This window comes from Hymenobacter sp. 5516J-16, assembly GCF_022919335.1.
Lineage (GTDB): Bacteria > Bacteroidota > Bacteroidia > Cytophagales > Hymenobacteraceae > Hymenobacter > Hymenobacter sublimis.
Genome location: NZ_CP095058.1, coordinates 1809835 through 1923009, shown reverse-complemented (window position 1 = coordinate 1923009; position 113175 = coordinate 1809835). Strand labels below are relative to the sequence as shown.

Here is a 113175-nt window from a genome sequence, read left to right as displayed (position 1 = left end):
TGCTGAATTGGGCAACCGCATCGGGGCTGGGCGGGTGCCCGCATGAACTTTAACTGGTGCTCCACGGCCATCGGTAGTCTGCACCCTAGCCTGGAGCGCCCCTTGAGCGGCGCGGGCGTGCAAGCCGGCCAAGCGGTAGTAGCGCTTCGTTCGCCGAGCTTCCGCTCCAACGGCTTCTCCTTGGCCCGCCGCACCCTCCAAAATCTGTTCGGCGAAAACTGGCATTCGGCCCCGTACGACGGCCCGGACGCTACCCCCCACGGCAGCGCTGGCCACACCTGGGGCGAGGTGCTGCTTGCGCCTTCCCTGATCTACTCGCCCGGCGTGGCGCGGGTGCTGGATGCGGGCCTGCCGCTCTACGCCGCGGCCCACATCACGGGCGGCGGCATTGCTGATAACTTCAAGCGGGTGCTTAAAAACGGCGTCGGTGCTGAGCTGACCAACCTCTTCGGGCCCCTGCCCGCCATGCAGAAACTCACGGAGCTAGCCGGCATCACCCCTGCCGACGCCTACCTCTACTGGAACATGGGTAACGGCATGCTCCTCGTCACCGACGAAGCCCAGGCCGAAGCCGTAGCCGCCAGCCTCCGCAGCCAGGGCTACGATGCGCAGGTTGCCGGCCGCATTACGCCGGAGCCCGGTATTCGGCTAAACGTGGGTGCTGGCGAGTTGCGCTACGAAGCATAAGCACGGACCAGATGGAGCAGCAGTGGTTGGAGCCTTGGTTTGCGTTGCCGGAAGCGAGCCAAGTGGCTGTAGAAGCGGAATTGCGCCGGGAGCTAGTGCCGTGCCACTCGCTGCATGCCGTTGCGGCCGTAGCCGTTGGCCGGAGCGCGGCCAGTGATGATGTGCTGTTTCGCCTGCTTAACGCCGAGCATGAGTACGCACTGGTGCACCTCACCTGGGCTGGCCGGCCGGAAAGAAGTGAGAAATGGCCCTACACCGAGCTCTATAAAACCTGGCATGACTTCCTGACGCAGCGCATGCAACAAGATCAGTTGGAATACAAGGAATAAACTCACCGAAAGCCTCGCCGGTAAATCCGCGGGCTTTTTCTGTGGGGCACCGCCGATAAAGGAAGTCATTGCCTGTAGAAAAAGCGACTGACCTTGTCAGTCTAAGCTATTTTACGGCCAAGACGGTAACGACCCCAGTTTGCTTATCTACCTCGAAGGCCGCTTTGTTCGGCATCCGGCCCGCCCAGTCGGTGCGGGGAACCAGAACTTGCCAGTGGTTTTCTACCTCCAGGGCGCGGGCCGAATCTAACTGGTACAGGGCCGCGTTGGGCTGCTGCTGCACAAAACGGGCCACGGCGGCGCGGGCGGCGGCTTCAGTAGAAGCTCCAGCTGCTGGAGTAGTGGCCGTTTCGCTGGCCTGAGCAGGAGTAGCTGTTACAGGCTGAGCCGGTTGGCAGCTGCTGAACCCCACCCAAGAGGCCAGCATCAGCAGAAAGGTAAAACGCATAGGCATGGGCGCAAGGTGGGCAAGGAGCCGGCCAAGTTAGGAAGGGGCTGGCCCAAAGCTGCTGAAGCCCGACCATTCGTAAAAAGTCGGCCATCAGGAGCCCGGCAAAAAGCTACGCGGCGAGCGGCTCAATATCAAATCCGGCCTGCGACACTGACTTCATAACCAGTTCCGGAATGGGGTTTGCACCTTCCACCGTCAGGATTTTATCGGGGTTATTGGTGTCAACACTCCACTTTTCTACGCTGGCTTCTGCATCGAGGAAGGGCGTGACGGCGCGCAGGCAGTTAGCGCAATTAATGCTGGTTTTGAACCGAAGAGTAGTCATATGGCAGGGATGGTTAGAACAATGAAACAGCTACGCAAATAGCTAGCGGCGAGGCCGGAAGTGCTAGTATAACAAAGCACTTCCAAAAGTAGTGGCGGCAGCGGGCCAGCAGGTATAGACTTTCGCGGCGGCCGTATATAGTTTTGATGTCTCGGGCCGGTTCGAAAACCGGGCGTAGTCAACGAGGGTAACAGCACATGGCAATGGATAAGAACGAGTTTTGGCAAATCATTGATTCGACCAGGGAAGCTGCGCTGGGTGACCAGGAGCGCCACCAGCAGGCCCTGATAAGCCGCTTGGAAAGCTACTCGCCCGAACAGATAGTAGAGTTTGAATGCCTGCTGCGCCAACACGTGTTGGAGGCCGATACCTTCCTCATCATGGCCGCCCAGAAAATCATTGACGGCTACGTTTCCGAGGACCCGTATCTGTACTTCCGGTGCTGGCTGGTTGGGCAGGGCGAAACCGTATTCACAGAAGCCCTGCGCAACCCCGATTCCCTGGCTCCCTTACTTCACGACCCATATCAGGAGTTTGAGGCCCTGCTCTACGTGGCCGGCCTGGCCTACGCCCGCCGCACCGGCAAGCAGGAGGAAGACGACACCTTCCCCGGGCCGTGGCCCTCACCCGCGGCCTGGATTACGCCGACTCCGTAACCACCGGCGAAGACTGGACGGAAAACCAGCTACCCAAAATGCTACCCCGCCTCTGGAAGAAGTTCGGCGCTTTGTAATAAGTAGTTGGTTGCTGCGAGGGCAGAGAATGGCTCCTTCAAGTCGGGACTATAAGCTTCTGTTCTGAGCTCAGAAGAGCTGTTCGCTCACGTGAGTAAGCCACTACGCGGGCCGTTGGGGCCGTTTCTCCAGAATCAAGTTGGTGCGGAAGGTGTTCAGGGTTTCCTCCAGGCCGACGGGGTAGGTGTGCGGGTTCAGGAAGCGGCGGATGCTGGGGTCAAGGGCTAGCACCTCCCGGTGGGCGCGGGCGCGGCTTTCTTGCAACGTGGGCAATTGGTGCACCAGCTGGCCGCGGCGGAAAATAGGCTCCAGCAGTTCCCGGTAGGTCGCATCGGGGCGCACGGGGCGGCGGCGGGTAGCGTCCAAGGGGTCGACAAGGGTGAGCTGGTCGGGCAGGGGCTCAGCTACGTTGTAGAGCATGTCGGCGCGGGGCTGACCTTTTTCGCTTTCGTAGCGGCGTACCTGCAAAATGCCCGGAATGCTGGTTTTCGCTAGTTGCTCCGAGAGCTTGATAGTAAAGTCCCAGCCCGAATCATCTGGCTTGCGCAGGGCAGCCATTTTATACACTCCTCCTAGGGCCGGCTGGTCGTAGGCCGTTACTAGCTGCGTGCCAATGCCCCAGGTATCAATTTTGGCCCCTTGCTGCTTGAGGCTGGTGATAAGATTTTCTTCCAGGTCATTGCTGGCCACGATGCGCACATTCTCGAACCCTGCTTCATTGAGCAAAGCCCGAGCCTCGCGGCTGAGGTAGGCTAAGTCCCCGGAGTCGAGGCGGATGCCGCCCAGTTCGTGGCCCTTGGCGCGCAGCTCCCGGGCTACGCTAATGGCGTGGCGCACGCCTTCCAGCGTGTCGTAGGTGTCCACCAGAAAAACGGAATCATCGGGGAAGGCCTGGGCGTAGGCGGCAAAAGCTTCTTGCTCCTGCTCAAACGCCATTACCCAACTGTGGGCGTGGGTACCCTTTACCGGAATGCCGAAGCGCTGTCCGGCCAGCACGTTAGAAGTTGCATCAACTCCGCCGAGGTAGGCGGCGCGGCTGGCGCTCAAGCCGCCATCAAAGCCCTGGGCCCGGCGCAACCCAAATTCCAGCACCGTGTCGGAGCCGGCCGCCTCTCGAATGCGCGAAGCCTTGGTGGCAATCAGCGTTTGGAAGTTGACGAGTGTCAGGAGGGCCGTTTCCACCAGTTGAGCCTGCAATAGCGGACCCTGCACCCGAATTAGGGGCTCATTGGCAAACACCACAGTGCCTTCCGCAACAGCATCCACGTCGCAGCTGAACTTTAGCTCGCGGAGGTAGGCCAGGAATTCTGACGGAAACATGACCCCGCCCTTGGCGCTTTTCAGGCTGCCGAGGTAGCGCAAATCGTCTTCGGAAAACTGCAGGTTCTGCAGAAAATCGACCACGTAGGCTAGGCCCGCGCCCACGGCGTAGCCACCCGCAAACGGCGGCCGGCGGAAGTACAAGTGAAATACAGCCTCGCGGTCCTGCATGCCCTGCTGCCAGTAGCCGTAGGCCATGGTAACCTGGTAAAGGTCGGTGAGCAGGCTTAGGGAGGGAGCGTAGAGGCCGGAAAGCGGAGCAGAATTCATGCGGGCAACGGTTGAGATGCCGCAGCTTACGCAGAATATTTCATTCCATCGATGGCCCCGCCGCTTCTACCTGTATTCCGCCCGTACAGTACTGCCCGGGTACCATTAGCGGTTCATTCGAAAGCTTCTGACTATCGGGAAGTTACCAGCCACCGTGTCTGCGTGAAGGCCAAGAACTAGTGCACAAGCACGTGCTGGCTCCGGCAGTACCGCTCGGCATCGAGCAAGGAGGGAACTACGGGCGGGCAGCTGGAGGTAGGCAGGCGGGCCAGCAACTGGTGGGCTGAGTCGCCGAGGTGGCACAGCACTAACGGAATCTGCCGCTCGCGCAGGCGCTGGTAGTAGCGCACCAGCAGCCGCAGCGTAGAAAAGGAAAGGTTACGCAGGTGGCTACAATCAATCCAGATGCTGGGCTTACCGCTCCGAATGGCCCGGCGCAGGGCGTACGAGAGTTGGGCCCGCGCCGTGGGCTGGCTATCATCGGTGAGGATGAGCAGGTAGCTCTCAGGAAGAATTTCACGGTAGACTTCCATAGTAAGAAAGGGGTAGCACAGGTGAAACCAAATACGTCACAGCGTCTTCCGCACAACTTCTAAGCCCTGGGCTCTAGGTAAGGAAACGTACTACAATATACGGGTACTATATTCGATAAAGTAGGTGTAAAACACTGATTTATAGATAAGTGATTCTACTGAATACGGCGGCGCGGAGTACCCATGCGGCGGGAAGCCCGGGCCAGGCACGTGCGGGCCGAGCCCGGTGCCGCCTCGGCAGCAATACTAGCTAGCCTCCAAGGCAATACGGCCAACGCAAAATGGTAGGACCGGCCCGAAAGGGTGGGGGAGGCCAGAAGGTGAAAGAACCCGGCCAGTGATGAGAAAAGGCCCGCTTTCCGCCCGGATGTGGCAGCTCCCATGCAGCCTTCACAGTAGTTATTCCGTACTATTGGCGAGCTGTGGCCACGTGGCCTTTCTACTGCTGAGTTTGAATCGACCCCTCTATGATTCGTGTATTGCTTGCTGATGACCATACCATTCTGCGGGACGGTATCCGGGCCATTCTCTCGCGTGAGCCTGATATTCAGGTGGTAGGCGAAGCCAGCAATGGCCAGGCACTATTAAATCTGCTGACAACTACCCCGGCCGATGTAGTGCTGATGGACGTCAACATGCCCGTCATGGATGGCTTCGTTACCATGGACTCCCTCCGTACTCACTTTCCGGAAACGCAGGTGCTCGTGCTGTCTATGCTCGACCACGAGAGTTACGTGCATCGGATGTTGCAGGCCGGGGCGCGGGGTTACGCGCTAAAAAATGCGGAAAGCGCTGAAATCACCCACGGCATCCGCACGGTAGCGGCGGGCCGGCCGTTTTTGTGCTCCGAAATCGGCCTCAGTCTGCTCAACCGCACGATGCAGCGGGCGGCACCCGAACGAGCTACCCCGGTAAGCGAGGCCGCCGAGCCGCACCCCTCCTTTACCATGGCGCTGCACCGCAACGGCCCCGTAGAACTATCGGTGCGGGAAATGGAGGTGCTCAAGCTGATTGCCGAAGGGCTGACCAACGCGGAAATAGCGGATCAGCTCTTTGCCAGCAAGCGCACCATTGAAACGCACCGCCAGAACATCATCGAAAAAACCCAGGCCAAAAACACGGCTGCCCTCATCCGCTACGCCATGATGCACGGCCTGATAGAGTGAGTGGTGAACTAGTGAGGTGGTGAACTGGTGAGTTTGACGTTCCGCTGGCGCCACTTGCGCAGGTAGAACGTCAAACTCACTATTTCACACCTCACTAGTTCACCACTCCAACGTAGCCGCGACGGGAATCGAACCCATATCAAGCGTTTAGGAAACGCCTATTCTATCCGTTGAACTACGCAGCCAGGGGCACCCCTTCTTACAAAGCTACGCGGAAAGCGGCGGCCTCGCAAAACTACTTGGCGGGCGCCGCGTCCCTGGGCGGGCCCGTTGCGTATCTTCGCCTCCCTCACCCTTACTTCCCTCCTGGCTTCATGGGTTTATTGGACGACTTGCGCGCTGACCGCCGGGCCGCCGGCGAGTTGCCGCGCTCCGGAGCCGACAAGCAGCAGCCTGCCTTGCTGCTGATTCCGGATATCAGCGGCTTTACGCGCTTTATTGAGGAGTCAGGAAGTGTACAGGCTCCGTTTCTGGTAGCCGATCTGTTGGAAATTCTCATCGAAGCCAACACCCTAAACCTACAGGTAAACGAAATTCAGGGCGATGCGGTACTGTTTTATCGGCTGGGGCCACCGCCGCCGGTAGCTGAACTGGTACGGCAGTGCCGCCGCATCTACCTCGATTTTCAGAACTACCTGCGCATTGTAGCCCGCGACACGGGCTCGGAGCTGGCAGCGGCCCTGCACGAGCTGGCCCTCACGTTGAAAATTGTAGTGCACTACGGCCGCGTGAGCGTAGCCCGGATTCGGGAGTATACCAAGCTCATGGGCCGCGACGTAATTGTGGTGCACCGCTTGCTCAAGAATAACATTACGGGCTCCGAATACATTCTGCTCTCGGAGGGCTACCTAGCTACCCAGGACCCGGCCGCGCTGAGGCAGGCGTTTTCCTGGACGCGGCTGCTGCCCGGCGCTACTTACTACGAGTACCTCGGCGAAACGCCCTACCACTACGCCAGTCTCTCGCCCCTGCGGCTGCTGCTCAACAGCCCGGAAATAGACGATGACGTGCCGTTGGGCCGGGCTGCGCCCTGAAAGTGCGCCGGGCCCTGCGCGTGCCCGCTCCCTACGCCGTGCGGCTCATTACCAATTTCCGGTTGCGGCCGCGCTGGATGGAGGGCGCCACTGCCGTGCACTACGATGTCACCAAGGCCGGTCGCCTCGGCACCAGCTATAAAGTGGATGTATTCGGGGGCAAATTGACTTTCAGGCCGTGCAGCAGTTCGAGGATGAGGATGGCCGTCTGGAGTACGTGGAGAAGATTTCCCACTTCCGCCTCTTCCCCAACTCCCTGCTATTCTACGGCATTGAGGCCGTAACGCTCGACGCCTGTTTAGTAACGATAGAGCTACGCTACGGCCACATTGCCAGTCCTAGCCGCCTCGTCCGCTTCGGACAGCTCCGCCGCCTACACCGTTTCCTGGGCCGCTCCCTGCATAACCTAGCGGAGTTGGTAGAGAAGCGGTGAAGCAGTGAGGTGGTGCATGAGTGATTGAGTGAAGTAGTAAGTGGTGTCATGGCGAGGGTATCGACGCCATCCGTCTTGGCCAGCGGGCTACCCCTGAAATGTAATAAGCCCTTACCGCCGCGCTGGCAGTAAGGGCTTGTCTCGTTTCTAGGCTATTTACAGAGAGGAGGAGGCTGACGTCGCACTGCTCGCTATAACGCTTCACTCAATCACTCATGCACCACCTCAGCGTTTAGACTTTGTAGAGCAGGGCGATACCGAATGATAGCGCCGTCAGGATCAGACCTACCATAAAGATGGTGTAGCTCAGGCGCAACAGGCGGTACTTTTTGGTTAGCACGTCGCCGAGGTAGTAAATGTCCGTCACCATGTTGGTGTAGAGCGCCTCTTTCTGGCCCATGATTTCCGTCATGCCGTGCTGAAAGTCGTCGAGGCTGAGCTTGCTGAAGTTACCAAAGAACAGCAGGTTTACCCGGCGGTTAGTGGCAATCTGGGGGCTGCGCTTAAGCCACTTGAAGCTCGTCACGTCGGGTTGGGCGCAGAGAATGGCGGTAATAACCGAGGCCAGCGCCGTGGCCAGCAGAATGCCCATCGGCACCGCAATAATGGGGTTCCGGATTAGGCCCACGTTGCTGAGGGCGGCAGTTTTGCTACCTAGCTTGGCGCCGAAGTACGTAATAATCAGCGACATGAGGACCGCGTTCAGCGAAATCATCATGTTCGCCTTCTTATCAGCCATGTCCGAGAGCTTCATGTGGTTGCTATACATGGTCCGGAACATGGTTTCGATGCCGCGCTTGGGCTCAGCAAACGTGCCGCCTTCTTCCTCCTTTTTCTTCTTGTTCTTCTTTTCGGTTTTCTTGAGCTGCTTGCGCTGCTCCTTTATATTTTCCTTGAACTGCTCCTCGTACCGCTCTCTGGCAGCTTTCGTGTAGTACTTGCCGGCTAGCAGGAAAGCCAACTGGTTGTCGGCCCACTCCGTGTTAGAGTAGGTTTTGCCGCCGGTGGCTTCCCACTCGGCCCGCAGTAGCTCGCCCTCGGCAAAGAAACTCTCGCGGCCCATATTGCTCATATCGGCATCCACCAGCAGCTGTTCCAGCTCGGTTTCGCGCTTGGCGTCGCGGTGAGTGGCCCGAATCAGGTTCTGCACCACGGCAATGCGCTCCTCAGGGTAGCCTTGCTGGCGCAGCCACTCGCCGGCCATTTCCGCGCTCCGGAACTCGTGGCCGTCGTACACTTCCGTGTAGCCCACATCATGGAACCAAGCCGCCAGCAGCAGCGCCTCCTGATCGGTCTCGCTGAGCCCCGCCGCTTCGCCCAGGGCCCGCGCCTCCTTTACCACAGTGGCCGTGTGCTTGGGGGAATGATACACGAGCTGGGCCGGGAGCTTTTTCTCCAGCAACGCCAGCACGTAGGCCTTGGCATTTTTTACAATTTCGGCCTTAGCCGGTTTCTGAACTAGAATGGTTTCCATCAGGGCAGACAACAAACAACAGCGAGGAGCTGTTCGGCTTACAACGCGATTCGCGGCGCGGGGTTTTCGGGCCACGCGCCCCAACCGTAACGAAGGGAATTGCGTACGGCAGCGCACCGTACCTATGCGTAACAACTACCTTAGTCGTTACTGGTAAGTTTACCGTATTTCCTGAACATCCGTTCTCTTTCCTTGGTGCCCTCACCCAGCCCTTTGCTTTCTCGCTACCTCTCTTCTAGTATGAGCAGAAATTTTCTGTCCTGTTGCCTGCTGCTGGCCCTGGCCGGTGCCGCTGCCCCGGTGGCAATGGCCCAGCAGCAACCCACGCAGACGCCCCACCCCGAGCGGCCCAATTACCGCCGGGGAGGGCTGAACTGGGAAGCTAAAACGCCACCCGACAGCTCCCGCATTCGCTACACCGTGTTTCTGATTGGCGACGTGGGTAAGCCGATTCCGGAGGCCGAAGGCGGCGAGCCGTCTTTGAACTACATGCGCAAGCAGATTCTGGCTGCCGGCGCCAAAAGCACCACGGTCTACCTCGGAGATAATATCTACGAGTACGGCATGCCGGAAGCCAAGGCCTCCGACCGCCCGGAATCAGAGCGGCGCATCATCGACCAGATGAAAATTCTGCGCGACTACCAGGGCGAGAAATACATGATTCCGGGCAACCACGACTGGAAGCAGGGCTTGCGCGGGGCTGTGGACCAAGTAAACCGGGAACAGTTTTTCGTGGAAAGCTACCTGCAGAGCGACTCGGCAGCCTTTCCTTACACCGGCGACTTCTTCCTCCCCCGCGACGCCTGTCCCGGGCCGGTAGAGGTGCGCTTGCAGGACGATGTGGTGCTGATTGCCATTAACTCCCAGTGGTTTCTGCAAACTTCCGGTGAGCGGCCCTACGGAGCCAACAGCGGCTGCGGGGTAGCCAATGAAACGGATTTCTTTACCCAGCTGGAAGACATCATTCAGCGCAACGCGGGCAAGAACATTGTGGTGGTAGCTCACCACCCGCTGTTTTCCGACGGTATTCACGGTGGCTACTTCACCCTGGGGACCATTTCTTCCCCTTGTCCATCGTGTTCAAGTACGCCTTCGTGCCCCTGCCCATCATTGGCTCCATATACCCGTTTGCTCGCAAGTACGGCGGGGTAAGTCAGGATATTCCGCACCCCTTGTACCAAGCGTATAAGAAGGGGCTGATGGAGATTTTCCAGAAGTACCCCAACGTGGTGTACGCTGCCGGTCACGAGCACAACCTGCAGTTCCAGAAGGAAGGCAACCTCAATCACATTGTTAGCGGCTCGGGCTGCAAAACCCAGCACGTGAAGCCTGGTAGCGGCGGCGACGCCCTGTTCTCCGACAAAGAGAAGGGGTTTGCCCGGGTTAACTACTACGACAACGGGAGGTCTGGACGGAATTCTACGTACCAAATGGTACGGGTGAAACCGGCCGTCTTGTATTCCGCACGCCCATGTACGCCCAGCAGGCCATGGCCTCCACCGACTCGGTGGCGCGGCCTACCGGCGCCCCGCGGCCCAACTTTGCTGATAGCACCGTAACGGTAGCCGTCAACCCCAACTACGTGAATCGTAGCGGAGTACACAAGCTGTTCTTCGGCAAGCATTACCGCCAGGAGTGGGCCACGCCGGTGCAGTTTCCGGTGCTGGACCTAGCTACCGAAAAGGGTGGCTTGACGCCTTACAAAATCGGGGGCGGCAAGCAAACGGCTTCCCTGAAAGTACGCAACGAGGAAGGGCGCAATTTCACGATTCGCAGCCTGAATAAGGACCCCTCGGCGGTGCTGCCGGAAGCCCTGCGCGAAGGTGCCGCCGCCGACATCCTGCAGGACCAGATTTCGGCCCAGCATCCCTACGCCTCCATTGCCATTCCGCCCTGGCTAAGGCCGCCGGCATTCTGTACACCAACCCTGAGCTGCGCTACATCCCTCAGGACCCCCTGCTGGGCCAGTATTTGGAGCGGTTCGGCAACACGCCAGGCGCCATCGAGGAAGATGCCAAGGACGACCAAAGCAACGTGGAAAGCCTGGGCAACGCCAAAAATCTGGTGGGCACTGACAAGGTGTTTGAGCGTATCACCGATGATAACGATAACCGCGTCAACGAAAAAGCCTTTGCCCGCTCCCGCCTCTTCGACATGTGGATTGGCGACTGGGACCGGCACGAAGACCAGTGGCGCTGGGCTGAGAAAAAGGACAAAGACGGGGACCGGAAGTTCACGGCCGTGCCCGAAGACCGGGATGTGGCCTTCTTCAAGGGCGACGGTATTTTCCCTTACCTGGCCTCGCGCAAGTGGGCCATTCGCAACTTCCAGAACTTTGGGTCCGACTACGGCGACTGGAAAGGCCTGAACCTAACGGCCCTGAGCAACGACCGGGTGTATCTGGCTTCGGTAACGAAAGAGGAGTGGGTGAAGCAGGCCGAGGACATGAAGGCCGAACTCACCGACGACGTTATCGAAAAAGCATTCCGGGAACGGTGGCCCAAGCAGATCTACGAGCTGCACGCCCCCGAAATTATTGCCAAACTCAAGAGCCGCCGCGACCTGCTACCCCAGGTAGCGGCCGACTACTACGAGGTGCTCAGCAAGGTGACGGAGGTAAAAGGCTCCAAGAAGCGCGAGCGGTTTGTGGTGGAGCGCCTACCCAATGATAAGACGCGCGTGACGGTGCAGAAAATCAACAAGGAAGGTGAGCTAAGCAAAAGCCTTTTCGACCGCACCTTCGACAACAAGGTAACCAAGGAGCTGCGTCTCTACGGCTTCCAGGGCGAGGACCAGTACGAGGTGAAAGGCGACGTGAAAGGCGGCCCACTAGTGCGCATCATCGGGGGCACCGACCGGGACTCCATCGTGGACCGCTCCAACGTGGCGGGCCTGGGCCATAAGCTGCACGTGTACGATGCCGACACCGGCAACGTGATTGTAGCCGGCAAGGACGCCCGCCTGCGCCTGGAGCCCGGCATTGATGTAAGCCGCTACGATGTGCACACCCGCACCGACCGCAAGGACTACACCCTGAACTACTTCGGCCCGACCCTGTACTTCGGGTACAACATTGATGACCGGCTGTTTTTCGGGGGCGGGCTGGTGTACCGTACCTATGGTTTCCGCAAGTCGCCTTACGCTACGGAGCAGAGCCTGGCCGCCAACTATTCGCCCTCGCAGAGTGCTTACAATGTGCGCTACCTCGGTCACTTCGTGGATGTGCTGGGCAAAACAGATTTGCGCCTAACAGCCCAGCTCTACGGTCCTCAGTTGCTCTACAATTTCTTCGGTCTGGGCAACAACACTCAGAATATTCTGGCCGATGATGAAGGCACCGGCGCCCGTGATATCAACGACACGTACCGCATCCGCTTCTCGCGGCTGTACGTGGCGCCCATGCTGGAAAAAGACTTGTTCAGCTTCTTGAAGTTCGGCTTTGGTCCCCAGTACGACCAGTTCCGGGTAGACCGGGCCCAGATCGGCAGCGAAATAGCCCGGGGTCTTGACCCTGTAACCGGCAACGGCCGCGAAGGCACCGCCGCCGCTGGCATTCGTGCTTCTGATTTTGGCTTGAACCGTTACCTTGGGGTAGGGCATACTTGAACCTGGACGCCGCTTCTTCACCCAAAAACCCGCGCATTGGTTTGCGTTGGTACAACTCAGCCGAGTACAACCACCAGCTGAATGGCGAAAAGCTGACCTACGGCCGCCTAGCTACCGAATTCCGGGCCTACCTCTCGCCTAATTTCCCCTTCCAGCTAACCTGGGCCGGCCGCATTGGGCCAGCCGCACCCTCGGCGACTACCGCTTCTACCAGGCCAACACCCTGGGCGGTACCACCAACTTGCGCGGCTACCGCCGTACTCGCTACGCCGGCCGTTCGTCGGTGTACGGCAACGCCGAGGTGCGCGTGCAGTTGTTCACGTTCAACGCGTACTTGGTGCCCGGTAAGTTTGGCATCCTGGGCCTGGCCGATGCCGCCCGTGTGTACAGCTCCCGCGACACCGATACCGGCCTGAGTGCCTTCCACACCGGCGTAGGCGGGGGCATCTGGGTTGATGTACTCAAGCAAGCCGTTATCAACGCTACCTACTCCGTAGGCGAGGAAAACCTGGTCTTCGTCGGCTTCGATTTTCTCTTCTAAGCGAAATGATGAGATAGTGCAATGGGGCATTTCACGCGCTTTCATGCCGAGGAAGCACGACGGTACCATCTGCTCTAACCACCATACTACCTTCCTGAAACCTAGCAAGCCCTTACCTCCAGCACAGATGGTAAGGGCTTGCTAGCTTACTAGACTTTGAGCGTAAGAGAAGGACGATGATGGCGTTGTGCTTCCTCGGCATGAAAGCCTGTGAAACGCCCCATTGCACTATCTCACTATTTCACCGTTCCGCCGCCTCATCTTTTTTTGCGAAAAGACGTTAAGGCTAGCCTAACGCCTTTTTGTCGTTTGTTTCTCTGCAAGCCACCCGTATGATTTCATTTTCTGCCCCGACGTTTCGGTTACTGGGGCCGCTGGCGGCCTCGGCGGCATTGTTGTGCGCCGGAGTTGCCCACGCTCAGATTACGCCCACTACGCCTCCCGTTTTCCCACCCCCGGCTCCTCCCGTCGGCGACACGGTAGCGGCGGTGAACACGCAGGAATTTGCTACCCCCTCCGTGGTGGGCATGGGTCCCAGCAAAGGCCTGATTTTCCACTACGAGCGGGTGCCGCGCTTCAACGTCACGTCGGATGGCAAGGTAGTGGGCTTGCAGGATTACAGCTCGGAAGCCACCAAAAACGCCCGCCTCGTTATCAAAGGCTACATCCCCATGCTCAACCGCCCCCACCTGAAGCTAATTCTGGGGGTGAACTATGAGCGGGAGGAGTTCAAGTTTCGGCAGAAACCTACCGGCTACGAGCTCTACGACAACATTGAAAACAAGGGCCTCAAAAACCTAGGAACCCAGTTGGCCGTGATTCGGCCCGTGAATGAGGTCAACTGGTACATCTTCCGGGTGAAGGGCGAGTTGAGCGGCGACTACACTTCCTCGGAGCTGAGTGTGCGCGATTACCTGCGTGTATCGTCGGAGTTCCTGTACGGCTGGAAGCGCAGTCCGATGTTCTCCTGGGGGTAGGCCTGCAGCTAGGGTATACCTTCGGGCGGCAGAGTATTTACCCGGCCGTGCTCTACAACCGTACCTTTAACAACCGCTGGGGCGTGGAGGCCCTGTTCCCGGCCCGTATAACGGCCCGTTACAACGCCTCGCCCCGTTCCCTGTTCTTTGCTGGCTACTCCGTGGATGGCCTCAACTACATAGTAAAGCTGCGCGAGCCCCTGCGCCGCGAAGGAGCCATTGACCTGCGCACCCTGGAGCTGCGTGAAACGGAGGTTAAGTTCCGGGGCCGCTGGGAGCGAGAAATCTATGACTTCCTGTGGTTTGGGTTGGAGGGCGGCTACCGCTACAACTATGCTTTCGATGCCTTTGACCGCACGAACGACAACCGCGTCAAAATCATTGACAGCAAGCTAGCCGGCGCTCCCTACGCCTCCCTCGAACTGTTTATTGTGCCCCCGCGCAAGTTCCTGAAGAAAACCGTAGATAAGGCTCCTAAGCCGTAAGGAGGCAAAGGCTGCCATCTATCCGCTAAGTTTCTTTGCTGTTTTGCGCGGCTGCTCCTAGTCGTTAGAAATAGTACTATTCTTCTGGTATGCTACCTACAGTAAGGAATCTGAGTTGCCCATGTAACGGGCTAACTCAGATTCTTTTTGGGTACAGTACAATCTGTATCGATAAAGACTTCCTTTGCTACCCAGAATCAAGTTACAAAGACGTGCTTTCTGAGCTGGGCATTCTAGAAAGTATTTCGGCTCGTAACGGCCATACTATAAGCTGGTTACTAGCTAAATGTAGTGACTGTTGAGGTACCATCCTAACCAGTGTAGCAGCGTAGGCTGCGCAGTGCCAGCTTTGCAGTGAATCCGATTCTTTGCTCGCTCCCATGAGGTGGCGGCGGTGCTCAAGTGGGTGTGCTGGCTGAGGCTGATTTGGATACATTTCCAACAGTTGAGCAACTTGTGCTTTACAGCATTGTACGCAGACCTGAGCCGTAGTAACCTAGAGGGTAGTTGGCTGCGTTAAGTACATTCATATCTTTCTATTATCCCTCTTTCCTCACATGCAAATTTCTAAACATACTGACCTGCGCGACGGCAGTAGCTGCGAGCTGGATTTTGACGAAGCTGATAATTGGCTGCGCGCCATTTGGCTGGGCTATATTGATCCGAATGAGGCCTACAACGGGGCCGCCCGCTTCCTGAGCGCCCTGCAGGAACTCCGCTGCCCCTACCTACTCAACGACAACAGCCGTCTCTCCGGCCCCTGGTTCGACTCGGTGGAGTGGCTTAGCAGCGTATGGGGCCGCAGGCCGTGCGCCTAGGCCTGCGCTACATTGCCCACGTTGTGCAGCCCCACGACCTGCTCGATCAGGCTGCCTCGCTAAGTTCCTCTCCTTTTGGCGAGCAAATCCGCCTGCAACTCTTCGACGATGTTGTGTCGGCGGAGGAGTGGCTGCGCGAAATGCAGGGCCAGCGTCGGGTCTGAGCAGGTGGAGCGTTGCGCAGCAGTTGGGTAGTTGGCGGTAGATAAGGCCAGCTACCTACCCCTAAAAATGCGAAAAGCCTCTGCCGCGCAGAGGCTTTTTTATGCCGGATGAGCTGCGGTAGTACTTACCATAGCCGCGTGTCGCTGATGCCGGAAGGTAAGGGAGCGTGCTCGGCCAGACCTAGCACGCACCAGCCTTCCTCAACGCCAAAGGAGCCGCCTTGCAATAAGTAGCTGATCCAGCGCTCCGTGGTGCGGCCGCTGTACTGCTCGCTCTCGGGCTCGTATTCGCGCAGGAGTAGGGCATCGCCTACGCGGTAGTCTCGGTCGTTGAGGCGTACATCGAAGGGCTTGGCCCCGCTTACCACGGCGGCAAAGCAGGCGGGCCATACCTTCAGCTCGTGGTGGTTGGCAGTGGCGCCGCGAACAGGAGCCAAGGCGCCGGAAGAAGTATATTGCATGAGGTTGAAGTCAGAAGTGAAAAGGTTACAGCCGTGAAAATTATGCCGTATTGCCTGAATGTATGTGCTGTTGGTTTAAAAACAAGCAATACAGGCGTATCGTTTAGCGCTACGGAGCTTTTTCTCTAACTGTTGCCACTGCGTACGGCTAGCGTGTATACTACCGTCGGCCTTGCGGCAGCAAAAAGCGCCTCCATTACACAATGGAGGCGCTCATACGGATACTAAGCTACTTTGTACTGGCAGTCAAAAGGTTACAAAACAATAACCTCATCTGACATCAGTGCATGCTACTTCCGCTTCTTGGTAGGTTTGCAGAGGCTTTTGAGGTAGTCGTAAGTGTCGAACTGGGAACGGATGCGAGCCGAGGCAGCATCCTCGGGCCAATAAAGCGGTTATGGAAGTCGCGGGCCTTTACGTTGTCTTGGCGCTGCAAGTCCAACATGTGGCGCACCTCAGCCCGTAAATCGTCCTGCAGGATGGGGAAGGCTACCTCCACGCGGCGGTCGAGGTTGCGAGCCATCCAGTCGGAGGAGGCGACGTACACTTTTTCCTCGCCTCCGTTGCCAAACACATAGATGCGGCCGTGCTCCAGGAATCGGTCGACCATACCGCGCTGCTGGATATTTTCGCTCTGGCCGGCCAGCTCCGGAATCAGGCAGGAAATCCCCCGAATTAGCAGCTCAATACGCACCCCGGCCTGGCTGGCCTCATAGAGCTTCAAAATCATACGCTCATCCTGCAAAGCGTTTAGCTTCAGAATGATATAGGCGTCCTTGCCCTTCTGAGCTAGCTGAATTTCGTGGTCGATGAGAGCCACCAGCTTTTCGCGCAGCTCGAAAGGAGCCACCAGCAAGTTGTGAAACTGCCCGGTCTTGTCCTGGCGGTCGTGGAAGTAGCGGAACACCTCTACCACGTCGCGCGTGATTTCCGGGTTGGCCGTGAACAAGCCGTGGTCGGCGTAGATTTCGCTGGTTTTCTCGTTGAAGTTGCCCGTGCTCAGGTAGGCGTAAAGGCGGTTCTGGTCGTCCTCGGCCCGCGTGATAAGTAGCAGCTTGCTGTGCACCTTCAGCTCCGGAATACCATAAATGACGTTGGCACCGGCCTTCTGCAGCTTCTCGGCCCAGAACATGTTGCTTTCCTCATCAAAGCGGGCCTTCAGCTCTACTACCACCGTTACCTGCTTGCCGTTTTTGGCGGCTTTGAGCAGGGCTTTGGCGACTTCGCTCTTGCCGGCTACCCGGTACAGGGTAATGCTGAGGCTGCTCACTTGCGGGTCCTGGGCCGCCTCCGTAATCAGGCGGGTTACGTAGTCGAAGGACTGGTAGGGTGGGTGCAGCAGGTGGTCGCGCTCGGCAATGGCAGGTAGCATTTTGCCCGTGCGCGGCAGCGTGGGGTGGGGCAGGGGCGGCATAGGCTCGTACTGCAGCTCGGCCAGGCCAAAGTCCGGGAACCCGAAAAAGTCGCGGAAATTATGGTATCGGCTGCCTTCTACTAGCTCCTCTTTCCCAATGCCGGTTTTCTGCATCACAGCCCGCAGTACCTCCTTGGGCATGGCGGGGTCATAGAGCAGGCGGGCAGGGTAGCCGGTTTCGCGCTTCTGCAGGCTGCTTTTAATCTTGGCCAGCATGTTGCCCGATACTTCCTCCTGAATGTCCAATTCAGCGTCGCGGGAAAGCTTGACGGCGTGCACCTGCACTTTCTGGTACTTTGGGAACAGCTCCCGGGCGCAGCAGCGCACTACATCATCCAGGAACATCACGAACTTCTCCTCGCCCTGGTCGGGTAGGCGCACAAACCGGCCGCCGTGGCGCTTGGTAGGCAGCTCCATCACAACTACGCGCTCTAGCTCCTGCTTTTTGCGGTTCTCGGGCTGGCTGAGTAGGAAGGTGAGGTACACGCTCTGGTCGCGCAGAAACAGGTGGTGCAGGTTCTCGTCCAGGATAATGGGCGAAAGTAAATCCTGCACGTGCTGGCGGAAATACTCATCTACCCACTGGCGCTGCTCGGTCGTGAGGTCGTGCTCAGAAACCAAATGAATGTGCTGGGCCCGCAGTTCCGGCAGGATGCCGTTGCGGAAGGTGTCGCCGAATTCCTGCTGCTGGCGGCCTACCTCTTCCAGCAGGTCGCGCAGCTGTACCACGGGGTCCTCGCCTAGCTTGGCCCGGGTTTTCTTCTTGAGTTTTACTAAGCGCCGCAGCGTGGCTACGCGCACCTTAAAGTACTCGTCCAGATTGCTGCTGAAAATGGCTAGGAACTTAATACGCTCCAGCAAAGGCACTTCAGGGTTCTGCGCTTCCTGCAGCACGCGGCGGTTAAAAGCCAGCCAGCTCAGTTCCCGATTCAGCAGTTGGGGCTGCGCCTGTGTGGTTTCGGACATGGTGTGGGGTCTTGGGGGCCTGGGGTCTGGGGGCTTAGTGGGTGTTCAACGACAACGAAAAGCGCTGGCTGAACGTCAGCTAAGCTCCCCAAACCCTAGTTATTTTTTGGATGATCGTAGAAGTAGTACTCGGCGTTGGTCTGGTCGATTTCAGTCCAGCGGGCGCAGTTGAACTTCAGGCACACGATGGCGGCCGTGGGCATATCGGGAATGCTGCTGGGAGACAGAATGTTGGCAAACTCCGTGATGGTAGGGTTATGTCCTACTAGCAACACCGAGTCGGCGGAGTCGGGGCACTGGCGCACCACGTTCAGCAAGTCCGGCACCGTAGCTTCGTAGATGCTGTCCACTACCTGAATTTTCTCGGCGGGGTACTCCAGCTCGTGAGCTACCAGGGCGGCCGTGCTCAGGGTCCGGACGGATGGCGAGGCCAGCAGCAAATCCAGCTGAATGTTGCGCTTGGCCAGGGCCTGGCCCATAGCCGGCGCATCGTCGCGGCCCCGGTCGTTGAGTGGGCGTTCCTTGTCGGTCAGGTCGTCAAAGCTCCAGCTCGATTTGGCGTGGCGCATCAGGTACAGCGTCTTCATAAGCAGGCAGGAATGTAGGCAGGCCTCTTTACTGTGGGTTAGGAAAAGGTTTTGCTCTGGGCAAGCGGCCCACCCAAAATCGGGCCGGTAAATAATTGATAAAGAAAAAGACTCGCTCAGGAATAAGCGAGTCTTTTCATACGGAAGTCAGCCAGGCCATGCCGGTGGCCCGAGGTAGGCGTCCGCTATTCTTTCACGAAACGATGGTGCGTCACCTGCTGACCATCGGCGATGCGCAGCATGTATACGCCCTTGGCCAGCTGCCCCACGTTGAGCAGGTTGCCATCGAAGGTTACCTGCTTCATTTCGGCACCGCGCACATCCAACACCTTTACCGTTACAACGCTGGCGTTGATGGTAGTCGGAACTTCAATGTTGAGCACATCGGTAGCCGGGTTCGGGAAAATACGGTAAGCTGCCTCAGCTATAGCGCCCGACTGACGCGCCGTGCCGCCGGAAATCGTGATGCTATAGTCTTCGGTTTCGCCGTAGCTGTAGCTGCCGCAGCTGGTCGTAGCGGAAGCGTCGCTCATCACAATGCGGAGGCGGGTTTTGCCGGTTTTGGCCGTGGCCGGTACCGTAAAGGTGCTGGTCAGGGTGCTGGCCGAGGCGGCGCTCCGGCTGGCTACCAGTTCGCCGGCATCGGTGAACACGCCGTTCTGGTTGTAGTCGATGTATACTTTCCAGTACTCGGTGTAGGCCGTGGAGGCGTAACCAGCCGAGTAGCTGATGGTCTGGGCCGTGCCCGCCGTTACGGTTGTGCCCAGGGCCGTGCCGTCGTAGTAGCCGGCGTTGGCGCCGGAGGTGCGGCTAATCGAGCCCAGCTGCACCAGGTCAATCCACTCGTAGGCTACGCTGGTGCCTTTAGAAGCGCAGTACGTGGGCGTGGTAGGGGTAGTGCCACCGGGAGCAGTGCCGCCGGTAGAAGTAACCAGACCCGCACGGGCGCCGCCAGCAGCAAACAGGGCGTTCATGCGCGAGGACTGCCCATTCGAGAACATGTACATGCAAGCGTCATCGGTGTAGTCCATGTAGTTCATGAACATGTCCCCGTTCGGACCATTCGAGCAGGTCACTTTTGGGAAGGTAGGGCAGCTGTAGTTCTGGGTCTGCTGGGTTGGGGTGTCCGAAACCAGGTCATTACCGCAGGAGGCGTCGCCCCAGATGTGGCGCAGGTTCAGCCAGTGGCCTACCTCGTGCGTACCCGTCCGACCCAGGTTGAACGGAGCCGAAGCCGACCCACCGCGCCCGAAAGCCGACGTCAGAATTACCACGCCATCGGTAGCAACTGCACCACCCGGAAACTGCGCGTAGCCCAGCACCCCACCCGATAGGTTGCACACCCACAGGTTCAGGTACTTGGTAGCATCCCAGGCGTCCAGCCCGCCCAGGCTGGCTTTTTTCATGGCGTCATCGGTGCCCCAGCTGGTTTTGGTAGTCGATTTGCGCTCAATGCCTGTGGTAGCAGTGCCCGCCGGCGTGCGCTTGGCCAGCACAAACTGGATGTTGGCATTGGCCGCCAGCCCGGCAAAAGCCGCTGGCGTTTTGCTAGCATCGGCGTTGGTTTTGCTGAAGTCCTCATTCAGCACCGCAAGCTGGGACTGAATTTGGGCGTCGGAGATGTTCTGAGCCGCGGTGTTGTAGAGCACGTGCACAACTACCGGAATAGTTACTACGGCTGTGGTGCGCTTGGCTACTGGGCTGTTGATGAACTGCTGAGTCTGGCCCTCAATGGAGGCCAGCCGCTGGGCCAGAGCCGGATCGGCGGCCATCTGGGCGGCCAAGTTTTCCATGGTGGAACACTGGCGAACCTGCTGGGCCTCAGCCGTAAGAGAAGCGCCCAGCCCTAAGCAAGCCAGCGTCATTGCGTAAATGGTTTTTTTCATAGAAAGGGTTTTGGTTGTGTTGATGAGCAGAAAATTGAGGACGGTAGATAGGTGTGAAGGTTGTGAAGAAAGGGGGCGAAGCGTCCAAATTATTGAAAATATTTAAATATATGAGCGTATAACTGATGTAAATTTCATATTTGACCAAATTATAGGGGCTCTCTTTACGAGAAGACAACTCCAATAAATACAAACACCCGCCCGGTGCGTACCGGGCGGGTGTTGCGAGAGTAGCAGAATAGGAAACCCTATTCTTTGCGGAAGCTCTGGTGTTGGGTCGATTTCCCGTCGCTGAGCACGAGGTGGTACAGGCCGTTGGGCAGGCTGGATACGTCCACGTCACCGTTGGTCGTGCGAATCTGCTTCATTTCGAAGCCGCGCAGGTCGTACACCTTGGCGCTCCAGTTAGCCGCCGGCGTGTTCAGGCCTGTGCGAATCGACAGCTGATCGGTAGTTGGGTTCGGGTAAACCGTCAGCGACTCGGCCGTCGTGGTAGCCATCAGCGGGGCAGTGCCGCCAGTAGAGGTAGCCAAGCCGGCGCGGGCACCGCCCGTAGCAAACAAGGCGTTCATGCGGGTAGACTGACCGTTGGTGAACATGTACATGCAGGCATCGTCGGTGTAGTCCATGTAGTTCATGAACATGTCCCCGTTCGGGCCATTGGAGCAGGTCACTTTCGGGAAAGTGGGGCAGCCGTAGTTGCTGGTTTGCTGGGTGGGCGTATCTGCTACCAGGTCATTACCGCAGGAGGCATCGCCCCAGATATGGCGCAGGTTAAGCCAGTGACCTACCTCGTGGGTAGCCGTCCGGCCCTTGTCGTAGGGCTTGGCCGTGCCACCAGGCAGCGACGAATACAGCACTACTACCCCATCGGTAGCAACTGCACCACCCGGAAATTGCGCGTAGCCCAGCAGGCCCTGGCCCAGGTTACATACCCAAATGTTGAGGTACTTGGTAGCATCCCAAGCATCGTCGCCGCCGCGCTTGGAGTTTTTCACGGCATCGTTGGAGCTCCAGGACGTGGTTTTGGTGGCTTTGTGGATGATGCCAGTAGTAGCGCTGCCCGTGGGCGTCCGCTTGGCCAGCGTGAACTGAATGTTCGTGTTGGCCGCTGCCCCCGCGAAGGCCGCCGGAATCAGGCTGGCATCGGCGTTGAGCTTGGCGAAGTCCTGGTTCAGCACATCAATCTGGGCCTGTACCTGCGCATCCGATACATTCTGAGCTGCCGTGTTGTAGAGCACGTGCACGACCACCGGAATGGTAATGGCCGCTGTGGTGCGCTTCAGGGTTGGGTTGCTCACGTACTGGCGGGTTTGCGACTCGATGCGCTCCATGCGCTGGGCCAGGGCCGGATCAGCTGCCAATTGGGCGTTCAGAACATCCATAGTAGCGCACTGGCGCGACTGGGGAGCCGAGGCCAAACGATCTGCAATGTTGCCGAGCTGGCCCTGCTGCGCGGAAGCAGCCGATGCCATGGATAGTAAGCCCAGAGTGAGAGAGTAGAAAGTTTTCTTCATGTACTTGTGAGTGGTTGTGGACAAGGAGGCTAAATATAGGCAATTATTACTTTATTGTTAATGAAAGGTTGTATTTGATATGAAATATTTAAAGTTTATGGAAGAACAGACGAAGTGTTAATAAAAAACGCCCGGCTGCAAAGCCGGGCGTTCAAAAGCTGAATCCTAAGCCTATACTAAAATTCCGTTTCCTCCTGGATAGGATGCACGGAAGGGTAGCGCTCCTGATAAATAGCCGAAACGTGGCGCACGAGCAGGGCCCGTAGCTCGTCAATGTTTTCCCGCTCCTGAGCCGAAATGAAGATAACCGGATCGTGGAGCTTGGCCATGTACGTAGCCTTCAGCTGCTCCAAGGAAGGCCGCGCGGCCGGCGCATCTTCGTCCGTATTCATTTCCTCGAAGCCTTCGGTAGAGCTGGCCACGGGTTCATGATTATACCGGTCGATCTTGTTGAACACCAGCAACATCGGCTTATCGGCGGCCTCGATGTCTTTAAGCGTGGCGTTAACTACTTCAATTTGCTCCTCGAAGGTAGGGTGGGAAATATCTACCACGTGCACCAGCAAGTCGGCCTCCCGAATTTCGTCGAGGGTGCTTTTGAAGCTCTCGATCAGGCGGGTAGGTAGCTTGCGGATAAACCCGACGGTATCGGACAGCAGGAAGGGTATGGTTTCCAGGACCACCTTGCGCACCGTAGAGTCGACGGTCGCAAACAGCTTGTTTTCGGCAAACACATCGGCGCGGCTCAGCAGATTCATGATGGTGCTCTTGCCCACGTTGGTGTAGCCGACCAAAGCTACCCGCACAATACCCGTGCGCGACTTGCGCTGGGTGGTCGTTTGCTTATCTAGCTCCTTGAGGCGGTCCTTGAGAAAGGCTATCCGGTCGCGCACTACGCGCCGGTCCGTCTCAATTTCTGTTTCACCCGGTCCGCGCTGGGCCACGCCGCCACCTCGCTGCTTGTCCAGGTGAGTCCAGAGGCCCGTCAGGCGCGGGAGCAGGTACTGATACTGAGCTAGTTCTACCTGGGTTTGGGCGGTAGCAGACTTGGCCCGTTGCGCGAAAATATCAATGATAAGTAGGGAGCGGTCCACGATTTTGACCAGCAGTTCGGCCTCCAGGTTGCGCAGCTGGGAGGGCGAAAGGTCATCATCGAAAATAACCATGCTGGCCTTGGTGTGCTCCACGTAGGCCTTAATTTCGGCTAGCTTGCCTTCGCCCACAAACGTGCGGATGTCGGGCTTGTCGAGGCGCTGCACGAAGCGTTTGGTGACCGTAGCGCCGGCCGTTTCGGCCAGGAACTCCAGCTCATCAAGGTACTCCTGGGTGCGGGCGTCGGCCTGGCGTTTGTCGGGCACGGCTACCAGCACGGCGGTTTCAGCCTCGGGTGAGGTTTCGTAGGTGCCGTTCTTTTCTGACTTAGCCAGCATGCGCCCTACGCGGCCTTTCACGTTGTCGGTGGCGCCGGGGTGGCGGGTGCTTTTGCCCGGTTTGCGGCCTTTGGAGGCGGGTTTATTGGCCATGAAAAAGGTAGTGCGGGGTAGGAAGGTAGGTGAAGGGGCAGGAAGTAGATGGGTGTCGGCTTACTAAACGAGAGAGTAGCCCAGGAAGATGCCCGGAGTGCGTTACAGCTTCTTAAGGGTAAGCGAATAAGCCACAACTTGCTCAATTTGCTGCTGGGTGAGCTTTCCGCCAAAGGCTGGCATTTTCTTGCTGATGCTGCCGTGGGTAACCTGATATATGCGGCCCTGCTGGGTTAGGTTACTCTTAGTCAGATCATAAGCGCCATTGAGGCCCAGCTTGCCATCCGGACCATGACAAACGGCGCACTGCTGCACGAACAGAGCTTTACCTGCCACCAGCGCCTCATCTGCCGCCGGAGCTTCGGCGGCTGCGGCCAGTGTGGCTGCCTCAGCGGCCGAAAGGCTGGCTGCGGCCCGGGCAGTATCCACGGGCGCCACGGCTTCCGGAGTAGCCGTGGCTTCGGCCCGGCCCGGGGCGTAGGCGGCCGCGCCGTTTGAAGCGCTAGAGGCCTCCGCTTGCTGCAGGGTCGGGGAGCCGGTTTCGGATACGCCGTACACGTACAGAAACCCCAGAAACGTAAGGACCACGCCGGGCTTGAACTGCCGCCGCATCGCCATAATAGCCAGGGGAAGTAGCACCAGCACTAGGCCCAGCTTCACCCACAGCCACCCCGGCGCCCCGCCCGGGTAAAGCGCCAGTGAAGCCCCGCCCGAGGCCAAAATCAACAGCCCCAGCCCGGAGTCGGCTAGGCGGGTACGGGCCCGAACGGTGCGCAGCGTGTCCAGGCGGCCCAGCACGAGCAAGCCCGCTTTAAAAGCATAAAACAAGAGAAACGCCAGTACCACCAGCTGGTGCAGGCGTAGCAGGAAAGGAAATGCAGCCATAGAACCGCAAAGATACGCCCCGGCGGTGGGGAATGCCCCAGTCCGTAAGCTGAAGCCAGCCGGCGCTACCTTATTCGGCACGAGTATAACCCAGCCCGCCCGGGCTCGTACCTTTGCACTCTCTTCCTGGCCCCTTACCTCTCCCTGAATGCGCGTTGCCGTTGTTATTAATACCAGTTGGAATATCTGGAACTTCCGGCGCAGCCTGGTGAAAGCCCTGCAGGCGGCCGGCCACGAGGTGCTGGCCATTGCGCCACCCGACGATTACTCGGCGAGACTGGAAACCGAGCTGGGCTGCCGCTACGTCCCCATTCTGATGGAAAACAAGGGCACCAACCCCGTAAAGGACGCTCAGCTGACCCGCCGCTTCTACCGCATCTACCGCCGCGAGCGGCCCGATGTGGTGCTGCACTACACCATCAAGCCCAACATTTACGGCACGCTGGCCGCCAAGCTGGCCGGTATTCCCAGCGTTAATAATGTGTCGGGCTTGGGCACGGTATTCATTGTGAAAAACTTTGTGAGCCGGGTGGCTTTGGGCCTTTACCGCTTCGCCTTCAAGTTTCCCAAGCGGGTATTTTTCCAGAACAACGACGACCGGCAGCTCTTTCTGCAGCACGGGTTGGTAGAGGCCCGCATTACCGATGTGCTACCCGGCTCCGGCATTGACACCCAGCGGTTTCGACCCGCCGCCACGTTTGAGCGCCACGAACCGTTTACCTTCCTCATGATTGCCCGGGTGCTCTATGAGAAGGGCGTGGAGGAGTACTTCGAGGCGGCCCAGCTAGTGCGCGCCGCCCACCCCACCGCCCGCATTCAGCTGCTGGGCGGTATCGATGAGTCGGGCGGGGTAGGGGTGAAGCGGGCTGTGTTTGAGCAGTGGCTGCAGGCTGGCCACGTGGAGTACCTGGGTACCTCCGACGACGTGGCGGCCCACATTCGGCAGGCCGATTGCGTGGTGCTGCCGTCTTACCGCGAGGGTACGCCCAAAACCCTGCTCGAAGCCGCCGCCATGGGCAAACCCATCGTTACTACCGACGTGCCCGGCTGCCGCGAAACCGTGGTAGATGGCCAGAACGGCCTGCTTTGTGAGGTGCGCAACGCCGCCGACTTAGCCGCTAAAATGCGCCAGGTGCTGGAGCTGCCTAACCAGGAGCTGGAACAGATGGGCAAGGCTGGACGCCAGCTGGCTGAGCGCAAATTCGACGAGCAGATTGTGCTGGACAAGTACCTGACCATCGTGCGCGAAGTGACTAAAACCAATTCCAGCCGCCTCTAATTATAGCTAACTTGCGGCCACAGCCGCTTAACTAACGTGTAGTGTATGGAGTTTAAATACTTTGATATTCAGGGAGTAGTGGAAATATTGCCGCGGGTGTTTGGCGATGCCCGCGGGGCCTTTTTCGAGTCCTTTAGCGCTCAGAAAATGCAGGACGCCGGCATTCACGGCCAGTGGGTGCAGGACAATCAGTCGCGCTCCGACCGGGGCGTGGTGCGGGGCCTGCACTTCCAGAAGCCGCCCTTCACCCAGGCCAAGCTCGTGCGCGTGGCCCAGGGCCGCGCCCTTGATGTGGTGGTCGATATTCGGCGCAACTCACCCACGTACGGCCAGCACGTGATGGTAGAGCTGGACTCGGAGCGCTTCAATATGCTATACGTGCCAGAAGGCTTTGCCCACGGCTTCACGGCCCTGGAAGACAATACCCTCTTCCTTTATAAGTGCACGAACTACTACGCTCCCCAGGCCGAAGGCGGCCTGCTCTGGAACGACCCCGCCCTGGGTATCAATTGGGGAGTGCAAAACGCTACCATATCAGCCAAGGACCAAGTACTGCCTACCTTAGCCAACTTCGACAGCCCTTTTTAAGGTAAGATGGTGAGTGAGTGAAGTAGCTAAACCGTCTGTCATCCTGAGCGGAGCGAAGGACCTTATTACATCAGTACGACAATCGTTGTTACGACTCGTTCATGTGTGATAAGGTCCTTCGCTCCGCTCAGGATGACAGGCTTTTTATATAAGTAGATTTGCTAAGAGCTACTTCACTCACCATCTCACCTTAAACTAGTTCTACCAAGGTTTCCAGGCCCATGCCGCGGGAGCCTTTGATGAGGAGTTGACGGCCGCGCTGGGGGTGGGCTTGGAGCCAAGCCGCGGCCTCGGGCTTGGTAGCGAAGTGCAGAAATGCCGCCTCGGTGGAGGCGTGGCGCATATCCTGCCCGATAAGCACAACGGTGCCGAAGGGTAGGCCGCGCAGCAGCTGCCCGAGGGCGCGGTGCTCAGCCTCGCTTTCCGGGCCCAATTCAAACATGTCACCCAGAATAACCACTTTATCGGCGGGGTTGCCGGGGCGGGCCGCGAAGCTGTTCAGAGCGGCCGCCATGCTGCTGGGGTTGGCGTTGTAGGCATCCAGCACCAGCTCATTGTGGGCCGTGCGCACCAGTTGGGAGCGGTTGTTGGTAGGGGCGTAGCCGGCCAGAGCCTGGGCAATAGCGCCGGGCTCCACCTGGAAGTAAGCGCCCACGGCGGCGGCGGCGGCCAGGTTAGGGAAGTTGTAGCCGCCGGTAATCTGGGCGGCTACCTCTGTGCCGTCAAACAAGCGCACCATTACCTGCGGGGCCGTGCTTACCAGCTCGGCGGGGTAGGTGTCAGTGGGGCCGGGGTAGGTAACTTGGTCCGAAATGCCAGCGGCCATGCCGGGCAGGCGGGCGTCCAGGGTATTCACGAAGGCCGTGCCATGTACCTGCTCCAGAAACCGGAACATTTCGCCCTTGCCTTTCACAATGCCTTCCACGCCGCCAAAGCCTTCGAGGTGGGCCTTGCCGATGTTGGTAATCAGGCCGTGGGTAGGCTCGGCCAAGCGGCAGAGTAGCTCAATCTCGCCCTGGTGGTTGGCGCCCATTTCCACAATGGCCAGCTCATGCTCGCCGGGTCGGATGCTGAGCAAGGTGAGCGGCACGCCAATGTGGTTGTTGAGGTTGCCGCGGGTGTACTGCACTTTGTAGCGCTGGCTGAGTACGGCGTGCACTAGCTCCTTAGTAGTGGTTTTGCCATTGGAGCCGGTAATGGCCAGCACCGGAATGATGAGCTGCCGCCGGTGGTAGTGGGCCAACTCCTGCAGGGCCACTAGCGGGTCGGGGCGTAGGTGTAGCGCTCTGGGTCCCGGGCGGCTAGCTCCTCGTCATCCACTACGGCGTAGCAGGCGCCCTTCGTCAAGGCCTGGGGGCAAAGTCGCGGCCCCGGAAGGAGGGGCCGTTCAGGGCAAAGAACAGGGTGTTGTCCTGGGGCTGACGCGAGTCGGTGCTGACGGCCGAGGCGGTGCGGAACCGGTCGTACAGAGCCGGAAGGTCAAGCATGCGGTTTTGCATGTAACTTAGAGCAATAGAAGTGTGTTCGTAACTCGGACCATAACGCCCGTATGCATGCGCCAGTACTTTACCGGAAGCTACCTTGCCGCTCTGCTGAGTGGTTTCTCCCTCACGGCAGCGGCCCAGAGCAGTGCGCTCTTCGGCTTTGAATACCAGGCCGTGGCAAAAGTAGTGCACGGCACCGATACCCTGCGCAATGCCTGGACGGGTGGGCTGAATTCGCCTCAGTTTTCCAACATCGACCTAAATGCCGACCAGCAGCCCGACCTGTTCGTGTTCGACCGGGCCGTGGGGCGGGTATTTACCTTTCTTAGTGTAGCCACTACTACCGGCCGTGCCTGGCAGTACGCACCCGAGTACGAAGCCCTGTTTCCGGCGGGCCTGCAGAGTTGGGCCTTGCTGCGCGACTACGACTGCGACGGCCGGCCCGACCTATTCACCTACGCCAACGGGGGCGACATTCGGGTGTACCGCCACGTGGCCAACTCCGCCGGACGGCCCGGCTTTCAGCTGATTACCAGCCAGCTGACCTACTTTGATCCCAGCCCCACCGGCGGCAACATCAACATCACCTCCGGGGCTACAACATGCCCGACATCCGGGACGTGGACGGGGACGGGCGCCTGGACGTGGTGACCTTTGATTTTGCCTCCTCGGTGCCGGCCGTGAACTACTTCCGCAACACCAGTACTACGGCCTGCGGCGGCCTGCAATTCGAGCAGGGTTCCTACTACTGGGGCGGTTTTGCGGCCTGCTTCGGCAGCTGCACCGGCTTCGCCTTCGCCCCCAACCAGTGCCGGCCGGCCGCGGTTCGGCCCCAGCATACGGGCGGCTTTAACATCACGCTCTGGGACCTGGACGGCGATGGGGACCAAGACGTGCTAACCGGCCGCGACAATTGCCCGGAGCTAATCAGCCTGCGCAACGATGGCACGGCCCAAACCGCCCGCATGGGTAGCGTGGGCCAGAACCTGAGCTTCCCAACCGGCACGGCCGCCGCGCGCGTGCCCAACTTTCCGGGCGCCTACGTGGCCGATGTTACCTTCGATGGTCGCCCCGACGTGCTGGTGGCCCCTAACCTCTACGACAACGTAGACACCGTGGACACCCGCCAGTCGGTGTGGCTGTACCGCAACGCGGGCACCGGCGCCGTGCCTACCTTGGTGCGCGAGCAAACCGACTTCCTGCAGCGCGACATGCTGGATTTCAGCGAAGCGGCGGCTCCTACCTTCGGGGATGTGGACGGTGACGGGCTGGTGGACATGTTGGTGGGTAGCGTGAACCGCAACAATGCCCGGGGCTTTTACCGGGCCACGCTTAGCTTGTACCGCAATGCCGGTACGGTGGCCAAGCCGGTGTTTCAACTAGTTACCCATGACTACCTCAATCTGAGCAGCCGCAAGTTTACTTCGTTGAAGCCGGCGCTGGCCGATATCAACCGCGACGGGGCCGTGGATTTGGTGTATTCGGCGGCGCAAACCGCCACCGTTAGCCCGCTCTATTACGTGCTGAATACGGCCGCTGCCGGCCGGGCCGCCGTGTTCAATACGGCCGCTACGGCTACCTTCAGCAACCTGCCCAGCAGCCCCGGCGACGCGCCCTGCTTTACCGATGTGGATGCCGATGGACGAGTGGATTTGCTCCTGGGTACCAACTATTTCGATGTGCCGGTGGGCTCCCTGCGCTACTACCGCAACGTGGGCGCCACGGCCGTAAGCCAGACGTTTGTGCTCCAGGACGCTGACTTTGGGCAGATCCGGACCAGCACCGGCACCCGGCCCAGCAACCTGCACCCCGCCGTAGCCGACTTCGACGGGGACGGCCGCCCGGATTTGCTTACGGCTGATGCTAGCGGCGAAATTCGCTTTTTCTCGAACTACCGCGCCCAGACCGGCGCCTTTACGGGGCGCCTCGACCTGTTCTACAACGCCCTTACCAGCCAGTTCCAGGCCGGCCGCCTGGGCACTGCCGCCCGCTTCCATTACGCCCCCGCCGCCGCCGATGTAACCGGGGACGGTACGCCTGAGCTGTTCATCGGGCTGGAAGGCGGCGGCATCAGCAGCTTCGTGACTCGTAACCGTACTGTTACGGCCCAGCAGCCACCGCGCGCCTCCCTACCCTTGCAAGTCTACCCGAACCCCGCCGTGGTCACGGCTACCGTGGAAGCGCCTCTGCCGGTGCGCGTTACCCTCCTAGATTTGGCCGGCCGGGTGGTGCGCCCGACCACGCCCGCAGCCCGGGAGCACCGCCTGGAGCTGGCTGGTTTAGCCGCTGGCATCTACCTGATCCGCTGCGAGGCCCTGACCGGGGAAACTGCCGTGCGCCGCCTAGAAGTAACTGCCGGCCGCTAGGTATGAGATAAATAAAGCCAGCAGGCCCGGCATAGAAACGCACAATTGTGTTTCTATGCCGGGCCTGCTGGCTTCTAAGCAAGTCTGAAAAGACAAAACAGAACGGTTGTCATTCCGAGCGCAACGAGGAATCTGGGTCAAGCCATAGGGAGACAACCCAGATTCCTCGTTGCGCTCGGAATGGTATTGTTAAAGCTAGTGCTGGTGCACTTTACGCTACTTTAACAAGCGCGCTTTTTCTGCCTCACTGCTGCGAATCAGGGTCTGTAGCTCGAATGGGTCGCCGTCGTGGAGGGCTGGGAACCGCTCCCGGAAGGCTTCCAGTTCGGAGCGGCGCAGGGCACGGGTAATGCTGGTTTCCTGGTTGCCGACTTCCACCAGATATTCACCGCGCATGTCCAGCAGGGCCGAGTCGCCGGTGTAGGCAAGGCCGTTGCCATCCAGGCCCACGCAATTCACGCCCATGGTATAGGCCAGGTTTTCAATGGCCCGGGCCCGAAGCAGCGTAATCCAGGCGGTGCGGCGGGTAGCAGGCCAGTTGGCAATGTACAAGAGCAGGTCGTAGGGGTTGTCGAGCGGGTTGCGGCTCCACACCGGAAAGCGCAGATCGTAGCACACCAGCGGGCAGATGCGCCAGCCGCGCCACTCTTCAATCAGACGGGCGGTGCCGGGCGTGTACACCTGGTGTTCCCCAGCCATCGTGAACAGGTGGCGCTTGTTATAATAGCTCACCGAGCCATCGGGCCGCACCCAGAGCAGGCGGTTGTAGTAGGCCTCCTGATCTTTGATGATGATGCTGCCAACCACTACCGCGTCGCGGGCGGCGGCGAGTTGGCGCATCCAGTCGGTGGTGGGGCCATCCATGGGCTCGGCCAGGGCGGAGGCGTCCATGCTGAAGCCGGTGGTGAACATTTCCGGCAGCACAATCAGGTCCGTCGGAATGGATATTTCGTCAACATGGCGCCCCAACTCCTGCCGGTTGGCAATGGGGTCGTGCCATTGCAAGGAGCTCTGCACGAAGGAGACTGTCAGATCGGACACGGCAACAGGCGTTAAGGAGAAGATCAGTTGTGAAGTATACCAAAAAACGGTGAAATACGGAGCCTGCGGCTACCTACTAGCAGGCCAAAGCCAGACGCATCTTCTCCGTACGAACTCAGCCCACTAACGCTAAGTCGTAATCCAGCTCATCACACCCGTCATGCTGAGAGTAGCGAGGAGTCTAGGTTCAATCGTTGCCTGACAACCCCAGATTCTTCGCACTGCTCGGAATGACAGGTTTGCCTTACTGCCCGATGTACTTACAGCTGCTGCAGGCGCTCAGCGGCCACGCGCAGGGTAGCGTCTTGCTTGGCAAAGCAGAAGCGTACCAGTCGGTGGTCCTGGCGGTTATGGTAGAAGGCGGAAATGGGCACCACCGCCACGCCGGTTTCCTGGGTGAGGCGGCGGGCAAAGCTCTCATCGTCCAAGTCCGGAGCAATATCCCGAAAGTCAGCCACTTGAAAGTAGCCACCCCGCACCGGTAGCAGGCGGAAGCGGGTAGGGGCCAGCAGCTCCCGGAACAGGTCGCGCTTCTGCTGGTAGAAACCGGGTAGGGAATCGTAGAGGTCGGTGTCGGGCAGCACATCAGCCAGGGCGTGCTGAGTGGGCGTGCTCACGCTGAAAGTCACGAACTGGTGCACCCGGCGCAGTTCTGCCGTCAGGGCCGGCGGGGCCACGCAGTAGCCTACCTTCCAGCCCGTAGCGTGGTAGGTTTTCCCGAATGAGGATAGCACGAAGGCCCGTTCGCGCAGCTCAGGGTGGCCTACTACGCTGCGGTGGGGTTGCCCATCAAACACCATGTGCTCATACACTTCGTCGCTGAGTAGCAGGGTAGGCGTGTTGCGCAACAGCCCAGCCAGGGTGTCGAGGTCCTCGGGGGTGAGGGTGGCACCGGTGGGGTTGTGGGGCGAGTTGAGCATGAGCAGGCGGGTGCGGGGCGTGAGGGCCGCGGCCACCCGGTCCCAGTCGGGCCGAAAATCGGGTAGGAGCAGGGGCACGTACACCGGCACGCCGCCCTGCAGGCGCACGGCGGGGGCGTACAAATCGTAGGCCGGCTCCAGTATCAGCACCTCGTCGCCGGGGCTGACCACGGCAGCTAGCACCGCGTACAGGGCCTCAGTGGCACCACTGGTGACGGTGATTTCCGTGGCTGGGTCGGGGGTGTAGCCGTAGAGGCGAGCAGTTTTGGCGGCAATGGCTTCGCGCAGGCGCGGCAGGCCCGGCATGGGCGCGTATTGCTGGTGGCCGGGCGTAAGCACGTGGCGGGCCAGGGCCTCCAGCAGGGGCCGGGGTGGGTCGTAGTCGGGGAAGCCTTGCGCTAGATTAATGGCCCCGCTTTCCTGGGCCAGCTGGGTCATCACCGAAAAAATACTGGTGCCCACATCAGGCAGCTTCGAAACGAGGGGAGGCAGTGACATAACGTAACTTGATAAAAATAGCCTGGGCCGGCGCGCTTGCCCAGCAATGCATCTGCCGCGGCCCAGCAGTCCGCAAAAAAGCCAAGATAAGGCCCTCCGCCTCAATAGCCGGACCAGGCCAGGCTACCTCATTCGGCGGACGACTACTTGGGTGCGTTTATGCCGGGCGGGCGCTGGCTGGCAGCACTACCCGAAACGTGGTGCCTTCGCCCACGGTGCTGTCCACGGTGAGGTGGCCGCCGGCGTTCTGCACTACCCGGTTCACGAGGTACAAGCCCAGGCCGGCCCCTTCTACGTGGTCGTGGAAGCGGCGAAACAGCTGAAACAGCTCGCCACCAAAGCGCTGCAAATCCAGGCCCAGGCCATTGTCCTGCACCTCCAGCACCGGCCGCCCTTCCACCAGCGCCGTGCGTAGCTGAATGTGGGGCCTCCGGCGCGGGGCCGCATACTTCAGGGCATTGCTGAGCAAGTTGTAGAGCACGCTTTGCAAGTGGGGCTGCACGAAGAACAGAGCCGGCACGGCCGCAAAATCAGTGTGGATGATGGCCCGGGAGCTGGTTACCTGGTCATTGATGCTGAGCAGCACTTCTTCCGTCAGCTGGGCCAGGTCTACTAGTTCAGCGGGCTGCTCGTGGCGTAGCTTCTGAATGCGCACCAGCTCCGAGAGGTTGTGAATGGTACCGTCAATCTGGTGCAGGGACTTCTCGAACATGGCAATGAGCTTCACCGCGTCCGGGTCGCGGAAGAAGGCCGTGCGAATCAGCTCCTGAAAGATGCCCGCCATGTTGTGGATGGGTTGCTTGAGGTCGTGCGAAACGGCGTACACGAAGCTGTCTAGGTCCTGGTTGGTGCGGGTGAGTTCCGCGTTTTTGTCCTCCAGGCGCTGCTGAATTCGCTTGTAGTCGTCGATGTCGGCGGTGGTACCAAACCAGCGGATAATCTGGCCGTGCTCGTCGCGCAGGGGCTGGGCGCGGTGCAAGTACCAGCGGTACTGGCCGGTGCGCACATCCAGCAGCCGGCTTTCCATGTCCAGGTCGGTGCCGGTTTGAATGCAGTAGCTGAACTCGCTGAAGACGGTTTCCCGCTCCTCCGCCCAAAGCAAATTGGCCCAGCCCTCGCGCAGACTTTGCTCCACGGATATGCCCGTATAATAGGTCCAGCGGGAGTTGAGGTAGTCGATGGCCCCATCCGGGGTAGCGGTCCAGACGATGGCCGGCACGCTCTCGGCCAGGAAGCGGAACTGCTGCTCGCTGCGGCGTAACTCCTCGGCCAGCAGGCGTTGGTCCTGCACATCGGCGCAGGCTCCGTAGAAATGCTGGAGTTGGCCGGCATCATCGAAGGAAGGAACCGAATGGCTCAAGTGCCAGCGGTACTGCCCGTCGTGGCGGCGCAGGCGCACTTCCACGCTGAAAGCGGTGCTTTCGGCTACGGCTTGCTGGAAGGCCTGGCGGGCGGTTTCGGTGTCGTCGGGGTGCAGGGCCAAGGTCCAGCAATCAGGCAAATCGTCGATGGTCTGGCCGGTGTACTCAAACCACTGGGGGCTGAGGTACTCTACTGAACCATTGGGGCGGGTAATGCTGGTAATCTGGGGCAAAGACTCGGTCATCACCCGCAGGAGCTCATCCTGGCGGCTGAGTTCCTGGTTCAGCGCTTCCAGGCTCAGGCGGGTCCGTACCCGCTCCGTAACCTCCACGGCAAAGATGAGAATACCTTGGGTGGCACCCGCGGCATTGAGTAGGGGCTGGGCCGTAAAATCGAAATAGCGTGTGCGGTCGGGGCCTGGGCTGGGCGCAGGCAGCAGCACGGCGCGCTCCTGTTCTACCAGCGGCTGCCCGCTGGCGTACACTTCATCCAGGAGTTCAAATAAGCCCTGGTTAGCCAGCACGGGGCCGCCTGCTGGGCAGTTTGTCCTACCCGGGCCTGGCCGCCCACTAAGTCATTGAAACGCTGATTAATAAAGCTAACCACGTGCTGGGGCCCGAGTAGGGTAGCCAGCAGGGCTGGCACCTTGCCCAAAATCAGCTGCAACTGCTGGTCCTTCTTCTCGAGCAGCTGTTGGGCCTGTTTCTGGTCCTCAATATCGGTGCAAGTGCCAAACCACCGGGTTACTTGCCCCGCTTCATCCAGCACCGGGCGGGCCTGGGCCAGAAACCAACGGTACTGCCCCGTCTGGTCGCGTAGGCGGTAGTCGCACTGGTAGTAGGTGCCGGCGTGCTTGGCCTCGTTCCAGCGGGCAGCAGCCTGAGGGCGGTCGTCGGGGTGTACCAGGGCGGCCCAGTCTGCGTCTGTGAACTGCTTGAGGCCGGTATACTCGTCCCAGCGCCGGTTGGTGTATAGCTTCTGGCCCTCGGCGTCCAGGCTCCACACGAGCTGGGGAATTAAATCGGCGAGCAGCTGAAACTGCTCTAGGCTTTGGTGCAGGGCGCGCTCCGTGGCGCGGGCCTGGGTTACGTCTTGGGTGGCTCCGAGCAGGCGCACCGGCTGGCCCATTTCGTCGCGGATGATGTGGTAGCGGTCCACCACTTCGGCCCAACTGCCATCAGCCCGCCGCAGCCGATAGGTAATGACAGGAGACACCTGCAGCCCCGCCCGCACCGCCGCTACGGTGGCGTCAATGGCGGGAAGGTCATCGGGGTGAAGCCGCTCGTACCAAAACTGGAACGAATGGGTTTCGGGCGTGAGCGGGTAGCCAAACAGGGCCGTGAATGTTTCGTTGCGCCACACGTGGCCGGTGCGCAGGTCCAAGTTCCAGACGGCGTCGTGGGTCGTGCGGGCCAGGGTCGAGAAGCTTTCGAGGCTGAGCCGCCCCTGCTGCTGGGCCACTACCCGGTCTGTCACGTCGAGCACCCGCGCCAGCACATGGCGCAGCTCGCCATCCGGCGCCAGTACGGGGCGCAGCAGCACCTGCCAGTACCGGGTAGGGGCATCCGCCTCGGTGGGGGGTGGGGCCAGCTCGTAGCGCAGGGCTTCCAGGCTGCGGACCGTGCGGTGGGCTACCACTTCCTGCAGGGCCTCCTGCCAGAGGCTGGCACCGGGGATGCCTGGGTAAGCAGGCAGCACGGCTAGTACCGGCTGGCCCACAACCTGCTCGCGGGGCTGGGCCAGCAGCTGGCACATGGCATCATTAAGGGCCGCAATCCGGAGTGCGGGCGTCAGGACCAGGTGCGGGGTAGGCAGGGCCTCGAACAGGAGCTGAAAATCGATGGACTCGGAGGCCATAAATGGAAAGAGGCAGGAACAAGCAAAGATATACTGCCGGCCGCGGCCTCCCTACCGGAAACCAGCGGCGCAGTTGCGCTGGAAAAGGAATCTTTTGGACATAGACCGGATAAAAACGAAGGTGGCCTTTCGGCGCCGGCCGGGCCGGAAACCAAGCGGGTAGCAAGGGCGGGATAGGCAGCCAACAGCGGCCAGCAAAAGGCCCGGTTTTTCGCCCCGGGCAGGAGCGAAAAACCGGGCCGGAATAAGCGCCGCCTACCTGCCTTACAGCGGGTTTTTCAGCAACTGCGGAAACGTATGACGGAACTTCTCAATCTTGGGCGTGGAGACGTTGCTGACGTAGGGCTCGTTGGGGTGGAGGCGGTAGTAGCCCTGGTGGTAGCCCTCGGCGGGCCAGAACTTGGCGAAGGCCGTTACCTGGGTTACAATGGGATTGGCGTACTGCTTGGAGGCATTCACGCGCTTGATGGCGGCCTCAATTTCCTGCTTTTCCTGGGGCGTGCGGTAAAAAGCCACGGAGCGGTACTGCGTGCCCGCGTCGGGTCCCTGGCGGTTGAGGGTCGTGGGGTCGTGACCAGCGCGCAAGAACACGTCAACCAGAGTAGCAAAGCTGATTTGCTTGGGGTCGTAGTAGATTTCGATGGACTCGGCGTGGCCGGTGCGGCCGCTGCTTACCTGCTCGTAGCTAGGGTTCTTTTCGGGGCCGCCGCTGTAGCCCGATACCACGGCGCGCACGCCCTTCAGCTCCTCAAATATTTCCTCGGTGCACCAGAAGCAGCCCCCGGCAAAGGTGGCCACGCTCAGGCCGCGCAAATCCGTGGGGGCCGGGCCGGCGGTGGAGCGGGTAGGCGTCTGGGCATCGGCTGGGCGGTGTTCCGAGCAGGCGCCGAGCAATAAAACCAAAAAGGTCAGCAATGAAAGTTTCATGGGGAGCGTAAAGAGCGTAGAGAAATAAAGGGGTAAGCTGGAGCATATACGACAGCAAACGCCGCCTGGACGCCGGAAGTGCGACGGATACCATTTCTGTGTCTTTTCACAAGGATAAGTTCATTGACCATGGCGTTGCGCCTTCTGCACCAGGACGAACACATCAGCATCTACTTCGACTACAGCAACGACTGGCTGTACGCCGACTGGACGGGCGACCAAAGCGGTGAATCGGTGAAGGCGGGGGCGTTGCGGATGCTGGATCTGCTGCGCCAAGAGCAGTGTCACAAGGTGCTCAACGATAACCGCCGGGTCACGAGCATGTGGCTGGATGCCTCCGAATGGGGCGGCACCGAGTGGTTTCCGGCCATGGCCGAGGCGGGCCTGGAGTACTTTGCCTGGATTTATTCGCCCAACGTGTACAGCCGCCTTTCCACCGACTTAACCCTGCAGCACACCACCCGCCCCGTAGTGCTACCCTTTGATAATCCGGAAACCGCTGAATCCTGGCTGCGGCAGATGTAGCCGAGCGGCCAACAAGAGATGTTGCTTTCGGCCTGCCGAGGTAGTTTATTCGGGAGTTCAACCGTATTCGTCGCGTGATATTTTCCCTGCGTACTCTGCTGCCGGTGGCGGCTTTGGCGGCCTGGCCCGGTAGCGCCGTGCTGGCCCAAACTCTTCCCGTTCTCGGCCAAGTGCCCGCTTCCGTTCGGTGGTACGAGGTGCGCACGCCCCATTTTCGGGTGCTTTACCCTGAGGGGTTTGCCGAGCGCGCCCACCGCACGGCCCACCGCCTGGAGCAGGTGCACGAGCCGGCCGGCACTTCCCTCGGTCTGGTGGCCCGGCCCGTGACGGTAGTCTTGCAAACTCGCACCACCATTGGCAATGGCTTCGTGACCCTGCTGCCGCGCCACTCCGAGTTCTACACCACTTTTCCCCAGGATCCGTTTCTGACCGGCACCCTCGATTGGCTGGATGAGCTGACGGTGCATGAGTACCGCCACGTGGTGCAGTACGACAAGGCCCGGCAGGGGGTAGGGCAGCTGGGCTACCTGCTCGGCGGCTACGGCGGCCTGGGCCTGACTACCCTGGGCGTACCCGACTGGTTTGCCGAAGGCGACGCCGTGGGCACGGAAACTGCCCTAACCCGCAGCGGCCGGGGTCGGATTCCTAACTTCGATGCCTACCTGCGGGCCAACCTGCTGGCCGGCCGGCGCTACTCCTACGCCAAAGCCGTGGCCGGCTCCTTCCGCGACAATGTGCCCAACCACTACGTGCTGGGCTACTTCCTGACTACCCGCCTCAAGCGCACGGTTGGGGCCACCGCCTGGAGCGACGTGCTCAACCGCTACTACCGCTTCCCAGTCTACCCGCTGTCGTTTTCCGATAAACTGCGCCGCAGCACGGGCCTGCGCACCGACGACCTGTACGCCCGCACCATGCAGGAGCTGGACAGTACCTGGCGGGCCCAGCAAACCGGCCGGGAGCTGACCCCAGCCACCGACTTGCCGGTAGCGGCCACAGAAAAGGTATTTACGGAGTATCAGTACCCGCAGTACATCGATAACACTACCGTGCTGGCCCTGAAAAGCGGCCTGGGCCACACGCCCCAGCTGGTGGAGCTGCGCCGAAACGGAACGGAGCGGCGGCGGCTGGTACTGGGCCTGCACCACAACCCCGAGCAACTCTCGGTGGGCGGGAGCAAAGCAGCCTGGTTGGAGTTTCGTTACGACCCGCGCTGGCAGCAGCAGGTGCACTCCGAGCTGCGCGTGCTGGATTTGGGAACCGGCGTCGTCACCCGGCCCGGCCGCCGCACCCGCTACACGGCCGCCGTGCTTTCTCCCGATGGGCAGCGCCTGCTGGCCGTCAGCACCGACTCGGCCTACCAGCACCGCCTGCACCTGCTAGATGCCACGACCGGGGCCGAATTGCGCACCTACCCCAACCCCAGAACCTGCCCTACCTGCACCCACGCTTCGGCGCCGATGGACGCACCGCCGCCGTGGTGCGCCTGGAGCCAGCCGGCAAAAGCCTGGAGCTGTTGGAAGTAGAAACCGGCCAGAGCCGCACTCTGCTGCCCGCCGCCAACGACAACCTTTCCCACCCTCAGCCCTGGCAGGAGTACGTTTTCTTTAACTCGCCCCGCTCGGGGCAAGATGAAGTGTACGCCGTGCACACCCGCACCGGGGAAGTAAAGCAGGTAACTGCCCGGTCCGTGGGCGCCTACCACGCTACCGTAGCGCCGGATGGGCAGCGGCTGGCATTCTATGAGGTGCGGGCCCAAGGTAGCCGGGTGCTGGAAATGCCTCTGCAGCCGGCGCAATGGCGCACCGTGGCAACCCCCACGGCCGGCAACCCCGCCAACCCCTACGCCGATGAGCTGACGGCCCGGGAACCCGGGGCGCGCACCGTCGGGACCCTGCTCCCCCAAGATTCGGTGGCGGGGGCGCCGCTGGTAGCCCAGCGCTACCGTCGCCTACCCCACGCCTTCAATACCTACAGCTGGGGGCTGGTGCAAAGCCCCTCCGGCACCGGACTGAACCTGGGTGTGCGCGCCCAGGATGTGCTGAGTACTACCCAGGCCATTGTGGGGGCTGGCTTCGATGGGGTAGAGCGCACGGGCCGGGCGTTTGCCGACGTCAGCTACCAGGGCCTGTGGCCGGTGCTCGACCTGAGCCTGGAGCACGGCGGCCGGCGCACCGTGGGGCCGGTGGCCAGCGGGGGCCTCGACTACGACCGGTGGCAGTACAACCGCCTGAGCCTAGGCAGCCGCCTCCCCCTAACCCTGACGACATCTCGCATGCTCACGGGCCTTACCGTGGGGGCCTACTACCAGCTAGAGCAAACCCAGGGCTACGATTTGCTTGCCCGGCCTAGCCGCACCGAAGTGGGTAAGCAGGCCTTGCACGTGCTGGTGGGCAGCGTGGCCTTTAGCCGCACCCTGCGCCAAAGCTACCGCGACGTAGGACCGCGCTGGGGCCAGAGCCTGAGTCTGGTATGGCGCGGCACGCCCTTTGGCACTGGGCTTTCGGCCGAGCAGCGGGCGGTTCAGGGCAGTCTGTTTCTGCCGGGACTGGGGCTGCACCACGCCGTGCGCCTGCGGGCCGGCTACCAGTGGCAACAGCAGCAGGAGTACCGGTTTGGAGCGGCCATTTTCTACCCCCGTTCCCTGCCCTACTTGAGCTACAACGAGTTGGGTTCCTTGAGCGCCGAATACCGCCTACCCCTGGCCGATGTACACTGGGAGTTGGGCCGCGTGCTTTATATCCAGCGCCTGAAAGGGGCCGCCTTCGTGGACGGAGTCCGGGGGCGTCGGGGCCGTTGAACGCCAGTCACTACTCCATGGGTTTCGATGTGTCAGCCGTATTCAATCCGCTGCGGCTGCGCACTCCGCTGGAGGCCGGCATCCGTACGGTATATAACTCCTACTTCCGGCGGTGGGAGCTGCAGCCCTTGGTCCTTAATATCGGCTTTTGAGCACGGCCCATCACCATCACGAAAAGGCCCATTCCAGTCCTGGAATGGGCCTTTTCGTGATGGTGATGGGCCGGTGCCCCTTATTCGGCTGCCTTATACACCAGCAGGGGTTGGGCGTGCTCGGCATCATACAGGGAAAGCTCCCCGTTGCTGATGACGTAGCGCCTTACCTGGGGTAGCAGCTGGAAGTAACGCGCCTCCTGGTTTTGGTCGGCGCAGGCAGCGTAGGTTGAGAACTGGTCCCCGAAAGTAAGCTGAGCCGTGCCTGCCGTTAGCTGGTATTTGCCGCCGTATCGGTTACAGGGCGCCTGCCCGAATTCCGGCTATCCACGGAGCTCAGGAGCAGATCGGTGGCGCTGCTGCCGGACTGCTGGCTGGGCGCGTGCCCCTCAATGCCCGTGAGTACCCAGCGCTGATCCAGCAGGTACACCGGCGCGGGCATGGGCTCCGTGTCTTTGGCGCAGCCAGTCAGCAGTGCACTACTCAGAAAGAAAGCCAGGGGTAGAACGCGCCGCATAAGAATTAAGATAAAAAGAGGGAGGAAGTACGGCAAGGAGTGCCGCAGAAGCCAAATGGTTGCATACTTGCAACATGCCCGTGCCGCTTCCGCTTGTTATTTCCGATTTCACCCTTCCTTTCGCCGACCATTACCTGCGCTGCCGCACCTTGCGCCAACCTGCCGCCACCCCTGCCTCGCGGCCCTGGCTGGTGTTTCTGCATGATTCTCTGGGTAGTATTCAGTTATGGCGCGAGCTGCCGGCTCAGCTGGCGGTAGCTCTGGGCTGCCACGCCCTCATCTACGACCGGCGCGGCTACGGCGAGTCGGCGCCGTTTGGCCCGGAGCCGCGCACCCCAGCCTACCTGGAGGAAGAGGCGCTAGGTGTTCCGGCCGTGTTGGCTGCTTGCGGCATTAGCCGGGCCGTGCTGCTGGGCCATTCCGACGGCGGCACGCTGGCCCTGCTGGTAGCCGCGGCCGAGCCTGCGCTGGTTGCGGCAGCCATTACGATAGGGGCCCACGTTTTTGTGGAAGAAGAAACCGTGCGCGGCATCCGGGTAGCTACGCAACAGTACGCCACTACCGAGCTGCCCAGCGCCTGGCCCGCTACCACGGCGCCAACACCGAAGGCCTGTTCCGGGCCTGGACCGACACCTGGCTGGCCCCGGGTTTCGCTCCTGGAACATTGAGCACTACCTGCCCGCGTGCAGTGCCCGCTGCTCGTGGTGCAGGGCGCCGCCGATGAGTACGGGACGCCCGCGCAGGTAACTGCCATTGCCGGGCAGGTAGCCGGGCCGGTGCGCACGGCCCTCTTGCCCGGTCTCGGCCACACGCCCCACCGCCAGGCCCGGAGCTGGTAACGGAACTGGTTGTTGGCTTTGTGCACGAGTTGGTGCCGAACGCCTGATAGTCTTCTATCAAAACCGAGGTACGGCTGAGGTTATATAATTATTGCTTAGTAGTATAATTAGGTTAATTGTTGTTATTTAGTGGTAAGGCTGGTGTAAGAGTAACGCGCGTTGGTACTGTAGTGAAGAGACAGAAACCAGGCTCTTCCATCTGTAAATCAGTGCGTTGACTGCATCTCACCTGTTATTTTTCTCCGTATAGTGAGCCTTTCTTCGTCGGGCTTGGCTGCCGGCCAAACCCGGGCTACCCCCGCTTCACCCTTGCAACTTATTCAGGAGCTGCCCCAGCTGCACCTCTCCCACAACGCGGCCCATAACTGGCTGTATGCCGATTGGCGGGGAAGGCAAACTGCGGCTACCGTACTGGAGGGTGCGGAGCTGATTGTGGCCACAGTGGCGGCTGGAAAGTACAACAAGCTCCTCAACGACAATACTCGCCTGACCATCATGGACGTAACGGCGGCGGAGTGGCGCAGCATGCACGTGCTGCCCCGTTTGTTTGCTTGCGGCCTACAATACCTGGCCTGGGTGTACTCGCCCGACCCCCAGGGCCGCCTGCACACCGATTATTCCGTGGACCATAGTTCGTGGCCCTGGTGCTCACCTTCGAAGAGTGCAGCATGGCCGCCGAGTGGCTGCGTCAGTACTAACGCCCTGCGCGCCGGCTTGGGCGAGCCAGTTCGTTTGCCTACCGACGGGAAGTTCCAGTTCGCCGAAGCCGCCTGGCCGGCGCTTACCCCAGGGCGTACACGGGGCCTGGTAGCGGGCCAAAGTCACTTTCTTTGGCTCGCCCCCTTCAATGCGTACTCCTACTTTTCTGGCTGAGCGGCTCCTGTATTCCCAGGCCTGCGGCGAGCTGCTCCTGTTGCCCGAAGTGCCCTGCCTGCTCATTCGCTGGCACGGGTTTGCCAATAGCGCTAACCTGCGTCGGCTCCTGAACAAGGGCCTGGAGCTGTACCAGCAGTACCGGGCGCAGTACCCTACCCTTGGCTGGCTATCCGATACCCGGCAGTTTGGGGCCATGCTACCCACCGATCAGCACTGGGCCGCCACCGACTGGAACCGCCGGGCCCACGCGGCCGGCATCCGACACCTGGGCTTTTTGGGGCCCGAAAACGTATTCGGCCAAATTGCCATTCAGCAGTACTCGCGCAACACCACGCACGGCGACTACCGCTTGCAAGTCAGCTACTACGCCTCCCTAAACCAGGCCTGCCACCGCCTGCCGCAGCTACCCCAACTGGCCGGCAGTAGCTGCCCGTAAGTACCGGGCATTTTTGGGCTGAAAACCAGAGGAATTGAAGAGTGGAAATGACGGGCCGGGGTAATTATTTTACGCCGAGTGGTGTTGGGCTGACATCATTTCATTGCCTACCTTCTGCCATGCAAGTACTACAGCACCTCTGCCTGACTACCCTTTGTGCCACGGGCGTAGCTGCCCCGACGGCCACCTTGGCGGCAGACGGCCCTTCTTCCGTAACGGTGGTGGTATCGGCCCTGGCTTCCACTTCTTCTACCGTGAAGCTCTACTTCTATAATGTGCGGGAGAAGTTTTTGACCAAGGGCGGATACGCGTTTATGCGGGTTGTAAAGCCCGCCGGGCAGCGGCAGGTAAGCTTGCCCGTTGAGCTGCCCGCCGGCGAGTGGGCCGTGGCCATTACCCAGGATACCAACAACAACGACAAGCTGGATAAGAACTTCATGGGCATTCCTACTGAGCCCTTTGCCTTTTCCAACAACGTGCGCCCCCGCCTGGCCCCGCCCGATTTCAACGACTGCAAGTTCACCGTCAGCGGTGCGGGTAAGGTGGTCAGCATTGCCCTGACCAAGTAACCTTAAGTGCTAATCTTTGCGGAAAGGATGGGCCCCGCGGGCCAGGCGCTCCGTCATTTCCACTGCCCGGCGGGCCCGGGTTTCCGCCTGCCGCCCCGTGCTGATGTGCTGGGCTACGGCCCGGCGCATGCTCCCGGAGAGCCGCGCAAAGTGGGTTTCTGCCTCGGGCCAGGCGGCAAAGGCTTCGGCTAGTTCTTCGGGCAAATCTACGCGGTCCGGGTCGGGGTCGGGCGCCAAACTTAGCCGCACGTGCTGCCCTACCCTCACCCCGGCGGCTTGGCACAGGTCTTTGTTGAGCATAAGGTAGCGGCCCCCGCCGGTTTGGGGAAGCAGGCTTAGCCGCACGGAGTAGCCGTTCAGAGTGCCCAGCACCCGCTTGGTGCTTTTGCCGCCCAGGGCTACCAGCACCAGCGGGGGTACCACTACTACTTGGGTAGGCATGAAGCTGGGCCCCCGGCCTCCAAGTACGCGTCGAAAGAGTGCAGAAGCATCGGGTAAAATTAGGCCGTTGGGTAACCGCGGTGGTAAGCTAGCACTAGGAAAAACTACCGGCAGAAGTACCCAAGGCGGTGGGTGCGCCGGCTCCAACTCGTGTGCCGGGCGTAGCTGGCCGAGCCGGTAGCAATGGCGAAACCTTTTGTCGGCCCTGCGGCTTATATCCGCCTAAACTCGTAAAATTCTGCTGACATGAAAATAGAAATCTGGTCCGACATTGTGTGCCCATTCTGCTACATCGGCAAGCGGCGGCTGGAAAAAGCGCTGGCAACGTTTCCCCACGCCGACACCGTAGAAATCCAGTGGCGCAGCTTCGAGCTGGACCCGGAAGCCAAGCCCGAACCCACCACGAGCCTGTACCAGCGCCTGGCTGCCAAGTATGGCAATACTGAGGCGTGGGCCCGTCAAATGAGTGCTAACATGACCCAAATGGCAGCTCAGGAAGGCTTGGCCTTCGACTTCGACCGGGCCGTACCGGCCAACACGTTCCAGGCTCACCGCTTGGTGCATCTGGCCGCCCAGCACGGCCAGCAGGATGCCGCCAAGGAGCGTCTGTTTAAAGCCTACCTCGAAGAAGGCCAGGACATCAACGACACGGTCACGCTCAGTCGTTTAGCCTCAGAATTGGGGCTGCCCGCCGCTGAGGTAGAGCAGGTGCTGGCTTCCGAACAGTTTGCCCAGGACGTGCGCCACGATGAGTACCAGGCCCGCCAGATTGGCGTGCGCGGGGTACCCTACTTTGTCTTCGATGATAAGTACGCCGTATCGGGCGCCCAGCCCACCGAGCTGTTTCAGGAAGTGCTGGAGAAAGTGTGGGAAGAGTCGCGCCCGCAGCCGGTGCAGCTCGCTGGCTCTAACGGGGCCGCTTGTGGCCTCGACGGCAGCAATTGCTAGGGGCGCTTCGTTTCGCAGCGTTTCATTCGGCTCATAAAGTAAAAAAGGCTACCCTCCAGTTTGGGGGTAGCCTTTTTTGGTGGTAGTAGCTTATTCAGCGGCCCTGAACAGCAGCAGGGGTTTCAAGGAGTTGCTCGCATCAAAAAGGCGTAGCTCCCGGTCTTTGACTTCGTAGCTTACTGTACGGGGCAGCGCGTTCAGATACAGCGTTTCTATGCCCAACGCCGCGCAGTTGATTCTGGTAGCGGCCTGCTCACTGATGCGCAACGTACCTCCCGAAGCGCCCAGGGTATAAGTGCCGCCAAAGGAATTGCACGGCCCTAGACCCTCAGTGCGGTTATTCTCAGTGAATTGCAGGTAGGAGCGGTACGTATCGGAGTAGCTGGAGATGGACAGAGGAGTGTCCTCCACCTGCACCAGCATCCAGCGGGTGCCCGTCAGGACAGGCTTACCGCTGCTTTCCTTGTCCTGACAACTGCCGAGCATACCCAGGCTGGCTACACACGCTACGAGAAAAGCTGTACGCATAGAGGTAATAGTAAAGAGGAATGGATAAGGGGTATTGGGAAGAGGCTAGAAATGCGCAATAGGTTGCAAACAAAAAGCGCTGCCCACAAAGGCAGCGCTTTCCAATGGTAAGAAACCGGAATAGTTAGGCTGGTTGCTGCTGCAACTGCTCCAACTGCTGGGTAATGAAGTCTACTTCCTGGGGCGAAAGCTGCACATCGATGGCGTGGGCATTCTGCACGGCCTGTTCGGCGTTGCGGGCGCCTACTAGCGCCACCGAAATGCCAGGCTGCGCCAGCGTCCAGCGCAGAACCAGCTGACCCAAGGTAGCGTTTTTGCCTTCCGCCATCGGCCGGATTTTGTCCAGGAAGCCATTCACGCGGGTTACAAATTCCGGCTTGAACAACGGGTGCGTGGCGCGCAGGTCGCTGGCATCGAAGTGCTGACCGGGCTTGATTTTGCCCGTGAGCAAACCTAGCTGCATGGGGCTATAAGCCAGAATAGCCTTGTTGTGCTCCAGGCAGTAGGGCACCACATCCTTCTCAATGTCGCGGCGCACCATGCTATAGGGTACCTGGTTCGAGGCCAGGTTTACTACCTGCTCGGCCTCCTGCATTTGGTCCACGGAATAGTTGCTCACGCCCGCGGCGCGCACCTTACCCTGTTCAATCAGGCGCTGCACGGCCTCCATGGTGTCGGCAATGGGCGTGGTTTTATCAGGCCAGTGAATCTGGTAGAGGTCAATATAGTCGGTGCCAAGGCGGCGCAGGCTGTCCTCGCACTCCCGGATGATGCTGGCCGGAGCCGCGTACTTGTACACGTCAATGTCCTGGCCCTGGTTGTTCTTACTTTTGAAGCCGAAGTCGCCCTTCTGCTCGTCCCAGCGCATGCCAAACTTGGTCAGGATCTGGACCTGGTCGCGGGTAAGGTTTTGATGGCTTCGCCCACGATTTCCTCGCTCAGGCCCTGCCCGTAAATAGGAGCCGTGTCGATGCTGGTCACGCCCAGCTCAAAGGAGGCCTGGATGGCGCCCACGGCGTCGTTCTGCTCCGTGCCGCCCCACATCCAGCCGCCGGCCGCCCAGCTGCCAAACGTAATGCGCGAAACTCGGACTCCGGAGTTGCCTAATTCAGTGTATTCCATGGAAAAGAAGAAAGACGGATCGATGTATGCCGGCGAGTGTGCCGCCGGGGAGTAGGTAGAAACCCGCCCTCGGGCTCAAAGGTTATGGCTCAGCTTCAGGAAACAGCTGCTTTTCGACTGCTTATGTGCCTTCTCGGTTTCCGTCAGCAGGTAGGTTCTTGCAATAAAATTCTTTGTACCGCAACCAGTGGGGCAGCGCCGGGCTTCCGGCAAGATGCGGGGTAGCAAGTGGCTTCGGGCTGCCAATTTCAATGGGCGTGATAATCAAGTGCCAACGGCTAAACGGTTGAGCTAGAGCAGGAAACTGTCGAGCTAGCCGGCGCGTGCACCGCAACTTCCCGGCTGCCGGAAGGGTATAGCCAGTAGATTCTATGCCTTCCTTTACTTAAAACCTGATGAAACCTACCCTACTTGCAGCCTTCCTTTTCCTGCTGGGCCTCGTGAGCAGTTGCTCCTCGCCCGTGGCCGTGCAGCAGAAACCCGGCACCGATTTCAGCCGCTACCGCACCTACGCCTGGGCCAAAACCGACGTGAAGTCCGCCGACTCGCAAAACCCCATTTACAAGAGCAGCCTCAACGACGAAATCATTCAGAACGCCATCAACAGCGAAATGGCCAAGCGTGGTATCCGGCCCGTAACCGGCAACGCCCGCCCCGATTTCTACCTGACCTACCACCTCTACATTGAGGAAGCCGAGCGCACCGTAGCCAACCCTCCGGCCGCGAACTACGCCTTTCCCTACGCCATGTCGTACCGGGGCCGCTTCATCCCCATCAACTACGGCTACTGGTACACCTCGCCCTACTACAACACCGGCTACCGCACCGAAACCTACAACGAAGGCACCATGATCCTGGACATCATTGACGCGCGCAGCCGCAACCTAGTGTGGCGCGGCTCCGTGGCTGACCCCGTGGGCAACCCGGCCCGCCTCGGCGAGGAGTTTGCCAAAGCGGCCAAAGACATCCTCGATAAATTCCCGGTGGAAGAGAAGAAATAAGCTGCCCCGCCAGTGTCTTGCTCCAACAAAAACGCCTTGCCAAGCCGGCAAGGCGTTTTTGTTGCTTTTTTACTACCCAACTACTAAGCGCCTTGAACGTGGGGCAGACAAAGCCGAAGCTAGCTTCAGGATGGAGTAAGGACGTACGAACGACATTCTTTTAAGAATTTTTAATTTGTAATTTTTTGTTGCTTTAGTGCAATTATTGCCTTGTGCTTACATGCCGTAGGAAGGCAATAGGTAGGGCCGCAGGGTTGTAAATGCCTATTTGATAAAAGGTTGGGCAAGAGATAGATAATTATATAAGACACCATTTTGTTACCCGTAAACTGAGCTCAACCGTGGTAACACGAGCAGGGGAGGGGCGTACATATGGCCCTATGAACACGAGCTCCACTCCCACCCCTGAATCTACTTCCCGGCTGACTGAACCAGTTGCCGGTGCCCCCTTGGTAGTTCCCATTATTGAGGAACACGCCGTGGTAGGGCGCGAGGTAGTGGAAACAGGCCGCGTGCGCCTTTCAAAAACAGTGGAGGAGCACGAGGAAGCCCTGAACTTCACGCTGCTGCACGACGAGGTGCAGGTAGAGCGGGTGCCCATCAACCAGTACGTAACCGACGGCGCTACCCTGCCCGGCGTGCGCTACGAAGGCGACACCATGATTATTCCGGTGGTGCGCGAGGTAGTCGTAAAGCGCATGCTAGTGGTAGAAGAGCTGCACATTACCAAGCACCAAGTGCCTACCCAGGAAAGCCACCGCGTAGTGCTGCGCCAAGAAGCGGTACACGTTACCCGTGAGCCGGGCCCGGGCGCCGCTACCCTCCTCCAACTACATCATCACCTGCCTCTTAAGTTACCCATTTTTCACCCAAAACTCTCCTGAACGCTATGAACCAGACCGTAGTAGGAATATTCGAAACCGCTGCCCAGGCGCAGCAAGCCGCCCAACGTCTAGCCGCCGCCGGCTTCAGCACCGAACACGTAGATGTGGCCTCGAGCAACAGCTACAACAGCACCCAAGGTGGCAATAGCAACTACCAGAACAACAGCGGCACGGCCGTAGAAGGCGCCGCCGATGCAGCCGGCCGCACGGCTGAGAAAGCCGGCGACGGTATCAGCAACTTCTTTAGCAACCTCTTTGGCGGCGACGACTCCGAGGATAGCCGCCGCTACTCGCACGTAGCCCGCAATAGCGGCTCGGTAGTAACCGTGCACGCCCACTCAGCTGAAAACGCCGAGCGCGCCGCTGAAATTCTGGACGAAGCCGGTGCTATTGACGTAGATGAGCGCGCCGGCCAGACGGGCTACCAGTACGGCAACAGCTACGGCGCTACCGGTGCCGCCACCACGGCTAGCACCACGGAAACCGGCGCTACCGCCCAGGTAATCGAGGAAAACCTGCAGGTAGGCAAGCGGGTAGAGCAAACCGGCGGAGCCCGCCTGCGCAGCCGCATCGTGGAGCGCCCCGTGGAAGCCAGTGTTCGTTTGCGGGAAGAGCACGTGAACGTGGAGCGTCACGCCGTCAACCGTCCTGCCACGGAAGCCGACTTCGCAGCCTTTAAGGAAGGCGAAATCGAAATTACGGAAAGCGCTGAGCGTGCCGTAGTTGGCAAAGAGGCCCGCGTGGTAGAAGAAATTTCGCTGGGCAAAGAAGTAACCGAGCGCGAAGAAACTATCCGCGACACCGTGCGCAAAACCGAGGTAGACATTGAGCGTCTCGATGGTGGTACTACCAACACCGACACGGACTCCACGTACAACCAGCAGCGCAATAGCTAAGCTTCGGCTTGCTAGTAAGCAAAGGAAAGGCGCCTGGCACATGCCGGGCGCCTTTTTTGCGTGTAAACCTAGTGCTTGGGGCCCGGCGTTTCGGTGTGCTTATCTTCGGCCGCTTGGAGCGGAAGTCACCGCAGGTGGCTTTCGGTTAGGGTTGTTTTTGCTGCAGAGGCAGGCCGCGGTTAGTGGCTGCCAGTGCGGACCACGCTTGTTGCTGTTATTATGAGTTTGTTGCGCGTATCCGGGGTTAATTTGCAGGAGCGGGAGCGGTACGCCGTGCACAATATCAGCTTCACACAGCAGCCGTTTCAGAAAGTAGCCATTGCCGCCGAAACCGGGGCCGGGAAGAGTACCCTGCTGCAAATTATTGCGGGCTAGTGCAGCCCACGGCCGGGGAGGTATGGCTGGAGGACGCGCGCGTGAAAGGCCCGGCCGAACAGCTGATGCCCGGTCACCCAGGTATTGCGTACCTGTCGCAGCAGTTTGAGCTACCTAAGTTTCTGCGCGTGGAGCAGGTGCTGCGCTACGCCAATAAGCTGCCCGAAGCGGCGGCCCAGCGCCTCTACGAGGTTTGCCGCATCAACCACCTTGCCCTGCGGCGCACCGACCAGCTTTCCGGCGGGGAGCGGCAGCGCATTGCCCTGGCCCGTCTGCTGCTTTCCTCGCCCAAGCTGCTGCTCCTGGACGAACCCTTCTCCAACCTCGACATGGGCCACAAGCGCCTACTGAAAGCCGTAATTCAGGACCTCGGCGACCAGCTTGGCATTACCTGCACGCTCATCTCCCATGATCCGCTGGATACCCTGTCCTGGGCCGATGAAATTCTGGTGCTGCAGGAGGGGCGCTTGGTGCAGCAAGGGCCGCCGGCGCGGGTGTACCAGCAGCCTGCCTCAGAGTACGTAGCCGGCCTGTTTGGGGGCTACAACCTGCTTACGGGCGCGGCGGCAAAGGCCCTGCTTGCTGCCTCCGGCCAGTCCCTAGCGGCGGGCCAGCGTCTGCTGATTCGTCCGGAGGCTCTTGCAGTAGCAGAGGCCGGACCAATTGGGGTAGCGGGCCGCGTTACGGCCGTCCGGTTTTTCGGGAGCTACTCCGAGCTAGATGTTCGGTTGGGCAAGTCCGTGGTTACCAGCAGAGTTACGGAAAACCGCTTTGGACCGGGCCAGCTGGTGCACGTTAGGCTGGCTGCCGAAGGAGGCTGGGTGCTACCTGCCAGCAGCTAGGCAAGCTCAGCAGCACTAGCAAGCGGCCGTTGCAACGGGGCATTTCACTACTCAAACCAGTGCACCAGGAAGCTGGTGCCTTCATTTACCTTGCTGGTTACGGCTAGGTGGCCACCCCGGCTGTCCACGATCCGCTGCACTAGGTATAAGCCCACGCCCGCTCCCGATATGCGCGGATGTTGGCGCTCAAAGTTGTGAAACGCCGGGGTCGGCTCGGTCTGCAGGTTCATGCCTAGGCCGTTGTCTTGCACAAGCAGTTGGGGCTGGCCAGTTTCCGACAGCTCACTGCGCACCACGATGTGCGGGGCACGCTCAGGGTGCGCAAACTTCAGGGCGTTGCTGATCAGGTTATGGAGCACGGAGCGCAGATTAGCGCGCCCGTAGGTAAGGGTAGGCGCCTGGCTCATCTGCAGTTCCACTACCGCCTCTGATTCCTCTACCTGAGCGCGCAGGCCCAGCAGCACCTCTTCGGCTACGCTGCGCAAGTCCAGCGTTTCGGTGGGGGCGGCTAATTCGCGCTGGTTCTGAACCGTGGCGGCCAAATCCTGCAGGGTGCCTTCAAATTGGCTCAGGGCCTCGTCCACCATCTGAATTAGAACTTCCTGCTCGGGGTCGGAGAAGGTAGCCACGCGGTGCAGCTCGTCAAAGAGGCCGCGCAGGTTAAACAGGGGCTGCTTGAGGTCGTGGGAAGCCGTGTACACAAAGGTGTCCAGGTCGCGGTTGGTGCGGGCCAGCTCGTCGTACTGGGTTTGCAGTACCTCGCGCAGGCGGTGCTGGTCATCTACGTCGGTGCAGGCGCCAAACCAGCGCGGGCCGCGGGTATCAGTCAGTTGCCGGGCCCGGATGATGTGCCAGCGGTACTGCCCGTCGTGGCGGCGCATTTGGTAAAGGCCCTCGTAGTTTTCACCCGTGCCCACGCACTGCACCCAGCGGCGAGCGGCGGCGGCTTGCTCGCGGGGTTCCAGCAAGGATATCCAGCCAGTAGGGCCCAAGTCTTGGGTCGAGCGACCCGTGTACTCCGCCGTGTGCTGGTTGTAGTAATCGATAAAACCTTCGGCAGTAGCCGTCCAGATAAGCTGAGGAATACTATCGGCCAGAAATTGCAGCTCTGCCTCGCCCCGGCGCAAGGCTTCGGCCAGCTCGCGCTGGTCGTGTACCTCCGTAACGGCGCCGTGCCAGAACACGGGCTTATCGGGGGCGTGCAACTCCGGCAGGGCGCGGCTCAGCATCCAGCGGTACTGCCCGTCGTGGCGGCGCAGGCGGTACTCGTAGTTCCAGCCTACCCCATTAGCCCGGGCAGTATCCGACTGGTAAAGCACGCGCAGTCGGTCGTCGGGATGAATGAGCAGGGGCCAAATGGCGTTGACATCGGCCGTGGGGGGCTGGCCGGTGAAGTAATACCACTGCGGGCTTACGTACTCATATGCCCCAGCGGCATCGGTGGTAAAGGTAATTTGGGGGGCCGTTTCGGTGAGCACGCGCAGGCGGGCATCGAGGCGGCGGGTTTCCAGGGCCAGCTCATGGGCGTGCTGCCGGGCTTCCTCCTGGGCCGTCACATCCACGGCAAACAGCAGCAGCCCTAACGTTTGGTCGTTTTCATCGTGCAGGGGCTCCAGGGCCAGGTCGAAGTAGCGCGGGGCGCTTTCATCAAAGGCCGCTAGCGGTAAGCGGTAGGCTTTGGCCACGTACGGCCGCCCCGATTGGTACACCTGCTGCATCACCTCCAGTAGGTCCGCCTCCAGGGGGCTCAGGTGCGTTGCCAGGGGTTCACCTTCGGGTGTGTTGCCGCCCAGCAGCGCCTGCATGGCCTCATTCACAAACCCGTAACGCAGCTCCGGCCCGAGCAGGGTAGCAATGCCCGCGGGCATGTGCCGAAGAATGGATTGAAGCTGCTGTTCGCGCATGAGGTGGGGAGAGGCGGCGGAAAGGGCGGGAAGTGGGAAACTACTGGTGGGCTTCCCGGGTGGGTTGGGCTGAGGCCGGGGCAGCGTCGCTCGGGCCGAACACGGCCTGTCGCACGAGGTCCACAATCAGGGCATCGGCAATGGACATGGTTTCGGGCGTGGGCGGCGCGTGGTGGGGCAGGAAAAAGCCTTCCAAAACGTTAAAGCCCGCCTGCTCAATGGGGTGGAAGGCCATGGACCACTCCGCGAAGCTGCGGTTGGCAATGGGCTTATTTACGAGCTGCACTACGTTGGAGTGGCGCCCGTCGCGCGAAATCTTTTCGTACAGCGGCTCAATGATGGCCGGGTCACCTTCAATCAGCTGGGCAATGTGGCCGTGGCTGTAAAACAAAACGCCTGTTACTTCGTGCTGGGCGTTGTCGCGGCGGCACTGCTCCAGCAGGGCCTTCAAATCGTCGTCGGAGAGGGGCGGACTGCCCGGCTCATGTATACAAGGTGGTTCATGGAAGCAAACAGTAAAACTCGCCGCGGCCACTGCTACCGGCAGACACGTATGGGGAGGGGAAAGAGAAGTTCAGGGCAGAAAAGGGGACAAGATACGAGCAGATTGGGAACGAGCCGAACAAGGCCCCGGCAGAACAGAAACTGCGTGATTAGTAAGCTCAACTGTAGCGTTGCCTTCCCGAAGCTCGTGCATAACCGGGCCGGCTGGTAGCGCGTAGGTTTACCCCGGTGCAGGTAGGGGACGAGGGGCGCAATGCCGGCTTGCCCGGGTCTGTGCCATTAACCGGGGCGAATGCCGCCCTCTTACCACGCAAGCTGATGAAAGCAAGCCAAGCCGCTGGCTGGGGAATTCTGGCTGGTGCGGCCGGGGTAGCCGCCATGACCATAGCCGAAAAAATAGAGCAGCGCTTCACCCGCCGGCCCGACTCCTACGTGCCGGCCCACACCCTGGAGCGCCTGCTGGGCCTGCCGCACCGGCCCGATGCGCAACGCCTGGGCCTAAACTGGACCATGCACTGGGGCCAGGGCATTTTGCTGGGTGCGGTGCGGGGCCTGCTGGCCGCCCGGGGCATCCGGGGCCGGTGGGCTCCTTCCTGTTTCTGAATCTGCGCCTGCTCAACGACCAAACCCTGGAAAACGCTACCGGCGTGGGCGCCCTGCCCTGGACCTGGCCCCGCGACGAGCAGGTTATCGACTTGGTGCACAAGAGCATTTATGCCTTTGTGGCCGGGGCCCTAGCCGACCGGCTGGTGCCTGGCCCGCCGCGCCCGGCCGTTCCGCGGGCCGGCTGGACGGTAGGGCAACCAGCTTAAGCGCCTCTTGGCTAACCCCGCCCGGCACCCGGCCTACCCCATCCGGCGCGAAAACGTGTTGAGCTTCGGCAAAGAAGCCGATGTTCAGCGTATGTACCATCTAGCGGCCCACAATGGGCTGTTGTTCTAAGAAGTACCCATGACCAGGCTTGCCAGTGTGCTATTAGTTGATGACGATGCAACTACTAATTTTCTGAATGAACTCCTGCTCCGAAAACTTAATGTGGCGGATAAACTTCTGGTGGCCCTCAACGGCCAGGAAGCCCTGGAACTGCTGCACCACCACTGCCAGAGCGCTACCCCCACCTGCCCGGTCCTGATTTTCCTGGACATCAACATGCCCGTCATGGATGGCTTTGAGTTTCTGAATGCCTACCAGCAGCTGGCTTGGATGCAGCAGCGCCACGTTATCATTGTGCTACTCACTACCTCCATGCACTCCCGCGATGTGGCCCAGGCCGAGCGCTTGCCCGTAGCCGACTACGTCAGCAAGCCGCTAAACCAGGAGAAAGTCACGTCCATCCTGCGGCAGCACTTTCCCCTGGCCAGCCCGGAGGCGTAACTCAGGCTATGTGGCTAGTAAGCTCCCGAGCCCGTCCTAGTGCTGAGTGGAAGGCGTTTCACTTGCTGACTACTTGACCACTGATTACTAGTGCAACATCAGCACGCCAGATGCTTCGCTACGCTCTGCATGACGGGCTTGCTTCAAAGCAAAGGACTTTGGCGCCCACCTAGCTTGAGGCGGCTAGATATTTCCGGCTAGGTGCTGCGAATAGTTGTTTGCCTACATCCTTTCTTTCACTATATCTTTTCATCATGGCTCAATCTTCCACCTCTGGCGCCGACTCTGGCTGGGTAGCTCCCGGCGGCCTTTCTCCAATTCCTAAAGAAGAACTCTTCCGCGTGCTGGACGAGGAAAACATCCAGGAGCAGGACCTGCCGAAAAAGACCAAGCACCTGGCCGACAAAATCCGGGACATCTACGAAAAATCGTCGGGCTACATACTGCAACCCGCCGATATGGAGGCATTTCAGGCCCTAGTGGGCCGCGAAGCCGCTGAGTGGCTGTCCCGACGCCCACACATGTAGGCTCTAGTTACTCCTAGCTTACATAGCAACGGCCGCTCCAGAGTTGGGGCGGCCGTTGCTGTGTGAGGCCGGACTAGCTGGTACTGGATGGCTGACTTACCGGCCGCGTTGCTACAATAGTATCAGGCTGCTAGGAAAGCAGCGCGGCTTCAGACCTAACCCGCATTTGCAGTGTACATAAGGAGCTGCGGCGACTTCGGCCGTATTGTCTATCCTTGCTGTTACAAAGGATGCAGCGCCTACCAACTATCGGCAGCTTGCTCCTTATCTTATCCCATCTACTATTATCGATTATGAAGAAGACTATAGCCTGTCAGTTGCTGGTCATAAGTGTTGTATGGCTTACGAGCTGCCACAGTGAAAGAGCCACGTTCTATTTTTCCTCCCGACCTGTAGCCCTAGCCGTACCATCAGCCGTTACCCCAGCACCATCTGTTCAAGCTCAACCGCTGCCACTTCCGCCGGCGCCTCAGGCGTTGCCTTCTCAGTCGTATAAGCAGGCAGCTACCCACACACCTAAACGACTGGCGGTTGTTACTCAGGTAGCTGCCGCTCCGTTGACTGCCGTACAGAAGCTGGTGCCGCGCCCCAGCACCCTGCAGCACGCCAGCAAGCGGCCCTACGCGCCGAAAGAGGGCGGGGCCAAGGCAGTCGGGGCCATCCTGAAAATGCTTTCGGTGGTAGCCCTGTTGCTAGGAGCAGGCCTAGTTGTCGCCGGGCTTGCAACCAGTAGCGTGGGGGTTGGCGGTATCATACTTGGCGCTATCCTATTCGTTGCCGGACTAGTTGTCCTGATAGATGTATCAAAGTATTGATGCCACTTTACACTCTACCCCAGGTGTACCCCAGCATTTTGGCGGCCTCCCACACAACCCCAATACCATTGTCGGCACCTGGAAAACTCTCTGGCGCGTGTTGCAGCCAGGCAAGCATATCCCACCAGCAAAACCAAAGTAGAATGGGCTGAAGCCATTGCCCCGAGCCTTACCTTCGCTCAAAACCGGCCAATGATTACGCTAGCCCCCTGCAACCGGAACACGTAACGCACTTCTACCGCTGGATTGCCGACCCTGAAGTCATCGAGTATTCTCTATCGGCGTTCCAGACCATGACCACGGCGGCCCAAATTGACGCCTGGTTTGCCCGCACCCTCCGCGACGACAGCAGCCTCAACCGGGGCATCTTCACCACCGATACCCAGGAGCTGATTGGCTATGCGGGCATCTCGGGCATTTCTCGGCTCAACCAGTCGGGCGAGTACTTCATCTTCATCGGGGAGAAAGCTCACTGGGGCCGGGGCGTGGGCACCGAAGCCACAAAGCAAGTGCTGGCCCTGGGCTTTACCGAGCTCCACCTCAACCGCATTATGCTCACTGTCTCGGAGCCCAACGTAGGCGGCGTAAAAGCCTACGCCAAAGCTGGCTTCAAACTGGAAGGCCGCCTGCGCGAAGCCTGCCTGCGCAACGGCCAGTTCCATGATAAGCTCATCATGTCGGTGCTGAAAGCCGAGTGGTAGCCGCCTGCCTCTAGGCTACCTCAACAGCATAATTGGGGCTATAACGCTGGGCCCTTCAGGCCGATCGAGGCGGAAGTTTTCGAAAGTGTCGACGGATAGGGTAGGGGGTGTTTATGCGTCTTAGCCATATGCCACGGTTGATTCCCCACTTTGGAAGCTAATAGAAATAGATTACAAAATAGGAAGTGAGTAAACATATATATTTTATTGCAGATGTGCTTCTGTAATGTTTGAACGCATGTAAGGATTAATGAACTTCGTATGCAAGTTTTGTTACTTCTAAATATATAACTCCTATCCAATTGCATATAATGTCATTTACATTTTTATAAAAAAGGTCTACTTCCATTATGTCGTTAGAATCAAAGTTGTTGTTGTAGCCACCCGTTAGAAGATGAAAATACCTGTTTCTTAAATCGTAAATAAGGCTAGTTAGTCCTCTTCTAGTAATGATGATTTCTGAGTAGTTGGTAGACCCTGATATAGGAATACTTTTTGAATTGTTGTCGCAAAGTTTTTTTATTGCCTTAAAATATTGCTCTTGTAAATCTTGGTTAGGAGCTGTTATAGGGATGTTAAGGCTAATGTCTAATAGCGCCGCATTATCCTTGAATAAATGTCCGTTAACAAATTGCTTAAAAAAATTTAATTCTGAATCAACCTTGTGAAAATAGTCTTTTAAATTGTTAAAAGTTTTTTCATAGCTTGTGGCTCTAGATGAATAAACTAGAGGAAAGCTGTATGATATAAGTTCAATTATTCTGTAAAGGTGCAAAAATGCTGTAGCATGAGAGTCTTTTTGTTTTTGATAAATGTAGTTGGATAGCTCTAGTAATATCGATTTGTAAAACTTTTTATTTCCAAATGTTATGCTTTTTGAATAGTAGTCATGCATGCTGTCTAGGTCTATGCCCTCTGCTGAAAGAAAGTTTATTATGGATTTTCTTGATAAACTTTGCCATTGGCTAAAATCCTGTGAACAGTAATTTGTATTTTGTCTAATAGTTAGACCGTTTAGATTGTTCTTGACTTTTATTGTACCTAACATTAATCTTAATAAGATCAATTCCTCATTACTCTGATTAAGGTTCAGAAAGTTGTACTTGGATGGCCTTTCAGATCTTATAGATTCTTCAAAAGAAAATTGAACGAATTTAGCCATTATTAATCAACTTGAGACAAAGTGTCCACGAGGTTTAAAACATCAAAATTCTTCAAATTGCTATAATTAGCAATGTAATAGCTGACCAAATTTCTTCTAATTCGGCCTACTTTGATTTTTGAGAAATTAAAATTACTAAATGCTTCTTCAAATAATAGAATAGAATCTTTAAAATTATCTGTGGTAAGAAAATTCATTTCATTGAAAGATTTTCTTATACCTACACAAAATCCGATTAAATTATTCACATTTTTGAACCATCTGAATATTTCTTCTTCTTTGGTTATAAAATTTATATATGAAACAATGTGACTGAACTCCATATTATCATCAGTTATATCAGATGTTAATATTTTTTCGGCAATTAGTTGATCAAGCTTGTCTTCTATTATTTTTTGATTTTCTATGTTTGTTGAATTCGCTAGAAAGGCAAGATACCCTTTTATAAAATCTGATTTATTAAATCTTATCCTAATTTTTTGTTGTCTTAGTACTTTTTCGGTTATGATTGGTATTTCAGAATCGGCAAAATCAAAAACATTTGCAGTTAATATCTCTATTTGATGTCTTGCTGACATTGGTTTTTGTCCATTGTTTAATGTTATCATTCTATATAATAAGTTATCCATAGATGAGCAAATGAGAACGTTTATGTATATTTTCCTACTTAGATCAAATTCGGTAGTGTATTTTTTATAAGTTCTTTGTAATGTATTTAATCTCTGAATTCCATCTAAAATAAATCCATCTTTAATATTGCGACTTATATATTCTGATATAATATTTAAATTATCTATGTCAATAATGTTATTATTTATGAATGCAATTGTTATAGGGGGCATGATGCAACCTTTCACCAAGTCTTTTTCAAGCCTTTGATAAAATTTAGCATCTTGAACCTCCCTCTGGATATCAAGTCTATTTATTAAGGGTACTAAGCTAGATATAGCAAAATTGTAATCTGCTTCGGCAGTAACAAATTTGCTTTTGATAACATTATCAAAGTCTAAGGAGCGAACAAGGATCATATTGATTAAAGATCAATGGTTTTCTTGACAAAAAATATCTCGCCAGGCTTTAATGAATGGGCGTAGCGAGGTAAACTTATCACTAATATTTAGAACGATTCATATCTACACTCCTACCTTCTCCTCGCTGCCCAACTCGCTGAGAATGCGCTTGGCGGCTTGCACGCTTTTCACTTCTTCTACGGAGAGGATGAGCTGCTCTTTACGCTCTTTCATGGAAGCGGAGCGGGGGTGGGTTTGCACGTAGCTGAGGATGTTGCCGAAAGTGTCGCTCTGGAAGTAGGGCTCGTTGTTGGTGGCCGGAATAAAGCCTTTGAGCAGGTTCTTCTTCAGCGTGAGCTTCTCGAAGCCGGCCTGGCAGGCCTGCCAGCGCAGGCGCACAATGTCGGCTAGCTGCTCTACCTCGGGGGGAGGGGGCCGAACCGGTCTACCATGCTGGTGAGCACCTTGCGCAGCTCCTCGGCGTTTTTAGCCCGGTCCAGTTTGCTGTACAGCTGCAGGCGCTCGGACACGTTGCTTACGTAGCGGTCCGGAATCAAGACTTGCAGGTCCGTTTCGATGTTGCACTCCTTGGGGGCGCTGGTGCCGGCTGCTTCTTGCAGGCGCTGGGTCGGGTCGCCGAGGAACAGGTCGCGGAACTCGGTTTCCTTGAGCTCCTGCACGGCCTCGTCCAGAATCTGGTGGTAGGTTTCAAAGCCCAGGTCGTTGATAAAGCCCGACTGCTCGCCACCCAGCAGGTTGCCCGCCCCCCGGATGTCCAGGTCGCGCATGGCCACGTTGAAGCCCGCCCCCAGGTCGGAGAATTCCTCCAGGGTACTCAGGCGCTTGCGGGCGTCGCTCGGCAGGCCGGCCACCGGGGGCGTGAGCAGGTAGCAGTAGGCCTTTTTATTGGAGCGGCCCACCCGGCCTCGCATCTGGTGCAGGTCACTGAGGCCGTGCATGTGGGCGCGGTTGATGATGATGGTGTTGGCGTTGGCAATGTCCAGGCCCGACTCAATGAGGGTAGTACTCACCAGCACGTCGAAGTCGCCATCCACGAACTTCATCATGCGCTTTTCCAGCAGGTCGCCCTCCATCTGGCCGTGCACGTAGGTTACGCGGGCGTCGGGCACCAGGCGCAGAATCATGCTGGCCTGCTCCTCAATGTCCTTGATGCGGTTGTGCACATAAAACACCTGCCCGCCCCGCTTCAGCTCGCGGGCAATGGCGTCGCGCACCAGCGTCTCGTCGAAGACGTGCAATTCCGTTTGTACGGGTTGGCGATTGGGTGGGGGGTAGCAATAACCGACAGGTCGCGGGCGCCCATGAGCGAGAAGTGCAGGGTGCGCGGAATGGGCGTGGCCGAGAGGGTCAGTGTGTCCACGTTCACCTTCAGCTCCTTGAGCTTGTCCTTGGTTTTCACCCCGAACTTCTGCTCCTCGTCAATTACCAGCAGGCCCAGGTCCTTGAACTTCACGTCCTTGTTGGTGAGGCGGTGCGTGCCGATAAGAATGTCGGTTTTGCCCTCCGCTACCCGGGCCAGGGTTTCCTTGATTTGTTTGGTGCTCTTGAAGCGGTTCACGTACTCCACCGTCACGGGCAGGTTGCCCAGCCGCTCCCGGAACGTTTTGTAGTGCTGCATGGCCAGGATGGTAGTGGGCACCAAAATAGCCACCTGCTTGCCATCGGCCACGGCCTTGAAGGCGGCTCGAATGGCTACTTCCGTCTTGCCGAAGCCTACGTCGCCGCACACCAGGCGGTCCATGGGATGGGGCACTTCCATGTCGCGCTTCACGTCCTCGGTGGCCTTGGCTTGGTCGGGGGTGTCCTCGTAGATGAAGCTCGATTCCAGCTCGGCCTGCATAAAGGAGTCCATGGCGAAGGCGTGGCCGGGCGCGGTTTTGCGCTTGGCGTACAGCCGAATCAGCTCGGCCGCAATGTCCTTGACCTTCTTCTTGACCGACTTCTTTTTGTTTTCCCACTCCGGTGAGCCCAGCTTACTCATGGTAGGCGGGTTGCCCTCGGCCCCCGAGTACTTGGCAATCTTGTGTAGGGCGTGAATGCTGACGGTCAGCACGTCGTCGTCGCGGTACACCAGCCGGATAGCCTCCTGCACCCGGTCGTTGATTTCTACCTGGGTCAGGCCGGCAAAGCGGGCAATGCCGTAGTCTTGGTGCACCACGTAGTCGCCGGGTACCAGGGTGCGCAGCTCCTTTAGGGTCAGGGCCTTTTTCTTGGAGAACTTGCGGGTTTCCTGGGCCCGGTAGAAGCGCTCAAACAGTTGGTGGTCAGTGTACACCACCAGTTTCAACGTTTCGTCAATGTAGCCTTCGCGCAGGCCCAGCAGCAAGTGCTGAAACTGCACGTTGTTGTCCAGCTCGTCGAAGATGGTACGCAGGCGGTCGGCCTGGCGTACCTGTTCGGCGGCAATGATGTTGGTATAGCCCTTCTGCTGGTTGTCGTGCAGGTTTTTTACCAGGCGGTTGAAGTCCTTGTTGAAGCTGGGCTGGGGCTTGGCGCTGAAGCTGAACTCTTCGGCCCCGGCCTTGAAGTGAAAACGCTTGCCGAACTCCACTACCGGAAAGCCCTCCAGCAGCTTGCGGAACGTCTTGCCCGACTCAAACAAATCTTCCGGCTTGCTGACTACCTGGGTGCCGCCCGAGGCCGCCAGTAACTCCTTGAAGCCCTGCTCGGCCTTGTCGAAATACTCCTCTACCACGTCCAGGGTCTGGCGCACGTCCTTGGCCCAAATGGCGGTGCTGCGCGGAATAAAGTCCAGAAACGACTCCCGCGTTTCCTGGAGCAACTTGGTTTGCACGTTCGGGATAATGCTCACCTGTTGGCGCTTCTCCACCGAGAGCTGGCTTTCCGGGTTAAACGTCCGGATGGTTTCCACCTCATCCCCAAACAGTTCAATGCGGTAGGGTAGCTCGTTGGCGTAGGAAAAGATGTCCACGATGCCGCCACGCACGGCAAACTGCCCGGCCTCGTACACAAAGTCTGAGCGCTCAAAGTCGTACTCGGCCAACATGTCGCTGATAAAGTTCACGTCCAGCTTGTCGCCTACTTTTACCAGGAAGGTATTCGCTACCAGGCTTTTCTTGTTGATAACCTTCTCAAACAGGGCCTCGGGGTAGGTAACGATGAGGGCCCCGGCGGTTTCTTTAGCGCTGGCTTTGGCACGCTTGCCCTTGGGTTTGGCGGTGCCATCTTCGGTAGCTTCGGCCGCGTCGGCGGCATTTTCAGCGTCCTGCTCGGCGGTGGTTTTGGGCCCGCGGTGGGAATTGAGCTTGTTGAGCACCTCGGCCCGCATGAGCACGTTGGCGTTTTCCGTCTCGTCGAAGGAGTAGGGCCGCTTGTAGGAACTCGGAAACAGCAGGGGCTCCTCCTCCGGCACCAGGTGCTGCAAGTCGGCCAGGAAATAGGCGGCCTCGTCCCGGTCGTGCAGGATGAACAGGTGGTGCTGATCCGGGAACTCCTGGTGCAGGGCGGCGGCCAGCACGGCATCCTGGCTTCCTATCAGGCCCTTCAGGTGCAGGCGCGCGGGCGTCTCGGACTTGTCAGTCGTCGGTTTCAGCGAGTTGCGCGTGGCCGGGTTCAGGCGGGCCCCCACCGTCAGCGTGGTCGGGTCCAGGGAGTAGAGCTTGAGAAAATCGGTGACCTTCAAAACGGGTAGCGGCTAGGGGAGGAAGCAAAGGGAGAAGCCCGGCCGAAGGTAACTCCGGTCGGGCACGCGTAGGGCAAAGCACGCACGGCGGGTGCGCAGGGCGTGTTTCTGCCAGCCGAAAGGTAGGCACCAGTGCTTCAGTTTGTGCAGGGCCGAAGCTCAGGGCTAGTCTTCCAACAAAAATGCACGCTACTGAATACCCCTGCTGGCCTCCGAAAGTTTCCGCCACTTTTCTTCGCCAGCCTCGTATCTTCCCAGTTCACGCGCAGAAGTCGCCCCAGCGGGCATAAGGCAATGGTGGACAAGCAGAAGGAGCAGGGAAGCGACGAGTGGGACGATATTCTGAATCATCTGCGGCAGGTGCGTCAGCAGGTACAGGAGCAGGGCCCCCTTCCCGAGCATGAGAAGCAGCAAGTAACCGATGCCTTCCACCGTGGCCTGGCCCTGTTGGAAAACCAAGTGCGCGATGCTCAAGGCGGCTTGCACGGCAGCTCCGGCGGCTGGTAGCAGCTGGCACTTTGGGCAGTTTCTTAGCGGTTGGATTTACAAAGCATCCGGACTGAGTAGGCTGGAGCACTACTGCTCCATGTGCTTATCTGCACCTACTTTCCTCACTGGCCCTCCTGAACCCAGCGCAGGGCCTTTTCATGCGTGAACAAGAGGTTGAGATGCCTGCTGTTCGTGATAAGGTCCTGCGCTGGGCTCAGGGAGACAGGCACGAGGAACCTGACGTATCGGTGATGCAGAATAAGAATGTACAAGCAAAAAGTAAGCGGATAGCTGCCGCGGGAGCTGCCTCCTAAAATGCTCAAGCTACTACAGCGGTAGTAAGCGGCACATAAACGCGGCAGCAGTTATCCGGGACTTGGTTTAAGTGCTGAACCGGGCTGCCGGCCTGCTACCTGCTACGGGCCGGTAGTACGCGCAAAAACCTGCTGCGGCTTGTAGTAAAGCGGCTCGTCTGGGCGGTATCTTTACGGCTTATTCTCTATGATACTTTTTTAGTGCGCGGTTCTTCTCACTTGGCCATTGGCCTGATTACCGGCGTGGCTGTTGCGGGCCTCGTACCGGGTATTCCGTTTTCGCCCGCCGGCATTGCCCTGGCCGGTTTTTCCTCCCTAGCTCCCGACCTCGACCACCCCGGCTCCCGCCTGAGCAAGCGCCTGGGATTTGCGCAAGCCTACGTGCGGTGGGCCTTTGTGGCCGTAGCGGCCGGACTGGCGCTCTACACCCACTTCCAGCTACCCCTCGGTCCCGACCGTCGCCTGGGCTTTACCATTGCCCTGGCATTTGGTCTGATTGGGGCGGCCATGCAGGGCGACTCTACCCGCAAGCTGGCCCTGCTCTTTACCGGGCTTTGCACGCTGGTAGCGGGGCTTTACACCGGCTACATCTGGCTGAGCATGCTGGGTTTGTTTGTGTCAGTAGCCCCCTTCACCTCCCACCGCTCCTGGACCCACACGCTTTGGGCCACTGGCCTATGGACCTACATTGGCCACCTGGCCGATAAGGGCCTGGGCTGGCACGGCGTGGCACTGTTTGCTGGCGCGGGCTACGCCTCCCACCTGCTGGCCGATACCCTCACGAAAGCCGGCGTGAAGTGGCTCATGCCCCTGACTGACTTCTCCCTGAAAATTCCCCTAATTCGGACGGGCTCCAAAAGCGGTAACCTGTTGGAGCTGGCAATCTGTGCGGGCTATGGGCTGCTGGTGCTGGGGTTGGTAGTAGGGCGGCTGGGGTTCTAGTGCGGGCGGGTTACTAGGCAAGGCGAGCTTGCCGGCCCTCTGCCGGCGGAACCCGGCGCTATTGGTCTGATGTTACTGGCACTTGGGCTATAAAACAGGCCAGTCAGGCGAATTGGCTGCTAGTACGCGGACCGGAATTGTATATTTGATTACTACGTATCCGCGGTTCTATTTGTAGGATTTAGGAATGACGATTTTGCGCTAAAACCCGTTCTCCGCCGCAAAGCTCAGCTTATTGAGTTTGTAGCAGAAGCGAGTAATTTGCACTTATCGGATTCGCATAATACATATATATGCTTTAATATTGTAGAGAAGCCCGCCTGTTATATTCCAACGTGATACGGGTAGAATATCACCCGTGTGAAGACCGTTATCCTCTTCATGAAGGCCTCATGTGGGCAGTTATTATCTAGCGTGCTGAGAGAACTGACGCATATTCTTTACCAGCTAACTCGCACGTGCTCATTCGCTAAAACCGCCTAGCCTATGGTTTACTGCATTACTGTAAGGTCTACAACTTGTATCTTTGATCGGGCATGTGTACGCCACGCGCCCACCCGAACCAACTTACCCGCTCTTACTCACACACACCTTTTTGCGCTCAACCCGTTTCTTGTATGAACCAGATGAATAGCCCTTTAATTAGGATCGGCGTCTTCTATGACGGCAATTATTTCCTGAAAATCAGTGATTACTACTACTTCCAGCATGACCGTAAGGCCCGTATTAGCTTGGAAGGCCTCCATGAATTTATTCGTCATCAGGTTGCTGAAGAAGAAGACGTAGACGTACGTCTGAGCCAGATAATTGACTCTCACTTCTTCCGCGGCCGCCTCTCCGCCACGGAAGCTCGCGACAAAGACCGGCTGTTCCACGACCGGCTCCTCGACGATATCCTGATGAACATGGGCATTCAGACCCACTACATGCCCCTGAAAACGCGCGATGGCCGTTTGCAAGAGAAGGGCATTGACGTGTGGTTGTCCCTGGAAGCCTTGGAGTTGGCTATCCACAAGAGCTTCGACGTAGTCGTGCTCATTGCCGGCGACTCTGACTACGCCCCCCTGATTAAGAAGCTCAACACCGTGGGTACCCGCGTGATGCTCCTGAACTGGGACTTCAAATACACCGACTTCAAGGGCGAAAACCGCGTAACCCGCGCCTCGCAGCAACTGCTGGAGCAGGCTACCTACCCCGTGCAGATGCACGAAGTCATTGACCAGGGCCTGAGCACGGGCGACGAGCTGATTGAGTCGATGTTCGTGAACACGCCTGAGCCAGTAGCCTTCCCTGCGCCCAAGCCCGTACGCCCCACCGGCCCCACGGCCGCGGGTCCGGTAGGCACGGTGGGTATCAGCACCATCAAAAACCTCAAGAATGGTTTTGGTTTCGTGGTAATGCCCCGAACAACCTGTTCTTCAGCTACGCCGATATGGCCGAGGGTGACTTCAACGAGCTGCACGAAGGCGACTGGGTGGAGTTCACGGTGGGCCGCAACCACCGCGACGAAGACTGTGCCCGTAACGTGCGCAAAGTAGAAGCCCCCGAAATGGAAGAAGGCGACGAGTACGACGAGCACGAGCACGAGTCGGCCGGCTCTCCCGAACGCCTGTAATAACTAGCCTCGGTTCGGTAGCTCCCAAGCCGCCGGGCAGCCTGCGTGAGACAGGCCGCCCGGCGGCTTCTTTTTAGTGGTGAGGTGGTGAGTGAATTATTATAGCGAGGAGGCAAGGCACAACGCCGCCATCTGGCCTGGCCTGAATGCTACCCTCTAAAATGTGACAAGCCCTTGACGTATGGTAGCGTCAAGGGCTTGTCACGTTATCAGGCTTTGGGGCAAAAGAGAGAAACGGGGTCGGTGCCCTCGCTAGGACGGCATGGGACAGATGCATGTACTCGGCAAACTCACTCAGTCACCATCTCACCACGTAAGGTCTCGCTTGGAGGCGGGGTAGCGGTTGAAGGTGCCCATGCCCCGGGCTACCACCAGATTGTTGCGGGCGGGACAGCTGATAAAGGCACTGCTTACAACCAACGTTTTGCCGTGGTGTTCCACTAGGCCGTGGGCCAGCAGCTGGTCGTGCAGATGAACGGGGTGGAGGTAGTTAATCTTAAACTCCACCGTTGAAACCAGCTCCGCGGTGGTAAAGGCCAGCGAAAGCGCGGCGGCGCCCAGCGTGGCATCCATTAGGCCGGCCAGCACGCCCCCGTGGCAGGTACCGGGCGAAGACAGGTGCTCGTCGCGGATGGTCATGGTGTAGCGCACGTTGCCGGGCTCCTGTACCATTAGCTCCATGCCATTGGCGCGGCCATAGTGGTTTATTTGGTTGTAGATGGCGAGCAGGGCGGCAGGGTCGGGAGTGGGTTTCATAACCGGAAAAAGCAGAAACGGGCGGGTTGGAATACCCGCAAAAGGTAGAGTACTTTAGGCAAACCCCTGCCGGCCATACCTGCCTGTTCCTCTTTCGCCGCGCTCTACTGCTATTGCCCGCACGGCGAGTGGTAACCGCCGGTATCCGGGCCAGTACGGGGCAGAAAGCGCGGGTAGGAGGCCCAGGATTGCCGCCGCCGGCCACCTCAACCATTCTACCATTTCCCTACCTCACTATCTTTGAGCCAACCTGCGTGGGTGCCCTACGTAGCGCAGACTTTCTCCTTTCACCTTCCTTCTCCCCATGGCATCATTCGATATCGTGAGCAAAGTTGATCCGCAGACGCTTGAAAATGCGGTAAATACGGCCAAAAAAGAACTGCAGACCCGCTACGACCTGCGTGATACCAAAGGTGGTATTGAGCTGGATAAGAAAGCCAATACCGTTACCCTAACCTCCGAAAACTCCATGCGCGTGAAAGCCCTGGAGGATATTTTGCTCACCCGCGTAGTGAAGCAAGGCATTGATGGCACCGCCCTCGACTTTTCGGCTGAAGAGCAGGCCAACGGTGCCCTCATCAAGAAAGTTATTAAGGTGCGCGCCGGGGTAGACAAGGAAGCGGGCCGCAAAATCATCAAAGCCATCAAGGACGGTAAGGCCAAGGTAGAAGCCCAGATGCAGGACGACCAAGTGCGCGTCACGGCCAAGAAAATCGACGAATTGCAGGCTGCCATTGCCATTCTCCGCCGAACCGACATCGGCCAGCCCCTGCAGTTCGTCAATATGAAGTCGTAGGGCGCGGCGGACGAAACCAGGGCCTTTGCGTACTACTGCCAGCTTCTGGGCTGACAGCCGGCGTGGCCTTCTCGTCCTGACCGCTCCTGGCGCGCTACTCCATCATTTCACTACCGCTTCCATGCACTTCGACTTCTCCGTTTTTTCTGACCCCCAAACCTGGGTGAGCCTGCTGACGCTCACATTCATGGAAATTGTGCTGGGTATTGACAACATCATCTTTATTTCCATCATCGTCAACCGCCTACCGCAGGAGCAGCACAGCCGCGGCCGCACCATCGGGCTGCTGCTGGCCCTGTTGTTCCGGATTGGGCTGCTGCTGAGTATTTCCTGGATTGTAGGCCTGAAAGCGCCGCTCTTTAGCATTCCCGTGCCGTGGATGCAGGAGGGTTGGAACGTAACGGGCCGCGACCTGATTCTGCTGGGTGGGGGCTTGTTCCTGATTGGTAAGAGCACCACTGAAATTCACACTAAGCTGCAGGGCGAGGAGGAAGAGGGCCACAACGCCAAGGGCGGCGCTTCCATGGGCAGCGTCATCCTGCAGATTATTCTGATTGACATTGTGTTCAGCTTCGACTCAATTCTGACGGCCGTGGGCCTCGTGGATAACGTGCTGATTATGATTCTGGCCGTTATCCTGTCCATGGGCGTGATGCTGGTATTCAGCGGTATTGTGGCCGACTTCGTGAACCGCAACCCTACCATCAAAATGCTGGCCCTTTCCTTCCTGATTATGATTGGGGTCATGCTCGTGATGGAAGCCTTCCACAAGGAAATCGAGAAGGGCTACATCTACTTCGCTATGTTCTTCTCCCTGATTGTGGAGGTGCTGAACATGCGGTTGCGTAAGAAGGCCGCCCCCGTGCAGCTCCGCGACTCTCAATACGACTAAACGCGCGCCGCATACTACCCAGCAAAAAGCCCCCGAAGCGTACGCTTCGGGGCTTTTTGCTGGGTAACAGAAATGAGACTGGCTTTTTCCTCAGGATCTGACCAGGAAATAAATCACCACCGCCAGCAGCAGCCCGCACCCCAGGCTGCAATTGAATACGAACACGTTGGAGCGACGCCGGAAGGTTCCGGCAGCGGCTATAAGCAACAGCAGCGCCGGCGCAAACAGAAAGTTGCCGTAGATGCTTACCTGATCAGCGCGCTGCCAGCCCTGCCCGCCCACGGCAAACTGCCGAATTTGGCCAAATAAGGCGCTTTTGCGAATAGCCAGCGCCGTGCCAATGGTCCCATCGTACTCGTAGCTGCGGAAGCTGGCGTGCGGGTATGAAAGGTGTAATACGTAACCATGCCGCTCCGGCGCGAGGATAAGGAGTGCCGCTCCACCGCCTGCACCACCTCGTGGGGGTACTCCCGGGTCCAGCAAAAGTCAACCAGCAGCAGGCCGCAAAACACCAGCATAAGCAGGCAGAAGCGCCGGGCCCAGGGGGCGTAGCGGGCGTACACCACCGCGTACGGATCGGGGGTTGGACCGCGGCGGACCTGGGCCATCGGCCGGCGGTGCCGGTCCCGGTTGGTGCGCCCGGGAGAGGTAGCCACGGGTGCCGGCGCAGGCGGGCGCCGCCAAATGGCCAGGGCCGCGTCGTAGAGCTGCCGGCGCTCAGGTTGGCTCAGGACATCATAGGCTGCATTAACGGCCAGGTACCGCTCGTGGGCAGCCGGATCGGGGGTGCGGTCAGGATGGGTCAGCAGAACCAGCCGGCGGTAGGCCCGGCGGATTTCCTCGGCCGTGGCCTGCTCGCTTACTTCCAGCGTGGCGTAAAACGTGCTCATCCAGGCGGTAGCAGGGTAGCAATTTCCGCCGTTTGGTCCTGCACCCGACGAACGGCCAGCTCCAGTAGCCGCCGATTTAGCTCAGGACGGTGGGCACGGTAAAAAGCCGTTTCAGCGCTGGTAAACAGGCCCGTAATCAGCCCGACGATGGTGTAACGGAGCTTGGTGTTGCGCGTGAGCAGCTCCGCTACCACCCGCTGGCGCTCTGCCGCGCCGGCACCGGCAAACGGCACATGATGATCGGCCAGAAAATCGGCCGTTACGGTAAGCAGCCGGTGGTTTTGTAGCTTGAGCACGGGGCGCAGGGTCTGGTGCAAAAAGTCGCCGACGGAGTCTGCCGCGCCATCTAGCACCACGGCATCCAGGGTAGGGCGCAGGGCCAGTAGGGCCGCGTCAGCTAAGGAGGAGTCAGGCAGGAATAGAGTCATGAGTGTGTAACCAGCAAGCAGGCTGAAAAGCTAAAAAAACTGCCCGCCCGGCGCAAAGCCAGACGGGCGTTTTTCTTAACGGGAAGCAAAGCAACCAGGACAAATCGTGCCTAAGTCTTAGTGCTGCACTACCACCTTTTTGGTGATGGTACCTTCCGAGGTGGTCAGGCGCACGATGTACACGCCCCCGCTACGTCAGCCGTATTGATGAGCGCACCTTCCTGCTGCAACCGGGCCGCGGAAACCTGCTGCACCCGTATGCGCTGGCCCAGCAACGATACTAGCTCTACTTGCACAGGGGCCGCGCTGCTAACCTGCGTGCGTATTAGCACTTGGTCGTTGGCTGGGTTGGGGTACAGCTCCAGCAGTTTCTCGCTGAGCTGCTGCCGGCTGCTGAGCACGGCAGGCAGGGCAAACGATGCCGTCTGGTCGTTGAGCAGATCGGCGCTACCTTGGCTAGCCCCGAAACCCATGCCCCGGCGGGCAAACACGCGCCAAATAATGGCCGAGTTAGCGGCGTTATTGTTTATGGAGTCCGCCTTCAGGATGGCGTTGCGGCCGTCGATGAAGCCGGGGTTGCAGGCTTGCAGTTTCAGCCCATCGATAACCAGTTGCAGGGCAATGTTGTTGCCGCCGGTGGTACCGCGCAGGTCGGTGTTGTAGCCGTATTTGTCAATCAGGGCCCAGTTCAAATCCCAGAGTGCAGAAGCCCACACGTACCCGATATTGTGGGCGGCATTGTAGGCTTCCCCACTTACCGTCTTGCCGATATAGTCATAGGTAGCCGGGTTAGTGGTCATGTTGGTGCTGTAGCGGTTAGGCCGGATGCCGCCGCCCGTGGTGGCTTGGAAGGAGCTATAAGTGCCAATGCCCCGGCCCGTAGCGCCCACGTCGCTGGGCTTGGTTGTCATCCACAGCCCGAAGAAATCACTCCAGCCCTCGCCCATTTGTTCGGCGCTGCGTAGGCAGCTAGGGGCCGCTGCACCGCCCGTCAGGCGGGTGGAAATACCGTGGCCGTACTCGTGGGCAATGATGCCATTGTCGAAATCACTGTCGCGGTAGTTGGTCACGCCGCTAACCGTGAAGCTGACGGTGGTACCTGCCTGCAGGGCCGTTTTGATTCGGTCACCGTCGGCCTTCGAAATCATGACGCCCGGAATTCGGATACCGACTGAGTCGGCGGCACTACCAAAAGAGACGGCTCCTTGCGTTGCACTGTTGTTGATAATAACAACCATGCGCGCGCCGGCTACTTGCGCTTGCTGCACCTTGATGGCGAACGTACAGTCGCCGCGGTCAACCAAGGCAATGTTGTCCTTCACGGCGGCAGTGTTGGTGTACATAAGGCAGCCGTAAGTGGGCGTAGCCGTTCCATCGTTCACCAACACTAGATTACCACTGATTGGGCCCGTTTTTGAAAGGCGGCGCGTAAACACGCCCTCAGCCGCAGCAATCGGTCCGGCTAGGGTCGCCGGGGCCGTAATGCTGGCCGTGGTAACGTTTTGCTCCCACAGATACATTTGCATGCGGGGCGTACGGCCATCGGCGGGGGTAGCAAAGTTGGCATTGTTGAAGCTGGCAGGATTTGCAATGCTGGCGTCTTGCGCTTCGGCAAACACGGCGTCGCCGCCCCGGCCCTGGCTGGAGTAGTTGAAGGCCTGGAAGTTGCCGCTGGCCTCAGTAAAGCCCTTGCGCGCCATTACGTCGTGCATCACGTTGTTCCAATAGAACAGGTTGATGATGGCCGCGTCGAGGTTGGCAGTCGGAGCCGCGGTAACGCCACTGTTAAAGGGTGCGTCGAAGATTTGGTTGGTGCCGCCTTTCGGGGCGTAGCCTCCGCGCCACAGCTCCGTGGCGGAGTTGTTGCGGTTGTTGCGGTCCTCGTAGGCGTACACGTTGTTGCCGGCCGTGCGCAGGGAGTCCGCGCCGGGTTTGCCGTCCACATCGTGCCAGCCGTAGGGCGAAACCGCGGGGTCGGCGGGGTCAGTAACTACTTGCCGGGAGCCGTGATTAGGGCTTTCCACGGTGATAGGCCACACATTGTAGCTGTTGCCGGCCGTGGGGCGGGCCGCCGTGGGGGCCGCTGGAGTAGGCGTGGAGGCCAGGGCCAGGGGCGCGGTGAGAGCCGCCATGGTAAACGGCTCCCGAATCACGAGGTCGTGCTGGTCGAGCAGGGCGCCGGTGGAGGCATCCACGCGTACGCTCCAGTAGTTGCGGGCGTTCCGCGGGTAAATGGTGACGTCCCATACCAGGCGCAGCTCGCCGGTGGGCATGGGCAGGTACATCAGCTTCACCGGAATTGGGTCCAGGGAAATGCCGCCGGTCGAGAATTCCAGACCGGCCGCTGCGGTGCCAGCTTTGAGTACTCGCAGGCCCTGGGGGCCGCCAGGTTCAGGGCTTGGGCCGCCGCCGCTACGGCTTGCTCCGCCGTGAGGCCGGGCGTGGCCGGACGGGCCTGGGCCGCAGCATTCACCACAAATTTGCTGTGCAGACTAGCCACCTGCCCCGCCGCATTCAAGTGCACATCGGCCACGGCGTTGTAAATCTCTACTCCCTGGTAGCGCTGGCGCAGGTACACGTGCGTGATGCCGTTATAGTCGTCGGTGAAGGAGCTGGTAATGGCCGGATCCGAAACATCCGTCTTTTTCAGGCCTAGGACGGACGTGCGCGCCTGCAAAGCATTACGCGCCTGGTCAAGCAACGCCGCCGATTGGGCCAATGCAAGACCCGGTATTGCCAGGAGGGCGGCGGTAGCTACAACGCGCACCGTAGGAGTAAAAGTTGACTTCATCAAGAAGGGCTAGGAGGGTAAATAGGTGTGGGCAGGAGCGAGGGCCTCCCAAGCGGGGCGGTCCGTTTCAAATCTACACAAGAAAACGCGTAGTTCTTACCGTAATTTTGAGTAAATGAGAGGCTTTGTTACCAAGCTCGTATTTTTACCGCCTACTTACGGCGTTAGGCCCCAGCCAATCTTGCTGATAAAGTCCCAGAGCACGACGCCAGCGGCCACGCTCACGTTCAGGCTGTGCTTGGTGCCGAACTGCGGAATCTCCACGGCAGCGTCGCAGAGGGCTAGCACCTCGTCCTCTACCCCGAACACTTCATTACCCATTACCAGGGCGTAGGCGCGGGTAGGGTCGGGTTGGAAAGCCGGTAGGGGTTGGCTGCCAGTGGTTTGCTCCACGGCCACTACCACGTAGCCCGCCGCTTTCAGCTGTTGCAACGCCTCCACTGTAGTCGGTGCGTACTCCCACGTGACCGACTCGGTGGAGCCCAGGGCTGTTTTCGTGATTTCGCGCTGGGGCGGGCGGCCCGTGATGCCGCAGAGCCAGATTTTCTCAATGGCAAAAGCATCGGCCGTGCGGAAGGCGGCACCCACGTTGTGCAGGCTGCGCACGTTGTCGAGTACTAGGGTAAGGGGGAATTTTCGCGTATTTTTGAAGTCTGCCACCGTCAGCCGGTTCAGTTCTTCCATCGAGAGTTTGCGCATGGCACCAAAGGTAGGAACGCGCCGCCGCGCAACGGCTGTTAGGCTTGCGCCCCTTTCCACCGAACCTCCTGCCGAGCCCCGCAAGGAATCTGGCGTGCTGACGCTGGAGAAGCAACCCAACGGGGGCAGGCCAGATTCCTCGCGGGGCTCGGCATAACAAGGTGGCTGTTCTTGTTCGCAAGGCGAATGGGGGCTTCTGCCCCAGCCCACTTCTCTTTCCCGTATTTCCGCTTTCCGTGAAAACCAAAACTGCCGACCCCAACAAAAAGCCTATCCGCATGCACGGCTCCCTCGGGCCCGCGCCCGTCGTTGATACGCCGCTGATGAAGCAGTACTACCAGCTCAAACAGGCCCATCCTGGCGCGGTGCTGCTGTTCCGCGTCGGCGACTTCTACGAAACCTTTGGCGAGGATGCCGTAACGGCCTCCCGCATTCTGGATATCACCCTGACCAAGCGCGGGGCCGGCACTTCTTCCGAAACGCCCTTGGCCGGCTTTCCCCACCATGCCCTCGACAACTACCTGCCCAAGCTGGTGCGGGCCGGGCAGCGCGTAGCCATCTGCGACCAGCTCGAGGACCCCAAGCAAGCAAAGGGCCTGGTAAAGCGCGGTATTACGGAGCTGGTGACGCCCGGCGTGAGCCTGCACGACAACGTGCTGGAGCGCAAGAGCAACAACTACCTCTGCGCCGTGCATTTCGGCAAGCAGGAGGCCGGCATCAGCTTCCTCGATATCAGCACCGGTGAGTTTCTGGTGGCCCAGGGTACCGTGGACTACCTGGGCAAGCTGCTCCAGAACTTTCTGCCCGCCGAGGTTTTGTTCTGCAAGAAAAGCCGCCAGGAGTTTGAAGGCCATTTCGGGCCCGATTACTGCCATTTTGCCCTGGATGAGTGGGTGTTCGGCTTCGACTACGGCCACGAAACCCTGACCCGGCACTTCAACACTACCTCGCTCAAGGGCTTTGGTATTGACGGGTTGCGCGAGGGCATCACGGCCGCTGGCTGCATCCTGCACTACCTCGCCGAAACCAAGCATACCGACGTGGGCCATATCGGCAGCATTGGGCGCCTGGAGGAAGACAAGTACGTGTGGCTCGACCGGTTTACGGTGCGCAACCTGGAGCTGGTGCAGCCCCAGCACCCCGGCGGCGTGCCCCTGATTGACATTCTGGACCAGACCGTGACACCCATGGGGGCCCGCCTGCTGCGCAAATGGGTGGTGCTACCCCTCAAGGAGCCCGCCCAGATTCAGCGCCGCCTCGATACAGTAGAAGCCCTGCTGCAAACGCCCGAGCTGCTGGAAAACACGCTTCAGCACTTGCGCCAGATTAATGACTTGGAGCGACTGATTTCCAAGGTGGCCGTGCGCCGCGTGAACCCGCGGGAGCTGCAGCAGTTGGCCCGGGCCCTGGAAGCCATCGGCCCAATCCGGGAGGAACTAGCCGCTTCGGGCGTGCGGGCCCTGCAAAAGCTGGCCGATCAACTTAATCCTTGCACCGCCCTGCGCAACGAAATCCAGGCCAAAATCAAGGTCGATGCGCCCATCCTGACCAACCAAGGCGGCGTGCTGAATGATGGCGTAGACAAGGAACTGGACGAGCTGCGGGCCATGGCGTTTTCAGGCAAGGACTACCTGTTTAAGCTCCAGCAACGGGCCGTGCAGGAAACGGGCATTTCTTCCCTAAAAATAGCGTATAACAAGGTTTTTGGCTACTACCTCGAAGTCACCAACGCCCACAAGGACAAGGTGCCTACCTCCTGGATTCGCAAGCAAACCCTGGTGAATGCTGAGCGCTACATCACGGAGGAGCTGAAAACCTACGAGGAGAAGATTCTGCATGCCGAGGAGCGCCTGTTCATTATTGAGCAGAACATCTACAACGACCTCGTGCTGTTTGCCGCCGACTACGTCACCCAGATTCAGCAGAACGCCCGTGCTATTGGTGTTACTGACTGCCTGGCTTCTTTTGCCGCCACCGCTCGCCAGCACCGCTACGTCAAGCCCACTGTCGATGATTCTACCATCCTCGACATCCGGGCCGGGCGCCACCCCGTCATTGAGCGCCAGCTGCCTCCCGGCGAGCAGTACATTCCCAACGACATCCGGCTGGACCAAGATGACCAGCAAATTGTGGTAATTACGGGTCCGAACATGGCCGGCAAATCCGCTTTGCTGCGCCAAACGGCCCTAATTGTGCTGCTGGCCCAAATCGGCTCTTTCGTGCCCGCCGATTCGGCTCATTTAGGCATCATCGACAAGATTTTTACCCGCGTGGGCGCTTCCGACAACCTGAGCAAGGGCGAAAGCACCTTCATGGTGGAAATGACCGAAACGGCCTCCATCCTCAACAACCTCTCCGACCGTAGCCTGGTGCTGATGGACGAAATTGGGCGCGGCACCAGCACTTACGATGGCATCAGCATTGCCTGGGCCATTGTGGAGCACCTGCACAACTCGCCCAAGGCCCGGGCCAAAACCCTGTTTGCTACCCACTACCACGAGCTTAACCAGCTGGCCGACGACTGCCCGCGGGTACGCAACTACAACGTGGCCGTAAAGGAAGCCGACGGGCGCATTCTGTTCCTACGCAAGCTGCGCGAAGGCGGCTCTGAGCACTCCTTCGGCATTCACGTGGCCCGTATGGCTGGCATGCCTACCTCCGTGGTGCTGCGTGCCAATGAAATCATGCACCACTTGGAGCAGGAACGCACCTCCGCCGGCCCCGATGCGGACGCCGCCACGGAATTCGACGACGTGCTGGCGGGCCTCGATGATGAGCCAACGAGCGGAAAAGTAGTTCCCTTGAACGGTCGGGCTTCCACCCCGGCTGCGGATGTTGCCCCGCGGGGCCCCAAGGCTCAGCCGACGGCTGCTGTGCACAGCGCCCCACGCCCCAGCCTGCAGCTCAGCATGTTTGAACCCACTGACCCAGCCCTGGAGCGCCTGCGGGAACTGCTGGAAAAACTGGATGTGAACACGCTGACCCCCATTGAAGCCCTGCTCAAGCTTAACGAGCTAAAGCTTACCCTAAGCAGCAGCTAGGCTCGCTGGCTATCAACTTCAGAAGCCCTACCGCCACTCAGTATTCAGGTTCTTTCACAATGTCTGAGCAGGAAGTAGGGGTAGGACTTTTCGATGTAGGCTAGCAAACCGTAGTGGTATAGTTGCTGAGAAGTAGTTTTTACCTAAATTTTTCTCCCTGAAAATCAGCTAGGAAGGCTCTGGTGAAACAAAAAGTATCGGTTTTTTGAAGTGGGCTCTTGACTTCGCGGTTTCCTGTAGTACCTTTGTCACATCAAAACGCCACTACGGCGCCAAGATCAAAAGCGAGAGTAGCTCAGTTGGTAGAGCGCGACCTTGCCAAGGTCGAGGTCGCGAGTTCGAACCTCGTCTCCCGCTCCAAAAAAGACCCTGTCATTCGGCAGGGTCTTTTGCTTTATACTAAGTGCTCAATCGAGTTGATATGAGAATCAAAGTGTCGGATGAGCAATTCCGGGCACTAGCTGCAGAATGCTTGTCCATGGCGCAACTTATCAAGCGGTTGGGCTTAGTTCCAGCAGGGGGCAATTACAAGACCATCAAAGGCCGCATTGCTGCATTAACCATTGATATTAGCCACTTCACTGGTCAAGGCTGGAACAGAGGGGAGCGGTACCGCGACGTTGGCCGACAGTTTTCGTGGGATAATATTCTGGTGAAAAACTCTCGCTATACTTCCTCGCACAGGCTGAAAAATCGGTTATTAAGTGAGGGGTTAAAAGAAAGAAAGTGAGAAAGTTGTGCACAAGTGGAGTGGTTGGGCAGGCCTATACCCTTAGAGCTTCACCACGTAAATGGAATAAATAACGACCATCGTTTCGAGAATTTACAGTTACTTTGCCCTAATTGCCACGCGCAGACAGCTAGTTACCGTGGCAAGAATCAAGTGCGAGCCGGAGTGGTGGAATAGGTAGACACGCGGCACTTAAAATGCCGTTTCCGTAAGGAAGTACGGGTTCGATTCCCGTCTCTGGTACAAAAAACGTCCTCCGCGGCTTGCGGAGGACGTTTTTATTTTTCGGCCAAAAGCTAGGCTACCTTACTTCAATACTTTGAGCGTAGCTAGTGCCGTCTGGAGAGTACAGCTTGAGCACGTATAGCCCCTTGGGCAGAGAGGTGCAGTCGAAAGTAGCTTGGGCCTGAGTAGCATCGGCTGGGAGCAGGGGCTGGGCATCAACTACTACACCCAAGGAGTTATGTAGCAGCGCCTTGCCCGGTAGCAGGCCGGTTTGGTTGCCCGATAGGCTGGCCACCAGTCGGCTATGCACCGGGTTGGGATATACCTCCACGCTGGCATGGCTACCGCCTCGGGGGTGGGGCTTGGTTTCCGGCAGGTGCAGGCGACCCACAAACCCGGCTGTTCCGGCGGGTACTCGCAGCGTGGTAGCCCCAAAAGTGGCGGTACCACTCAAGCTGCCAGCCAGATAAAGCTTACCCGTCTTGTCTTGGGCAATGCTGGCGGTGGTACAGCTGCCGCGCGTGCCCAGCGTTTCGGAGTAATGGCCTGTACCAGTGGGCAGTACCTGTTGAATCAGGGTAGTAACCTCATTGCGGGAGTTTAGGCGGCGCCCAATCAAGGTGCTGTTGCCTTCGGGAGTTGTGACCAGGCAGGAGCTGTACTCCGGCGCGCTCGTGCCACCGGAATACACCCACTGCAACGCCCCCGTGCGGGTATAGCGGGCCAGAAGCTGGTCGGAGTCGCCATTGTTTGGTAAGGGCTGCCCCCAAAAGAGGCCAAGCCGGAATGCTGTCCGGCGGCGTACACGTTGCCTTGTGCATCGGTAGCTACGGCGCTGATGTACGCATTCGAGCTGGCACTACCCCCGCCGCCTTGCCGGATCCATTGCAGGCTGCCAGAGGCAGCGTGGAAGCTGGCTAAAAACGCGTCGTAGCCGGCAGCAGTGAGGGCGGTGCCGTCCAGGGTCATATCATTAATGAAGCCGCCGCCCACCACGCAGTTTCCGCGCCCATCCAACGCCACATCGGCTCCGCTGGCGCCGTAACTGCTGCAGTTTGAGGATACCTTGGCCCAAGCAACGGAGCCCGTGGCGTTGTAGCGTGCCACGTACATCACGCGGCGGCTGCCTCCTACCACTTGGGGCCCAAACTGAATACCACCATAATCTGACTGCCCCGTGACGTAGCTATTGCCCGCGGCATCGGTGGCAATGGCATAGCCATAGCAGCCAAACTGCGGAATGCCGAACCGCTCCACCCACTGCACTTGGCCGCCGGAGTTGAATTTTGCTACCAGCGCCGTGTTGAAACCGTTGCTGAAGCTGCTAATGGTGCTATTGCTGCCGTATGATAAGGTGCCGGTGAAATTGCCGATAACGTACACATTGCCCGCCGCGTCCAGGGCTACGTCGGCGCCGCTGGCGGTGGGTTGGGAATAGGACGGTGTTTTCGGGTCGCGGCCGATTTGCGTAGCCCACAGGGCCTTACCGGCCGGGTTGTATTTAACCAAAAACAGATCCGTGAGGCCCCGGCTGGTCAGGGCCAAGCGGCCAAAGGAGGTAGTGCCCGCGAAGGAGCCCGTGACGTAGCTGTTGCCCGCCGCATCGGTAATAACGCCCTTGGCGGTCATGGTGGCCCGGAGGCGCTGAGCTGGTTTACCCATTGCCAGCCCGGTTGGGCCGACACGCCATAACTACCAACAAGCAGGAACAGGAAGAGGAGAAGTGTTTTCATAGTAAAACAGAATGAAAAGGTGGAAAGCAAGGACGGTGAATGCAGTAGCTGGCCCCCGGTTTTCGGGGGCTAAAAAACAGGAATGTTGGGGCGGGCGTCCGTGGGTAGGGCCCGGGCAGAGCCATACGGCTTCGCAGAGTCAACAGCACAGGTAATCAACAGCTTCAGGGCCCTGAAGGTAGAAATTTGCTGGTACTTGTGTTATAAAAAATAGTGGTTGTGTCATAAAAAAACAGCTCTGTCTCAGGAAGGGACAGTGACCATTATCCTCGGGCCATAGTTTATAAGATGAAGCCCTGCCCAGAGGTAGTGGTAAGGTTTCTCTACCTTTAATCTCCTTAGACCTGTTTTGCTCCCGTATGACGCCTCCGCAGTTTGCTTCGGCTCCCGACTACCAGCAGAAAATCAAGCACGTATTTGCCGAGGTAGGCAAAGTAGTAGTAGGGCAACACTACATGCTGAACCGATTGCTCATCGGGCTTTTTACCGGCGGGCACATCCTGCTGGAAGGGGTGCCCGGCCTGGCCAAAACCCTAACCATCAGCACGCTTTCCAAAGTGTTGCACCTGCACTTTCAGCGCGTGCAGTTCACCCCCGACCTGCTGCCTTCTGATTTGGTGGGCACCATGATTTACAACCAGAACCAGTCGGAATTTCAGGTGAAAAAGGGGCCGATTTTCGCCAACCTGGTGCTGGCCGATGAGGTGAACCGCTCCCCGGCCAAGGTGCAGAGCGCCCTACTGGAAGCTATGCAGGAAAAGCAGGTAACCATCGGGGAAACCACGTATCCGCTGGATCTGCCGTTTCTGGTGCTGGCCACTCAAAACCCCGTGGAGCAGGAGGGCACCTACCCCCTGCCCGAGGCCCAAGTGGACCGCTTCATGATGAAGGTGTACGTGGACTACCTCAAGAAAACCGACGAGCTGGAAGTGATGCGCCGCATGGCCAACATGAGCTACGTGGGCGAGGTGAGCCCCATCCTGACCAAGGAGGATATCTTCGGTATTCGGCAGCAAATCAACCAGGTGCAGATTTCAGAAACGCTGGAGAAGTACATCATTGAGTTAGTATTTGCCACCCGCAAACCGGCCGAGTACGACCTCACGGAGTTTCAGCAGTACGTGCAGTTTGGCGTGAGCCCGCGGGCCAGCATTGCCCTGCACCGCGCGGCCAAAGCCGTGGCCTTTTTGGATGAGCGGGACTACGTGCTACCCGAAGACATCAAGGAAGTTGCCGCCGATGTGCTCAACCACCGCATCTTGCTCAACTACGAGGCCGAGGCCGATGGCATCCGAACCCAGGATATGATTGAAGCCATTCTGCGCAAAGTCCCGATCAGCTAGTGGTGACTTGATGAACTAATGAGTTAGGTGTTCTCGCGGCATAATTGCGCCATCAGCGCGCCAAACTCACCAGCTCACCACTTCACCAGTTCACTACTTTATTGTTTACCGCTTGTCCCGACTTACCAAAACCCTGCGCGGGCTGGGCAGCCTGCTGCGCAATCCGTGGCTGCTGAATACGGTGCTGGCCGCCGATGACGAAGCCTGGCGCGCTAAAGCGCTCCGCCACGCCTCGCGCTGGCTTGTTGGGGCCGACGGGCTGCCTGTCGTGCCGCTAACCAGCCTGCTGCCTACCGCCGGCGAGACCATCCGGCCGTTTGCCTTCCGCGACGGTGGGTCGCTGCCTACTGATTTGGCCCTGCTGCGCGCCTTGGTTCGGCAGGCTCTGGACAAACGCTACTTCGAGATTGGCACCTGGCGGGGGGAAAGCGCCGCCAACGTGGCCGAAATAGCCTCGGAGGTGTACACTTTGAACTTGTCGGGGGCTGAACTGCGGGCATTAGGCCTGGCGGAGCGCTACATTGAGTTGCACGGTTTCTTCTCGCGGCCTTTGCCTAACGTACACCATTTGGAGGGCAACTCGGCAACCTATGACATGGCCCAGCTCGGCAAGTTTGGGGTCGTGTTTATTGATGGTGACCACCGCTACGAAGCCGTCCGGACCGATACTCGGCGGGTGTTTGCGCACTTGGCCGGGCCGGAAACCGTGGTGGTGTGGCACGATGCCAGCCGCCAGCCCGGGCAGCCCCGGTGGGAGGTGCTGGCAGGTATTCTGGACGGGCTGCCAGACGCGGCTTCCGGTCAGCTTGTTCAGGTCGGCAACACCTTGTGCGCCGTTTATTTTCCTACCCCGCGCCCTACCCAGCAACCCGAACCGTGGGCTGATCCCACCCCGTGGTTTGAGGTAACCGTGAAAGCCGCTACTTAGCCTCTATTTGGGCCCGCAGCAGCTGCCAGCAGTACCGCACATCGGCCGCGCCCGGCAGAAAAGCCGTTGGCACTGCCCCCGTATCGCGCCAGAAGTGTAGCAGTAGAAAGGCTGTAGAGGCTCCGTACGAGAGGGTAGCTGCCAGCGCGGCACCTCGAATTCCGTACGAGGGAATGAGCAGTGGGCAGGCCAGCAGCGTGACCCCCAGCCCAACTACGGAAGCTAAATTGTTTACACGGTAGCGGGCCCGCCCCGCAAAATAGCTGCTTACCACCATCTGCACGGCCATGATAACGGCCCCTGGTGCCAGCAGCACCATTACCGGGCGGGCGGCCCCAAACTCCGCCCCGAAAACCGTGGTGAGTACCGCAACCGGTAGCGCAATAAGCAGCCCAACGGCCGCGGCCGTGGCCAGCACCGCCAAACGGGCCACGCGCAGGGCCCCGGTGGGCAAGGGTCCGCTGCTGGCGGAAGAATGCACCAGGTCGACGTATTGAACCAGGGCCGCGCTCCGCGGAATCAGCCAGATGGCCTCCACCAGGGCCACGCCTACCGACAGAATGCCCACGGAGGGCAGATCAACGTAATGCGCCACGAAGTAATAGCTGAGCCGGTAGTTGGCAAAAGCCAGAATGTTAGATAAATGGGCCCCTCGACTATGCCGAGCCAACTCACGAGTAGTGGCCCGCAAACGCCGACCCCAACGCCGGCGCCGGTCGGGTTGCCGCAACAGGGGGATGAAGCTCAGCAGCAGCGGTACGCCGAACGCCACGTAGGAACTCCAGTAATAAGCCTGAACAGAACGCCCCGGCCCACCCGTTTGGAACGCCACTAGTAGGCTGCCAGCCAAGAGTCCAACCTGAATAAGAGTCAGCAGGTTGTACGTTCCCTCGCGGCGGCGCCCCAGCACCAAGGATGTGTTGATTGAAAAGAAGGCCTGCAACGTGCTCAGCCCAGCTAGGTGCCAGAGGTAGGCCGGGCCGGGGTGCCGTAAACCGGCAACCGTAGCCGTCCCTACTATGCATACCACCACGGCCCACCCATACGCTGGCAGCAGCAGGTGCCAGAGGTTGCGACGCGGAGCCAGGTAAATCAGCGAAGAGCCGCCCAGCAGCCCAATAAAAAGGAGCAGCGCCGCGCAATCCGTCACAAACAGGCTAATGGCCCCGCGTCCTGCCGCACCTAAGTAGCGGGCTGTCAGCCAAACGACGCCAAAGCTAAGAAAGGCAGTGCCCAGGCGGGTAGCAAAATTGTGAACAATGCGGCGGAGCATACGGGAGCAGAGGCGAACGGGCCGCTAAGATGCACCGCTTTCAGCGGGCTAGTGAGGTGAACCAGCTACTATGCTGGCGTACAAGTCGATAAACTGCCGGCCCACCGGCTTGTAGCCGCACCGCTTTTCGGCATCCGCGCGCAACACATCAGGAGCGAAAGTCGCGGAGTTGGTAAGAAGTATCGTTAGCGCCTGCTCCAGGGCTGCTTCATCATCGGGCGGCACCAGGAGGCCGAACGTATTCGGGGGTGAAAGAGCTCGGGGACGCCGCCCGTGGCAGGCCCCACAACCGGGCAGCCGGTGGCCCGAGCCTCCAGCAATACGCAGCCAAAGGTTTCCGCTCGGCTAAAGGATACCAGCACGGCCGCCTGCTGCATTTCCTGGGCCACCGCCGGGTGCGGCAGCTTACCCAGAAACACCACCGTAGCATCAGCCAGTAAGCCTAACTCCGCCGCTTGCTGCCGCAACAGGTGCTCATCGGGGCCGTAGCCGGCCAGGCGCAGGCGCAACTGGGGCCACTGCGGGCGCAGGCGAGCTACTACCCGCAAGATGCCGCCGATATTTTTCACCTGCTCATGGAAGGCCGAAACCACCAGCAATTGTCCCGGAATCCGTGGGGTAGCAGCAGGGGCGAACAAGTTGGTATCCACCACATTCGCCAGCACCACAGTCCGCGGATTCTCAAAGCCTAACTGCTGCATTGCCCCGCGCAGGCTTTCCGAAACGGTGTGTAAGGCCGCCGCTCGGCGCACTACCAAGCGCGTCAGCTGGCGCCGGGCCCAGCTAATATGGTGGGCGCGCTCCGGCAGGTAAATGGTCCAGTGCTCCGTTATGAGGTAGGGGATACCGTGGCGCAGCCGCTGCCACCAGGCCCACACTCCCGTTCGCAGCAGCACATGCACGTGCACGAGATTGGGCCGGCCCCCCAGTGCTGTTGCAGCCGGCGGTATCCGCTGCTTAGGCACCAGAAGTACAGTCCCAGCTTCAGCAGCTTATCCACCGGGGGCAGCCCCGTAATGCGGTTTCGATAGTAGTAGCGCAGGGTAGGAACCGGCCCAGTGAAATCCAGGTCCTGCTCGAGCAGATTAGGCAGCGGACCCCGGGCTACGGTGGCCAGGAGTACGGCAGCCTGCACGGCGCGGCCTTCCGTAGCCGCTGCCTGGGCAATAGCCGCTACGTGCCGCGCCACAAAGTCTCCATCTTGGTCGTCGTAGCGGTTAGGGTACCACTTGGGCAGGTGCAAAACGCGCATGCAGCGAAGGTAACAATTGAAACGGGCGGGTAGTAAGGCGGGCCGAAAACCACGGCAGCAGTAGCCCTGGCAAGAGCCTGGTCACCACATCTAGTCACTGTCTGCTAGTCCGCCTCATCTCGTGGAAGCATTGGCTCTACCCTTTTATACTATAGCGTTGACACAAGGTAAGCTGAGCCCGCTGCTTTAAGTAGGTGGCTGCTTGTAGCGGCGCTGGGTACGGCCAATAACAAAAGCACGCCGTGGCACGCACACCACCCGAAAGTGGCTACCCCTGGTTCTTTGATAAGAAGTTAGTAACTGCTTTACTGCTAGCAAGAAAGCTGCCGAGGAGGAACAGTCTGAATCCGGCCTTTATAGGTAGCTCCGACAAGCACACTAGCGCCAATATGCTAATATTGCAGCTGCCTTGTGCCCGGAACACTGCTTGTTAAGCTAACCCGACCGCGCACGAAATCCTGTTCTCGCCCTCACTTTGCCTTATCTGCTTATGCTCCAGTCGATGACCGGCTACGGAATTGCGCACCGCGAAACCGACCGCTACTCCGCCACCGTTGAGATTAAGTCCCTGAATTCTAAAACGCTGGATTTAAGCCTACGCTTGCCCCGGTTTCTGCTGGATCGGGAGCTGGAAATCCGTAATCTGGTGACCAAAAGTCTGATTCGGGGCAAGGTAAACCTAAACCTGGATTTCACACGTCCGCGCGCCACGGGTAGCCAGGGCTCCATTGTAAACAAAGAAGCCCTGACGGTAGCCTGTCGGGAATTGCAGGAGCTGAGCGCCGTAACCGGTCTGTCGTTGGAGCAACTCACGGCTGTGGCCCACGCCCTACCGGGCTCCTTACGCATTCCGACCGATGCTACCGCTGCCACGGAGGAGGAAGAGGAAACACCTTGGGAAGAGCTGCTGCCCCTGCTGCAGCAAGCCCTCGACCGGGTCAACCAGTTTCGCCGCGACGAAGGCCAGGCCCTGACCGCAGAAATTCTGGGCTACGTTGACCGAATTCGCATCCTGCTTGCCGAGGTTGAGCGCTTTGATCCGGTTCGGATTGAGCAGGTTCGGCAACGCCTGCAAACTCACTTGGCCGAAATTAGTAGCCACGAGCATTTCAACCCAATCCGGTTCGAACAAGAGGTGCTGTACTACATCGAGAAGCTTGACATTGCCGAGGAAAAGGTGCGATTGATCAACCATTTGCACTACTTCGCCGAAACGGCCGGATTACCCGAGCCCACCGGAAAGAAATTAGCCTTTATTTCGCAGGAAATAGGACGAGAAATTAACACTATCGGGTCCAAAGCCAACGATTCTACCATCCAACATCTGGTGGTAGGAATGAAGGAAGAGCTCGAGAAAATCAAGGAACAAATCAATAACATTCTCTGAGTGCCAACTCCAGGAATGTACGGGAATGAATCCCAAGAATTGAACTTTGCCGTTAGTATTTCGTATAGGCTATTCCCAATACATTATTGGGATTTTTCAGGGAAGCCTCTGAAATATAAGTAGCCTTATATGTTGCTCTAAAAGTTCCTTTTCACGCTTGAAACCAGGTTTTTTGTTCTTTTTGCTGAAGAATATACTCCAGACTGGAAATTATTTTTTTGTAAAAAACTTGCAGCTTAAGAATTCGTGCGTAAATTGTGTTATCCAAACAGAGCGACTTTTCACTCTTCGGACCACATCTTGCTTTTGAAATCCACCTTTTTTCAGTCCATACTTATGAAAAAAGTATTACTCGCCGCCCCTGTTTTCTGCCTGATGCTGTTGCTGATGGCTGCCCGTCCCTTCGCTGAAGTGGAGCTGATCAAAAAGCGCGTGCTAAGCGAGCGGGTAGAGATTCTCATCCCCAAAGGCTTTGAGGTGATGAGCGAACAGCAGATGGACTTCAACTACGCCAAGGCGCAGAGCCGCCCGAGCGTTATCTACACCAACAGCAAGGAGGCTAGCATTGCCTTCTCCTACACCGACAACACGGCCGATCAGGACATGATCGACATGTACTCGGACAACTTCTACAAGACCTACGCCAAGCAGTTCAAAGAAGCCAAGTGGTTTAACCACGGCGTGAAAGAAGTGAACGGCCGTAAAGTGGGCTATATGGAGCTGATGAAGCCCGAGCTTGGCCACGAGGTCTACAACCTGATTTTCTTCACCGATGTAGAAGGCAAACTGCTGATGTGCACCTTCACCTGCGCCGACCGCCAGAAGCCTGAGTGGGAAAACGTAGCGAAGCAGATCATGGCTTCGCTCAAAGCCAACAGCTAAGCCTCCTTCGCCACAGTATTTTGGCACTACTTAAAAGCCGGGGCCTTCCAGTATTCGCTGGAAGGCCCCGGCTTTTTTGCGTTAAATTTCCGCTACGAGCGAGGGGCATCTTAACGGGCGCCTTGCTGGTTTAAGAAGTCTTGAAGCAAGCCGAACATGCCGGTAAAACCCGTTAGGGATAAGGTCTGGGCGCGGTCGGCTACGTCGTGGTAGGCCTTGCTACCGCCGCGGGTGTAGAGGAAGAAAGACGGCACGCCACGCTCCGAGAAGTAGTAATGGTCGGAATTGGCGGCGCGGCCCCGGGCCGTAAGCGCGGGTAGGTAGCGGACCGTGGCATTTACCTGAGTTAGCTGCTGGTACTGGCGCTCAAACACCCGGCCGTTCACGACCGTAGCGCCTTCCTCACCCGTGCCCATTAAGTCCAGGTTGAGCAGGAACCGGATGCTCGTTAGCGGAACCAGTGGGTGCTCCACAAAATACTTGGAGCCAACCAGGCCGGCTTCTTCCGCCCCAAAAGCAATGAATACCAAAGAGCAGGCCGGCCGGTTTTCCGGACGGGCATAGTGAGCGGCCAGCTCCAGCAACATGGCCACGCCGCTAGCGTTATCGTTGGCGCCGGGAAAATACGTGCGTTTGCCCATCGTGCCCAGATGGTCATAGTGGGCCGTCACTACTAGAAAAGAGTCGGGTTGGATGCGGCCAGGCAGGTAGCCGACGATGTTCTGGGTGTGGTGCGCAGTTTTAAGTTGAGCGTCTACCCGTAGCTTGGCCGTAGCAGCAGGCGGCAAACCAGAATAGTTATTAGTCCCTGTCAACCAAGGATGTGGCAGCGCCTCCAGCCGGAGCTGTCGGCTTTGCATAGGAGCCAACGAGGCCGTTAGTTTCGGAACCAAGGTGATGACAGCCGTGGCCGAATCGAGGCGCTGGCGGATATCCGGCGGATAGTGAGCTAACCGCGCTTTCGTGCGAGCCGATAACACCACAGTGCCCGGGGAGCTGGTAAGACGCAGAAACCATTGCCGGGCGGCGGCATCGGTCAGCAACGTGCTATCTAGGTAAGCCAGCGTCCGGCCGATACTAAGTCGGCCTGGTCCACAGTCGGGAGCCGCAATAAAATCGAGGCCGGGCCGGAGGCGACGCTGATTACCCAGCACCGGGAAAGAGAATAGCGACCGGCTTAGGCGGAGTTTCAGCTTACCGGGAAACGTGTTTACAGCTAGAGTAAATGGCTGGAAATACTCCGGGACGAGGGCTGCAAACCCAGTTGGTGAAAACGCTGCTGCAGGTAACGAGCTGCCTTCTGCTCGCCCTGGCGCACGTAGCCCCGACCGTGAAAAGCCGGGAAGCCAGCGTAGCAATGGTTTGGCGCACCCGGGGCATATCCTGGGCGAGGGCAGCTGGAGCCAACCATAGGCCAGCTAAGGTTCCGACTAGGGCGGTGGGGTAGAGCCAGGAACGGTGCCCGGAACCAGGTGCTTTCATTGCCAGAAGCGGCGGGTACCCCACATCAGCAGCAAGCCGCCTACCACCCCAAGTGAGTCGCTCAACAAATCCGACCATTCTCCTCGTCGGCCCAGGTCCATCAGCAGTTGAAGTAGCTCGATAAAAGCGCCCATGCCAACCGTGAGGACCAACACAGTGCTAAATGCCCAGGCCTGCAGCCGCGGAAACCAAGACTGCCGCCGGGCCCAAAAAACCGTGAGTACGGCCTGCACCAGGAATACGCCCGCGTGGGCCGCCGTGTCAAAAGCCAGCAGTTCCCAGTGGGGCGTATCAGGCATTTCCTGGGCTGGGGCCAGGGTCAGGGTAAACACCAGCGCCGCCCACGCCAGCGGCAGGACCACAAGGGCCCGACGACGGGACGGGGCGGCGCGGTAGGAAGCACGGCCAGTATAGTAGGAGCGGTGGGCTAGGCGCCTACCAGCTCACCGTAGGTTTCTGCAGTCAGCAAGCCTTCCAGCTCGGCAGGGTTGGCAATGGCAATTTTTACCATCCAGCCTTCGCCGTAAGGATCAGAGTTTACCAGCTCGGGGCTACCGTCGAGGGCGCTGTTTACTTCCAGTACGGTGCCAGTAATGGGGCTGAACAAGTCCGAAACAGTCTTTACAGCCTCTACGGTACCGAATACTTCGTCTTGCGCTACCTCCTTATCGAGGGTATCAATGTCCACGTACACAATGTCGCCGAGTTCTTTTTGGGCGTGGTCAGTGATGCCGATGAAGGCAACGTCACCTTCCACACGGATCCATTCGTGCTCTTTGGTGTACTTCAGGCTGGCGGGCAGATTCATGGGGTGCGGGTTTGGAAAAAGTAAATGGGTGCACGCGGGGCGTGTTGGCTCAAAAGTAAAGGTTAAAGGTGAAATAGTGAGATAGTGAAATGGGGAGTTTTCCTTTCGTGCCACCGAAGCCACACGAAAGGAAAACTCCCCATTTCACTATCTCACTATTTCACCTTACTGCGACAGGCTGTAGCGGAGCTGGACTCCTCCTTCCGTAGCCGTGTTGCGGAAGGCATTCTCTACCCGCGGATCCGTAATGTTCTGAGTGAAGAAGAACTGCAGATTCAGGCGCTGGTTAAGCACGTAGTCGACGGTAGGGCGCAGCTGGAACTGCCGGGAGCCATTGGTTACCTGGCCGAACGCCCGGCCTGCGGAAGCCGTGCCCGTGGTGCCGGGGTCCACCACATCTAGAATGGTACGCTGAATGGTGAAGTTGTCGCGGATGCTGAGGTCGAAGCGCACATTCAGCTCGTTGCGCAGGATGCGCTGCTCCCCGCCAATGCGGAAGGGTAGCTTCAGGCGGTTCGTGGCAAAGCCGAAACCCACAATCATTTCAGTGGAGTGCAATTCCGTTACCTGGGCGTTGTTTGTATTCAAGCCAATGTTACGGTCGATGCGGTATTCCAGGCGGCCGCTGAGCTTGCCAGTAGTCTGGAAGTTTAGGCCAATGAGCGGAGCTAGGCGCTCGGCAATTGTCACCTGCCCAATAATATAGTAGGGCACGTACTGGCCATTGGTCAGGTTTACCCGGTCGGGGAGGCCCTCCGGCTCCCGGGTATAGAGGGCGTTGGTGGTATAGCCGTTAATGTTGTAGTTGGAGGCGTAAGCGTGGCTGAGCTGAATGGAGCGGAAGTAGCGCTGCACAAACGGCAACTCCGACAAGCCGTTGTAGGCAATGGTCCAGTTCGGGATGGGTAGCACCGAGAAGGGGTTGAACTTCTTCGACTTGTAGCCATCCGACGACTTGCCCCGGTACGCATCCAGGAAAGCGGGTAGCAGTACATCTTGGGAGTTGTAGCTGTACGTGCCGGTACGGCCGCTGGTCGGGTCTACGGTGCGGTTGTCGGCCGAGAGGCGCTGCTGCACAAACACGCGGTTATCCACGAAGCGCTGGAAGGCCTTCGAAATCTCGCCGCGGTTGCTCAGGTCCCCAAACAAGGTCTGAATGGAAATGAACGAGGTGTTGAAGGTACCGGAGCCCAAGGCATTGCTGGGCTGTGGCCCCAGGCCGGGAATGGGGGTAAGCTTCACCGTATCCACCTGCAGGCGGTAAAACACTTCGTTATTTTCCACCTTGTTGCGGCGGGCATCCAGTTGAATCACAAAGTCGCGGAAGGGCTCCAAAGTGGTGCGCAGGGTCAGGGCCTCAGTAAGCAGGGAGCTGAGCGGCGTGTTCAGGTACTGGCTGCTGTCGGTGTACCAGCCGCGGCTGTAAGCCCGCTGATACAGGTTGTCTAGGTCATACTGCCGGCCGAGCAGGAAGGGCACGCCGGGCGCGTCAAAGTCGCTGTTCATCCCAAAGAAGCGGGTGCCAGGTAGGTAACCGGGCAACAGGGTTCCGTTGGAGCGGGTATAGGTAAAGTTGATGGAACGAGCCGTCATCAGGGAACGAAGCACCGCTTTCAGGGCGCGCAGCTCCGGACCCTTTGCTGAATCGGCGGCAGCCTGGGCAGGGTCGGGCACCACGCCAGGGGCGGCGCGGCGGGCAACTCCGCCGCGCAGGTCGCGGGGGTTGTCGGCGGCCTGGGCGCGGGGCTGGGGCGGCGGGGCGTTGTTGATGATGTTGAGGAAGCGCACCTTATTGTAGAGCTTCACCAAGTCAATCTTGCCGTTGGCACTCAGTTCCCCGTTGTTCTGGATGGTGTTGCCCAGGTTCAGCCGCCCGGAGGTGGTATCAGCGGGGTTGCCGGGGTGCAGGGGGGCGCGCAAGGCCGTAGAAGCCGCCTGCCAGGTATAGTTGGCGGCGTAGCGGGCATCGGCCGACAGCCAGTCGGTGAGCGGGAATTTGTCCAGGGGTAGGCGGTAAGTGAAGGCTACCGTCTGGTTGAAGTTGGTAGTGCGGCCCCCGCGGCGGAACAGGTTGTCGCGTAGTTGCTGGCGGTTGCGCTGGGCAATAGCGTCGTCCCCAATGGTGCGACCGGGACCTTCGTCCACTACCGCGCGGTTGGTGGCCGTGTAGTCAATGGCCAGGGCTTTAGTTAGGTCCCAGCGCAGGTCGTAGATACGGTTCAGGAAAAACGACTTCTGGAACACGCCCGGAATGCCAGCTGTCACGGGTACCTGGCCGGGCTCCAGGGTGCGCTGCAGGAACCGCTCGTTGTAGCGGCGGTCCAAGTCGGCGCGGAAGGAGAAGCGGGAGGGTAGGGGCGTGAAGTTCACCTCCTGGAACATCTTCAGGTAGGGCGAATCAAACGCCTTCACCTTGGCCAGGGGCGTGTAGTTGCGCGGGGTAGCTTGGTACACGTAGGCCAGGGCGCCGGTGTAGGTGCGGGTATAGTCCCGGTCGGTGCGGACGTCGGTGTGCAGGCGTTCCGTGAGCGAGTAGCTCAGGGCAAAGTTCTCGATGTCGTAGGGCCGAACCTTCTTTTCGGGGTTGGTGCGCTCCTTGCGCACGTTCAGCAGGGAAATGCTGCGCTGGCTGGTCTGGTCGACTACCTCCTTGCGGTAGGCGGCCTTTTCCTCCGCCGTGTCAAACTTCTGCAAGGACTGGCTCAGCTCCGTGTCAGGGTCGAGGGGGTCGTACTTGGGGGCGCGGCTTTCCACGCCGGCCTGCACCAGCACCGGCACCCGGATGCCCAGCTTTTCGGGGAAGAACTTATCGGCCGAGATGGTAGCGTTTACGTCGCCGCGGGCAATGTTGTCGATGGAACGCTGCTGAGCGCGGTCCTGCAGGCCCCCGAAGCCGGTGGTTACGTAGCTACCCGTGGCCGTGATGTTAGCCACGTCGGCGAGCTTGGCGTTGAAGCGGGCGGTAGCGGCCCAGCCGTTTTCGGTGTCAAATTCCGAGACGCGCAACTCATCGGCCCAGAGCGTCAGGTTTTTGCTGGCGTTGTCGTCGCGTGGGTTCAGAATGCCAATCATCACGCCCTGTACCGCCGACAAATCGGGGTTACCCACAATGGTAATCGTGGAGTTGTCGGGCAGGGTCACCACGAAGGGCTTGGTGTAGTCGGCGCTGCCAGCGGCCTGCTGGTTGCGGCGGGCCTTGGCATCAATAAAGTCCTGCAACTTCAGGTCGATGCGGTTGGATTCGGGCCACACATTATCGGCCGTGTAGGAGCCAAGACCCCGTTGGGTCAGCTCCAAGGGCCGGGAGTACTCGTAATAGTTCTGGGTATAGTCAGTGCCGATGCGCACGAAGCCCCGCAGCTGGCCGTCGCGCACGGTGCCGTCTTCGCTTTCCGCGTGCAGGAACATGCGCAGACGCTTATAACGCAGCATGTTCAGGTTTACGTTCTTGTAGGCCGCCTTGGCAAAACCGTCGCGCAGGCCTTCTACCACGAGGCGCAGGCTCTGCTCATTTTGCTGCCGATTCACGGTGCTGGAGCCGTACTCCCGGTCGCGGCGGATGTTGGGCGGCAGCACGTACGGAATGGCATCGGAGCCGGCAGTAACTGCCGGGCCGTTTTCCTCAATGCTTACCGTCGAAATGTTAAAGGCATCGGCATCCGTGTCGGGGCTTACAATAACCTGGGTTGGGTCAGCAATTTTGGTGAGGTAGCGGCGCCACTGGTTGGCCACAAACTGGGGCTGCACCATGCGCAGTACCACCGGCTGCTCCCACTGCGTCAGATACATACGCAGGAAGCGAATCGACTTGAAGCCGAAATCCTGGCCCTGCAGGGTGCCCACTATCCCGGTAGGCTGGCGCACCGGAATTCGGAACTGATACCAGGTTACTTCCTCGTTATCGGTGTCGGCATTCTTGTTCGTGATTTTGTCCACGATGAAGTTCTGCCCTACCTCCATTGGAGCGCCGGGCCGCAGCTGAATCCGGTACTCGTAGTAGCGCTCCGTGTCCGTGAGCACGTTGTCCCGGTTCAGGTCCTCTTTGTCGGGGAAGGCGGTGGAGCTGCGCTGGCTACCCTCCGGGGAGTTGCCTTCCATGCCGTTGAAATCCTTGTAGCGAGCCAGAATCTTGGCGTCGGCCTGGTCGTAGCTCTCGTCGAGGTGGTGGCGGAAGTTGTCGGCCGCGGGGTCCGGCACCGAGCCGTACACGGCCGGAGCGCCGGTCAGCGTCTTTTCTTCTGCGTCAGTTACCCCGTCCAGGCCCACGTCTTGGCGGCCCCGGGCCCCGGGGTAGCGCTGAAGGCATCCGTGAGGAAAGGCTGGCGCGATACCCGACCGTAGGGCGTGGGGCTGGTGTTTTGGTTTAGATCAGCCTCATTTACGGGCAGTCCGTTCTCAAACTCGTAGCGGTTGTTGTCCTTGAGCACATCTTCCGAAACGGAGCCCAAGTTGATGTACAGCTCGCCGCCCGTCGTGTTGTTCGACTGGTGCCCGTCGGAGTCAACTACCCGGCCGTTCTGGGTGGTGATAAACGGGTCCATCAGCCAGAACTCCAGGTACTCCACGTTGGCGTTGTCGAAGTCCGTGTCAAAGGTGATTTCGCGGGAAACGCCCCCGTAGCGGGCTCGGTTAGCGGGCGCATTCGTAGCGGAAAACCGGCGCGGCTGACTGGGGTCCACGTTGGGCGTGTAGTTGTACTGGCCGCGCTCATCGGGGAAGTAAGCCAAGTCAAAAGTCGACTCGAAGGAGTTGCCCGTGGTACCTACGTCGCGGTTTGGGAAGATTTCCGTGCGTTTGATGCCGCGCACGTAGTGGTTTTTCAGGTCGTTCACCCCAATATTCTGGGGCTTGCTCTGGCCGTTGGTGTAGTAGGTTTGGTCTACGGTATACCAAGCCAGCTTGGCCCGGCGGTAACCCGCTTCCAAGCCCTGCACGTTGCCGCCCAGCGGAGCCGGGGTAGCCGCCAGACGCCAGGTAGTAGCCGAGTTCAACCCACCTAAGGTGTAGGGCGTGCGGGCGTTTTCGAAGTCATCGAGGTAGGAGACGCCGTTTTCGCCGCCACTTTCCCCATTGCCCAGCCGCGACTGGCCCGGCAGCAACTGGGCAAACTCCCCACTGAAGGCCACCGAGGAAATTTCCTTGGTTGAAAGCAGGGGGAGCATGTCCAGGTACTTGGTCAGGGCCCGGGACTCCCGGCGCATGTTCACATCGAAGCCGTAGATGGTGTTGTTGCCCGGCTCGTCGCCGATGTTGACGCGGTTAATGCCGGGCGCCTGGTTTTCGCGCAGGTGCAGCACGGTAGCCCCAAAGTTGAGGTCCGGCGACACCCGGTAGTCGAAGCGGGCGCCCAGCAGCTTGCGGGGCTGCACTTGCACCAGGGCGTTTTTCTCGAACTCTACCCGCAGCTCGTTGGCCGAGTTGAGGTAGCTGGGGTTCAATATTTTTACCTTGGCCTGATCGTAAAAAACTTGGTAGTCAACGCCTTCCTGCAGCAGAGTGCTGCCGGCCCGCACGCGCACCGAGCCCTCGGCAATGCCAATGCCGGGCAGGTTAATCTCGTCGGTGGCGGTAGCCTGGAAGCGGCCGCGCAGAAAGAATTTGTCCTTTTCCTGGCGCTGCTGGGCGTCGCTCTGCACCTGGGTGTACAGCTCCCGGTACACGTACTTGCGCGCTAGCTCCCGCTCGGTGGTAGAGCCCAAGGTATCAAACTGCGCCGCGAGGTAGGAGCCAAACGGCTGCACCTCCGGGAAGATGATCTTGCCTAGCTCCGTGTCAATGGTAATGCCGGGGAAGAAGTCGAAGTTACCGTCGGGGTTCCGGTCGTTGTTGGGGTTGACGTTGTCGAGGTTGAGTACCTCAATCAGGGGGCGGTTGGCAATGCGCTGGCCTTCCTTCAGCGAAATCAAGTCCACGCCCGTCACGTCATCCTTGTAGATGATCTGGAGCTGGAAATTGTCGCGGTTGAGCTGGGAGGCGTTCAGGGGATAGATGTTTTTCATCATCAAATCCCAGGTCGGCAGGTTGCGCGTCTGTAGGTTTTGGTTGGTTGGGTTTTGAGTAGGGTCGGCCAGGCCCACGCCGGGGTTGGTGGCTTTCAGCATCTTCAGGAAAATCACCTCGTCCTGATTGCGGGAAGCGTAGTCAATGGAGCTGATTTCACCTACCTGCTTGGGCGCATTGGAGCGGGTGCCGCTGGCCCGGTTGTCTACGTACTGGTAGGACACGGCCAGCACCTGCTCGGGTAGCAGCTGCGTATTCAGCGAAATGTAGCCCAGCTGCGCGTTGTAGGTGTACTCGCGCGGGTCCAGCTTGCGGGCCCGAATGTGCTCGTAATCGATATTGCGCTGCAGCTGCAGGGTGCCCGTCAGGTAGTCATCCACGCCCAGCTCGTTGCGAGCTGTGGCGCCGCCGGCCAGAATCTGGCTGAGCAGGGTGTTGGCGTTATTATCGGCTTGGGCGTTGGGGCCCGCCGGCTTCTGAAAGCGCTGGCGGTACAGGCGCTGGGGCTCACCCACGTCCATGAGGGCCACCACGTTGCGCAGGTTGTCACTCTGGCGGTTGTCGTTCGTGACGTACACCTCCAGGTTGGTAATTTCCACCCCGCTCTGTACCGTAGGCAGGTTGCGCAGGGAAGCGTCGTACCGGTCGCGGAAGGCTTGGGACAGGAAGTAGTGCCGGTCCCGCTCGTACTGGCTGGCTTTCAGTTCAAACTGCCGGCTCTGGCCCCCGTTCTGGATGCGCACCTCATCGGCCTGGCCGCGCAGGGTGCTGGCCACGGTGGTAATACCCAGTCGCCCGAACTGGAACTGGGCCTTCACCCCGAACAGGTTCTGCCCGCCCGTAATCAGGGAGTTGTTCAGGGGCAACGACACGTTGCCCAGCTCCACCTTGCGGATGATATCGGTTTCGTAGCCCGTGTAATCGAGCTTCATGTTGTTCTCGAAATCGAAGGCCGCGCGGGTGTCGTAATTAAAGGTCAGCTTGAGCTTTTCCCCAATCTGCCCGGTCAGGTTCAGGTTGAGGTTCTGGTCGTACTGGAAGTCGCCTACGCGTTGCTGGCGTAGCGTCAGGGTAGGGTTTTCGTTGCGGTTGAAGCGGGCGCCCATGCGCAGCGTCACGGAGCCCTGGGGCCGGATATCCACGTAGCTGCCCCCGAAAATTCGGTCGGCCATAGGACCTAAGTAAATCTTCGGAATCAGGCGGCGGCTGGCGGGCGTGTTGGCGTCGCCGGCTACGCCTCCGGCGGAGCGCTGGCGGAAGTAGTTGCGCACAGCCTGCTGCTGCTGCCAGCGCGAGTACTCCTCAAACGTCATGCGGCTCGGGTCGCGGTAGTCCAAGTCCGAGCCCAGCTTCTCACGCACATCGAAGTTTTTCAGGCTGTCGTCGGCCTGCACATCGAGTTGCACGTTAGAGGGTAGGGGTAGTACCAGCGGGGAGCGGCGACGCTGCGGCGCGAAGGGCGTGCCCACCCGGTCCTGCGGGGCTACGCGGGGGCGCCGGCTGGGCCGGTAGCGGGCCGTATCAATGCGGGGCGTATCGGGAGCAAAGCCCAGCGGCAGGCGCAGCCGCAGGGAGCTAGCGGGCAACCAATCCGACCAAAGCTGCTGCATGGCAAAGGGAGTAGCCGCGCTACCCAACGGCTTCGCCTGCGACCACCACGCTACCAACGATACAACTGCTGCTAGAGAGGCAGCAAGGGACTTCTTACCGGTATTCAAGCGTCAATAAACCAAATGGTTATAAGCCGTTAGCTGCTGGCTAATAGCTGTTAGCTTTTTCAGAAGGACATAGCTGTGGTAGTGACGGATGACCCGGACAGTCAGACCAATCAAAAAGCTGTCAGCCAACAGCTAACAGCCAGCAGCTTCTAATGAGACTTAAGAGCGAATTTAATCAATTCCTCCACGCTCAGGTCGTTGCCGTGCTTGTGCTGGATCTGGTCGAGGGTTTTCTCGGCCGCGGCCCGCGCAAAGCCCAGCGTTATCAAAGCCGCTAACGCTTCGCTGCGGTTGGTATTGTGCGCTTTGGCTAGCGGTACGGTATCAATGCCGGCCTTAGCCAGTAGCTCATCTTTGCGCAGCTTATCCTTGAGCTCCAGCACCACACGCTGGGCCGTTTTGGGGCCTACCCCCTTGATACTCTGGATAGAACGCACGTCCTCGCTGACGATGGCTTGGCGGATTTCGCCCACCGACATCGACGACACCATGACAATGCCCGTGCCCGGCCCAATGCCCGAAACCGAAATCAGCTGCATGAACAAGGCCTTTTCATTAGGGTCCAGAAAGCCGTAGAGCGCCTGCCCGTCTTCTTTAATGTGCTGGTAGGTGTAGAGCTTGGCCTTTTCCCCGTCAGCGGGCAGCTTGGCATAAGTAGCCAGGGAAATCCGGATTTCGTAGCCAATGCCGTTCACGTCCAGAATGGCTTGGGTGGGGTCTTTATAGGCGAGTTTACCGTCGACGTAGGCAATCATGCGGGGTGGTTGAAGTAAAAACTGTCAGAACGGATACAACACGCTACAGCCGGGATTTGTGCCAAGGTGTTTAGCTGTTCTAACTAGGTTAGCCGGCTTGGGCGGGCCGGTAAGGTGGTTGAGCAAGTTGGGGCGAATTTGCCCGGAATCAAAGCTCTGGAATAGAAGTGGGTAGGCGAAAGCAAGAAGTGAGCCTTTCGTTCTGAAAGCTGCTGCCCACAGAACAAAAGACTCACTTTTCGTTTCTAGCTCCTTACTGCTGAGGCCTACAAGCCCTTGCCGTCGGGGTGTTGGGCATCGACTACGGCAATGGCAGCCATGTTCACGATTTCGCGGACGGAGGCACCGAGCTGCAGGATATGCACAGGCTTGCGCATGCCCATCAAAACCGGCCCGATAACCTCGGCCCCACCTATTTCCTGGAGCACTTTGTAGGCAATGTTGCCGCTAATAACGTTCGGGAAAATGAGCGTGTTGGCCCCGCCTTTGTCGGCTAGGGGCGAGAAGGGATATTGCTCCCGCAGCAGCTCCGGGTTCAGGGCCGTGTTGGCCTGCATTTCCCCATCCAGAATCAGCTCGGGGTAGCGCTGCTTGGCTAGCTCGGTGGCGCGGCGGGCTTTATCGGGCAGCTCGCCGGGGTTGGAGCCGAAGTTGGAGTAGCTGATTACGCCAATCCGTGGCTCGGTGTCGAAAAACTTTACGGCCCGCGAAGTCAGCCCGATAATTTCCACCATTTCCTCGGCCGAAGGATCAATGTTCACGGTGGTATCGGCGAAGAAGTACGGGCCTTTCTTGTGCTGAATGATATACATAGAGGCGACGCGCTGCACATCTTCGGCTACCCCAATCACCTGCAAGGAAGGCACAATGCTCTTGCCGTAATCCTTGCTTAAGCCGGTGATAAAGGCATCGGCCTCGCCGGTTTCCAGCATCATGCTGCCGAAGTAATTTCGCTCGCGCAGCAGGCGACGCCCTTCGTAGAGCGTAATGCCGCGGCGCTGACGCTTTTCGTACAGCTTCTGAGCAAACTCCTCGCGCTTGGCTTCCTCGTGCAGGATGTCGATAACCTGACAGCCCTCCAAGTCAAGGGAGTTTTCCTGGGCGATGCGCGCAATCTTGTTGCGGTTACCGAGCAGGATGGGCTGGGCAATGCCTTCGTCGTGCAGAATTTGCGCTGCCTTAAGAATTTTGTAAGTGTCGCCCTCGGCAAATACCACGCGCTTGGGGTTGCTGCGGGCCGCCTGGGTAATGCGGTTCATCAGCTTCTGATTGACACCGAGGCGGGCGCGTAGCTCGTCTTCGTAGGCAAACCAGTCTTCAATCTGAATGCGGGCTACCCCGCTTTCCATGGCGGCCTTGGCTACGGCCGGACTCACAGCCGTAATCAGGCGCGGATCCAGAGGCTTGGGAATCAGGTAGGTGCGACCGAAGGATAAGGTGTTGTCGCCGTAGGCTTTGTTCACCATATCCGGCACGGGCTCCTTGGCTAGCTCGGCCAGGGCGCGCACGGCGGCCAGCTTCATGGCCTCGTTGATTTCGGTGGCGCGTACGTCCAGAGCTCCCCGGAAAATGTAGGGGAAGCCCAGCACATTGTTGACCTGGTTGGGGTGGTCGGAGCGGCCCGTCGCCATAATAATGTCCTCGCGGGTGGCCATGGCTACCTCGTAAGGAATTTCCGGATCGGGGTTGGCTAAGGCAAACACAATAGGGTTGGCCGCCATTTTCAGCAACAGCTCCGGAGCCAGCACGTTGGCCGCCGAAAGCCCCAGAAAGAAGTCAGCGCCTTCCATGGCCTGGGCCAGGGTAGTAATGGGCCGCTCGGTGGCAAACTGCATTTGCAGGGCCGCCAAATCGGTGCGCTGGGGTGGATGATGCCGTCCTTGTCGAACACCACCACGTTTTCCCGCTTCAAACCCAACTCCAGGTACAGGCGCAGGCAGCTGATGGCCGCGGCTCCGGCCCCGCTTACTACCACCCGAATCTCGTCAATCTTCTTGCCAACTACCTCCAGAGCGTTCAGCAGCGCCGCCGAGGAAATAATGGCCGTGCCGTGCTGGTCGTCGTGCATGAGCGGAATGTTCATCTGCTCGCGCAGGGCCGTCTCAATGGGGAAGCACTCGGGGGCCTTGATGTCTTCTAGGTTGATGCCGCCAAACGTCGGCTCCAACGACTTTACAATGCGGATAAACTCCTCCGGATCCGTCGCGTCAATTTCAATATCGAAGCAGTCGATGCCCGCGAACTTCTTGAACAGTACGCCCTTACCCTCCATTACTGGCTTGGAAGCATCGGGGCCGATGTTGCCCAGGCCCAGCACGGCCGTCCCGTTGCTAATAACTCCCACCAGGTTGCCCTTGGCGGTGTACTTGTACACCTCGTCCTTGTTCGCAGCAATTTCCTTGCAGGGTTCCGCTACTCCCGGCGAGTAAGCCAGGGCCAGGTCCAGCTGCGTACTAACGGGCTTGGTTGGGACTACCTCAATTTTGCCGGCGGGGCTTTGAGAGTGGTAGTTCAGCGCGTCCTGTTTATTTATTTTCAGCATGCTACGGTACTAGGGTGGAGCTTCCTTGAAAGGGCAAGAAAGCAAAATGGGCAATAGTAACCCGTGGCAAAGGTACGCGCCCCCGCCCGGATAGAAAAAAACGCTCCGAGTTCTGCTGAGCTCGGAGCGCTACGATGAAGGTCGCGAATCGGCGAGTAGCTTATTCTACTTTCAGGTCTTTAAAGGATCCGGTTAGGTTCACGTCGCACCGGAGGGCAGTAGAGCTGGGCAGCGGACCTTCCAGAGGATCGTGGATATTCGTGAGCTGCATTTCATAGGTGCCACTGATAAGCTTGCGGGTGGCATCGTAGGCGGTAATAGTGAGCTGCCCTTGCGCTTGGTTTTGGGCGCTATAATAGAGGCTGCCGCTCAGAGACGTTGCCACGTTAACGCGGTAGTACACATACAAAGCCGGCACTACCCCACCTGAATTGGACCGACTCAGCACCGGATACGTCCCGGTCAGGCCCGGGGAAAGGGCAGTTCGGGGTACCTCAAAATTAACTCGGTCGACACCTTCCGGCGCTACGAAATTCAGGTAAAACCTCTTCTCCTCAAGTACGGCAGCGCCGGATAAGGTTTGCTGCGTGTAAGACAAGCCATTGTTACGGGAGGATGCCGCCGGGTAGGTCATAGTGCGCGCCATCGACAACTCGGAGGGAGTTGCCGAAACCACTGGTTGAGGATCTTCCTGTTTGGAATCAGAGCCGCAGGAAGTTAGCCCCATAGTAAGAACGGCAAGGAGAAGGAGGCGTGGCGAAAAATGCATCAGACTACGGATGAAATAGGTACAGCTAAGGATGGGCTAGAGCAGCGGAATTTCAGTGAACGTGCCGTAGCTCTTAATCTCACAGTCGCGCCGGCTGTCTGCCTGCGAACCGACGGCCAGGTACACGTACGGGTCCTTGGCGTTGCGAATAGTGAAGGTGTACGACCCACTGATAAGTTGGCGGGCGGAGTTGAACTCGGTAATGACGAAGCTACCCTCTAGCCGGTGCGAGTTACCGGAGTACTTGTTCAGGTAGATGCCCGTACCGTAGGCGGGGCGCTCATACGTAGCCAGCACCTCGCCCTGACCCGGGTCGGGTTGGGAGGATAGGGTGTACGTGCCGACCAACCCGGCTTTTTGCTTGCCTTTGGGCAGAACAAACTCCACCCTTTCTTCGGTACCCAGGCCCGCTGGGCGGGGCTCCTTCTCAAAGAGCAGCGTTAGTTTATCGGAGGCCAGCCGACCGGAAGGGGCCGGCGCCAGGAACGTTTGCCCTTTGCTTTCGGTGGGGTAGGTGTACGTGAAGTTGATGTTGGCCTCCTGCACGGGAGGCGTCACGGTGGGTTCTGGCGTTTCAATATCTTGCTAGCAACTTGCCAGCAAGGGCAGTAGAGATATACTGGACAGGATACGTACGAATGTCAGCATAAGTAAAAGGGAAGGAAAGGATGGAAGGGCGTATGACCGAACTAGCCAAGCGCCGTGCCAACTTTTAGTGAAATAGTTCCACTCCTTGTGCCGGGCGAGAAAATTTTAAGCTACATACTTGATAACTAGGCATAAAAAAAGCGCAGAAGAAGTTCTGCGCTTTCTAATAGGTAGCTCGATAATACCACTAGCTCTTTACAATGAGCTTCTGGCCGGGCTTCACCTCGTCCGATTGTAGGTGGTTCAACTCCCGCAACTTCTCAACCGTGAGGCCCTGATAGCGGCGGGAAATGTTGTAGAGCGTATCGCCTGGCTGAACCAAGTGTACTTGCGGAGTGGGCAACAAAGAGCGGGAAGCCGGCCGGCTGGCTCGTCGCGCTGGTTCCTGGGCCGCGGCGGCAGTTTCGCGAGTGGCCGTTAGAAGCTCTGCTGCAGGTTCCGCCGCCAGCTCCTGCAGGTTCAACTTCTGGCCGGGGGTAAGCGTTTCCGTGGCTAGCTTGTTGCGGGCCATGAGTTGAGCTACCGTCAGGCCATGAGTGCGAGCCACCTTTTCCAAAAAGTCACCCCGCCGTACCGTGTAGGTAGTAGAAGCTGGGTTATCGGGGAGAGCCGTTGGTGTCGCCACCTCGGAGGCAGGACGAGCCGGCCGGGTTGCGGCCAGAACTTGCTTAGCAGCTGCCGGACGAGCGGGCGTTGGTGCCGTAATGTCTTCGACCTCCGAAGTCACGGGCTTGGTTCTGCTGGTACCTACTCGCACCGGCACTGCGAGTGTCGGTCGGATATTCGTAGCTGCAAGAACATGGGTTTCGGAGGTAGCAACAGGCCCGGCCGGCAGTTGGGTGGCGGGTGACGGCACAAAAACCACGAGCTGACTGCGCGGTGTCAGGGCTGAGCGCTTGCCCAAATTGTTCCAGCGGCGCACCTGGGCTGCACTTACCTCGTAACGCTCCGCCACCGAAGCCACCGTTTCGCCGCGCTTCACGGTGTGACGCACCCGGCGATACCGGGGCGGCGTAGCGTGTCCGCCGGCCGAAGCTCCGGCCGCAGCTAGGCTGCGGGCAGGAAATGGCTCAATGCCGGCCAGCAGCACGGGGCGCAGAAGTACCGGCTGCGGCAGCTCGGCTAGGGGTCGGCAGTAGTCAAACAACGTCTCCCTATCGACGACGGCCAGGGCCGGGCGAGCCGCCGCCGGCAGCTGCACAGCATAGGGGCGGTAACCTTGGGGTAGCCAGGGCTTGCGCAGCTCCGGGTTCAGACGGGCCAGCGTCATAGAATCGGGGTAGCCGCAGGCCCGGGCCAAGCGGGTCAAATCGAAGGCCCGGCCGCCCAGCTGCAGCGTATCCATGGCCTCGGCGTACTGATACTTGAGGGTAGGGGAGTGCAACTGGTGCTGCTGGGCATACTTCATGGTGTACATAATGGCCGTGAAGGTGGGCACGTAGTTGCGTGTCTCGGCCGGCAAGTGCGGGTGCACTTCCCAGTACGTTTTCTTGCCCGTGCGGCGCACGACTTTCTGCATGTTGCCAGCGCCCCAGTTATAGGCTGCCAGCACCATTTCCCAATCGTGAAACACGCCGTAGAGGTAGCGTAAGTGCTTGCAGGCCGCTTCAGTAGCCTTTTCCGGGTTCATGCGTTCATCTACCCACTCGTCGCGGCGCAGGCGTAGGTCGTTGGCCGTGGGGCCCATAAACTGCCACAAGCCGGTAGCGCCTACTCGGGACTTAGCCGTCGGAATCAGGGCGGATTCTACTACGGCCAGGTATTTCAGATCCGTGGGCAGATTATACTTGGCCAGATACTTCTCGAAGAGCGGAAAATACAGGTTCTCACGCTCCAGCACGCGCTGAGTATAGCCGCGCTGCCGTTCCGTAAAGAGCCGCACAAACGCCAGCACATGCGAATTAAAGACGTGCGGAACATCGGTTTCAAAGCAGCTAATTCGGTCCCCCACCAAGTCACGCAGCTCGGGCGGCGTGCGGAGCCACACCAGCTTCACTGAGTCAACCGGGACTGGCGCCGATACCAACGAATCGGGCAGCAACTCCAGGTTAACCCGCAGCGAGTCATCAGCCACTGGTGGCGCCTGAGCAGGCGAGGTAGGAGGTAGTTCGGGCCGCACCTGGGCTACCGCGGGGCGAACCACGGAGGCGGCAAATAGCAACGGAACAGCAGCACGCAGCAACGACTTCTTCATCTTACATGGAAACTGGCAGGTAAGCCGAAAACCTCAACTTGCTGTGCCTCAGCCCAGCGCATCTTCAAAAATAGCACGGATTGACATAAATGCCAGCCCGGCAGCGAATAAGAACCCCGAAGCTCCGCTTAAGCTCCTGCTTCAGGCTGCCCGCGGCAGTCAGTAGCGAAGAAGCCAGAGCGAAACTCCGGGGCTGTTTTTTATGGGCTGGTTAGGCCTCTACGGGAACTGCTGTTTCCGTCACGGTGCTGGCAAACGCTAGTAGGTGCTCCTCGCGGAAGGCACCCGCCAAAATCTGCAAGCCGATGGGCAAGCCCTGCGCATCTTTCCCCGCGGGCACCGAAATAGCAGGTACGCCCGCCAAAGAGGCCTGCACCGTGAAGATGTCGGCCAGGTACATGGCCAGCGTATCCTTATTCACGTCGCCGATGCGGAAGGCCGTGGTAGGGGTAGTGGGCAGCACTAGGAAGTCGTACTCGCGCAACAGCTCGTCGGTTTTTTCCTTGATGAGGCGGCGTACGCGCTGGGCCTTGGTGTAGTAAGCGTCGTAATAGCTGGCGCTCAACACGAAAGTGCCCAGCAAGATGCGACGCTGCACTTCCGGACCGAAGCCTTGAGCGCGCGTTTTCTTGTAGAGCGACTCCAAGTCCGTAGCATCCGGCGCGCGGTAGCCAAACTTCACCCCGTCGTACCGGCTTAGGTTGGAGCTAGCTTCGGCCGTGGTCAGGATGTAGTAGGTGGGAACAATGAAGTCGAGGTAGGGAAAATCAACGGCTTCTACCACGTGGCCCTGGCCCCGGAACTGCTCCAGCGCCTGCTCCGTGGCCGCCTTGATTTCCGGATTCAAACCCGGCCGCTCCAGACAATCCTTGATGTAGCCGATGCGGTAGTGCGGGGCTGGCGTCAGCTGTTGGCTGTAGGCAGGCACTTCCCGCTTGCTGGCGGTGCTGTCAAACGAATCAGGACCGGCCATTACTTCCAGCAGCAAGGCGGCATCTTCCACCGAGCGGGTCAGCGTGCCAATCTGATCGAAGGAGGAAGCGTAAGCAACCAGCCCGTAGCGCGAAATGCGTGAATAGGTAGGTTTGAAGCCCACAATTCCGCAAAAAGCGGCTGGCTGACGCACTGAGCCCCCGTATCGGAGCCAATGGAAGCCAAGCACATGTCGGCTTGCACCGCCACCGCCGAGCCTCCTGAGGAGCCACCGGGTACTCGCTCGGGGTCAATTTCGTTGCGGGCGGGGCCGAAATAGGATGTCTCGTTGGAGGCACCCATGGCAAACTCGTCGCAGTTCTGGCGCCCAATCACAATGGCGTCTTCGTCGAGCAGGCGCTGCACGGCCGTGCCCGTAAACAAGGATTTGAAGCCGTCCAGGATGTGGCTGCTGCTCTGCAAGCTATGGCCTTCGTAAGCCAGCACATCTTTCAGCCCGATGACCATGCCCGCTAGCTTGCCGGCTGTACCGGCGGCCAGCTTGGCATCAACGGCCTCGGCTTGGGCCAGGGCTTCTTCGGGCCACACCTCCAAAAAGGCATTCAGGTGTTCTTTGCGGCGGATATTATCCAGATAATAAGCCACGAGCTGACGACAGGACGTGGTGCCTGCCGTCAGCTCGTGGCGAACTTCCGTGAGGGAGTTAAAGCGTTTCAAGACGAAAAGGGTTTAGTTCATTTGGTCGAGGCGGGGCCGCTCTTCGGCGGGGCGCGTAACCGGAGGGGTTAGGCCACCATCCATGGGCGGGGCCACCGGCGTAACGGCCGGGGCTTCGGCTACTGGGGCCACGGGGGCCTGGTAGGGTTGCTGGTTGAATTGCTGCTGGTAGGGCTGCTGAGGTTGGCCGGAGTTTTCAATTTCGCTCCGAATCTCGCGGGAAGCGTCCTTGAACTCGCGGATACCTTTACCCAAACCGCGGGCTAGTTCCGGAATCTTATTGGCCCCGAAGAAAATGAGGATAACGACCATGATGAGCATTATCTCACCACCGCCCAAATCACCTAAGAAGAGGAAGAAAGGAGTGTTCATGGCTACGAGCAATTAGCGGCGGGGAGCCGTGGGATCATTCGGGTTGATTGGGCCATCGCGGAACTCCGGCTTCTCTTCCTTAGAAGCATCCTTAAATTCGCGGATGCCTTGGCCCATACCCCGGAACAGCTCCGGAATGCGCTTGGCTCCGAATAAGAGGATGATAGCGAGGCCGATGAGCAGGAGTTCGGTGCCGCCAAGGCCGCCAATACCAAGCAAAAGGGTGGCAAAATTCATAAGGAGGAAGACCAACAGGTCGGGTTATTATGTGGCAAAGCTACGTATACGCAGCCTTGTACGCATTGGGATTGGTAAAGGTACCGCATAATTTCAAAATCAGTTCCCGGGTGGCTCCAGGCTTCTGCCAGGAGTCTGCCGGCTACAACGCGCGGGAACCGACTGAGTGGCAACAGCTTCAGCCAGTGAATGATGATGTTAAGCCGGCAAATGCAGCTGCTCAGCGGGGTGCGTACAACAAATTGCCACCATTGCTGCTATTTAGAGAATTAGTTATAGACTACCCTACCTTTCTTCCGCTGTACTACCTGCTCCTTTCCCTTTCCTGATGTCACCTACTTTTTCCACCGCGGAAAGTGCTGTAAAGCCACTTACCCGCCGCTTCGACGAAGCTGCTCGCTTGGAGGTCCTGCGTAACTACCGCATTCTGGACACGCCCCCGAAACGGTTTTCGACGACTTGGTGCGGCTGGCAGCCTACATCTGCGGTACCCCTATTTCCTTGGTTTCGCTGCTGGATGCCGAGCGGCAGTGGTTTAAGGCCGAAATAGGTTTGGGAGTTAAGAGCACACCCCGCCACCTGGCTTTTTGCCAGCACGCCATTCTCTCAGACAAAGTGTACGAAGTGGAGGATGCGACTCAGGACCCCATCTTCAAGCAAAACGCCCTGGTTACCGGCGACCCGAACATTCGCTTTTATGCCGGTGCCCCGCTCATAACCCCGGAAGGGCAGGCCCTTGGCACCATCTGCACCATTGATACTGTGCCCCGCCGCCTGACGGAGGAGCAACGGGATGCACTCCGCATTCTGGCCCGGGAAGTAGTGTCGCACCTGGAGCTGCGGCGGGCCCGCCTGCAGCTGGAAGAAGAAAAACTCAAGCTGGAGGGACTACTACGCATGGCCAACGACACGGCTGAATCATTCTACCTACATGGAGGGCAGAACGAAATTTTTATAAAACAGGATCATAAACTGCTGCGGGTGAATACATCTGATATCCGGTATGTGGAGGCGCTTGGCGACTACGTGAACATCTACTCTGGTCGTGAGCGGTACACGGTGTACAGCACCATGAAGGAGCTGGAAGCCAAGCTGCCGCTCCGCGACTTTGCCCGCGTACACCGCAAGTACATTGTGCGGCTGGACCGCATAATTGCCATCGAGAACGACGCAGTTATCGTAGAAGCCGGCCGCAGTGCTGAGCAGGCTACCAGCGTGTTGCCCGTGCCCATTGGTAGCTCCTATAAAGCTGCGCTGCTAAGCCGCTTAAATCTTATTTAAGCTCAACAGGTAGGAAAAGCATTCGGAATGCTAGTATTCACCGAGGGAAAAAACACATTCAGCGAAATTGCGGGAGCGGGCAATACCGCCGCATGTATCTTTCGTCATGTTATCGGGGATTACCCTTGCTAGGCTAGCCGCCTTACCGCAGTTGCTAAGTAAGGGGAGGGATTCTGATAGCTAAGTTTGTTTTCATAGCTCAGAAAGACACCGCATGTTGTGCGGTGTTTTTTTTGCTACCTACTTGCGGCCCAGCCAGTTTTCCGGGTTCAGATTGGAGCTGTTGTGCCACACCTGAAACTGCACTTCGGAAGTTCCTTCCGCGTCCGTAGAAACGGTACCAATGGTCTGGCGGGCGCTAATGGTTTGCCCCTCGCTAACGCTGACGCTGCGCAGCTTGGCGTATACCGTGAAGTAGTCGCCGTGCTGCACCATTACAATGGTATTCATGCCGGGCACGCTGGCCACGGTCAGTACCTTTCCGCTAAATACGGCCCGCACCGGTTCCCCGGCATTGGTTTGAATATCAACACCCCGGTTTTCCACTACCACATTTTTTAGCACGGGGTGGTTGTGCCGGCCGAAGTGCTGACTGATAAAACCCCGGCCCACGGGCCACGGCAGCCGGCCCCGGTTATCGTGAAACGACGAAGCCAGTTCGGCACCCTCCGGAGTCATCGTGACGCGGTCCACGCGCTCAGCGGCCGCTTCGGCGGCGGCTTCCGTGGCCTCAGTGCTGCTGGTGCGGGCAGTTGCTCCCGGACTACGAGAAGGGGCAGTAGCGGCAGTGCTGGTGCGGGCCGCGGCGGCTTTGGCGGCCGCGCGCCGGGCTGCCAGGCGGGCAGCCCGGGCAATTTCCTCCCGTACCCGTTGGGCAATCAGGTTGTCGAGGCGGGTTACGGCCTGCTGGCGGGTTGCCAGTTCCTGGCGCAGGTTCTGCTCCTGCTGGGTAAGCTTGGTAACTACCTGGTCCTGCTGGGTTTTGAGCGTGAGCAGGTTCTTCTTTTCCGAAATCTGGGTAGTGAGCAGGGAGCCTTTTTCCTCCTGCTTTTCCTTGAGACCGGTGAGCTGGGTGCTCAGGCGCTGCTGGGTGTGGCTGATTTGGGCGGCCTGGGCTTTGCGCACTTCCGTGTACTGACGGATGTAGCGCAACCGGAGCATAAATTGGTTAAACGACTCCGAAGCAAACAGAAACATGACCCGGTTGTAGCCGTTGGCCGTTTTCGAACCGGCATAAATTAGGCGGGCGTATTCTGCTTTAAGCTGCTCCAGGCTCTGGCGGGTTTGCTGCACCTGGTTTTCCGTTTGCTTAACATCGGTTTCGATGTAGCGCAGCTCACTGCTGATATTCTTGATGACGCCCTGCTGCACGGTAAGCTTTTCCTTCAGGGCATTCAATTGCCCCACGGAAGCTTGCTTCTGCTGCTGGGTTTGCTCCAGAATGCGGCTGGTTTCATTGATGCGCTTCAGGGTCAGGCGCCGTTCCCGCTCGAGTTGGGCTTTGGTTTTACGCCCCGTGGAACCCGTGCGCTGCGCCCAGGAGGCATCGGCTACCCCCAGCAACAGCACGCAACTTACTACCAGCAGCCAGCTTTTACTTTTTGCGCGCATAGCCCTTGGGTACCGAGAAGGGGAACTGCAGCCGCTCCTTATCCACATCTACCGAGCGGTAAGTAATGGTAAGCGTGGAGGGCGCTGCCTGCCCTTGCTGCACCTGCACGAGGCTGCTGTGTGCAAACGGCTGAGCAGTGCGCTCCAAAGGCCGGAAGTCGGAGTAGTCGACGGTGAGTTTGTTTTCACTGGCCGGCACCTGCACCTGCAGTTGCTGAATGCGCCCCCGTTCCAGGTTCACCAGTTGCTGCACCAGCAGGCCCGCCTGCTCATAATTCACCCGCTGCACAGGACCATCTGTAGTAACCGTAGGCTGGGTAGCGGCGCTGAGTGGCGCTAGGTAGTTACCTAGCAGCAAGGCTTGCAGCATGTCGAAGTTGACAGGCACGTTCAGGCGCTTGCTGAGGTAGGCGAAGTCGCCGGCGTAGTATTCGCGGTGGAGCTTGTCGAGCACTTGCACCGAGTCGCGGGTGATGTAGATGCGGCCGCCTTCTACCCCAATCAGTGAGGCCGATATCCAGATGACGCTGTCCTTGCGAATGCGCACGTTGATGTTGCCACTCTGCTGGTCAAACTGCGCCTTGCCCTTGGCCGCCAGAAAACGAAAATCGACGTTGGCTGCGCGCACTGACTCCGGCATGGGTACCGTCGTTTTATTGGCCTTGGAGCCAATAGAAAGCAGTTTGCGGTTGCAGCTGCCCAGCATCAGTGTGGCGCCGAGCAGCACCAGCAGGAGGCGGTTACTCATATAGTTTTTTGTCTTTAATCTTCCGGTCGATGAGCGGGGAAGCACCGCCTGTTTTTTTGGCTTTCTGCCACTCGGCCAGGGCCTTATCGGCCTCGCCTAGCTTGAACAGCACGTCGCCGTAGTGCTCAATTACGGTGGCATCCGTGGTAGTTTTCAGCGCTTTTTCAAACTGTTGCCGGGCCCCGCTGTAGTCTTTCAGCCGGTACAGCACCCAGCCGTAGGTATCGAGGTAGGTGTCGTTATCGGGGTTTTGCTTGACCAGTTTGCCCGCCATTTCCTTGGCTTTGTCCAGCTTCTCGCCCCGCAAGGAAAGGTAGTAGCTGTAGTTGTTCAGGGCCTGAGCATTATTAGCGTCAAACGTCAGGGCTGCTTCGTAAGCCGCATCCGACTTGGCGTATTCCTTTAACTCGTGGTAGGTGTCGCCGAGCTGGGTGTCGAACTGAGCCAGCAGCTCGGGGTTGTCGGTGGCCAGCTTGCGGCCGTATTCCAAGGATTTGATGGCCTTGGTTGGCTGCTTTTTCAGCTGATGGCCCACGCCGTTGTAAAACCACAGGGGCGCCTGGTTTGGGAACAACTCTAAAGCCTGCTCCGTGTGGGTAAGCAAGGAATCAACCTGATTGAGCTCGGCATCAATGAGCACCACCTGCTGCCAAATCTGGTAACGGGAGTTGTCCAGTTCAATGGCCTTCAGATAGTTAGCGCGAGCCGCAGGCCGGTTGCCGGTTACCGTCTGAATGTCGCCGGCAATGGAAAAGGCTTTGGCTTCGCGCGGATGCACCCGGGTAGTAATGGCGGCCAAGTCCTGGGCCGTTTGGTTAAGGGCCGGGTTGGGCAGCTGCTTGATGTAGTCAACCAGAATCCGAACCTTGTCATCAATGTCCAAGGCCGGGCTTTCGAAGGCCAGCTTGATTTGCTTTTCTGATTCCGGCGCGTTGTTCTGCTGGCGGTACACGTCGGCCAGAATCATGCGGGCCCGCGGGTTGTCTGGGTCCTGCTTGAGGGCCTGCTGGGCCACCCGAATGGCATCGGGGAAGCGGTTGTTGGCCGCGTACATCTGGGCCTGGGCCAGCACGTAGCGCACCTCATTCGGGTTGGCCGTAATCAGCGTTTCGCCTTCCTGCAAGGCCTTATCAAGGTTGTTTTGCTTGAGATAGATCTGCTGCTTTTTAAAGGATACCTCATCCAGGGGGCCGAACTGCTTTTCCGCCTGATCAAAGGTCGCCAGTGCCTCGTTCAGCTTGCCTTGGGCAATGTACAGGTCGGCCAGGTTAAAGAGGTAATAGCCCGAGTTGGGCACCTGCTTGATCAGGGTATTGTATACGCCAATGGCCTGATCGAACTGCTTTTGCGAGGCGTAAATCTGGGCCAGCAGCAGGTAGTAATAGGCGTTCTGCGGATCGAGTTTTACGGCTGCTTGCGCAAAGTTCGTGGCATCCTGGAGGTTGCCGCTCAGCAGGTTGGTTTCGGCAATTTTGTAATTGACGGCCGCATTGGTGGGGTTGAGGGCGTAGGCTTTCAGCAGCCGCTCGAGGGCCTTGTTGTAATCCTCCAGCAGCACGAACCGCACCCCATCCACGAAATACGCCTCGCTGATTTCCCGGTCCTTCTCTGATAAGGGGCGTTTTTGCTGGGCGGCGGCATCCAGAGCCGCCCGACGAGCCAGCTCCTTGCGCTCTTTGCGCGTCAGCTTGCGGGGCTTCTTTTCGGGGGCCGTAGCGGTAGCGGGAGCCGCTGGCTTAGCCTGCTGGGCGTACCCGGGGCTGGCCACCAGCAGGCCCAGCAGAAGCACAGAAAAAGCACCGAATCGACTCATGAAAACAGTAGCGCGGACCCTGCGGCCGCGGTTTGGAAACGAGGAAACCTAACCCCAACACGACAGACCTCGGCAAAGGTCCGCGCTACTGAAACGTCAGGAGACGCAAAAATATCACACGCGCAGCGTGTTGTAGTCTCCTAGGCTCAAATCATTGGGCGTGCTGGCGACGGTAGCGTGGCTGCCCACCATGGAATTGGTCAGGTTGGCGTGCAGCACCGTGGCCGACTGCTGCACGATGGAGTTAGAAACGATGGACGCGCGTACGTTGGTATGGTTGCCTAAGGAAACGTGCGGACCTACCACCGAATCGGTAATGATAACCCCTTCGCCGATGTACACGGGCGGAATCAGGACGGAATTGGTCACTTGAGCGGATTCCGACACTAGGTTCTCGCCGCGCTCCTGCAGGTACTCCAAGTAACGCTGGTTGGTAAATACGGTAGCATCCTTATTGCCGCAGTCCAGCCACTCGGTTACGCGGCCAGGTACGAAGGAGGTACCTTTATTCTTCATGTTCTCCAGGGCGTTGGTGAGCTGGTACTCGCCTTTGTCCTTGATGTCGTTGTCGAGCAAGTACTGCAGCTCGTTCTTCAGGTATTCGCCGTCCTTGAAGTAGTAGATGCCAATAATGGCCAGGTCGGAAACAAACTCCTGGGGTTTTTCCACGAAGTCGGTAATCTGGCCCTGCTCGTTGAGCTTTACTACCCCGAACGGCTTGGGGTCGTCTACGCGCTGCACCCAAATGGTACCCTCGGCGGAGGAGTCCAGAATAAAGTCGGCTTTAAACAGCGTATCGGCGAAGGCTACCACTACCGGGCCATCAAGGGCCGACTGAGCGCAGAGAATGGCGTGGGCCGTACCCAGGGGCTCGTCTTGGTAATGAATAGTGCCCTTGGCGCCTACTGATTCAGCAATCTGCACGAGGCTTTTCTCCACCTCCGCGCCAAAGCGCCCGATAATAAAGGCTACTTCCTCAACCTGCTCGCCGCATACTTTGGCAATGTCTTCCACCAGGCGCTGCACAATGGGCTTGCCGGCAATCGGAATCAGGGGCTTAGGAACAGTAAGCGTGTGGGGGCGCATGCGCTTCCCCATACCAGCCATCGGGACGATGATTTTCATACGGGTGTGGTATTAGAAAGGTAAAAGTTGAGTAAAGAGTGATACTAGCCTAAAGCAGGTACTGTGTACGTAAGGATGGGCTACTGGTGCGCCACTACTGCACGCCGGTGCTACCATAGCCGCCCGCGCCGCGTGCCGTATCGCTGAGCACCTCAACGGGCTGCCACGCTACGGTTTCGTGGCGAGCTACCACCAACTGAGCAATACGCTCCCCGTCCTGCACCACGAACTCCTGGTCGGAGAGGTTTACGAGCAGCACCTTCAGCTCGCCGCGGTAGTCTGCGTCGATGGTGCCTGGGCTGTTCACCAGGCCAATACCGTGTTTGTACGCCAGCCCGCTGCGGGGCCGCACCTGCATTTCATAGCCCACCGGAATTTCCAAGAAAAGGCCAGTGGGAACAAGGGCGCGTTGCAGGGGCTTCAACGTAACGGGCTCGGTGAGGTTGGCCCGCACATCCATGCCGGCGGCGTGGGCCGTTTGGTACTCCGGCAGCGGATGCTTGGATGTATTGATAACGGAAATCAGCATGAAGCAAAGGAGCACAGGCACTTGCTCGCGCCAAAGGTAGAAGGAGGAACAGAGGTTACCGCACGAGCTTGGCGGATTACAAGGAATTTGTGGATGATTCCGATGCGAAATTTCCCGGTGAAACGGTTCAAGCTAGCGTTATTTCACGGGTTTCAAGGCGGAAGACTGCTAAATTCAGAGGGCGCGCAAGCGGCGGCCCTCCACCAGGGCAATCAGGCCCACAAAACCCAGCGTCAGTAGGGCGTGGAAGGCGTAGCGGGGCCAGCCGGCCGCCACGGGCAGCCACCAGCTCAGGGCCACAACGCCCACGGCCAGCGCCAGCCACACCAGCAGACGGGCAATGGGGTAGGGGACGGGGAAGTGCCGCTCGCCCAGCCACCAGCACAGGGCCGCCATTAGGAAGTAACAGGCCAGGGTAGCCAGGGCCGAGCCCATGTAGCCCAGCAGCGGAATCAGCAGGAAGTTGAGGACTACCGTTACCACTGCCCCCGCAAAGCCAATATAGGTGCCGTAGTAGGTTTTGTCGGTGAGCTTAAACCACACGGAGAGGTTCCAGTACACGCCCAGAAACAAGTAAGCTAGCAACAGTACCGGCACTACCGCCAAGCCTTGCAAGTATTCGGGCCGGCGCAGGAATATTTGGGCTACGATGTCTACGTTCACGCTCACGCCCACAAACAGCATGGTGCAGCAGAGCGTAAACCACTTCAGCACCAGGGCAAACGTGTAAGGCGAGTTCTTTTCGTTGCTCTGGGCAAAGAAAAACGGCTCGGCTGCGTACTTGAACGCCTGAATAACCAGGCTCATCAGCACGCTGATTTTGTAGCAGGCCCCGTAAATGCCCACGGCTGCCAGGTTGCTTTGGCCGGGGTAGAAGTTTTCCGGTAGCCACCTGGGCAGAATAACCCGGTCTAGCATCTCATTTACCATACCCGCTACCCCCATGAGCATGATGGGGTAGGCGTACTGCAGCAGGGGCCGCAGGGGCTCTAGGTTCAGGCGGAAGCGGAAATCCAGCAATTCCCGGCCCAGTAGCAGCAGCGTAAAGGCCGAAGCGGCCAAGTTGGCCAGGAACACGTAGCCTACCCCCAGGGTGGGGTTGTACACGCTTTCGACCAGGGGGCGCAAGCTCGTTAGGTACTTGCCGGCCAGTACATCGGGGCAGAG

111 protein-coding genes, 3 tRNA genes and 7 pseudogenes (2 of these 121 cut by a window edge) are annotated in these 113175 nt (G+C 58.8%); 57 read left to right on the top strand and 64 right to left on the bottom strand.

All coding sequences use genetic code 11. The annotated features are described in order from the left end of the window. The 3 genes from MUN84_RS09470 to MUN84_RS09460 all read left to right on the top strand — a co-directional run. Positions 1 to 46, top strand: partial view of an AIR synthase related protein gene (locus tag MUN84_RS09470; RefSeq protein WP_244697757.1) — the end only. 422 nt of this gene lie to the left of the window's left edge; only the last 46 of its 468 coding nucleotides appear in the window; the start codon falls outside the window, past its left edge; its stop codon occupies positions 44 to 46. Further along, positions 43 to 687 (top strand): AIR synthase-related protein, encoded by a 645-nt coding sequence (locus MUN84_RS09465; RefSeq protein WP_244697755.1) that lies wholly within the window; start codon positions 43 to 45, stop codon positions 685 to 687. The genes MUN84_RS09470 and MUN84_RS09465 overlap by 4 nt, the downstream gene beginning before the upstream one ends. A 62-nt stretch (positions 688 to 749) precedes the next feature. Further along, positions 750 to 1016, top strand: coding sequence for a hypothetical protein (locus MUN84_RS09460; protein ID WP_244697754.1), 267 nt, complete (start codon positions 750 to 752; stop codon positions 1014 to 1016). 106 nt (positions 1017 to 1122) lie between these two features. Here the strand turns inward: MUN84_RS09460 and MUN84_RS09455 are convergent, their stop codons facing one another. Further along, entirely contained in the window at positions 1123 to 1464 is a 342-nt protein-coding gene (locus MUN84_RS09455) for a hypothetical protein (RefSeq protein ID WP_244697752.1), read from the bottom strand. A 112-nt stretch (positions 1465 to 1576) separates the two neighbouring features. Continuing rightward, entirely contained in the window at positions 1577 to 1792 is a 216-nt protein-coding gene (locus tag MUN84_RS09450) for a heavy-metal-associated domain-containing protein (protein WP_244697750.1), read from the bottom strand. Between the two features lie 203 nt (positions 1793 to 1995). Here MUN84_RS09450 and MUN84_RS09445 point away from each other — a divergent pair, with 203 nt between their 5' ends. After that, positions 1996 to 2448, top strand: a complete 453-nt coding sequence (locus tag MUN84_RS09445) for a DUF4240 domain-containing protein (protein WP_244697748.1) — start codon at positions 1996 to 1998, stop codon at positions 2446 to 2448. Between the two features lie 180 nt (positions 2449 to 2628). On the opposite strand, the gene MUN84_RS09440 is transcribed toward MUN84_RS09445, so the two are convergent. After that, positions 2629 to 4116, bottom strand: coding sequence for a nicotinate phosphoribosyltransferase (locus MUN84_RS09440; RefSeq protein ID WP_244697742.1), 1488 nt, complete (start codon positions 4114 to 4116; stop codon positions 2629 to 2631). Positions 4117 to 4292: 176 nt separating this feature from the next. Further along, positions 4293 to 4649: an STAS domain-containing protein gene (locus MUN84_RS09435; RefSeq protein WP_244697741.1), complete on the bottom strand. Its 357-nt coding sequence runs from the start codon at positions 4647 to 4649 to the stop codon at positions 4293 to 4295. A 467-nt stretch (positions 4650 to 5116) separates the two neighbouring features. On the opposite strand from MUN84_RS09435, the gene MUN84_RS09430 reads away from it, so the two are divergent. Further along, positions 5117 to 5815, top strand: coding sequence for a response regulator (locus MUN84_RS09430; protein ID WP_244697740.1), 699 nt, complete (start codon positions 5117 to 5119; stop codon positions 5813 to 5815). 113 nt (positions 5816 to 5928) lie between these two features. Here MUN84_RS09430 and MUN84_RS09425 read toward each other — a convergent pair. Beyond that, positions 5929 to 6000, bottom strand: a tRNA-Arg gene (locus tag MUN84_RS09425). Between the two features lie 129 nt (positions 6001 to 6129). Here MUN84_RS09425 and MUN84_RS09420 point away from each other — a divergent pair. Beyond that, complete coding sequence (locus MUN84_RS09420) at positions 6130 to 6849, top strand: DUF2652 domain-containing protein (protein WP_244697738.1); 720 nt, start codon at positions 6130 to 6132, stop codon at positions 6847 to 6849. Between the two features lie 178 nt (positions 6850 to 7027). After that, positions 7028 to 7282 (top strand): hypothetical protein, encoded by a 255-nt coding sequence (locus MUN84_RS09415; RefSeq protein ID WP_244697737.1) that lies wholly within the window; start codon positions 7028 to 7030, stop codon positions 7280 to 7282. Positions 7283 to 7514: 232 nt separating this feature from the next. Here the strand turns inward: MUN84_RS09415 and MUN84_RS09410 are convergent, their stop codons facing one another. Then, positions 7515 to 8756 (bottom strand): Pycsar system effector family protein, encoded by a 1242-nt coding sequence (locus MUN84_RS09410; protein ID WP_244697735.1) that lies wholly within the window; start codon positions 8754 to 8756, stop codon positions 7515 to 7517. 240 nt (positions 8757 to 8996) lie between these two features. Between MUN84_RS09410 and MUN84_RS09405 the strand changes: the two genes are divergently transcribed. The 8 genes from MUN84_RS09405 (at position 8997) to MUN84_RS09370 (ending at position 15347) form a co-directional block, all read left to right on the top strand. Beyond that, positions 8997 to 9908 (top strand): metallophosphoesterase, encoded by a 912-nt coding sequence (locus MUN84_RS09405; RefSeq protein ID WP_244697733.1) that lies wholly within the window; start codon positions 8997 to 8999, stop codon positions 9906 to 9908. Further along, positions 9824 to 10315 (top strand): hypothetical protein, encoded by a 492-nt coding sequence (locus tag MUN84_RS09400; protein ID WP_244697732.1) that lies wholly within the window; start codon positions 9824 to 9826, stop codon positions 10313 to 10315. Before MUN84_RS09405 ends, MUN84_RS09400 begins: the two co-directional genes overlap by 85 nt. Before the next feature lie 412 nt (positions 10316 to 10727). Continuing rightward, complete coding sequence (locus MUN84_RS09395; RefSeq protein WP_244697730.1) at positions 10728 to 12362, top strand: hypothetical protein; 1635 nt, start codon at positions 10728 to 10730, stop codon at positions 12360 to 12362. Positions 12363 to 12603: 241 nt separating this feature from the next. Continuing rightward, positions 12604 to 12903 carry a hypothetical protein gene (locus MUN84_RS09390; RefSeq protein WP_244697728.1) on the top strand — a complete coding sequence of 100 codons (300 nt, stop codon included), beginning with the start codon at positions 12604 to 12606 and terminating at the stop codon, positions 12901 to 12903. 332 nt (positions 12904 to 13235) lie between these two features. Continuing rightward, positions 13236 to 13880 (top strand): hypothetical protein, encoded by a 645-nt coding sequence (locus MUN84_RS09385; RefSeq protein ID WP_244697726.1) that lies wholly within the window; start codon positions 13236 to 13238, stop codon positions 13878 to 13880. A 47-nt stretch (positions 13881 to 13927) separates the two neighbouring features. Continuing rightward, a complete protein-coding gene (locus MUN84_RS09380; RefSeq protein ID WP_244697725.1) occupies positions 13928 to 14365 on the top strand; it encodes a hypothetical protein in 438 nt (145 codons plus the stop codon). A 557-nt stretch (positions 14366 to 14922) separates the two neighbouring features. Continuing rightward, entirely contained in the window at positions 14923 to 15183 is a 261-nt protein-coding gene (locus MUN84_RS09375) for a hypothetical protein (protein ID WP_244697723.1), read from the top strand. Further along, positions 15159 to 15347 (top strand): hypothetical protein, encoded by a 189-nt coding sequence (locus MUN84_RS09370; RefSeq protein ID WP_244697721.1) that lies wholly within the window; start codon positions 15159 to 15161, stop codon positions 15345 to 15347. Before MUN84_RS09375 ends, MUN84_RS09370 begins: the two co-directional genes overlap by 25 nt. Positions 15348 to 15472: 125 nt before the next feature. On the opposite strand, the gene MUN84_RS09365 is transcribed toward MUN84_RS09370, so the two are convergent. The 7 genes from MUN84_RS09365 to MUN84_RS09335 all read right to left on the bottom strand — a co-directional run bounded on the left by MUN84_RS09365 (position 15473) and on the right by MUN84_RS09335 (position 24586). Beyond that, entirely contained in the window at positions 15473 to 15808 is a 336-nt protein-coding gene (locus tag MUN84_RS09365; RefSeq protein ID WP_244697719.1) for an ASCH/PUA domain-containing protein, read from the bottom strand. Between the two features lie 280 nt (positions 15809 to 16088). Beyond that, entirely contained in the window at positions 16089 to 18188 is a 2100-nt protein-coding gene (gene ppk1 / locus MUN84_RS09360; protein ID WP_244697717.1) for a polyphosphate kinase 1, read from the bottom strand. 95 nt (positions 18189 to 18283) lie between these two features. Then, the gene (locus MUN84_RS09355) at positions 18284 to 18775 is read right to left on the bottom strand and encodes a SixA phosphatase family protein (protein WP_244697715.1); all 492 of its coding nucleotides are present in this window, start codon (positions 18773 to 18775) and stop codon (positions 18284 to 18286) included. Positions 18776 to 18960: 185 nt separating this feature from the next. Further along, positions 18961 to 20661 carry a GEVED domain-containing protein gene (locus tag MUN84_RS09350; RefSeq protein ID WP_244697713.1) on the bottom strand — a complete coding sequence of 567 codons (1701 nt, stop codon included), beginning with the start codon at positions 20659 to 20661 and terminating at the stop codon, positions 18961 to 18963. Between the two features lie 248 nt (positions 20662 to 20909). Beyond that, entirely contained in the window at positions 20910 to 22136 is a 1227-nt protein-coding gene (locus tag MUN84_RS09345) for a M43 family zinc metalloprotease (RefSeq protein WP_244697711.1), read from the bottom strand. A 218-nt stretch (positions 22137 to 22354) separates the two neighbouring features. Next, the gene (gene hflX, locus MUN84_RS09340) at positions 22355 to 23608 is read right to left on the bottom strand and encodes a GTPase HflX (RefSeq protein WP_244698810.1); all 1254 of its coding nucleotides are present in this window, start codon (positions 23606 to 23608) and stop codon (positions 22355 to 22357) included. Positions 23609 to 23803: 195 nt separating this feature from the next. After that, complete coding sequence (locus MUN84_RS09335; RefSeq protein ID WP_244697709.1) at positions 23804 to 24586, bottom strand: c-type cytochrome; 783 nt, start codon at positions 24584 to 24586, stop codon at positions 23804 to 23806. A gap of 148 nt (positions 24587 to 24734) precedes the next feature. Here MUN84_RS09335 and MUN84_RS09330 point away from each other — a divergent pair, with 148 nt between their 5' ends. Both MUN84_RS09330 and rfbC read left to right on the top strand, forming a co-directional pair. Continuing rightward, complete coding sequence (locus MUN84_RS09330; protein ID WP_244697708.1) at positions 24735 to 25865, top strand: glycosyltransferase family 4 protein; 1131 nt, start codon at positions 24735 to 24737, stop codon at positions 25863 to 25865. A gap of 45 nt (positions 25866 to 25910) precedes the next feature. Beyond that, positions 25911 to 26453 (top strand): dTDP-4-dehydrorhamnose 3,5-epimerase, encoded by a 543-nt coding sequence (gene rfbC / locus MUN84_RS09325; RefSeq protein ID WP_244697706.1) that lies wholly within the window; start codon positions 25911 to 25913, stop codon positions 26451 to 26453. Between the two features lie 190 nt (positions 26454 to 26643). Here rfbC and MUN84_RS09320 read toward each other — a convergent pair whose 3' ends face one another. Further along, entirely contained in the window at positions 26644 to 27711 is a 1068-nt protein-coding gene (locus MUN84_RS09320; protein WP_317239160.1) for a UDP-N-acetylmuramoyl-tripeptide--D-alanyl-D-alanine ligase, read from the bottom strand. Between the two features lie 85 nt (positions 27712 to 27796). Next, a complete protein-coding gene (locus MUN84_RS23715; RefSeq protein WP_317239159.1) occupies positions 27797 to 27940 on the bottom strand; it encodes a hypothetical protein in 144 nt (47 codons plus the stop codon). A gap of 66 nt (positions 27941 to 28006) precedes the next feature. On the opposite strand from MUN84_RS23715, the gene MUN84_RS09315 reads away from it, so the two are divergent. Together MUN84_RS09315 and MUN84_RS09310 are read left to right on the top strand one after the other, a co-directional pair. Then, a complete protein-coding gene (locus tag MUN84_RS09315; protein WP_244697704.1) occupies positions 28007 to 28588 on the top strand; it encodes an FG-GAP repeat domain-containing protein in 582 nt (193 codons plus the stop codon). After that, positions 28540 to 30303 carry a T9SS type A sorting domain-containing protein gene (locus MUN84_RS09310; protein WP_244697703.1) on the top strand — a complete coding sequence of 588 codons (1764 nt, stop codon included), beginning with the start codon at positions 28540 to 28542 and terminating at the stop codon, positions 30301 to 30303. The genes MUN84_RS09315 and MUN84_RS09310 overlap by 49 nt, the downstream gene beginning before the upstream one ends. A 216-nt stretch (positions 30304 to 30519) precedes the next feature. On the opposite strand, the gene MUN84_RS09305 is transcribed toward MUN84_RS09310, so the two are convergent. The 5 genes from MUN84_RS09305 to msrA form a co-directional block, all read right to left on the bottom strand. Beyond that, positions 30520 to 31344 carry an amidohydrolase gene (locus MUN84_RS09305; protein ID WP_311136867.1) on the bottom strand — a complete coding sequence of 275 codons (825 nt, stop codon included), beginning with the start codon at positions 31342 to 31344 and terminating at the stop codon, positions 30520 to 30522. Between the two features lie 260 nt (positions 31345 to 31604). Beyond that, entirely contained in the window at positions 31605 to 32762 is a 1158-nt protein-coding gene (locus MUN84_RS09300; protein ID WP_244697701.1) for a methionine aminotransferase, read from the bottom strand. Between the two features lie 157 nt (positions 32763 to 32919). Beyond that, positions 32920 to 34647 carry a PAS domain-containing sensor histidine kinase gene (locus MUN84_RS09295; protein WP_244697699.1) on the bottom strand — a complete coding sequence of 576 codons (1728 nt, stop codon included), beginning with the start codon at positions 34645 to 34647 and terminating at the stop codon, positions 32920 to 32922. Next, positions 34581 to 35981, bottom strand: a complete 1401-nt coding sequence (locus MUN84_RS09290) for a PAS domain-containing protein (protein ID WP_244697697.1) — start codon at positions 35979 to 35981, stop codon at positions 34581 to 34583. Before MUN84_RS09290 ends, MUN84_RS09295 begins: the two co-directional genes overlap by 67 nt. Before the next feature lie 264 nt (positions 35982 to 36245). Further along, positions 36246 to 36908, bottom strand: a complete 663-nt coding sequence (gene msrA / locus MUN84_RS09285) for a peptide-methionine (S)-S-oxide reductase MsrA (protein ID WP_244697695.1) — start codon at positions 36906 to 36908, stop codon at positions 36246 to 36248. A 129-nt stretch (positions 36909 to 37037) separates the two neighbouring features. Here msrA and MUN84_RS09280 point away from each other — a divergent pair, with 129 nt between their 5' ends. The 4 genes from MUN84_RS09280 to MUN84_RS09265 all read left to right on the top strand — a co-directional run bounded on the left by MUN84_RS09280 (position 37038) and on the right by MUN84_RS09265 (position 40385). Next, entirely contained in the window at positions 37038 to 37433 is a 396-nt protein-coding gene (locus tag MUN84_RS09280) for a hypothetical protein (protein WP_244697694.1), read from the top strand. A 74-nt stretch (positions 37434 to 37507) separates the two neighbouring features. After that, positions 37508 to 38959, top strand: a complete 1452-nt coding sequence (locus MUN84_RS09275) for a hypothetical protein (RefSeq protein ID WP_244697693.1) — start codon at positions 37508 to 37510, stop codon at positions 38957 to 38959. After that, complete coding sequence (locus tag MUN84_RS09270; protein WP_244697692.1) at positions 38911 to 40233, top strand: TolB family protein; 1323 nt, start codon at positions 38911 to 38913, stop codon at positions 40231 to 40233. Before MUN84_RS09275 ends, MUN84_RS09270 begins: the two co-directional genes overlap by 49 nt. Then, entirely contained in the window at positions 40230 to 40385 is a 156-nt protein-coding gene (locus MUN84_RS09265; protein WP_244697691.1) for a hypothetical protein, read from the top strand. The genes MUN84_RS09270 and MUN84_RS09265 overlap by 4 nt, the downstream gene beginning before the upstream one ends. 80 nt (positions 40386 to 40465) lie before the next feature. Here the strand turns inward: MUN84_RS09265 and MUN84_RS24525 are convergent. Further along, positions 40466 to 40639 (bottom strand): annotated as a pseudogene (locus MUN84_RS24525) (META domain-containing protein); the annotation flags it as partial. 17 nt (positions 40640 to 40656) lie between these two features. Continuing rightward, entirely contained in the window at positions 40657 to 40902 is a 246-nt protein-coding gene (locus MUN84_RS09260; protein ID WP_244697690.1) for a hypothetical protein, read from the bottom strand. Positions 40903 to 40976: 74 nt separating this feature from the next. Between MUN84_RS09260 and MUN84_RS09255 the strand changes: the two genes are divergently transcribed. The 5 genes from MUN84_RS09255 to MUN84_RS09235 all read left to right on the top strand — a co-directional run bounded on the left by MUN84_RS09255 (position 40977) and on the right by MUN84_RS09235 (position 43622). Beyond that, positions 40977 to 41570, top strand: coding sequence for an alpha/beta fold hydrolase (locus MUN84_RS09255; RefSeq protein ID WP_244697689.1), 594 nt, complete (start codon positions 40977 to 40979; stop codon positions 41568 to 41570). 15 nt (positions 41571 to 41585) lie between these two features. Beyond that, positions 41586 to 41741, top strand: a complete 156-nt coding sequence (locus MUN84_RS09250; RefSeq protein ID WP_244697688.1) for a hypothetical protein — start codon at positions 41586 to 41588, stop codon at positions 41739 to 41741. 249 nt (positions 41742 to 41990) lie between these two features. After that, the gene (locus tag MUN84_RS09245; protein WP_244697687.1) at positions 41991 to 42614 is read left to right on the top strand and encodes a hypothetical protein; all 624 of its coding nucleotides are present in this window, start codon (positions 41991 to 41993) and stop codon (positions 42612 to 42614) included. Beyond that, on the top strand, positions 42589 to 43053 hold the full coding sequence (locus tag MUN84_RS09240) for a hypothetical protein (RefSeq protein ID WP_244697686.1): 465 nt from the start codon (positions 42589 to 42591) through the stop codon (positions 43051 to 43053). The genes MUN84_RS09245 and MUN84_RS09240 overlap by 26 nt, the downstream gene beginning before the upstream one ends. A gap of 119 nt (positions 43054 to 43172) precedes the next feature. Next, complete coding sequence (locus tag MUN84_RS09235; RefSeq protein ID WP_244697684.1) at positions 43173 to 43622, top strand: DUF2141 domain-containing protein; 450 nt, start codon at positions 43173 to 43175, stop codon at positions 43620 to 43622. 9 nt (positions 43623 to 43631) lie between these two features. Here the strand turns inward: MUN84_RS09235 and MUN84_RS09230 are convergent, their stop codons facing one another. Then, positions 43632 to 44063, bottom strand: coding sequence for a YdeI/OmpD-associated family protein (locus MUN84_RS09230; protein ID WP_244697682.1), 432 nt, complete (start codon positions 44061 to 44063; stop codon positions 43632 to 43634). 246 nt (positions 44064 to 44309) lie between these two features. Here MUN84_RS09230 and MUN84_RS09225 point away from each other — a divergent pair, with 246 nt between their 5' ends. Next, positions 44310 to 45011, top strand: a complete 702-nt coding sequence (locus MUN84_RS09225; protein ID WP_244697681.1) for a DsbA family oxidoreductase — start codon at positions 44310 to 44312, stop codon at positions 45009 to 45011. Positions 45012 to 45101: 90 nt separating this feature from the next. Here MUN84_RS09225 and MUN84_RS09220 read toward each other — a convergent pair whose 3' ends face one another. Then, positions 45102 to 45539 (bottom strand): META domain-containing protein, encoded by a 438-nt coding sequence (locus MUN84_RS09220; protein WP_244697679.1) that lies wholly within the window; start codon positions 45537 to 45539, stop codon positions 45102 to 45104. A 124-nt stretch (positions 45540 to 45663) separates the two neighbouring features. Further along, positions 45664 to 46583: pseudogene (locus MUN84_RS09215) on the bottom strand (aldo/keto reductase). A 473-nt stretch (positions 46584 to 47056) separates the two neighbouring features. Between MUN84_RS09215 and MUN84_RS09210 the strand changes: the two are divergent. The 5 genes and pseudogenes from MUN84_RS09210 to MUN84_RS24515 all read left to right on the top strand — a co-directional run bounded on the left by MUN84_RS09210 (position 47057) and on the right by MUN84_RS24515 (position 50659). Continuing rightward, entirely contained in the window at positions 47057 to 47662 is a 606-nt protein-coding gene (locus tag MUN84_RS09210) for a DUF4136 domain-containing protein (protein ID WP_244697677.1), read from the top strand. A 449-nt stretch (positions 47663 to 48111) separates the two neighbouring features. Beyond that, a complete protein-coding gene (locus tag MUN84_RS09205) occupies positions 48112 to 48546 on the top strand; it encodes a YsnF/AvaK domain-containing protein (RefSeq protein WP_244697676.1) in 435 nt (144 codons plus the stop codon). Positions 48547 to 48551: 5 nt separating this feature from the next. Continuing rightward, on the top strand, positions 48552 to 49442 hold the full coding sequence (locus MUN84_RS09200; RefSeq protein WP_244697675.1) for a YsnF/AvaK domain-containing protein: 891 nt from the start codon (positions 48552 to 48554) through the stop codon (positions 49440 to 49442). Between the two features lie 219 nt (positions 49443 to 49661). Continuing rightward, positions 49662 to 50074: pseudogene (locus tag MUN84_RS24520) on the top strand (ATP-binding cassette domain-containing protein); the annotation flags it as partial. A 72-nt stretch (positions 50075 to 50146) separates the two neighbouring features. Continuing rightward, positions 50147 to 50659, top strand: a complete 513-nt coding sequence (locus MUN84_RS24515) for a TOBE domain-containing protein (RefSeq protein ID WP_410780096.1) — start codon at positions 50147 to 50149, stop codon at positions 50657 to 50659. Positions 50660 to 50706: 47 nt separating this feature from the next. Here MUN84_RS24515 and MUN84_RS09185 read toward each other — a convergent pair whose 3' ends face one another. Next, positions 50707 to 52563, bottom strand: a complete 1857-nt coding sequence (locus MUN84_RS09185; protein WP_244697672.1) for a PAS domain-containing sensor histidine kinase — start codon at positions 52561 to 52563, stop codon at positions 50707 to 50709. Between the two features lie 40 nt (positions 52564 to 52603). Beyond that, positions 52604 to 53098, bottom strand: a complete 495-nt coding sequence (locus MUN84_RS09180) for a BLUF domain-containing protein (RefSeq protein ID WP_262920683.1) — start codon at positions 53096 to 53098, stop codon at positions 52604 to 52606. 287 nt (positions 53099 to 53385) lie between these two features. On the opposite strand from MUN84_RS09180, the gene MUN84_RS09175 reads away from it, so the two are divergent. The 7 genes from MUN84_RS09175 (at position 53386) to MUN84_RS09150 (ending at position 56484) form a co-directional block, all read left to right on the top strand. Then, on the top strand, positions 53386 to 53670 hold the full coding sequence (locus MUN84_RS09175; RefSeq protein WP_244697670.1) for a hypothetical protein: 285 nt from the start codon (positions 53386 to 53388) through the stop codon (positions 53668 to 53670). After that, positions 53649 to 53879 carry a hypothetical protein gene (locus MUN84_RS09170; protein WP_244697666.1) on the top strand — a complete coding sequence of 77 codons (231 nt, stop codon included), beginning with the start codon at positions 53649 to 53651 and terminating at the stop codon, positions 53877 to 53879. The genes MUN84_RS09175 and MUN84_RS09170 overlap by 22 nt, the downstream gene beginning before the upstream one ends. Positions 53880 to 53886: 7 nt before the next feature. Then, the gene (locus tag MUN84_RS22940; RefSeq protein ID WP_262920682.1) at positions 53887 to 54009 is read left to right on the top strand and encodes a hypothetical protein; all 123 of its coding nucleotides are present in this window, start codon (positions 53887 to 53889) and stop codon (positions 54007 to 54009) included. A 9-nt stretch (positions 54010 to 54018) separates the two neighbouring features. Continuing rightward, positions 54019 to 54441 (top strand): response regulator, encoded by a 423-nt coding sequence (locus MUN84_RS09165; RefSeq protein ID WP_244697665.1) that lies wholly within the window; start codon positions 54019 to 54021, stop codon positions 54439 to 54441. A 254-nt stretch (positions 54442 to 54695) separates the two neighbouring features. After that, complete coding sequence (locus MUN84_RS09160) at positions 54696 to 54968, top strand: hypothetical protein (RefSeq protein WP_244697664.1); 273 nt, start codon at positions 54696 to 54698, stop codon at positions 54966 to 54968. Between the two features lie 557 nt (positions 54969 to 55525). After that, positions 55526 to 55783 (top strand): hypothetical protein, encoded by a 258-nt coding sequence (locus MUN84_RS09155; RefSeq protein WP_244697663.1) that lies wholly within the window; start codon positions 55526 to 55528, stop codon positions 55781 to 55783. A 209-nt stretch (positions 55784 to 55992) separates the two neighbouring features. Then, positions 55993 to 56484, top strand: coding sequence for a GNAT family N-acetyltransferase (locus MUN84_RS09150; protein WP_262920706.1), 492 nt, complete (start codon positions 55993 to 55995; stop codon positions 56482 to 56484). A 247-nt stretch (positions 56485 to 56731) separates the two neighbouring features. On the opposite strand, the gene MUN84_RS09145 is transcribed toward MUN84_RS09150, so the two are convergent. The 5 genes from MUN84_RS09145 to MUN84_RS09135 form a co-directional block, all read right to left on the bottom strand. Continuing rightward, a complete protein-coding gene (locus tag MUN84_RS09145; RefSeq protein WP_244697662.1) occupies positions 56732 to 57646 on the bottom strand; it encodes a hypothetical protein in 915 nt (304 codons plus the stop codon). A gap of 2 nt (positions 57647 to 57648) precedes the next feature. Further along, a complete protein-coding gene (locus MUN84_RS09140; RefSeq protein WP_244697661.1) occupies positions 57649 to 58674 on the bottom strand; it encodes a hypothetical protein in 1026 nt (341 codons plus the stop codon). 105 nt (positions 58675 to 58779) lie between these two features. Next, the gene (locus MUN84_RS24510) at positions 58780 to 59055 is read right to left on the bottom strand and encodes a hypothetical protein (protein ID WP_410780083.1); all 276 of its coding nucleotides are present in this window, start codon (positions 59053 to 59055) and stop codon (positions 58780 to 58782) included. Positions 59056 to 59072: 17 nt separating this feature from the next. Then, a complete protein-coding gene (locus MUN84_RS24505; RefSeq protein ID WP_410780082.1) occupies positions 59073 to 59915 on the bottom strand; it encodes a helicase-related protein in 843 nt (280 codons plus the stop codon). Further along, positions 59864 to 62320: a DEAD/DEAH box helicase gene (locus MUN84_RS09135; RefSeq protein ID WP_410780081.1), complete on the bottom strand. Its 2457-nt coding sequence runs from the start codon at positions 62318 to 62320 to the stop codon at positions 59864 to 59866. Before MUN84_RS09135 ends, MUN84_RS24505 begins: the two co-directional genes overlap by 52 nt. Positions 62321 to 62614: 294 nt before the next feature. On the opposite strand from MUN84_RS09135, the gene MUN84_RS09130 reads away from it, so the two are divergent. The 3 genes from MUN84_RS09130 (at position 62615) to MUN84_RS09120 (ending at position 65603) form a co-directional block, all read left to right on the top strand. Then, the gene (locus tag MUN84_RS09130; RefSeq protein ID WP_244697660.1) at positions 62615 to 62827 is read left to right on the top strand and encodes a hypothetical protein; all 213 of its coding nucleotides are present in this window, start codon (positions 62615 to 62617) and stop codon (positions 62825 to 62827) included. Between the two features lie 497 nt (positions 62828 to 63324). After that, positions 63325 to 64065 carry a metal-dependent hydrolase gene (locus MUN84_RS09125; RefSeq protein ID WP_244697659.1) on the top strand — a complete coding sequence of 247 codons (741 nt, stop codon included), beginning with the start codon at positions 63325 to 63327 and terminating at the stop codon, positions 64063 to 64065. Positions 64066 to 64682: 617 nt separating this feature from the next. Then, positions 64683 to 65603, top strand: a complete 921-nt coding sequence (locus MUN84_RS09120; protein ID WP_317239157.1) for an NYN domain-containing protein — start codon at positions 64683 to 64685, stop codon at positions 65601 to 65603. Positions 65604 to 65986: 383 nt separating this feature from the next. On the opposite strand, the gene MUN84_RS09115 is transcribed toward MUN84_RS09120, so the two are convergent. After that, the gene (locus MUN84_RS09115; protein ID WP_244697657.1) at positions 65987 to 66436 is read right to left on the bottom strand and encodes a PaaI family thioesterase; all 450 of its coding nucleotides are present in this window, start codon (positions 66434 to 66436) and stop codon (positions 65987 to 65989) included. Positions 66437 to 66740: 304 nt separating this feature from the next. On the opposite strand from MUN84_RS09115, the gene MUN84_RS09110 reads away from it, so the two are divergent. After that, on the top strand, positions 66741 to 67232 hold the full coding sequence (locus tag MUN84_RS09110) for a YajQ family cyclic di-GMP-binding protein (RefSeq protein ID WP_244697655.1): 492 nt from the start codon (positions 66741 to 66743) through the stop codon (positions 67230 to 67232). 121 nt (positions 67233 to 67353) lie between these two features. Continuing rightward, positions 67354 to 68124 (top strand): TerC family protein, encoded by a 771-nt coding sequence (locus MUN84_RS09105; protein WP_244697654.1) that lies wholly within the window; start codon positions 67354 to 67356, stop codon positions 68122 to 68124. 90 nt (positions 68125 to 68214) lie between these two features. On the opposite strand, the gene MUN84_RS09100 is transcribed toward MUN84_RS09105, so the two are convergent. The 7 genes from MUN84_RS09100 to MUN84_RS09075 form a co-directional block, all read right to left on the bottom strand. Further along, positions 68215 to 68406 (bottom strand): hypothetical protein, encoded by a 192-nt coding sequence (locus MUN84_RS09100; protein WP_244697652.1) that lies wholly within the window; start codon positions 68404 to 68406, stop codon positions 68215 to 68217. Then, positions 68370 to 69014 carry a J domain-containing protein gene (locus MUN84_RS09095; RefSeq protein WP_244697650.1) on the bottom strand — a complete coding sequence of 215 codons (645 nt, stop codon included), beginning with the start codon at positions 69012 to 69014 and terminating at the stop codon, positions 68370 to 68372. The genes MUN84_RS09100 and MUN84_RS09095 overlap by 37 nt, the downstream gene beginning before the upstream one ends. Beyond that, a complete protein-coding gene (locus MUN84_RS09090) occupies positions 69011 to 69442 on the bottom strand; it encodes a hypothetical protein (RefSeq protein WP_244697648.1) in 432 nt (143 codons plus the stop codon). The genes MUN84_RS09095 and MUN84_RS09090 overlap by 4 nt, the downstream gene beginning before the upstream one ends. A gap of 117 nt (positions 69443 to 69559) precedes the next feature. Next, complete coding sequence (locus tag MUN84_RS24500; RefSeq protein ID WP_410780095.1) at positions 69560 to 69616, bottom strand: hypothetical protein; 57 nt, start codon at positions 69614 to 69616, stop codon at positions 69560 to 69562. Then, positions 69607 to 71727 carry a M36 family metallopeptidase gene (locus tag MUN84_RS09085; protein ID WP_244698765.1) on the bottom strand — a complete coding sequence of 707 codons (2121 nt, stop codon included), beginning with the start codon at positions 71725 to 71727 and terminating at the stop codon, positions 69607 to 69609. The genes MUN84_RS24500 and MUN84_RS09085 overlap by 10 nt, the downstream gene beginning before the upstream one ends. Before the next feature lie 5 nt (positions 71728 to 71732). Beyond that, positions 71733 to 72233 carry a hypothetical protein gene (locus MUN84_RS09080; protein ID WP_244697646.1) on the bottom strand — a complete coding sequence of 167 codons (501 nt, stop codon included), beginning with the start codon at positions 72231 to 72233 and terminating at the stop codon, positions 71733 to 71735. 156 nt (positions 72234 to 72389) lie between these two features. Then, positions 72390 to 72932: an RNA methyltransferase gene (locus tag MUN84_RS09075; protein ID WP_244697645.1), complete on the bottom strand. Its 543-nt coding sequence runs from the start codon at positions 72930 to 72932 to the stop codon at positions 72390 to 72392. A 278-nt stretch (positions 72933 to 73210) separates the two neighbouring features. On the opposite strand from MUN84_RS09075, the gene mutS reads away from it, so the two are divergent. From mutS to MUN84_RS09055, 5 genes are all read left to right on the top strand, one after another. Beyond that, positions 73211 to 75973: a DNA mismatch repair protein MutS gene (mutS, locus tag MUN84_RS09070; protein WP_244698762.1), complete on the top strand. Its 2763-nt coding sequence runs from the start codon at positions 73211 to 73213 to the stop codon at positions 75971 to 75973. A gap of 284 nt (positions 75974 to 76257) precedes the next feature. After that, positions 76258 to 76333: transfer RNA gene (locus tag MUN84_RS09065), tRNA-Gly, on the top strand. 61 nt (positions 76334 to 76394) lie between these two features. Further along, on the top strand, positions 76395 to 76703 hold the full coding sequence (locus tag MUN84_RS09060) for a hypothetical protein (RefSeq protein ID WP_244697644.1): 309 nt from the start codon (positions 76395 to 76397) through the stop codon (positions 76701 to 76703). A 15-nt stretch (positions 76704 to 76718) separates the two neighbouring features. Beyond that, on the top strand, positions 76719 to 76880 hold the full coding sequence (locus MUN84_RS24495) for an HNH endonuclease (protein ID WP_410780080.1): 162 nt from the start codon (positions 76719 to 76721) through the stop codon (positions 76878 to 76880). Then, positions 76863 to 76946 (top strand) — tRNA-Leu (locus MUN84_RS09055). Before MUN84_RS24495 ends, MUN84_RS09055 begins: the two co-directional genes overlap by 18 nt. A 58-nt stretch (positions 76947 to 77004) precedes the next feature. On the opposite strand, the gene MUN84_RS09050 is transcribed toward MUN84_RS09055, so the two are convergent. After that, positions 77005 to 77547, bottom strand: a complete 543-nt coding sequence (locus MUN84_RS09050) for a T9SS type A sorting domain-containing protein (protein ID WP_244697643.1) — start codon at positions 77545 to 77547, stop codon at positions 77005 to 77007. Next, the gene (locus MUN84_RS09045; protein ID WP_244697642.1) at positions 77544 to 78590 is read right to left on the bottom strand and encodes an SBBP repeat-containing protein; all 1047 of its coding nucleotides are present in this window, start codon (positions 78588 to 78590) and stop codon (positions 77544 to 77546) included. Before MUN84_RS09045 ends, MUN84_RS09050 begins: the two co-directional genes overlap by 4 nt. 430 nt (positions 78591 to 79020) lie before the next feature. On the opposite strand from MUN84_RS09045, the gene MUN84_RS09040 reads away from it, so the two are divergent. Both MUN84_RS09040 and MUN84_RS09035 read left to right on the top strand, forming a co-directional pair. Further along, positions 79021 to 80004, top strand: a complete 984-nt coding sequence (locus MUN84_RS09040) for an AAA family ATPase (RefSeq protein WP_244697641.1) — start codon at positions 79021 to 79023, stop codon at positions 80002 to 80004. A gap of 112 nt (positions 80005 to 80116) precedes the next feature. Then, complete coding sequence (locus tag MUN84_RS09035) at positions 80117 to 80932, top strand: class I SAM-dependent methyltransferase (RefSeq protein ID WP_244697640.1); 816 nt, start codon at positions 80117 to 80119, stop codon at positions 80930 to 80932. Here MUN84_RS09035 and MUN84_RS09030 read toward each other — a convergent pair. The 4 genes from MUN84_RS09030 to MUN84_RS09015 are packed head-to-tail and all read right to left on the bottom strand — an operon-like array spanning position 80925 to position 83457. Further along, a complete protein-coding gene (locus MUN84_RS09030; RefSeq protein WP_244697639.1) occupies positions 80925 to 82205 on the bottom strand; it encodes a lipopolysaccharide biosynthesis protein in 1281 nt (426 codons plus the stop codon). The genes MUN84_RS09035 and MUN84_RS09030 overlap by 8 nt on opposite strands. A 48-nt stretch (positions 82206 to 82253) precedes the next feature. Continuing rightward, positions 82254 to 82430 (bottom strand): hypothetical protein, encoded by a 177-nt coding sequence (locus MUN84_RS09025; protein WP_244697637.1) that lies wholly within the window; start codon positions 82428 to 82430, stop codon positions 82254 to 82256. After that, positions 82391 to 83101: a glycosyltransferase gene (locus tag MUN84_RS09020; RefSeq protein ID WP_244697635.1), complete on the bottom strand. Its 711-nt coding sequence runs from the start codon at positions 83099 to 83101 to the stop codon at positions 82391 to 82393. Before MUN84_RS09020 ends, MUN84_RS09025 begins: the two co-directional genes overlap by 40 nt. Further along, positions 83035 to 83457: a hypothetical protein gene (locus MUN84_RS09015; protein WP_244697630.1), complete on the bottom strand. Its 423-nt coding sequence runs from the start codon at positions 83455 to 83457 to the stop codon at positions 83035 to 83037. Before MUN84_RS09015 ends, MUN84_RS09020 begins: the two co-directional genes overlap by 67 nt. A 475-nt stretch (positions 83458 to 83932) precedes the next feature. Between MUN84_RS09015 and MUN84_RS09010 the strand changes: the two genes are divergently transcribed. Together MUN84_RS09010 and MUN84_RS09005 are read left to right on the top strand one after the other, a co-directional pair. Continuing rightward, entirely contained in the window at positions 83933 to 84844 is a 912-nt protein-coding gene (locus MUN84_RS09010) for a YicC/YloC family endoribonuclease (RefSeq protein WP_244697628.1), read from the top strand. 336 nt (positions 84845 to 85180) lie between these two features. Next, on the top strand, positions 85181 to 85726 hold the full coding sequence (locus MUN84_RS09005) for a hypothetical protein (RefSeq protein ID WP_244697626.1): 546 nt from the start codon (positions 85181 to 85183) through the stop codon (positions 85724 to 85726). A 110-nt stretch (positions 85727 to 85836) separates the two neighbouring features. Here the strand turns inward: MUN84_RS09005 and MUN84_RS09000 are convergent, their stop codons facing one another. The 12 genes and pseudogenes from MUN84_RS09000 to MUN84_RS08945 form a co-directional block, all read right to left on the bottom strand. Continuing rightward, positions 85837 to 86880, bottom strand: a complete 1044-nt coding sequence (locus tag MUN84_RS09000; RefSeq protein WP_244697625.1) for a M28 family metallopeptidase — start codon at positions 86878 to 86880, stop codon at positions 85837 to 85839. 324 nt (positions 86881 to 87204) lie between these two features. Continuing rightward, positions 87205 to 87570 carry a VanZ family protein gene (locus MUN84_RS08995; RefSeq protein ID WP_244697624.1) on the bottom strand — a complete coding sequence of 122 codons (366 nt, stop codon included), beginning with the start codon at positions 87568 to 87570 and terminating at the stop codon, positions 87205 to 87207. 65 nt (positions 87571 to 87635) lie between these two features. Further along, entirely contained in the window at positions 87636 to 88016 is a 381-nt protein-coding gene (gcvH, locus tag MUN84_RS08990) for a glycine cleavage system protein GcvH (protein WP_244697623.1), read from the bottom strand. A gap of 165 nt (positions 88017 to 88181) precedes the next feature. Beyond that, positions 88182 to 95626 (bottom strand): annotated as a pseudogene (gene sprA / locus MUN84_RS08985) (cell surface protein SprA). Positions 95627 to 95883: 257 nt separating this feature from the next. After that, positions 95884 to 96489: a Holliday junction branch migration protein RuvA gene (ruvA, locus tag MUN84_RS08980; RefSeq protein ID WP_244697622.1), complete on the bottom strand. Its 606-nt coding sequence runs from the start codon at positions 96487 to 96489 to the stop codon at positions 95884 to 95886. Between the two features lie 266 nt (positions 96490 to 96755). Continuing rightward, positions 96756 to 99031: pseudogene (locus tag MUN84_RS08975) on the bottom strand (NADP-dependent malic enzyme). A gap of 160 nt (positions 99032 to 99191) precedes the next feature. Then, on the bottom strand, positions 99192 to 99758 hold the full coding sequence (locus tag MUN84_RS08970) for a hypothetical protein (RefSeq protein WP_244697621.1): 567 nt from the start codon (positions 99756 to 99758) through the stop codon (positions 99192 to 99194). A gap of 78 nt (positions 99759 to 99836) precedes the next feature. Continuing rightward, positions 99837 to 100358 carry a hypothetical protein gene (locus tag MUN84_RS08965; RefSeq protein ID WP_244697620.1) on the bottom strand — a complete coding sequence of 174 codons (522 nt, stop codon included), beginning with the start codon at positions 100356 to 100358 and terminating at the stop codon, positions 99837 to 99839. A 277-nt stretch (positions 100359 to 100635) separates the two neighbouring features. Further along, positions 100636 to 102642, bottom strand: coding sequence for a LysM peptidoglycan-binding domain-containing protein (locus MUN84_RS08960; protein ID WP_244697619.1), 2007 nt, complete (start codon positions 102640 to 102642; stop codon positions 100636 to 100638). A gap of 211 nt (positions 102643 to 102853) precedes the next feature. Beyond that, positions 102854 to 104292: pseudogene (gatA, locus tag MUN84_RS08955) on the bottom strand (Asp-tRNA(Asn)/Glu-tRNA(Gln) amidotransferase subunit GatA). A 12-nt stretch (positions 104293 to 104304) separates the two neighbouring features. Further along, the gene (gene tatA, locus MUN84_RS23710; RefSeq protein WP_311136866.1) at positions 104305 to 104664 is read right to left on the bottom strand and encodes a twin-arginine translocase TatA/TatE family subunit; all 360 of its coding nucleotides are present in this window, start codon (positions 104662 to 104664) and stop codon (positions 104305 to 104307) included. A 12-nt stretch (positions 104665 to 104676) separates the two neighbouring features. After that, a complete protein-coding gene (locus MUN84_RS08945) occupies positions 104677 to 104901 on the bottom strand; it encodes a twin-arginine translocase TatA/TatE family subunit (protein WP_244697617.1) in 225 nt (74 codons plus the stop codon). A 450-nt stretch (positions 104902 to 105351) separates the two neighbouring features. Between MUN84_RS08945 and MUN84_RS22935 the strand changes: the two are divergent. After that, positions 105352 to 105717 (top strand): annotated as a pseudogene (locus MUN84_RS22935) (GAF domain-containing protein); the annotation flags it as partial. Positions 105718 to 105798: 81 nt separating this feature from the next. After that, positions 105799 to 106182, top strand: a complete 384-nt coding sequence (locus MUN84_RS22930; RefSeq protein ID WP_262920705.1) for a LytR/AlgR family response regulator transcription factor — start codon at positions 105799 to 105801, stop codon at positions 106180 to 106182. A 240-nt stretch (positions 106183 to 106422) separates the two neighbouring features. On the opposite strand, the gene MUN84_RS08935 is transcribed toward MUN84_RS22930, so the two are convergent. From MUN84_RS08935 to MUN84_RS08910, 6 genes are all read right to left on the bottom strand, one after another. Then, positions 106423 to 107793, bottom strand: a complete 1371-nt coding sequence (locus tag MUN84_RS08935) for a murein hydrolase activator EnvC family protein (protein ID WP_244697615.1) — start codon at positions 107791 to 107793, stop codon at positions 106423 to 106425. Beyond that, positions 107777 to 108541 carry a DUF4292 domain-containing protein gene (locus tag MUN84_RS08930; RefSeq protein ID WP_244697614.1) on the bottom strand — a complete coding sequence of 255 codons (765 nt, stop codon included), beginning with the start codon at positions 108539 to 108541 and terminating at the stop codon, positions 107777 to 107779. Before MUN84_RS08930 ends, MUN84_RS08935 begins: the two co-directional genes overlap by 17 nt. Next, positions 108534 to 110330, bottom strand: a complete 1797-nt coding sequence (locus MUN84_RS08925) for a tetratricopeptide repeat protein (RefSeq protein WP_244697612.1) — start codon at positions 110328 to 110330, stop codon at positions 108534 to 108536. The genes MUN84_RS08930 and MUN84_RS08925 overlap by 8 nt, the downstream gene beginning before the upstream one ends. A gap of 138 nt (positions 110331 to 110468) precedes the next feature. After that, positions 110469 to 111479: a sugar phosphate nucleotidyltransferase gene (locus tag MUN84_RS08920; protein ID WP_244697611.1), complete on the bottom strand. Its 1011-nt coding sequence runs from the start codon at positions 111477 to 111479 to the stop codon at positions 110469 to 110471. Positions 111480 to 111573: 94 nt separating this feature from the next. Further along, complete coding sequence (gene dut, locus MUN84_RS08915; protein ID WP_244697609.1) at positions 111574 to 112008, bottom strand: dUTP diphosphatase; 435 nt, start codon at positions 112006 to 112008, stop codon at positions 111574 to 111576. 174 nt (positions 112009 to 112182) lie between these two features. Continuing rightward, a protein-coding gene (locus MUN84_RS08910; RefSeq protein ID WP_244697607.1) for a polysaccharide biosynthesis C-terminal domain-containing protein crosses the window boundary here: on the bottom strand, positions 112183 to 113175 show its 3' portion. The gene runs 507 nt beyond the window's last position; the window shows 993 of its 1500 coding nt (coding positions 508-1500); its start codon lies off the right edge, out of view; its stop codon occupies positions 112183 to 112185.

Bases quoted from the DNA above. Each gene is read 5' to 3' on its own strand.
- MUN84_RS09465 (WP_244697755.1), top strand. From the start codon at position 43: ATGAACTTTAACTGGTGCTCCACGGCCATCGGTAGTCTGCACCCTAGC.
- MUN84_RS09455 (WP_244697752.1), bottom strand. From the start codon at position 1,464: ATGCGTTTTACCTTTCTGCTGATGCTGGCCTCTTGGGTGGGGTTCAGC.
- MUN84_RS09450 (WP_244697750.1), bottom strand. From the start codon at position 1,792: ATGACTACTCTTCGGTTCAAAACCAGCATTAATTGCGCTAACTGCCTG.
- MUN84_RS09445 (WP_244697748.1), top strand. From the start codon at position 1,996: ATGGATAAGAACGAGTTTTGGCAAATCATTGATTCGACCAGGGAAGCT.
- MUN84_RS09440 (WP_244697742.1), bottom strand. From the start codon at position 4,116: ATGAATTCTGCTCCGCTTTCCGGCCTCTACGCTCCCTCCCTAAGCCTG.
- MUN84_RS09435 (WP_244697741.1), bottom strand. From the start codon at position 4,649: ATGGAAGTCTACCGTGAAATTCTTCCTGAGAGCTACCTGCTCATCCTC.
- MUN84_RS09430 (WP_244697740.1), top strand. From the start codon at position 5,117: ATGATTCGTGTATTGCTTGCTGATGACCATACCATTCTGCGGGACGGT.
- MUN84_RS09420 (WP_244697738.1), top strand. From the start codon at position 6,130: ATGGGTTTATTGGACGACTTGCGCGCTGACCGCCGGGCCGCCGGCGAG.
- MUN84_RS09410 (WP_244697735.1), bottom strand. From the start codon at position 8,756: ATGGAAACCATTCTAGTTCAGAAACCGGCTAAGGCCGAAATTGTAAAA.
- MUN84_RS09405 (WP_244697733.1), top strand. From the start codon at position 8,997: ATGAGCAGAAATTTTCTGTCCTGTTGCCTGCTGCTGGCCCTGGCCGGT.
- MUN84_RS09385 (WP_244697726.1), top strand. From the start codon at position 13,236: ATGATTTCATTTTCTGCCCCGACGTTTCGGTTACTGGGGCCGCTGGCG.
- MUN84_RS09375 (WP_244697723.1), top strand. From the start codon at position 14,923: ATGCAAATTTCTAAACATACTGACCTGCGCGACGGCAGTAGCTGCGAG.
- MUN84_RS09370 (WP_244697721.1), top strand. From the start codon at position 15,159: ATGGGGCCGCAGGCCGTGCGCCTAGGCCTGCGCTACATTGCCCACGTT.
- MUN84_RS09365 (WP_244697719.1), bottom strand. From the start codon at position 15,808: ATGCAATATACTTCTTCCGGCGCCTTGGCTCCTGTTCGCGGCGCCACT.
- ppk1 (WP_244697717.1), bottom strand. From the start codon at position 18,188: ATGTCCGAAACCACACAGGCGCAGCCCCAACTGCTGAATCGGGAACTG.
- MUN84_RS09355 (WP_244697715.1), bottom strand. From the start codon at position 18,775: ATGAAGACGCTGTACCTGATGCGCCACGCCAAATCGAGCTGGAGCTTT.
- MUN84_RS09350 (WP_244697713.1), bottom strand. From the start codon at position 20,661: ATGAAAAAAACCATTTACGCAATGACGCTGGCTTGCTTAGGGCTGGGC.
- MUN84_RS09345 (WP_244697711.1), bottom strand. From the start codon at position 22,136: ATGGCATCGGCTGCTTCCGCGCAGCAGGGCCAGCTCGGCAACATTGCA.
- hflX (WP_244698810.1), bottom strand. From the start codon at position 23,608: ATGCTGGCTAAGTCAGAAAAGAACGGCACCTACGAAACCTCACCCGAG.
- MUN84_RS09335 (WP_244697709.1), bottom strand. From the start codon at position 24,586: ATGGCTGCATTTCCTTTCCTGCTACGCCTGCACCAGCTGGTGGTACTG.
- MUN84_RS09330 (WP_244697708.1), top strand. From the start codon at position 24,735: ATGCGCGTTGCCGTTGTTATTAATACCAGTTGGAATATCTGGAACTTC.
- rfbC (WP_244697706.1), top strand. From the start codon at position 25,911: ATGGAGTTTAAATACTTTGATATTCAGGGAGTAGTGGAAATATTGCCG.
- MUN84_RS23715 (WP_317239159.1), bottom strand. From the start codon at position 27,940: ATGCTTGACCTTCCGGCTCTGTACGACCGGTTCCGCACCGCCTCGGCC.
- MUN84_RS09315 (WP_244697704.1), top strand. From the start codon at position 28,007: ATGCGCCAGTACTTTACCGGAAGCTACCTTGCCGCTCTGCTGAGTGGT.
- MUN84_RS09310 (WP_244697703.1), top strand. From the start codon at position 28,540: ATGCCCGACATCCGGGACGTGGACGGGGACGGGCGCCTGGACGTGGTG.
- MUN84_RS09300 (WP_244697701.1), bottom strand. From the start codon at position 32,762: ATGTCACTGCCTCCCCTCGTTTCGAAGCTGCCTGATGTGGGCACCAGT.
- MUN84_RS09290 (WP_244697697.1), bottom strand. From the start codon at position 35,981: ATGGCCTCCGAGTCCATCGATTTTCAGCTCCTGTTCGAGGCCCTGCCT.
- msrA (WP_244697695.1), bottom strand. From the start codon at position 36,908: ATGAAACTTTCATTGCTGACCTTTTTGGTTTTATTGCTCGGCGCCTGC.
- MUN84_RS09280 (WP_244697694.1), top strand. From the start codon at position 37,038: ATGGCGTTGCGCCTTCTGCACCAGGACGAACACATCAGCATCTACTTC.
- MUN84_RS09260 (WP_244697690.1), bottom strand. From the start codon at position 40,902: ATGCGGCGCGTTCTACCCCTGGCTTTCTTTCTGAGTAGTGCACTGCTG.
- MUN84_RS09255 (WP_244697689.1), top strand. From the start codon at position 40,977: ATGCCCGTGCCGCTTCCGCTTGTTATTTCCGATTTCACCCTTCCTTTC.
- MUN84_RS09240 (WP_244697686.1), top strand. From the start codon at position 42,589: ATGCGTACTCCTACTTTTCTGGCTGAGCGGCTCCTGTATTCCCAGGCC.
- MUN84_RS09235 (WP_244697684.1), top strand. From the start codon at position 43,173: ATGCAAGTACTACAGCACCTCTGCCTGACTACCCTTTGTGCCACGGGC.
- MUN84_RS09230 (WP_244697682.1), bottom strand. From the start codon at position 44,063: ATGCCTACCCAAGTAGTAGTGGTACCCCCGCTGGTGCTGGTAGCCCTG.
- MUN84_RS09225 (WP_244697681.1), top strand. From the start codon at position 44,310: ATGAAAATAGAAATCTGGTCCGACATTGTGTGCCCATTCTGCTACATC.
- MUN84_RS09220 (WP_244697679.1), bottom strand. From the start codon at position 45,539: ATGCGTACAGCTTTTCTCGTAGCGTGTGTAGCCAGCCTGGGTATGCTC.
- MUN84_RS09210 (WP_244697677.1), top strand. From the start codon at position 47,057: ATGAAACCTACCCTACTTGCAGCCTTCCTTTTCCTGCTGGGCCTCGTG.
- MUN84_RS09200 (WP_244697675.1), top strand. From the start codon at position 48,552: ATGAACCAGACCGTAGTAGGAATATTCGAAACCGCTGCCCAGGCGCAG.
- MUN84_RS24515 (WP_410780096.1), top strand. From the start codon at position 50,147: ATGGGCCACAAGCGCCTACTGAAAGCCGTAATTCAGGACCTCGGCGAC.
- MUN84_RS09185 (WP_244697672.1), bottom strand. From the start codon at position 52,563: ATGCGCGAACAGCAGCTTCAATCCATTCTTCGGCACATGCCCGCGGGC.
- MUN84_RS09175 (WP_244697670.1), top strand. From the start codon at position 53,386: ATGAAAGCAAGCCAAGCCGCTGGCTGGGGAATTCTGGCTGGTGCGGCC.
- MUN84_RS09165 (WP_244697665.1), top strand. From the start codon at position 54,019: ATGACCAGGCTTGCCAGTGTGCTATTAGTTGATGACGATGCAACTACT.
- MUN84_RS09160 (WP_244697664.1), top strand. From the start codon at position 54,696: ATGGCTCAATCTTCCACCTCTGGCGCCGACTCTGGCTGGGTAGCTCCC.
- MUN84_RS09145 (WP_244697662.1), bottom strand. From the start codon at position 57,646: ATGGCTAAATTCGTTCAATTTTCTTTTGAAGAATCTATAAGATCTGAA.
- MUN84_RS09140 (WP_244697661.1), bottom strand. From the start codon at position 58,674: ATGATCCTTGTTCGCTCCTTAGACTTTGATAATGTTATCAAAAGCAAA.
- MUN84_RS09130 (WP_244697660.1), top strand. From the start codon at position 62,615: ATGGTGGACAAGCAGAAGGAGCAGGGAAGCGACGAGTGGGACGATATT.
- MUN84_RS09120 (WP_317239157.1), top strand. From the start codon at position 64,683: ATGAACCAGATGAATAGCCCTTTAATTAGGATCGGCGTCTTCTATGAC.
- MUN84_RS09115 (WP_244697657.1), bottom strand. From the start codon at position 66,436: ATGAAACCCACTCCCGACCCTGCCGCCCTGCTCGCCATCTACAACCAA.
- MUN84_RS09110 (WP_244697655.1), top strand. From the start codon at position 66,741: ATGGCATCATTCGATATCGTGAGCAAAGTTGATCCGCAGACGCTTGAA.
- MUN84_RS09105 (WP_244697654.1), top strand. From the start codon at position 67,354: ATGCACTTCGACTTCTCCGTTTTTTCTGACCCCCAAACCTGGGTGAGC.
- MUN84_RS09095 (WP_244697650.1), bottom strand. From the start codon at position 69,014: ATGAGCACGTTTTACGCCACGCTGGAAGTAAGCGAGCAGGCCACGGCC.
- MUN84_RS09090 (WP_244697648.1), bottom strand. From the start codon at position 69,442: ATGACTCTATTCCTGCCTGACTCCTCCTTAGCTGACGCGGCCCTACTG.
- MUN84_RS09085 (WP_244698765.1), bottom strand. From the start codon at position 71,727: ATGTACCTGCCCATGCCCACCGGCGAGCTGCGCCTGGTATGGGACGTC.
- MUN84_RS09080 (WP_244697646.1), bottom strand. From the start codon at position 72,233: ATGAAGTCAACTTTTACTCCTACGGTGCGCGTTGTAGCTACCGCCGCC.
- MUN84_RS09075 (WP_244697645.1), bottom strand. From the start codon at position 72,932: ATGCGCAAACTCTCGATGGAAGAACTGAACCGGCTGACGGTGGCAGAC.
- mutS (WP_244698762.1), top strand. From the start codon at position 73,211: ATGCACGGCTCCCTCGGGCCCGCGCCCGTCGTTGATACGCCGCTGATG.
- MUN84_RS09060 (WP_244697644.1), top strand. From the start codon at position 76,395: ATGAGAATCAAAGTGTCGGATGAGCAATTCCGGGCACTAGCTGCAGAA.
- MUN84_RS09045 (WP_244697642.1), bottom strand. From the start codon at position 78,590: ATGGGTAAACCAGCTCAGCGCCTCCGGGCCACCATGACCGCCAAGGGC.
- MUN84_RS09040 (WP_244697641.1), top strand. From the start codon at position 79,021: ATGACGCCTCCGCAGTTTGCTTCGGCTCCCGACTACCAGCAGAAAATC.
- MUN84_RS09030 (WP_244697639.1), bottom strand. From the start codon at position 82,205: ATGCTCCGCCGCATTGTTCACAATTTTGCTACCCGCCTGGGCACTGCC.
- MUN84_RS09015 (WP_244697630.1), bottom strand. From the start codon at position 83,457: ATGCGCGTTTTGCACCTGCCCAAGTGGTACCCTAACCGCTACGACGAC.
- MUN84_RS09005 (WP_244697626.1), top strand. From the start codon at position 85,181: ATGAAAAAAGTATTACTCGCCGCCCCTGTTTTCTGCCTGATGCTGTTG.
- gcvH (WP_244697623.1), bottom strand. From the start codon at position 88,016: ATGAATCTGCCCGCCAGCCTGAAGTACACCAAAGAGCACGAATGGATC.
- ruvA (WP_244697622.1), bottom strand. From the start codon at position 96,489: ATGATTGCCTACGTCGACGGTAAACTCGCCTATAAAGACCCCACCCAA.
- MUN84_RS08970 (WP_244697621.1), bottom strand. From the start codon at position 99,758: ATGGGGCTAACTTCCTGCGGCTCTGATTCCAAACAGGAAGATCCTCAA.
- MUN84_RS08960 (WP_244697619.1), bottom strand. From the start codon at position 102,642: ATGAAGAAGTCGTTGCTGCGTGCTGCTGTTCCGTTGCTATTTGCCGCC.
- tatA (WP_311136866.1), bottom strand. From the start codon at position 104,664: ATGAACACTCCTTTCTTCCTCTTCTTAGGTGATTTGGGCGGTGGTGAG.
- MUN84_RS08945 (WP_244697617.1), bottom strand. From the start codon at position 104,901: ATGAATTTTGCCACCCTTTTGCTTGGTATTGGCGGCCTTGGCGGCACC.
- MUN84_RS22930 (WP_262920705.1), top strand. From the start codon at position 105,799: ATGGCCAACGACACGGCTGAATCATTCTACCTACATGGAGGGCAGAAC.
- MUN84_RS08935 (WP_244697615.1), bottom strand. From the start codon at position 107,793: ATGCGCGCAAAAAGTAAAAGCTGGCTGCTGGTAGTAAGTTGCGTGCTG.
- MUN84_RS08930 (WP_244697614.1), bottom strand. From the start codon at position 108,541: ATGAGTAACCGCCTCCTGCTGGTGCTGCTCGGCGCCACACTGATGCTG.
- MUN84_RS08920 (WP_244697611.1), bottom strand. From the start codon at position 111,479: ATGAAAATCATCGTCCCGATGGCTGGTATGGGGAAGCGCATGCGCCCC.
- dut (WP_244697609.1), bottom strand. From the start codon at position 112,008: ATGCTGATTTCCGTTATCAATACATCCAAGCATCCGCTGCCGGAGTAC.